Below are 109,808 nucleotides of genomic sequence, written 5' to 3'. Positions count from 1 at the left end.
CTTTCGGAAGAGCGTCTCACGGGCAGCGCCATATGTTGTTTGCAGCCGGTTCCGAGGTTTGGCGCATGGGGCCGGCGTAACGGAAGGTCCCACACTGGCTAAGTACAGATATCCTAGGAAAGGCAAGCTCTAGGAGGCTAAGTCCTTCAGGCTGATTCGATGCGAGCGTTTGGGTCAAGCCTGCGCATCTCTTCACTAACCGCCTGCATATAGGGCCGGATGAAGCGCGCGTCCGACGTTGCGCCGAGACGTCCCCCGATTCCTGATCGCCCGGATGAAACCAGGGCCATGGAGCAGCGCGTCTTTCCGCCATTCGTGCCTTCGATACTGAACGTGACTTCTGACCCAATCGCAGTTTCCGCTTCTTGAGCGGCCGTCTGGGACAGGATGCTGCCCATGGCCCCCAAACCTCTCCTGCCCTCGTATGTTGCCGTCGCGGACCCTGTGGTTGTCTTAACGCTCCAGCGCGCTTTCGCCATCAGGCCGCCTTTCCCATTGAATGCAGACGTAAATGCTTTAATGCATTCGCTGGGTGAGGCGGAGACTTCGTAACTCCAGGTTCGCCGATGGTCCAGTAGGCCCACGACACCCTCCAGGTTGGCGCCGACGTGTTCCCGAGAGGGTAGTCGAGTCGGGCGCGCTGGCTAGTCAGAAATCGATGGAGCCAAGAGTTGGATGCCTCAAGTCTGGTGAGTCTGTCGCTCGTAGATGGCGGCCATGGCGCCCATGGCCCGCCTTCTTGCGGGTCGGCTCGGGTCCGGAGCGGCCTTCGCCAGCGCGTCGGTACGCCGCGGCGGTCTGGCTGCCTTGTTCACCGTGTACGGCCGTGGGCAGAAGGGGCCACCTGACCGCCAGGCGTGCTGCGCTCTCCTCACTCCTACGCCCGGGGGCAGGCGGCTCCACCACCTTGATGCCGGCGTTCGTCAGCATGCTGAGGTCGAGCCGCCACTCATGAGTGGACCGCCGCTCCCATAGTGCGAAGGCCCGATCGATGTGGGCGTCCACCTCGCCGGTCGACCAGCCGTTGACCGCTCGAAGGTGGGCGGTCGCCTCGGCGGAGGTGCCGGTTACCTCGGCGAAGGCGAACGGAGCCGCCCGAGGAGCAGCCCCGGCTCCCGTGACAGCTGCCCGCTCGGCTCGGCGGAGCAACCGCTGCGGCGGCCGCCAGTCAGGCAGACTGCTCACCAGTCCGGGGAAGGCGGGGGAGTGCGGAAGATGGCGCGGGGATTGCGGCTGGCCGCAGCTGTCATCCCGGCGCTGGTCATCATCGGCAGCTGCAGCGATAAGGACCAGAAGCCGGATCCGGCCACCGCGGCGGCCGCACCTTCCTCCTCCGCGCCCCACGCCACCGAACGACCCGAACGGTCTGCAGCGCCAAGCCGGCAGGCGCCCACCGCCACCACTGCACCGACGACGGCGCCGGGCCCGGCGCCGCTCGACGTCGTCCCCATCGCCTACGCCGGCGACGTGGCAGATGAGCCGACCATGCCGCCCCTACCGCCGGTGCCACCGCCGGGCATGCCCGCAGCCACTGTCGATGTCCGCGGCGGCTGGACCGGCGGCTTCCTCCTCGACGGCAGCGACCCGCGGGTGGGCGTCAGCTGCAACGCCCAGCCTGAGCCCCGGGCCGGCATCGAGGTGGCGGGCCTCAACTACATGGCAACCAGCAAGGCCGGGGTCGGGGAGTACGGGCTGCCCGACGGTGGGTGGTCGCTCCGCGTCACGCGCACCGGAAGCATCGACAACCCGGCAGGCATCGGCGTCTCCATCGCCGCGGTGGACGCCGACGGGGAGGCGGTGGAGATTGCCGGGTTCGGCACAGAGGCCGAGCCCAACATCGCAGCGGCCGGTGCAACCGACAACTCCGCGGTCGCGTTCTCCTTCGTCAGCGTCGCTGTGCCTCGCGACTTCTCCCTGTACGAGAAAGTCACGTGGGTGACGGTCACCGGCACCGTCGTATGCCCCGGCCCCCTTCCCGAGCTCAGCTCACTGCGCGATGACGGCTGAGCTGTCCCGCGGAGGCCTGGACAACGTGCCGTCCGAACGCCGTTCATCGGACGCCCCAGACGCGTCGACTGCCGCGTTCACCCGGCTGCTGGCCTTCCTCGGCGGCGGCCGGCTGACCGACGTCGTGGCCGCACTGGAACATGAGCTCGCTGGAGCCAGCGGGAAGGAGGCCGCTGCCGCCGTCGACGCGGTCGGCATCGACGCGTCGCTGCTGGCGTCCGCGCTCCTGGTGCGCCGGGACCTCGGCCGGCTCAACGACCTCATCCACGCCTGCGCCATCACGCTGTGCCTGCCGCACATCCTGCTGCCGGGCGAAACCATCGTGCGGCGACCGTCCTTGGCGGCTGGCAACGACGAGTCCCGCCCCTACGACCTGGAGACCGACCGGCGGGTGGCCGAGTTCAAGCTCGCCCGCTGGTCCGGCGCGGACGCGATGCGCAAGCGCGGCGTGTTCCATGACCTCGTGCACCTCGCCGCGGCCGACGGGGACCGGGTGCCCGAGCTCTACGTGGTCGGGCAGGCGCCGATCCGGTTCCTGCGCACCACAACGGCGCGGGCGGCCTGGGGACTGGACAACTCCCCGTCGACCCAGGTGCTGTTCGCAGAGCGGTTCGGTTCGTTGACCACGCCGATCGGACAGTTCACCGAAGAGGCGGCGGCACACGTCCGGCTCATCGACCTGGCGGAAGTCCTTCCCGAGGTGGCGGCCATCCTCTGAGCAGTACGCCGCTACGGGGTTGGTGTGATGACGGCGCTGTCAGGCGCGGGTGTCGCACGCGGTCCCAGTGCACACCTGAAGGTCGGCAAGGCCCGGGCGGGGGGCGACGACTGTCGCGTCCAGCGTGTCCGCGTCGTCATCGGTGACCGCGATGACCTGACCGACGGCCCACTCGCTGGCGAAGGCGCCATACAACTACACAGGCTCTCGGACCATCGGAGCCTCGGGGGATCGGCAGTGATGAGCCCGAGGCGGCGTGTGCAAACTCGCGGCGATTCGTCTCGGGCACCCACTGCCGTCGGCAACGACTTCGTGCCTTAACCGTGCCCTAAGCACCGGCCATATCCGGTGGTCAGTGGTCAACAGGGGTAGTCACCGCTAAGGCACGGGAGCAGCGCCAAAGCCCTACTGAGCTGCGCAGACGGGCATCCGCGCTGGTCAGGATGTGGAGCGGGTGACCGGGATCGAACCGGCATGGCCAGCTTGAAAGGCTGGAGATCCTCGTCGCCGCCGAGGCTGACCTCGGACTTTGCGAACCGGTCGGTCGCTGCGGTGAGGGCCGGGCCCGTCGGCAGCTCGGTGGTTAAGCCGCGCCGAAGGATGCGCGCCGGCGGGAGACGGTGCGCTTCGTGGTGCCGAGCCGGGCAGCAATTTCTCGGATAGAGCTACCGTGGGCGGTGAGACGGCGGACGACCTCCTGTTGTTCGACTGCGGTGAGGTCGTCGTAGGAGATGCTGTCACCGGCAACGGCACGTTCAATGGCGATCTCGTCCATCTCGTGCTGTCGGACAGGGCTGGCGGTCAGGGCTGGCGGCGTGGGGTCGGTGTCGATGTCGTCCCAGGCCAGCGGTGTCGGCCAGCCTTGTGCCGCGGCGTGGGCTTGGGCGGCGTCTGCGGCGGCACGTTGCTTGCCGGTCATCCGTGGTGGTCGGCTGTTCCACAGACGCTCGTAGAGGGTCGCGATGTCGTGGGCGGTGCGGGCGGTGACCGACTGGCCGGTCATGCTGCGCTGGAGGCTGTTCGGGCGGCGGCCGAGCAGGTTCGCCAGTAGCTTGGCCGGCCAGCCGATGGCGATGAGGGCTTGTAGGCGGCGGCGGGTGCCGGTGGCGTCGACGCGGCTGTGCGGCGCCCGGCTGGTCTCGTTGATGCCGATGCTCAGCACGCGCGTGGCCGTGCTTGGGCGGACCCGCCGCGTTCCTCGAGATTTGCCGCGGCCGGGCTCGGCCAGCTCACGGGTGTGGCTGACCGAGAGGCCGGCGAGGGCAGCGATGCGCTCGACACCGATCCCGGCCGCACGCAAGGCAGCGATGTGCTGGCGGACCGGGTCGGCGTCGATGTACGGCTGCCAGCGGCCGTACATCCGCTCTCGGGTGACGATGCGGCCGGCGGCGGTGTTGGCGGCGCTGCACTTGGTGCAACGGCAACGGTCCTTGACGTAGGCGGCACGGGTTCCGTGTGCGTGGCGAGCCTTCGGATGGGTGCACTCGCGCGTCACTCGCGCCAGAAGTCGCTCGGTTCGGCGGCGGGCTTGATCGAGGCCGCGCCGGTGCTTGACGCACGAGTGCCGAGGATGACGAGCGTTGGCGAGTGGGGCGCTGGAGTAGTCGGCGGTGTAGCCGCAGGCCGGGCAGGTGCGGCTGACCTTCATCGCCGCCTCGGCTGCCGCGGTGGACCCGACCTACCGGTGGCGCGCAGGGTGCGGCCGGCGACGCAGGCTCGGTGCAGCCTGTTCTCGATCCAGTCGGTGCGAAGGGTGCCGGCATCCCCGACGTGCTCGTCGAAGGCCATGGCGGTGAACTGGGCGGCGACCGCCGACCATTCGCCGTCGGACAGCGGTCGCTCCAGATGGGCCTCGACGGTGGGCCGGTCGACGTAGGCGACGCTCGCTTCGAGGAGGTCCGCGAGATCGGTAAGCAGCCGGTAGGTGTCCCCGCCGTAGGCGGCGACGAGGGCCTGGAGAACCCAGGGGCGGACGGACTGTCCGATCGGCGCGACGTCGTCGCTGTCGCCGGTCGCTCGGCGCTCAGCAGCGTCGTCCGATTCGGGAGTGGGTGACGTGTCGGTGGTGCGTGCGGTCCGGTCCTGCTTCGACATCGGCGCTCCCACCCGGCGGCTGTTGCTCTCACCCGGAGAAGGCGCTGTTTCGGACCGTTTGGTGACAGGGGCGGCGGATTTTCCTATCGACTGCGTCGGAGACGCGTTGCGCACCGGCCCCATGCCCCAGGGGTTGTGCGGCCATTGCGAGGACCGCGCGTGTCAGCACCCGGCCGGCAGACCCACGGGCGCTGCTCGTCGAGGAGGCCTGTGGCGCCTGCAGGTGGCCGCGGCGGCTCCTCGCATCCCACCCGGCCTGCGAGCAGCGCATCCGCGCGCTCCTCTCCCGCCAATGCCGCCTTACACGGCTTACTGCTCCCGGTCGACCGAGACGGCAGGAGGCCCGCATCCGACCATGCCGGCGGGGGAGAGGAGGGTCAGTCGCAAGCGCTCGACTCCCGGGATCGGGCACCCTTTACGCACCCAATACACCCGTTTCCAGTCGTCCCCAACAGCCGCAACCAACGATTCGCACCCGGCCTGACCTGGGGTTTCAACGTGTCCCAACGCGACCCAACTGCACAAGATCAAATCGCAGGGTTAGTGGTTCGAGTCCACTCGGGGGAGCAAAAGCGCAGGGCACGGACTTGCGGAGGGCCCTAGGTACGCCCGTCGTGGCGGTGCCCCACTTAACCCCCACTTATTGCCTTCTCAAACCGGGGCCCCCGACCTGCGAGGGTCGCCACCGGCGACGGCTGATCCGTGGTGTCGTCCCCAGCGCAAGCAGACCCACGCGCACGCCGTGCTCCCGAGTTGGACACCGGGTGCGGTCCTGGTCCTGCTGCCGCAATCGCATGTCACTGAGACGTCGCTCGACTGATCCCGGCGGGCACGGCGGCCTCACAACAGCACAGCCAGCAACTGCTCGATGGGGACTGCCCCGGGTTCGGTTGACTCCTTGCCTGTGAGGCTGCGGCCTCGCTGGAAGGATCAGCACCGTGCCCAAGCCGTTCCCGAAGGAGTTCCGGCGTGACGTCATCGCGGTTGCCCGGCAGGGCGATCAGTCGATCGCGCAGGTCGCAAGGAGCTTCGGGGTCTCTGAGTCCTGTCTCGCCCGGTGGTTGAAGATCGCCGACCGTGACGACGGCCTGTCCGGCGGACCCTCGTCGACCGGTGACGCCGGTGCGGGCGGTGACCTCGAGGCGGAGAACCGCGAGCTGCGCAAGTGTCACCGAGGAGGGAGTGCGGGCCTCCCGCAACCGGGTCAACCGGCTCTGCACATCGCAGCGGCTGTGGTCGGTGCACTCGTATAAGCACGGCCTGAACCGCAAGCCCGGACCGCCGGTGCACGGCGACCTGGTGCTGCGCGACTTCACCGCGCCGGCGCCGAACCTGCTCTGGTTGACCGACATCACCGAGCACCCCACCGCAGAGGGCAAGCTCTGCCTCTGCGCGGTCAAGGACGCCTGCTCCAAGCGGATCGTCGGCTACTCCATCGGCCCGCGGACGACCGCCGGCCTCGCGGTCAACGCGCTGGCCAACGCCCTGGCCCTCCGCGGCTCGGTCGACACGATCGTCCACTCCGACCGCGGCAGCCAATTCCGCTCCCATGCCTACGTCCGGGCCCTGCGGAACGCGCAGCTGCGCGGCTCCATGGGCAGGGTCGGGGCCTGCGCGGACAACGCCGCCATGGAGTCCTTCTTCAGTCTGCTGCAGAAGAACGTCCTCAATCGCCAGCGGTGGCAGACCCGAGAGCAGCTGCGGCTGGCCATCGTCGTCTGGATCGAGAGGACCTATCACCGCCGCCGACGCCAAGACACCCTCGGCCGCATGACCCCCATCGAATTCGAGACACTGACCAGGGCCGCTCACGCGACCTGATCGCCCCTACCGGACAGAGTCAACCGAAGTCCGGGCAGTCCCATCCGCGTCCCGCCTGCGGCCGAGCAGGGTGAGCCGCGTAGCGCTGGCGCAACTCAGCCCGCACGGCCAGCGCTCAATGCACTACCTAGCATGGTAGGTGCCGGAGGCGTACTTCGACGTCGACGGTGCACCGTAAGCGCATGGCCCCGGAGGCCTCATGTCTCGTTCACGTCGCACCTGCGTCGCCGGGGTGGTGGCTCAATCTTTGAGCTCGGCTGCTTGCTCCTCGAGCTCCGGCGAATCGGGCCCGCGTCCGTCGAGCGGCGCGGACGTGGGCGCGGAACCCGCGCACGGCTCAGTGAAAGGTCAACCGGAGGCGTTTGCCGTCGTTCCCTCTGCCGGGCGTCGAGACCGGGTACGTGGCGGTGTCCGACGCAGGGATCTGGACCAGCGACGACGACGGCGCGACGTTCACGGTTCGGTACGCAGAATGCGCGCCGTTCGCCGGTGCGCCGCGGCCGCCCTGGTACTCGTGAGCCTGGGCGGCTGCTCCAGTACGGCCGCCGATGGGCCAGTCGGCGAAGTCGTCAGCGCCCAGTCGGCCGACGGCTTCGCCGGAACACTGCTCACCGACCCCCCTGTGCCGCGCCCAGCGCTGGTGCTGACCGACACAGAGGGCCGGCCGTACGACCTACGGGCAGACCACGGGGGCGTCACGGCCCTGTTCTTCGGCTACACGCAGTGTCCCGACATCTGCCCGACGACCATGGCTGATCTAGCCACGGCGAGACGCGAGCTGTCGGCGTCGCAACGCGAGAAGGTCACGGTCGTGTTCGTCACCGAGGATCCGGAGAACGACACCCCCGCGGTTCTGCGCGAGTGGCTCGACCGGTTCGACGAAGACTTCGTAGGGTTGATCGGAGGCGACGGCCGTACGGACACAGTGCTTGACCAGTTGCACCTGTCACGAACCGAAGGCCACGTCGACCCGGCGGGTGAGCCGACGCACGAGGACGGCGAACTGGAGCACAGCGGTGTCGTGTACCTCTTTGGCCCGGATGACGAGTCCACCGTTCTCCACAGCGGAGGCACGACCGTCGACCAGTACATCAGTGACATTCGAGGGCTCCTCACCGAGGGTTCCTGAGGAGACCGCCCCAGCGGCCCGTGTCATTACTCCAGGTACGCACAGTGCGAGCGACCCGCCGTCCCGGTCGTCCTGGGCCGGGCCGAGGGTGGCGGCTTCGAGGTGAGAACTATCTCTCGATCACCGCGGCTTGCGTGCGCTGCCGCCGCTGTTCCCCCTGCTTCCGCCAGCCGTACCGGGTCAGTCCCCTCGGCTTGTAGATCGAGAGGAACAGGATCAGGAGCAAGAGAAGCAGCCCGCCGATGGAGTGTGGCAGCGAGCCGGGAAGGTCCCGTGGGTCGACAGCGGTCGCCGCCGAGTCAGCCAAGGAGTGAACAGTTCGTGTTTCCAGCAACAGGACGCCGGTTGCGACGAGCGTAAGAAGCAGCTTCACGAGCACCCAGTAATGCTGGAACAAGCCCCACGACGTGCCGACCGCGTTGACGATCCCGACAGCCACCGAGGCGAGGGCCAACGGCACGATCGCGTACCCCACGATCAATTCCATGGCCACGTAGGCGCCCCGAACCAGCTCGACGTCACGACTGGTGACGGCGGTGAGGTCGAGCGTGATGTAGGCGACCACGGCGCCAAGCCAGCCCACCGACGTGGCCACGTGCGTCGACAGCACCGCCTTGCGAAGCCGCGGCGGCATGGTCATCCGACGGCGGGCGCGGCCGCCTCGGTAGTGCCGGTCGGACCCATCCCTGAGAAGTGACGGCCCGGACCATGCTGACCAGCGATGCCCGTGAGCTGGAGCACGAGGAACACCAGGACGAGAACGCCGACGACGATCGCGGCGATCTTGACCCAGCGCGGCATGCGGGGTGGGGTCTCGTGGGCGGCCTCTGAACGAGGGCCTGGCTCGGCCATGGGAGGTCCTTCCTGAAGGGCGGACGCATGTGTCGCCGGTCCGGCGATCGGAACGCTATCGATACACTCTGTCTCGGTCAACTCATGGTGTCTCGACCGTGACGACCCGTATACTTCGCCGGTGCCCAAGCTGTGGACCCAGACGATCGAGGAGCATCGGCGCACCGTTCACGACGCGATTCTGGAAGCGGCGTGGCAACTGGTGGCCGAGCATGGGCTGCTCGCGGTGACCATGTCGCAGATCGCCGAGAAGGCCGGCATTGGGCGCGCGACGCTGTACAAGTACTTCCCCGACGTCGAAGCCATCCTGTACGCCTCTCACCAGCGCCACGTCGCCGGTCACCTCCATCACCTGGCTGAACTCCGCGACGGAGGGGGAGACCCGGCTGAGCGGCTCGAGGCGGTGCTGCACGCGTACGCGATGATCGCGTACCGCCGTGAACAACATGGCACTGAGGAGATGGGCGCACTCCTTCATCGGGGAGATCACGTCAGTCGAGCGCAGCAGCAGCTTGTCGGTCTGATCGAGGATGTGCTGCGCGAGGTCGCTGCGGCTGGGGAACTCCGTGACGATGTCGCGCCCGACGAGCTCGCGAGCTACTGCCTGCACGCATTGGGTGCCGCGGGCAGCCTCTCGTCCCAGGCTGCGGTCCAACGTCTCGTCACCGTCACCTTGGCTGGCCTGCATCGCCAGCGCTGACCGCATTCGGCGTGCCTGACCGTGCGTCACCGGTGCCCGAGGCTCCACGCGCCGTGCGACTTGCCTGATGGCTGTGCAGAGGGTCGGGGGCCCCCTCGCGGTGACGGCGCCGCCAGGTCACCATCGCGCCGGCAATGATCACGGCGCCGACGACCACGACTGCGCTGGTGACGGACCGCGTCGACCAGTCGACCAGTGCCGTGGCTGAGCCGATGGCCACGTAGACGATCGATCCCGGCAGGAGGCCGACCAGGGTCCCGGCCGTGTACGGGGCCAGCCGAACACCGGTCAGGCCGGCGGCGTAACTGACCACCATGAACGGCACCATCGGCATGACCCTGGCGGTGACTACCGCCGGGAACCCACGGCGTCGCAGGAACTCCTCTATGGGGCCGAGCCGCACGCCGGCTACCTGCACCAGCGCAGCCCGCCCGAGGACACGGCTCGCGCCGTAGCCCAACACGCCGCCGAGGGCGCTGCCGATGACGACGATCCCGAGGCCGAGCGGGAATCCGGCGACCGCGCCCACCAGCACCGAGAGGACAGAACGGGGGAGGGGCGTCGCGAGAGCCAGCCCCAGGCCGACGACCATCAACAACCACGCAGCAGGCCCCGTCGCGTTTAGCCACGCTCGCACGGCGCTGATGTCTGGCACGGAGGTCGTCGCCGCGAAGGCAGTGCCGACAGTGATCAGCGCTACGAGGGCACTCGCGCGCAGCCACATGTCGCGCCGTCCGGCGCTCACAGGGCTTGGAGACCGTGGGGCGGCAAGGCCGGCCACTGCGCGAGTCCGCGGGCCGCCGAGAGCCCGAAAGGCGGTGAGATCCGGCCCGGTCGTCTGAGACGGTGCGCCGCGGCGGGGCCGTGATGCGGTGCCCTCGCGAGCGACAAGGCGGTGGTGCCGGGGCTTGCCATGGTGATCCGCGGTGCCCGTCTGTGCATCGAAGGAAGTCCGGTTCGCCAGGCCGTCGGCCGGGGCCGGATCGCCCGCGGAGCGCACGACTCCGTCCGAGCGGTCAACTACTGAGCATCGTAGCGGCGTTTGCGCCGCCGCTCTCGGTAGCTCGATGAGGCGCCGGTACAGCAGGCGTCATGAGTCGGGACTTTCACTTCCCCGAAACCGCGGAGGAAGCAGTGCTTCGACGCGTGGGAGCTGGGACGGATCGCACGACCGTAGCTCTTCCTTCAGCACGAGCAGCAGGGACAGGGCGGCGCCGTCCTCGTCGTCGATCTCGAACGCGCCATCGGGATGGCTCCGTGCGAACGCCAGCAGTACGGCGAGTTGGCGCTCTACGGTCTCCAGGGATCGGGACGACGTCTCGACTCCGCACGCCTCGCCCAAGCCGTGCAGCGCGGCGTGGGCCTGGATCACCTCGTTCTCGGGCACATCCGTGTAGGTCGGCGCCGGCGGCGAGCTCTGCAGCACCGCGGGCGCGATCTTCCCCTGTGGGGAGGGCGGGTTCGGCCACAAGATCAGGGCCAGCACCGTTGCGAGGACCAGCGCGCTGATCACCGCCACGACGAGAACCGTCCTGCCGCGACAGCCCGGGCTAGAGGGGCGCATCGACGAGTATGGCGAGGGACACCACGAGCACGAGCGCGGAGAGGGTCAGCGTCGTGCGCCGCCCCCAGCTGGTCAGGCGCGGAAGTCCGCGCAGTGGGAACAGCAACTGACGGCCGAGGATGTAGGCCGCGAGCCCGGCAACGAGTAGCAACCCGTCTACGGTCGGGTTCACGGTGGCCGCGGCGATCAATGTGGCGGTGGCGACGGCGCCGGCCATGCTCGACTCCATCAGCTGGACGGGTATCCGCCGGACGCCGACCCGCCGGTCCGATGACCAGACTCCCCAGCGGGATGCTGTGGGGCGGCCGGCGCAGCAGCCCCCGAGCAGGCAGCCCAGCCGACCGATCGACATGCCGAAGAGAAGTCCTGGTGCGCTGGCATCGAGCATCGGGGCCAGCGGGATGTTCGACCACCACGCCGCGAGGACGAGGGTGGTCAAGGCGGCGAGAACGAAGCCCTGGACCGACATGCCCGCTCTGAGGACGGGTGCCTTTTCCTGTCTGTGGGTGGCGAGGTAGTACATCTTGGCGCCGACCACACCGACCAATGCCGCGATGACGGAGACCAGGAGGACTCGTCCGGTGGGGAGGCCACGCTGGCCGGCGAGGAGTCCTTGGACGACGAAGGCGACGAGTGCGCCCAGGCCCACCAGCGTGGGCCACGCCCCCATGCGGACTCCCGGAGCGCACACACCCACGGCCGGCAGGTACATCGTCGTTCCGGTGGCCGTCGCCGTCGGCAGCAGTTCCGGACCATGCGGTGAACCAGCTGCGGCGCCCGGGTCCGACTGATCGCGAACGGGTGTGGCGGTGACGCGCCACTCGCCGGGCGCGATCTTCGGCACGCGGGCCGTCAGGGCGATACGACCGCTGCCGGGGATGACGCGGTCGAGGGTCTGGGTGATCTGGAACGAGTCAGCCGGCCCGGGTTCCGTCGCAGGGAGACGTCTGCCCGTGAACCGGACGGCGACCGAGTAGGGGTCACCCGATGGTGCGGCATCGAACCAGTAGGTCAGGCCCATCCCCTGGGGTTCGAGGTCTTGAGCCGGCTCGCACGACCACGATGCCACCGTCAGTGGCTGGGTGGGTGCGACCTTGACCAGGGCCGGCCGGACGGTCGCGAGCGGGGCGTTGGGACCATCGGCACGGGGGGCGGCGTCCCTCAGCTGGACGGCCCGCGGATCGCTGTCCGTCGGTGTCGGTGGCGGGACGGCGAGTGGCTGCTTGACCGGAACCGCCTTCGGCGACGCTGGCTGAAAAGCGCCGAAGGGCTGGCTGAGCACAGGCGTTTCTGTCACGGCAGCCGGGCGCCCGCGCGTCGGCGCGGACGCTGACGCAGAGGGCCGGGGTGGCCTCGCGTTCTTGACTGGCTTGCGTCCGCGTCCGGCGGACGAGCCTCGACGAGAAGACTTGGGGGACATTCGCTCACCTCTGGACGACGGGCGGGGCTGCCGGCTCGCTCACGTGGCTTGCCAGGGCAAGAGGCTGGCTCCGTGCCGACGGCTTCCGGAATCTACTATGACAAATAGTAGACGTGGCTGCGCATGTCGCTGGTCGATCCCATCGGAGACTCCGATGGCGCCAGAGACCCTTGCGTCGTTGTCCGACGAAGATCAAGTTGTCGTGCGCCCGGTTCCGGCCACGTTCCTGTCCGGCTCCTCGCGAGGCGCGCAGACATCACGCGGTCGCACTGCGGGCCGAACCAGGCCTCCGGCGGCGCATCGTGGCGCGGCGCTCGGAACCGTCGCCGTGGGGCTGACCCTCCTCGGCGCTGTGACTCAGGCCGGCGTCCTGGTGACTCGGGGACTGGCGACTCGACGGCTGCCCTGGGGCAACGTGGACGAGTTCGGTACGGCTGTCGTCCTGGTGGGAGTCGTCGCCTTCCTCGTCACGCTGCATCGGTCTCGCGAGAGCAGGCGACCGGGGCTGTTCGTCGCGGACCCGCAGCTGTAGCCCTCGTTCTCATCGGCCTGTTCCTCTACACCGCGGCGGGACCCTTGGTCGCCGCACTCCGATCGGCGTGGCTTGCCGTTCACGTGACCGCGGCAATGGTCGGCTTCGGCACCTTCATGGTCAGCGGTATCGCCAACGCGCTGTATCTCCTCCGCCTCCGTGATCTCCTCCGCCTCCGTGCCGACGGGGCCTCGCGTCCGGCCGGCGGCCCGATCTCCGGCTGGACCTCCCGTCACTCGAGCGCGGCGGCGCTGGATGCGGTCGGGCACCGCACCGCTGTGTTCGGCTTCCCCATCTGGACGTTCGCCGTCATCGCTGGCGCCATCTGGGCAGAGAGTGCCTGGGGACGATTCTGGGGCTGGGACCCGAAGGAGACCTGGGCGTTCATCGCCTGGGTCATGTACGCCGCGTACCTGCACGCTCGATCGACGGGCGGGCTGGCGCGGCCGACCCGCAGCCTGGATCAACGTGGTCGGCCCGACCGCCATGACCTTCAACCTGCTCTACGTGAACTACCTAGCGACGGGCCTGCACTCCTACGCCGGCTCGTGACCACGAGGCTCTCTGGCCCGACCGCGGGCTGGGTGCCTGGTGAGCACAAGTGTCAACTAAGTCGCATCGTAGTAGTGTCGGAATCTGTCCACCGGGCACCGCTCCTCGACCGAGGACCTCGGAAGGACACCGCCGAACCGTCGCGGTGACACGTGACGGACCGGGGACCCATGGATCCCCTGGGGTGAATCCTGCGCGCTCTTCCCGCGCCAGGTAGGGCACTTCCAGCCCGAACCCGTCAGCTAACTCGGTAGGCGGTCAGGAAGAAACGGAGAGCCGCCACCTGTGGCGACCCTGAACCACGCACGACTTCTCGGCGACGACGCGGCGCCCCCGGTCACCGGCACGGCCGCGCTCGCCTCGGCTGCAATCCCTCGAAGAGCGGCAGCTCGGCCAGGTGCGCTGCTCGCCGTCGCCACAGCCGGCTTGCTCGGTATGACCGTCCTCGTTGCAGGCGAGCCGCCCGCGGCGGCGCAGGGCGCGCAACCGGACTCGCGATCGGTGAGCGTGGCCAGGGCCTTGGGGATCGACTCCTCCAGCCCCCTGGAGGATCGATCGCTGACCCGCGAGGGCGACCTGCTCGAGCAGCTCGCGGTCAGCAGAGCAGAGCGTGAGACGGAGCAGGCTGCTGCAGCCCAGGCGCAAGGCCAGGCCGAGCAGGCCGCGCGCGCGGAGGCTGAGGCGAGGGCGGCGGCTGAGGCGAAGGCGGCGGCAGAGGCCGCCAGGCCCACCGCGGTGATGCCCGTCGACGCCGCACGTATGACTAGTTCCTTCGGCCCGCGCTGGGGAACGCTGCACGCCGGGGTAGATCTCGCCGCACCGATGATGACGCCCGAGTTCGCGGCGATGGACGGAATCGTGCTCCAAGCCGGACCGGCCTCCGGGTTCGGGCTGGCTGTCTACATCCAGCACGCCAACGGCGACGTGACCGTCTACGGCCACATGGAGAAGATCCTGGTCTCGGCCGGTCAGGTCGTCCGGGCCGGCGACACCATCGCACTGGTCGGAAATCGCGGCCAGTCCACTGGGCCGCACCTTCATTTCGAGGTTCGCATCGGGGGTCTCAACGGGGAACCGGTCGACCCGCTGGGCTACCTGCGTCAGTGGGGCGTCCAGATTTAACAGGCCTAGTGGGCTCTCACAACGTGATGCCCTGCTCGGCCAACCAGTCGATGGGATCGACCCGTCGACCGTCGAGTCCACCGGCCCACACCTCGAAATGAAGGTGCGGGCCTGTGGAGAACCCTCGCGATCCGACGCGGGCGATGAGCTGACCGCTCTCCACCTGCTGGCCGGTCTCGACGAGCACTTCCTCCATGTGTCCGTACACCGTCACGTCGCCGTTGAGGTGCTGGATGTAGACCACATTCCCGTACCCGGAGGCCGGCCCGGCCTCGAGGACCGTGCCGGCAGCCGCCGCATACTCCGGCGTCATCATCGGTGCGGCGATGTCGATGCCCCAGTGCATCTCCCCCCAGCGCATCGTGAAGGCGGTCGTGAGGCGCCCGCGCAGCGGGAGGCTTCGCCGCTGTGCTTCCTCGGCCTCGCGCACGGCTCGGCTCGCCTGGACCTCGTCGAGTCGGGCGGAGGCTGCCATGAGGGCCACGTTGCGCCGGGGGTCCGTCTCCTCGGCGAACTCTGCCGCGTCTCCTGAGCCGAGCCCGTAGGCCGCGCTGACGTCGAGCGGCTGGGTGTCGGGGGCCGAACCGTTGACGGTGACCACCCCTGCTAGGACTGCGCCGAGCGCCGCCGCGGCCAGCAGGGCCGGAGCCCGGTCGCTGACCGCTCCCGGTGGGTGCGCGCGTCGGCCACGTCGACCCGACCATGACCGCACCTCGAGCCCCCTGTTCATTACTACGCTGCTTCGTAGACCCTAGGGGGGGACCAAGCCGCCGCAAAGAAGGCGCGCAGCGTCACGCCGGAGTCGTGGCTGGTGTGGCGCGTGAGGCGTCGTCCGAGGGAGCAGGCAGCCCAGGAGTGAGGTGAACAGCAGGAGGTATACCGCGGCGAACCACGGGCTTGAGAACACCTCGAACATGCCCATGCGGTCCAGGACGGGCGCGAGACCGGGGTGGTCGCGGTAATACATCGCCACAGAGCTGGGGCTGAGTGACCGTTGGGGGAGTAGCGAATCTGGCACCGCGGCCAGAGCGAGCAGGAACAGCAGGATGATCGCCGTCCGCATGCTCGTCAGCGCCCGCCACCATCGACGCACCCACCGGCCCGGCCGCCGCACCAAGCGGACGCCGCTTCCTACGATGCCGGCGCCTGGGCGATCGCGCAGGAGCGTCACGTGCCGTACCCGGGCAATCCGACCAGCGGAGCACCGGCCCCCGCGAGACGCATGCCCGCGAGCCTACTAGGCTTCATAGTAGAGCGCCTCAGAGTCAGGCGACAGTGCGATCCGCCGGCCGGCGAGCACGCTCCGTGCGTTCAGTCGGGGGCGGCGTTCGCCCTCTGCGGTTCGAGGGTTGCGGTGAGGGAAGACGACGGTTCGGAGGCCGAGGACTCAGCATCAGCCTCGCGCGACCTGCCCGCGGCAGCGGAGGCGTCCGGGCGTGGTGATCCACTTACCGAGCAGGCGTACTCATTGGTGAGTCGACGTCGCAGCACCCAGAACAAGCCCACGACGGTCAGCACTGCGAGTACGGGCTGGAGCGGCGCCCAGATGGTCATGGCGCCCGACGCGCCCAGCGTCGCGACGACGAGCTTGTTGCATACCGGGCAGCCGACGGCGAATGCCCCGAAGAGCCCGCCTCCGGTGGCCGCGACGGCCCCGCTCCGCGCGGAGTCGTCGCCAAGCCGACGGATGTAGGTCGCAGTGACCAGGCCGCCGAGGATCGACGTGGCCGCCCAGCCGGGGTAGTTCCACCACTGGATCGGCGTCATGCGGGTGTACAGCGGCGTCGGGATGATTCCGGTCGGAACGCCCACGGCCAGGGCCAGGGCGACCGTTGCGATGAGCGCCACGGCCACGCGTCGAGGTGGCCAGAGGTCTCGGAGGGATGTTCCCCCGCGGCGACTGGTCATGGTGCCGATCGACGGGTGGTCTTCATCTGACCCCTCCGCGTCCTCGCGTTCGTCACGGTCCGACCGCCCGGAGGGCTGCCGCGGGCGGTTGCACTACCGCGCATAGTAGTCGGGCGGAGCTCAGGTGACGACGCAGCCGACCATGTTCAATGCCAGCCATCCGGCGGCCGCCGGGAGCATGAGCGCGCCGAGGGAAATGGCGACGCATCCCACTAGGCGTAGACCCCGGTGTCCCGCAGGCTTGCCTGTCCCCAGACGCGAGAGTCGAGCCTGCGTCAATCGTCCAGCCATGCCCAGCCCGAGAGCGGGAGCGGCTTGCCCTGTCAGTCGGCTCAGCGCCTCACGAACGGCGTCCGACCCGCAGCGCCGAGCCGCTTGAGCATCGGCCGCAAGCTCGACGAGATCCTTGATGGCGTTCGGGGCAGCTCGCAGCAACGGGCAGATTGGTAGGGCCGTCGCAAAAATTTCCGCTACGGCGATGAGCGCGTGATGCCGCCCACGGAGGTGCGCTCGTTCGTGCTCGAGCGCGGCGGCCAACGCCTCCGGCGAGAGACGGTCCCGAAGGCTGTCGCTCATGACGATCAGACCCGGACGACCGCCGATGGACATGGCGAGTGGCCGATCGTCGCGAACCCACAGGGGCTCCTCCGGATCTGCACGGCCGGCCAATAGGCGAAGCTGGGCCACGTGCGGTGCTTGCGCGCGGAGGCGCCCGATCCGCCGGTTGGTGGCCCACGCGAGCCTCAGCAGGATGGCTGTTGCGCCGAGAACGCTCAACGCTCCTAGAGCCTCTCGCCATCTCGGAACGGATCCCGAGGAGATTGCCGTCCAACATCCTCCGGCCAACCGGAAGATGCCCGAGGAGTGGTGCTCGTCAGCGGGGAGCGCCAACAGGCTGATCGTGGCCACCGCGGACGCCACCAGTCCCACGGTGGTCAGCAGCCACCCGGTCAACACGACCGTCGGGTCGACGCGCCTGTCTGCCAGCCACATCAGCGGCCGGTGGCCATGGAGACCCACCACCGCACTGCCCACCAGGAGGGCGAGAATCCCGGTCACGACTCAGATTCGCGGCGCGCCAACGCATCGCGCAGGACTGCCGACTCCTCCTCGGTGGCCGTCTCGGCGAAGTGCAGGAGAACGGACTGAGGATCGTCGGAGGCGTCCAGGATCTCCCGCAACGAGGCGGCTGCCGCTCCCTGCCGTGTGAGCGTCGGGCGATAGCTGAAGGCCCGACCGGCGGGCTCTCTGTCGGCCATGCCCTTGCGGTGCAGGTTGGTCAAGACCGTCATGACGGTCGTGTAGGCCAGGTTTCGCTTCGCAGGCATCCGGTCCAGAACTCCCCGGACGGTGAGGGGCCCGTCGGCTGACCACAGGACGTCCATCACGGCCGCCTCGAGCGTGCCCAAGCGTGGCATGCCGTGTTCTCCCCTCGTCGGTGAGGAACTGGCTCCCGAACACCAGCCGACACCGTCAACGACAAACTACTTGTGCGGATAGTAGCGGCGGGATCTCCGAGGCCCGAGATGGCGAGCTACCTCGTCGGCCCTTCGGTAGGGGGCGTCTCCATCAATGCATCCATGAGTGACGCCAGCTCGGAGGCGTCCATCTGGCCGATCTGCTTGGCGACGATCCGTCCGCTGGCGTCGACCGCGAGGGTCACGGGAAGGCCAGGAACGCCCAGGGCGTCGAGCAAGGCGCCGTCCGTGTCCACCGCATGGGGGTAGTCGGCCCCGATCGTGGAGGCGAAGTCGATGGCCACGGACGGCTCGTCGCGCGTGACGATCCCCAGGAAGCGGATCTGGTCCCCGTCCTCCTCGAAGGCGTCCTGCAGCAAGGGCATCTCCTCGCGGCAGGGTCCACACCAACTGGCCCACAGGTTGATGAGCGTCGGGCGTCCTGCCAGGTGAGTGAGGGACACGTCCGGTCCCGCGCCGAGGCACGGCAGTTGAAGATCCGGTAGGCCGCCCTGGTCGGATCCCACTCCCGCGTCGCCGACCGCATCGCAGCTGGCGACGTCGGCCGCGTCGTACGTCTGCGCCGAAGCTGCCGCGTCGCTCCTGGTGTCTGGGGAGGTGCACCCGCTCAGGGCCACCGCTGCCGCAAGGAGAAGGGCGCTGCGGTGCAGCGGATGACGGCTGTGGGACAACAACGATCCTGACGTGCGGCGGAGGTCGTCCTACTACCCTACATAGGGGTCTGCTGACCGGCCTCGATGTCGCGTCCCCGATGGTCGCCTCCCCGGGTTCGGGGTCACGAACAGGGCCAACTATGTGACACGCATAGGACCTGTTGTCACGGAAAGGTAACGCCGCTATCTTCGGTTGGTCCGGTCGCTCAGCTGCTCCCGCAGGGGGCCCGGCCTGGACGCCGCCGAGCCCGTGTCGCATCCATCGCGTCCGGGGCCGGGGACCCACCGCAGCACTGGGGTGAATCCTGGATCGCCGAACCTTTCGGCGCCCGGGTAGGGCGACTTCCCGCCCGAATCCGTCAGCTAACTCGGTAGGCGGCCATGGAAGACAGGAGAGCCGCCACTCGTGGCGACTGCACAGCACTCGCGCGCGCCCCGCTATGTCCGACGTCCTCAGCGCTCGACCTTCATGGTCCTCATGTCCCTTGCTGGGGCGGGCGTCATCGGGCTGTCGCCGATCACGGCGGCCGCCGCACCCGGTGATCCGGGTACCGCGGAGGAGGCGGCCTCGCTGGTCGCCGAACGAGGTCATCAACTTGAAGCGCTGACCGAGGAGTTCAACGAGGCGCGGGAGATCCTTGCCACGCAGCAGCGCGCGGTCTCCGCAGCCGCGGACCAGATCGCAGCGGCAGACGCGGAGCTCGCGACCCTCAGGGATCAGCTCGCCGGAGTCGCGGAATCCGCTTACACCGGCGGAGGGATGACGTCCCTGAGCGCCTTCATGACCAGTAGCTCCCCGGAGGACCTGCTCGACCGAGTTTCCTTCCTCGAAACTGTCGCCGGCCACCACAATGACCTCCTCGAGCGGGTCAGCGCTGCCCGGACGGCGGCTCAGGACGCACGTACCGCGGCCGACGTAGCGGCTGCCGAGGCGCAGGCCCAGGTCAACGCGGTGGCCGCCAAGCAGACCGAGCTCGAGTCGCAGATCGCCGCATTCCAGCAGCAGTACAACTCTCTGAGTACCGAGGAACAGCAGCAGGCCGACGACGCGCATGGCGGCGCATCCCTGGAGGCGCCGCCACCGGCCACGGTGGCCGCGGGTAGCGCGGCCGCTCAGACCATCGTCGACACTGCCATGGCCCAGCTGGGGGACCCCTACGTGTGGGCGGCCGCCGGCCCGGACTCGTTCGACTGCTCCGGCCTGACGCAGTACGCGTTCGCGGCCGCGGGCGTACAGCTGCCGCACTCCAGCAAGATGCAATCGACGATGGGACAGGCGGTCGCACGTGCCGACCTCCAGCCCGGTGACCTCGTCTACTTCTACAGCCCGGTCAGTCACATCGGCATCTACATCGGCGGCGGCAAGATGGTGCACGCATCGACGTCCGGTGAGCCGGTGAAGGTGGGAAGCGTCGACATGGCGGGGTACGCGGGAGCCCGGCGAGTCCTCTGATCCGGGCGCGCTGCCTCCTCGGCGCGCGCGGCACGTACTACGGCCCGTAGTACGGTGTGGACCAGAGCGGAAGACGGGGAGGGGGACCGGTGCGACGACTGTCCGTGCTGCTCCTCCTTGCTGCCGTGCTGTCCATGCACGGCATCCCGGCCATGGCCGCCGAGGGCTCCACAGCACCGGCCATGACGCATGCGCCGTACGCTTCGGCGACGTCCGCGGTGGCCGACAGCGTGGCCGGCCTCAGTGCCGACGACGGTGCCGCCGTGCACCCATTCGTCGCAGGGGATGTCGCGCCTGACGGGCAGTCAGCTCCTCACGAAATGGCGATGCATGCCTTTGCCGCCTGCCTTGCGGTCATCCTCGCCGGCATCGGCCTGCTGACTGCCGCCATCTTCGCCCGTCGAGGGGACATGGCTGCCGTTCGCACTGTGCTCGGCGGAGTGCCGTGGGCACGCGGCTGGTTCAGGCCACCTCGCCCACCGGATCTGTCCGCACTCTGTCTGCTGCGGATCTAGGCCGAAGACCGCTCCCCGGACCCGCTGTCCGGGGCCGATCTGGCATGCCTACATCCCATTGACAGGAGTAACGCAATGACTCGCACGACCACTCGACTCGTCCGCCTGGCCGGCGGCCTTCTCATCGGTGCCGTCGTCCTGGCCGGCTGTTCTGACGACAATGCCGGTTCCAATGCCGCCAGCAGCAGCAGCGCGGAATCCGCCGACGAGGCGACCGCCCACAACAACGCCGACGTCACCTTCGTCCAGGGGATGATTCCGCACCACCAGGGCGCACTCGCGATGGCCCAGCTCGCCGACGGTCGCGCCCAAGACCCTCGGGTCATCGATCTGGCCGGCCGGATCGAGGCTGCCCAGGACCCGGAGATCGAGACCATGACGGGGTGGCTGGAGACCTGGGGCGAGCCGGCGCCGGAGTCCATGGACATGGAGGGCATGGACCACAGCTCTGGATCCATGGACATGGGCAGCATGTCCGAGGAGGACATGGCCACGCTCGAAGCGGCGTCCGGTGCCGAGTTCGACCGCATGTTCCTCGAGATGATGACCGAGCACCACCGTGGCGCCGTAGAGATGGCACAGACGGAGATCGCCGACGGGTCCAATCAGGACGCCGTGGAACTCGCCTCCAACATCGTCGAGTCGCAGACGGCGGAGATCGAGGAGATGCAGAGCCTGCTGAGCGAGCTCGGCGGCTGATCCGTCCCCGGGTGGCGCTGCCGGTTGCTAGCCGGCAGCGCCACCCATCCACTCTGCTCGGTCACCCATCAGAGACGTGGGTGGCAACGTCAAGGGTCCGGAGGACTCGATGCGCGATCCCGTCCCACAGCGGACGCGTCCCCGTCGGCAGTGGCGTTTGAGGGTTCTCGTCGTCCCGGTGATCGCCACGGTGGGCCTGGCCGGCTGCTCGTCCGGCGCCACGGCAGGCTCGGGAGCGAGCGAGTACAGCTTCACCGGCGCAACTGAGGCCGCCCACGTGATCAACCCGGCCGACCGTGCGGTGGCCCCGCCGTTTGAAGGAGAACTTCTCGACGGGACGCCTTTCGACTCGGAAGAGCTGGCGGGCGACATCGCCGTCATCAACTTCTGGGGGTCCTGGTGCGCCCCCTGTCGCGTCGAGACCCCTGATCTCCAGGCCGTCTACACCGAAGTGCGGGATCAGGGGGTCCAGTTCCTCGGCGTGGACGTCAAGGACGACCGCCAGCTCGCCCGTGCATTCATGTCGAACGTGGGCGCCGAATACCCGTCCCTGTTCGACCCGCGGGGAGAAGTCGCGCTCGCGTTCCGCGGATTTCCGGCCAACGTGGTGCCGTCGACCATCGTCGTCGACCGCGAGGGTCGCGTGGCAGCCGTCTACACCGGAGCGGTGTCGCGTGAGGACCTTCGAACGGCGCTCACCAACCTGCTGAAGGAGACTGGCTCGTGACCGGTCTCGCGGAAGACCTCGCCGGAATCGTGACCGACGGATCGCTGCTGCTGGCGATGGCAGTGGCGGCCCTGGTCGGACTGATCAGTTTCGCGTCACCGTGCTGCCTCCCATTGGTCCCCGGTTACCTCAGCTACATCGCGGGACTGGCGGGCTCGGACGCGACGGACGGGAGCGAGCCACCACGGGCGCCGGTCCCTGGAGAGCCGGCCACCGGCGAGGCGCCTGGCGGGGGCGTTCCGACCAGCACGGCCGTGCTCCCTGCGGCGGTCAAGCGGCGCGGCAGACATCGCGTGCTTCTCGGCTCCTTCCTGTTCGTCCTCGGGTTCAGCGCCGTCTTCATCTCCTTCGGCGCACTCTTCGGAGGTCTCGGGCGTCTCCTGCTCGAGTGGGCTCCGGTCCTCACCCGGGTCGCAGGCGTGGTCACGATCGGCATGGGACTGGCCTTCCTCGGCTGGCTCCCGTGGCTTCAGCGAGAGCGTCGGTTCCAGCACCGTCCGACGGGAGGCCTGGGCGGCGCTCCGGTGCTGGGAGTCGTGTTCGGGCTGGGCTGGACTCCGTGCCTCGGACCCACGCTCGCCGCCGTGAATACCCTGGCCTACACCGAGGCGTCCGCGCTCCGGGGCGCCGTGCTCGGGTTGTCGTATTGCCTGGGGTTGGGCATCCCGTTCCTGGCGATGGCGCTCGGGGCCCGCCGTGCCGTCGGCATGTCCGCCTGGGCCCGCCGTCATGCCCGGTCGGTGATGCGAGTGGGCGGTGGACTCCTGGTCGTACTCGGGCTCCTGTTGCTGACCGGGCTGTGGGACGGATTGATGATCTGGCTGCGGGCGTGGCTCGCCGCCACCGGATTAGGGACGTCGTTCTTGTGAACTGGGCCTTGCCGCTCGCGCGGCACCGCATCGAGTCGCGGGCCGTGCGCTGCAGCGCCGTAGTCGTCAGCGTTGCGCTGACTCTGACGGCCTGTGGCTCATCGGCCGCTGATGACTCACCGTCCGAGGCGTCAGCGGCGGGATCCTTTCCCTTCGCGCACGTCCACGGCGTTGCGGTGGATCCTGCTGATGATTCCGTGGTCATCGCAACGCACGAGGGTCTGTACAGGCTTGACGAGGATGCAGCGTCGACCAGGGTGGGGCCGACGATCGACCTGATGGGCTTCGCCGTGGCCGGTCCCGGTCACTACTTCGCGTCCGGGCACCCCGGTAGTGGCGTCGACCTGCCTCAGCCGGTCGGCCTGATCGAGAGCACCGACGGCGGTGAGACCTGGACGCCGCTCTCGCGGCAGGGTCAGTCGGACTTTCATGCGCTCACGGTCAGCGCGTCCGGTGTCCTGGGCTTCGACGGCTCCCTGGCGCGCAGCGGCGACGGCCGGGAATGGCAGGAACTCGAGATTCCCGCCGAGCCCGCCTCCCTTTCAGCTTCGCCGGACGGTCAGCGGGTGCTCGCGACGACCCAGCAGGGTCTGCTCCGTTCGAACGACGCGGGAGCTTCCTGGTCACTCGTGGACGGGGCGCCGGTGTTGCAGCTGGTCGGCTGGGGCGCCGACGAGAGCGCCGTGGGGGTCAGGCCGGATGGCACCGTCTTCACCAGCGCTGACGGAGGCAGGACATGGCAGGACACCACCGCGCTCAGGGCTGCTCCGCAAGCTCTGTACGTGGGCACTGGGGATGGCGCCTCCCGCGTGATCGCGGTGACGACGGCCGCTGTTCTCGATTCACGGGACGGTGGGAAGACCTTCGCTGTCCTACTCGAGTTGTGAACCCGAAAGTCGGCGAAGGCATCCGACAGGTCCTAGCCGAGCGCGGTGATGAGCTCGCGGCACGCTTGTTCGCAACGACGGCAGGACTCCGCGCAGACCCGGCAGTGCTCGTGCATGTCGGCGTGATGAGCGCACTCGTCGCCGCATGCCTTGCATGCGGCAGCGCAGGACTCCAGGACTGCGCGCGTCAGGTTGGCGTCGTAGCCCGTGTGCCGAGACAGCACGCGGCCGGTGGTGTCGCAGACGTCCGCGCAGTCCAGGTTGGTCCGGATGCACTTCGTCAGCTCGGCGACCATGTCCTCGCTCAGACAGGCGTCCGCGCACGCCGTGCACACTTGCGCGCACTCGTAGCAGGCCTCGATGCACGCCTGCAGCTTCGAGCGGTCGACGCCGCCGAGGTCCTTCGGATAGGTGTCCAGCATCTGTCCCGCAACGCTCACGGTGGGCTCCTCTCGGTGTCGACGGGACTGCTGGCTGCGCCCGCGAAGGCCGACCTTGTGGCACTACCCGCTCCTCGGAGGGGCACTCGTCCACTTGTTCGCGCCTTCCTTGACGAAACACCCTAGGGGGGTATGGTGTTAGTCGAGACATTGCGACAGAGGAGCGAGTGAAGTGGACAGCGCACACGTCGAGGGGCAGCACGGGTACATCCACCGCAAGGACGACTACCTCAAGCGGCTGCGTCGCATCGAAGGTCAGGCCCGCGGTCTGCAGCGCATGGTCGAAGACGAGAAGTACTGCATCGACATCCTCACGCAGGTGTCGGCGATGACGAAGGCACTCCAGTCGGTCGCCCTCGGCCTCCTCGAGGAACACATGAGCCACTGCGTCGTCCAGGCCGCTGTTGCGGGAGGCCCCGAAGCGGACGCCAAGGTCCGCGAGGCATCGGAGGCCATTGCGCGCCTCGTGCGCTCCTGATCCGCGCTTGCGGCACCCCCTCCACCAAGCCGGAAGACACCGGAACAACGAGATCGACCCGAAAGGACACCTTCAGATGAGCACGTCCACCTTCACCGTCGTCGGCATGACCTGCGGCCACTGCGTCAACTCGGTCAGTGAGGAGGTGAACCAGGTCCCCGGCGTGACGGGGGTGGACGTCGACCTCGCGAGCGGTGGCCTCACCGTGACGAGCGAGAGCGACGTCGACGAGGCCGCGGTGCGCGCCGCCGTCGAGGAGGCCGGCTACCAGGTCGCGACCGCCTGACAGCGTGCCGGGGTGCCGCGCCACCCGTGGCGGTGCGGCACCCAAACGGGCCGGGAGGAACTGATGAACACGCCCACCAAGCTCGGCGGCTACGGCGCCCTTCTGGCCGTGGTGTTTGCAGCAGCCTTCGGCGTCGGGACCGACCGCTCGGTCTCCGACGCCAACCAGCGCCGACTCAGGTCGGGAGAGGGCACGAGATGCAGAACGGTGAGAGCGACGGGCAGGCGTGGGAGCCACCGCGCGACGAGAACCGTGGAACGGGAGATCTGATGAGCGCCGCAACAGGTAAGACGACGCCGGCCTCTCCGGCCGGCGGCAACCAGGTCGACCTGGCGATCGGCGGCATGACCTGCGCATCGTGCGCGGCCCGCGTCGAGAAGCGGCTCAACAAGCTGGACGGCGTCACCGCCACGGTCAACTACGCGACGGAGAAGGCCCGGGTGTCGTTCGGGGCCGACGTCAGCCCGGAAGACCTGGTCGCCGCCGTCGAGAAAGCTGGGTACACGGCGCAGTTGCCGCAGCCGCCGCGCGCCGAGGATCCAGGCGCCGCAGGGGCCGACGCGAACGACCCCGTGCGCGCCCTTCGGCAGCGGCTCCTGATCTCCCTGACGCTGACCGTTCCCGTCATTGCAATGGCGATGATCCCTGCTCTCCAATTCACCTACTGGCAGTGGCTGTCCCTGACGCTGGCCGCACCGGTCGTCGTCTGGGGGGCCTGGCCGTTCCACCGTGCGGCCTGGACGAACCTGCGCCACGGCACGTCGACCATGGACACCCTGGTGTCGATGGGCACTCTCGCCGCGTTCGGGTGGTCCCTGTACGCGCTGTTCCTCGGGTCGGCCGGCACGCCGGGCATGACCCACCCGTTCGAACTCACGATCGCCGCGGGCGACGGCGCTGGGAACATCTACCTCGAGGTCGCGGCGGGCGTCACCACGGCCATCCTCGCCGGCCGGTACTTCGAGGCCCGCTCCAAGCGTCGGGCCGGGGCGGCCCTGCGGGCGCTGCTCGAGCTCGGTGTGAAGGACGTCGCCGTCCTGCGGAACGGCCGCGAGGAGAGGATCAGCGTCGAGCGCCTCGCCGTCGGCGATCTGTTCGTCGTCCGGCCGGGGGAGAAGATCGCCACGGACGGTGTCATCACCGAAGGTTCCTCAGCCGTCGACGCTTCGATGCTGACCGGCGAGTCCGTGCCGGTCGAGGTCACTTCGGGCGACTCGGTCGTGGGAGCGACCGTGAATGCCGGCGGACGCATCGTGGTTCGAGCCACGCGCATCGGCTCCGACACCCAGCTGGCCCAGATGGCCCGGCTCGTCGAGGAGGCGCAGAACGGCAAGGCCGAGGTGCAGCGCCTGGCAGACCGCGTCTCCGCCGTCTTCGTGCCGGTGGTCATCGCGCTTGCCGTGGCGACGCTCGGCTTCTGGCTCGGCATCGGCGCCGACGTGGCGGCCGGCTTCACCGCCACCGTCGCCGTCCTGATCATCGCCTGCCCCTGCGCGCTCGGGCTAGCGACTCCGACTGCCCTCATGGTCGGCACCGGACGCGGCGCGCAGCTGGGCATCCTCATCAAGGGCCCGGAGGTGCTGGAGTCCACCCGCAGGGTCGACACCGTCGTTCTGGACAAGACCGGAACGGTCACGACCGGCCGGATGACCCTGCTGGACGTCGTGGCCACCGACGGCGAGGACGCCGACACCGTCCTTCGGCTGGCCGGTGCGCTGGAGGACGCCTCCGAGCACCCGATCGCGCAGGCCATCACCAGGGGCGCCACCGAGCGCCTAGGGGACTTGGCGCCGGTCGAGAGCTTCACCAACGTGGAGGGGCTCGGCGTGCAGGGCCTCGTCGAGGGGCACTCGGTCGTCGTCGGTCGCAGCCGTCTGCTGGCCGAGTGGGCCCAGCACCTGCCGGCCGACCTCGAGGCTGCCAAGGCCTCCGCCGAGGCGGACGGCAGGACGGCCGTGGTCGTCGGCTGGGACGGGGCCGCCCGCGGAGTCCTGGTGGTGGCCGACGCCGTCAAGGACACCTCCGCGGAAGCCGTTCGGCAGCTGCGCGACCTCGGCTTGACACCTGTTCTCCTCACCGGGGACAACGAGACGGTGGCCCGCTCGGTGGCCTCCCAGGTCGGGATCGACCAGGTGATCGCCGAGGTCCTGCCGCAGGACAAGGTCGACGTCGTCAAGCGGCTGCAGGCAGAAGGCAAGGTCGTGGCGATGGTGGGCGACGGCGTCAACGACGCCGCAGCGCTCGCCCAGGCCGACCTCGGACTGGCCATGGGCACCGGCGCGGACGTCGCGATCGAGGCGAGCGATCTGACCCTCGTCCGCGGCGACCTGCGGGCTGCGGCAGACGCCATCAGGCTGTCGCGGAAAACCCTGAGCACGATCAAGGGAAACCTCTTCTGGGCCTTCGCTTACAACGTCGCCGCCCTGCCCTTGGCAGCAGCCGGGCTGCTCAATCCGCTTCTCGCCGGTGCCGCGATGGCCTTCTCGTCCGTGTTCGTCGTTTCCAACAGTCTGCGGCTGCGCCGGTTCAAGGCGCTGGCCTCCGCACGGGCGGACGGTGGCCCGGCCGCGGCGCGCCTGTCCCATGCCACGCAGAGCCAAGCCGCGGTGAGCTCGTCAGGCACCGCCAACCCCAATTGAGCCCAGCCACACGACACGAGGAGCAGCCATGACCACGAAGTCGGAACGTGACGTGGCACGAACGACGGCAACCACCGTCATCGAGGTCTCCGGAGTGCATCGCGGGTCGTCGAAGGCCGTCGTCGAGGCGGCCCTCTCCCGCAGGCCCGGCGTCCTGGCCGTGGATGCCAACCCGGTGGCGCAGACGGCGACGGTCACCTATGACCCGAGCCGCACGTCGGTCGCCCAGTTGACCGGCTGGGTGCGCGACTGCGGCTACCACTGCGCCGGGCAGTCCGTTCCCACGCACATGTGCGACCCCATGAGCGAGGCCAGCACTCACGACGGCCACCGGCCCGCAGCTGGCACGGCTGATCACGCCGCGGCCGGTCACGACCACGGCGCGATGCCCCACGGCGAAGCAGGCCGCGAGGGGCACGGAACGCACAGAGCGATGGCGCACGAGGAGCAGGGAGCGCAGACCGGCCCGTCGCCGCAAGACGCAATGGGACACGGCGGTCACCACGCGGGGATGTCGATGGACGACATGACCCGGGACATGCGCAACCGATTCATTTTGGCGGCTGTGCTGTCGATCCCGATCCTGCTGTGGTCGCCGATCGGCCGGGAGGTGCTCGGCTTCGAGACCGCGGCGCCCTTCGGTCTGCGTGACGATGTCTTCTCGCTGATCTTGTCGCTTCCGGTGATCTTCTACGCCGCCTGGATATTCTTCGACGGCGCCTACCGGGCCCTGCGGAACCGCACGCTCGACATGATGGTGCTGGTTGCCGTCGGCGTCGCAACCGGCTGGCTGTACAGCGTCGGTGTGACGCTGACCGGTGGGGGAGAGGTCTTCTACGAGGCCGCCACGGTGCTGACCGCCTTCGTCCTCCTCGGTCACTGGTTCGAGATGCGCGCCCGCGGCGGCGCCAACGACGCAGTCCGCACCCTCCTCGAACTCGCACCGGCCAGGGCCGTCGTCCTGCGGGACGGCGAACCCGTCGAGGTGCCCACCTCCGAGGTCCAGGCCGGCGACCTGCTGCTCGTGCGCCCCGGCGCCCGCATCCCGGTCGACGGTGCCGTGGAGGACGGCGAGTCCGAGGTCGACGAGTCCATGGTCACCGGCGAGAGCCTTCCCGTTGCCAAGACCATCGGATCGGAAGTCATCGGCGCTTCCATCAACACCACCGGGACGCTCCGAGTTCGAGCGACGAAGGTGGGTGCTGACACGACGCTGGCGCAGATCGTCGCGTTGGTGCAGCAGGCTCAGAACTCCAAGGCGCCGGGTCAGCGTCTGGCGGACCGGGCGGCGTTCTGGCTGGTGCTCGTCGCCCTGATCGGTGGGGCCGCCACGTTCCTGGCGTGGTTGCTGGCCGGCGAGAGCGTTCAGGTGGCCATGCTGTTCGCGATCACCGTCGTCGTGATCACCTGCCCCGACGCGCTGGGCCTGGCCACGCCGACCGCGATCATGGTCGGGACGGGCCTGGGTGCCAAGCGTGGCGTCCTCTTCAAGAACGCCACCGCACTGGAGACGGCCGCGCGGATCGACACCGTCGTGATGGACAAGACCGGCACGTTGACCAAGGGTCAGCCCGAGGTCACCGACGTCGTGAGCCGCGGGTTGTCCGACGAGGACATGCTGGCGCTCACTGCCGCCGTCGAACGAGAGTCCGAGCACCCCCTTGCCCGAGCCGTCGTCGAGCATGCGGCGGCGCTGGGAGTTCCGCGTCTGACGGCCTCGGACTTCCGCAACGTGCCCGGACAGGGTGCCGTCGCCGATGTCTCGGGCCGTCGTGTGCTCGTCGGCAACCGGCGCCTCATGGACGCTGAGGGTGTCCAGCTCGGCGACCTCGCCGATCGCCGCGACGAGCTGGCTGCCGCCGGGCGCACGGCAGTGCTGGTCGCCGTCGACGGCGAAGGCGCGGGCGTGATCGCCCTGGCCGACGCGGCTCGCGAGACCGCGGCAGCGGCTGTGGCGGCCATGCACGAGTCAGGCATCGAGGTCGTCATGCTCACCGGCGACAATCAGGCGACGGCGGAGCGGATCGCCGCCCAGTTGGGCATCGACACCGTGATCGCCGAGGTCCTGCCCGGGGACAAGGCGGACAAAGTCGCCGAGCTCCAGCGCCAGGGCAAGAAGGTCGGCATGGTCGGGGACGGCGTCAACGACGCTCCCGCCCTCGCTCAGGCCGACATCGGTATCGCGATCGGCGCCGGCACGGATGTGGCCATCGAGACCGCTGACCTCGTCCTGATGCGGTCTGATCCCCTCGACGTTCCCGTCGCCCTCAGCATCGGGCGAGGAACTGTGCGGAAGATGCGGCAGAACCTCGGCTGGGCGATCGGCTACAACGCGATCGCGCTGCCGATCGCGGCCGGTGTGTTCGCTCCTGCGTTCGGCCTCGTCCTGCGCCCGGAAATCGCCGCGTTGTCCATGTCCGGGTCCTCGCTGATCGTGGCGGTCAACGCTCTGCTCCTCAAGCGGCTCAGGCTCCCTGCGCCGGAGCCGGAGACGCCAAGTGGGGCCACGACGCCCACCGCGCCGGCACCGGCGCCGGCGCCGGTCAGCACCCACTGAGCCTGTCGGCAGCGGCGGGCTGTCGCCGGGCTGAATGCTTCCTCAGGCCGGGCTACCGGAAAGCTGCCGTGCGTCCGAGACGGCTGTAGACGAACCGGCCACGAGGCCCCAGGCGGCGCCCAGCAGGGCGGAGAATGCCGGCGCGCCGACGATGAGCTCGGGCGGCCACCGGAGGCCGCTGGTGATCGCGAGCGCCACCAGTTGGTCAGTCCCCCCGCCGGCCCCGGTCAGTCGTGCGCGGCGGCCTCGTGTGCGGTGTGCGCCGGACTCTCCAGCTGGAATGTGGAGTGCTCCACGCCCACCGCAAAGTGCTCGGCCACGCAGTTCTGTAGTTGGTCGAGGATTTGTGGTGCATGCCCATCGAGGAAGCAGGAGTCCTCGACCACCACGTGCGCACTGAGCACCGGCAACCCGCTCGTGATCTGCGAAGCATGCAGGTCGTGGACCTCAAGGACGTGGGGCAGAGCAGCCAGGTGCCTGCGGATGTCCTCGAGGTCCACGCCGGGAGGTGTGCTCTCCAGGAGCACGGAGACGGTCTCGCGCAGCAACTTAAGCGTCCGGGGGATGATCAGCACGGCGATGAAGAGGGAGGCCACAGCGTCCGCCTGCTGCCAGCCGGTCAGCACGATGACGGAGGCGGCCACCAGAACGGCGACCGACCCGAGGGTGTCGTTCACGACCTCCAGGAACGCCGCCCGCATGTTGACGTTGCTGCTGCGACCGCCCCTGGTCAGGATCAATATCCCGACCGCATTGGCCACCAGACCGACCACGCCGAAAACGAGCACAGCGGTCGTGGCAATCTCCGGGGGCTCGAAGAGCCGGCGGACACCCTCGATGAGGACGTAGGTGCCCACGGCCAGCAGTGCCGCCGCCTGCAAGGTCGCCCCGAGTACCTCAGCTCGGCGGTAGCCCCAGGTGCGTTGGGCCGTAGCCGGTCGCAGGGCGAGCGTCGCCGCGATGAGGGCGATGACAAGGCCGGCGACGTCGGTGAGCATGTGCCCCGCGTCGGCCAGGAGCGCCAGGCTCCCTGAGATCACCGCGCCGACCACCTCGACGAGCAGCACGGTGAAAGTGAGACCGAGAACCAGAACGAGCCGTCGGCGGTGGTCGGGGGTGCTCGCCCCGGGCTGCGCGCCGCCGTGGGAGTGGCCACCGCTCACTGGGAGACCGATGCAGGTGCCGCGAGGATTCGGGCCTCGATGCTCACAACGCTCTTTCAGCAGGGCCGCAGCAGGCGCAGTCTGGTGCGCAGCCGCAGTTGTCCTCGTCAGCGGTCGCTCCAGGGCGGAGTGCTGCGGCCGGAGAGCAGCAGGCGTCGCCCCGCCATGCCTCCCGGCCCTCCTTGACCGCTACCGCGGCGATCACGAGGGCAGAGATGGGATCGGCCCAGGACCAGCCGAACAGGCTGTTGAGCGCCAGGCCGACGAGCAGGACGGCGGACAGGTACGTGCAGAGCAGCGTCTGCTTGGAGTCGGCGACTGCGGAGGCTGATTTGAGTTCGCGGCCCGCGCGGCGCTGCGCGTAGGACAGCACCGGCATGATCGCCAGGCTCACTGCCGCCAGCACCAGCCCGACGGGGGAGTGCTCGGCCTCCCCGGTACCGAGGAGGGCGCGGACGGCGTCCACGGCGACGAAGGCGGCCAGAGCGAAGAAGGACACGGAGATGACCTTGAGCGCCACCCGCTCCCGGGCCTCGGGGTCGCGGCCGGCGAACTGCCACCCGACGGCCAACGCGGACGTCACCTCGATCACCGAGTCCAGGCCGAAGCCGATGAGCGCCGAGGAGGAGGCCCGCGTGCCCGCGATCAGCGCGACCGCGGCCTCGATGACGTTGTAGGTGATCGTCGCGATCACGAACAGCCTGATGCGACGGCCCAAGAGTGCGCGGCGCTCCGGGGAGGGGTCGGCCGCCGTCGTGGAAGGCATCAGGGGCAGGAACTGGGCGCTCATCAGCAGCAGTCCTCGGTCGCCGCGGCCGCGCAAGCGTCGGGGTCGACGGCGAGTACGACACCCAGCAGGTCGCCCAGTGCGTGCGCCAGGCGGGCGTCTGTCAGCTCGTAGCGCGAGCGTCGGCCCTCTGGGACGGCGATGACCAGGCCGCAGCCGCGCAGGCACGCGAGATGGTTGGACAGGTTCTGCCGGGTCACCCCGAGCGATTCGGCCAGTTCGGCCGGATAACCGGGGCCCTCTCGCAGCGCGAGCAGGAGCCGCGTGCGGGTGGGGTCGGACAGGGCATGGCCGAAGCGGGCAAGGACCTCGGCGTGCAGAACTGGCATCACGACGCGACTGTACAGCTTTGGCTGAATACAGCTGCGCGTGTCCGGTTCCAGTAACGGCGATGGCCTGGAGGGGGCAGGGCGCTGTCGGACGGAGACGTCATGTCGCCAGGGGGTGGGCGCCTTGAGTTGGTCGCGTTGCCTTTCCTGCTGCTTGCGCCAGCCGTACCGCCTCACCCCCCGGGGCTTGTAGATCGACAAGATCGCGACGAGGAGCAGCAGCAACGGACCGCCGACGCAATGCGGCAGTGAGCCGGGCAGCCCCCCTGGCTCTGCGCTCGATCCTGGTGCCTCGGCCAGTGAGCGGATCGTCTGCCGGCGGCTCATGGACTCCGAGGGCATCGACCTGAGGGACCTCGCCGAACGTCGCGACGAGCTGGCCGCCGCCGGCCGCACCGCGGTCCTCGTCGCCGTCGAAGGTCGTGGTGCCGGTGTGATCGCCCTGGCCGACGCCCCGCGTGAGACGGCCTCCGTAGCGGTGGTTGCTCTGCCCGAGTCCGGCATCGAGGTCGTCATGCTGACGGGCGACAACCAGCCGACGGCGGAGCGCATCGCCGCGCAGCTGGGCAGCGACGGCGTGATCGCCGAGGTGCTGCCGGGGGACAAGGCGGACACGGTCGGCGAACTGCGGCGTGCCGGCAGGAAGGTGGCCCTGGTGGGCGACGGGGTCAACGACGCCCCGGCCCTCGCCCGGGCAGACCCGGGCATCGCGATCGGCGCGGGCACCGGTCGCCTCGGCATCACACGGTCGTGTGTCTCCTGCTTGGAGGAATGTCCACACCTGTCCTTACAGGCGATCAACCTGAAATGACGTCGTATCGGGACGCGGGGTAGGCGTGTATCGCCGCGCTGCGCAGCTTGGGCACCTCGTGGGTGAGCCGGTGCTCGGCGTCGTGGGCAAGTGTGTGGGCGTCGGTGAGGCTCACGGAGCCGTCGATGTCCAGGTCGGCCTCGGCATGCAGTGAGTGGCCGAGCCAGCGCATCCGCACTCGGCGTACCCCGGTCACGCCCGGCGTGGCCAAGAGGACCGCCTCGGCTTGGTCGACAAGGTGTGGGTCGACGGCATCCATCAGCCTCCGGTAGACGTCGCGGACGGCGGTGCGCAGCACCGACAGGATCGCCACGGTGATCAGCAGGCCGACGATCGGGTCGGCGAGGGGAAACCCAGCTGCGACCCCGCCGGCGCCGGCAAGCACCGCGAGCGAGGTCAGCCCGTCGGTTCGCGCGTGCAGGCCGTCGGCGACCAGCGCCGCCGAGCCGATCTGGCGCCCGACCCGGATCCGGTAGACGGCGACCAGTTCGTTGCCCGCGAACCCGACCAGCCCGGCCAGCGCCACCCAGCCCAGGTGCTGTACGGGGGAGGGGTCGATCAGGCGCCGGATCGCTTCGACGCCGGCTACGACAGCGGACAGGGCGATCATCGCGACGATGAACAGCCCGGCCAGGTCCTCGGCGCGGCCGTATCCGTACGTGTAGCGGCGGGTGGCGGCCCGCCGCCCGACGACGAAGGCGATCCACAGGGGCACCGCGGTCAGAGCGTCGGAGCCGTTGTGGATGGTGTCGGCCAGCAGTGCCACAGACCCGCTGACTGCGACGACCAGCAGCTGCAGGACCGCGGTAACCGTCAGGGCGATCAGACTGATCTTCACCGCCCGGATGCCCTGGGCCGAGGACTCCAGCGCCGAGTCCACCGAATCGGCCGCGTCGTGGCTGTGCGGGGAGAGCAGTCCACCCAGCCAGCCGCGCACCCCGCCGGCGTGCTCGTGGTGATCGTCGCCGTGCTGGTCGGCATGGTCGGGGTCCTGGTGCTGAGTCATCTCAGGCGCCCTCGACGTCACGGTGCAACTGCACGAGGTCGGCGTCGGCGAGGTGATGCCCCGGGATACCCGGGCTGGTGTGTTCGGCGTTGTGGATCGCGTCGGTCACCAACTGGGCGACGTGCTCGTTCTCCAGCCGGTAGAAGACCTGGGTGCCCTCGCGGCGGGTCTGCACCAGCCGGGTCATCCGCAGCTTGGCCAGATGCTGGGACACCGACGCCGGCAGCTTCCCGACTTCGGCGGCCAGCTCGTTGACCGCGAGCTCCCGGCCGATCAGCGCCCACAGGATCCGCACGCGAGTGCCGTCGGCCAGCATCCTGAATCCCTCGACGACGAGGTCGACCTGATCATCGGGAAGCGATCGCCGACAAGACTGGCTATCTGCGCGCATACGTAGATAGTAGTCGACACCCATCGTCGTCGACGGGCCGCAGATGTTGGCGTCAGCCCGTTCTCACGTGGTGACGGGACAGCCACGGCAGCGCAGCACGGCCAGCCCCATCACGCGAAGGCGAAAAGAGGAACCTGGCCGCCTGGAGCACGCCGAAGAGTCCGTGCCCGGTCAGGCGGGCCAGATGAGCGGCCTGCGGGTGCCCGGCGGCCGGCCCCACGACGACCACCATGCGAGGACGACGATCTCGGCGGCGACGGTCGCCCGGGTGAGCAGCTCGAGGGGTCGAGCCGGGCAACGTCCTGGCACGAGACACCTACGCCTGTCGCGGGGCGGACATGATCACGACCACGCCAACGAGGCAGAGGAGCGCGCCGATCACGTCATAGCGGTCGCGTCGGAAGCAGTCGGCGACCATGCCCCAGGCCAAGCTGCCGACGACGAACGCCCCGCCAAAGGCAGCCAGGCGCCGCCGATCTCCGCCACGGCTGCCAGCAGGGACAGCAGAATGAGCGGGCCACCGTCATGCGGTGGAGCGTCCCAGCCGGCCGTGCTCACGGCAGGCGAGCCCCCAGCCATCGCAGCACCCCACCGATCACCGGCCTGCCGTGCCAGCGCCGCGCGACGATCACGCTCCGGATGGCCCAGAGCGCGTCCCGCGCGCGGGCCGCGGGCGAGGGCTGCAGCGTGTCCTCGATGCCCCGGCCCGCTGGTGCATGAAGTGGGCGCATCCGGTACACAGGCGACCTCGGGATGATCACCCAGGTGTACGACGGTCTCCGCGGGGTGGCGCTGACCGCAGCACCAGCACTGCACTTGGCCGCCGACTCGTCGACTGCTGACTGCGTCTCCGCCACGTGACCGTCCCTTCCGATCCGGAGCCGAGTGTCACAGGGCGGGGCGGGTCCGGGCAGCTTCCGGGCGTAGCGCAGGGCGGCGGTCAACTCATCGATCCTCGGGACCCCGCTGAGCTCGGGGTCGTCCGGCACACCAGGCCAGCCCGACCGGCGCGGAAAGGATCAGTGATCGGGTCCCCGCCGGTGGCCAGCACGGTCGGCGAGCCCCGACAACAACCGCGCCACCTCCGCCGGAGCCTCCGCCCGGCGCAGAATCAGCACGTCCTCGGCCACTCCGGCCTCGCGCAGAGCCCGGCGCACGCACGCGTCGGCCTCCGCAAGTTCGGGCAGCCGTCGAGGTACAGCAGCGACACAGTCGGTGGCCCGGGGGGCGGTGGCGGCTGGTGTCGGTCAGGTGCTGCCGGTACCAGGGCGCAGGGTGAGCTGTCGACGGTGGTGCTCGAAGTGCCGGGTCGGGTACCGGTAGACGTCGGCCAGCGTCATGTGCGGGGCGAAATACGGGTCCCAGCTGGTCGGGAAGGCCATCCCGCGGTGCAGGCTGTCCTCGGACTCCCCTGCCAGGTGGCGCTGCAGGGCGGTGATGGTGCGGTCGCAGATCCAACCCATCCGGGCGTGGTCGAACACCAGCGCGGCGCCCCGGGATCCCCAGTAGTTGACGACGTCGAACGGGCGCCGGGCGGAGTCGAGCACGGCGGCGAAGCTGCCGCCCACCGTCGCCGGCAGCCTGCCGAGCAGTCGGACGAGCCGGAGCAGCACCCGCACGACCATGAAGCCGAAGACCATGTGGAACAGCAGCTGCTCGTTGGTCCACCGGGTGCCGTCGCTGCGCCGTCGTAGATCACCGGTGCCGGCTACGAGCAACTCGTGCAATAGGCGTCGGGACGTCTCGAGGTCTCGGCTGATCGCCTGTCGGTCCACCGGGGACCTCGGGGAGGCGGTCATCGCCACGTTCTCGGCGTTCAGCGGGTGGCCGCCGCGACCTGCCACACCGGTCCGCGGTATGCGGCGGAGGGGTGGAGGCCGTGCTCGGCAAGCACCGCGAGCATTGCGATCGGGGGGTGGACGAAGGTGCGGAAGTCCCGGCCGGCCAGTCGAAACGCGAGGTTCTGCCCGGCGACGAAGGCCCGGGAGATCGGGTTGCGCGGTGGATAGCTGATCACGAGCTGCTGGCGGGCGCGGTCGGCGGCCGCGCCGAGGAGCTTCGCGTAATCGGGATAGCAGCAGACGACGCGGTGCAGGACGACGATGTCGGCGGGTTCAACTGCGGTGGGGTCCGCGGCGATGTCAACGAGGCGGCGCTGCACCCGGTCGGCCAGCCCTGCCTCGGCGAGCAGCTGGGCAGCCTCGGCGTCGTAGGCCGGCGACAGCTCGAGGTTGGTGGCCGACGCCGCGCCGCCCCGCAGCAGCTCGAGCTGGATCTCGCCGGCCCCACCGCCGATCTCCAGGACGGTCGCGTCCTGCACACCGGCCGGACTGAGCAGTTCGACCATCCGGCGGGCGGTCGTGTCCAGGCCACGCTTGCGGTAGCGGGCGGCCATCCGCTTCGCGAACGGGGGATCGAACATGCGGTCGCATCCGCGCGGGTTGCAGCAGCCTGCCACGCGGGGACTATCCCACCGGGCCGGCCGGACCGGAGGCGCCGGCGGGCTGACTGTGCGTCTCGTACATCCGCACCGCGACGACGACGCCGGAGACGCCGGTCAGCGCGGCGACGACCCAGATCGCGGTGAGGATCCCGTAGGCGTCGGCCAGGACGCCGGCCAGCAGCGCACCCACGGCGAACCCGCCGTCGCGCCACAGCCGGTACACGCCTACCGAGCGGGCGCGCCAGGCCGGGTGGGCGACGTCGCCGATCACGGCGAGCAGTGTCGGGTAGACCATCGCGGTGCCGGCGCCGAGCAGCACCGCCGCGAGGGCCCAGCTGCTGAACGTGGTGCCGATCGCTCCCAGGCCGAGGGCGGCGGCCTGCACCCACATGCCGGTGGCGATGAGCCACTTGCGGCCGATCCGGTCCGACAGGGCGCCGGTGATCAGCTGTCCCGCCCCCCACACGGCCGGGTAGAGCGCGGCCAGGACCCCGACCTGCCCGACCGACAGCCCGTGGCTGACGAACAGCACAGGGAAGAGGCCCCAGGCCAGGCCGTCGTTGACGTTGTTGACCAGGCCGGCCTGGCTGGCCGCAGACATTGCCCGCTCCCGGAACGAGGTGAGGACGGCGACCTCGCGGGTGGACAGTTCGGCGTGCAGGTCGCCGTCGGTCGTGACGTGCTGTGCGGCCTCGAGTCGGGCGTGCCCGAGGGTCTCCTTGACCGCCAGCCCAGACAGGCCGAGGCCGAGTGCGATGGCGGCGGCGCCGAGCAGGAAGGGCGCCGGGCGCAGCCCGTAGGCCGCGGCCAGCCAGCCGGTGGCCAGCGCGGTGACGGCGACCGCCCCGTAGCCGGCTGCCTCGTTGAGCCCCATCGCGAGGCCGCGGCGGCTGGGGCCGACCAGGTCGATCTTCATGATCACGGTGGTGGACCAGGTCAGTCCCTGGTTGACGCCGAGCAGCACGTTGGCGGCGACGATCCACCACCAGCTCGGGCCCCAGATCAGGATGGCCGGCACCGGCAACGCGATCAGCCACCCGGCGACCAGCACCGGCTTGCGGCCGAACCGGTCAGACCACGTGCCCGCGAAGAAGTTCGTGACGGCCTTCACCAGCCCGAACGCGACGATGAACAGCAGTCCGGAGCTGAAGCCCGACTGGCCGAACGTCTGCTCGGCGAGCAGCGGCACGACGGTCCGCTCCTGGCCCAGCGTCGCTCCGACGAGTGCGTTGACGGCGACGAGCAGGATGAACTGGGCATGGTTGGCGCGCAGCCCGAGCCGCACCGGCGGTGCACCGACCGGCCTCGGCCAGGCGACGCCGGCGTCGTCCACCGGTGCGCTCACCCGGCCACCTCGAGAGCGGTGCCGGTGGCCGTCGCCCACTCGTCGGCGCCTGCGGCGAGGACGGCGACGCCGGAGTGGCCGGCTCGCTCCAGCACGCTGGCGGCGGTGGTGGCCCGCTCGCCGTGCCCGCACATCGTGACCACCGGCCCGGCCGGCAGGTTCACGCTGGGCAGCGAGCCGAGCTCGACATTGCGGGCGGCCGGCAGGTGTCCGCCGGCGTACTCGCTCACCTGCCGGACGTCGACGACCCGGGCGGGGTCCACGTCGCCGGCGTCCAGCAGTGGGACGGTGGCGACCGGCTGCCCGGCGGCGACCCAGGCGGAGATGCCACCGGCGAGTTCGCCGACGAGGTGGTCGTAGCCGATTTTCCGCGCCTGCCAGACGATCTCCTCGGGATCCTGATCGTCGTTGCGGACGAACATCAGCGGCGTCGCGGGGTCGGGGACCAGCCACCCCAGCCAGGTCGCGAACGCCGGCCTCAGGGTGTTGGCGAGCGAGCCGGGGACGTGCCCGGCGGCGTAGTCGACGGGCGGACGGACGTCGATCATCTCGGCGCCGGCGGCCCCCATCACCTGATCAACCGTCAGCGACGGCAGGGCGTTGCCGGCCGGGGGGAGTGCCGGCCCACGGCGGTTGATCTCGGCCAGTCGCAGAAAGTACGGCGGGAACGTGCCCAGGCTGCCCAGCAGCGTGGTGACGAACGCGTCCTCATCGGGTGCGGCCAGCAGCGGGTTGGACGCCTTCTCGCGGCCGATGGTGGTGGTCCGCTCCGCACCCGGCGGCGCGGAGCAGAACGAGCCGGCACCGTGCGTCGGCCACACCGGGGTGTCGTCGGGCAGCGTGGCCAGCCGCTGCAGCGAGGCGTACTGGGCGCGAGCCAGCGGCTCGGTCTGCTCCGGTGAGGCCAGGTCGGTGCGGGCCGCGGCGCCGACGATCAGCGAGCCGCCGGTGAACACCCCCAGGGTCATCGCGCCGTCGAGCAGCAGGTAGGCGACGTGCTCGCCGGTGTGGCCCGGGGTCGCCCAGGCCCGCAACGTCAGCCCGCCGAGGTCGACCTCGTCGCCGTCGCCCAGGCCGGTGTGGGGGAACTCCCGCCCGCCGACGGCCGAGGCATACACCGTCGCGTCGTCGCGGGCGGCCAGCCGGGTCGCCCCGGTGAGGAAGTCGGCGTGCAGATGGGTGTCCGCCGCGGCGACCACGTGGAGCCCGTACCGCTCGGCGGCGGCGTCCACCGCGCGCAGATCCCGGCTGGGGTCGATCACCAGCGCGCGGCCACCGCCGATACCGACCAGGTAGGCACTGTTACCCAGCCCGCTGTCGACCAGCGGAATGACCTCGACCACTACGACTGCCTCCTGGTGGACCGGACCGCCGTGGCCGGTGCGGTGACTCGGGCGGACCTAGTGGGCATCCGGCTTGCGCGCCAGGAAGGAGTAGCCGTACACCTCGTAGGCGCGCGCGTTGGTCTCGCCTCCGGCGCCGCCGAATGTGTCGACCGGGTCGCCGATGGCGATGTCGGTGAAGCCGATCTCGGTGAGCATCTTCTGCCAGCCCACACGGGGCAGCCCGCCGGCTATCTAGCCGGTCCACAGATCGATGTCGCGAAGCGCGCCCTCCGGCACCGGGAGGCCGTTGGCGATGTCGGCGAACTGAAGCCAGCCGCCGGGCTTGAGCACGCGGCGGATCTCGGAGAGGACGGCGCGCTTGTCCGCGCACAGGTTGATGACGCCGTTGGAGATGACGACATCGGCCCAGGAATCCTCCACCGGCAGGGACTCGGCCAGGCCGGCACGGAACTCGACGTGGTCGAGGCCGAGTTCGGCGGCGGTCGCGGTCGACTTCGCCAGCATCTCCGGGGTCATGTCCACGCCGACAACGCGGCCGGCGTGCCCGACCTGCGCGGCGGCCAGGAAGGAGTCGAACCCGGCGCCGGAGCCGATGTCCACGACGTGATCGCCACGGGCGAGCCGACGACGCTCGAAGGGGTTGGCCACACCCGCAAACGATTCGACGGCCCGGTCGGGCAACGCGGCCACGGCGTCCTCGTCGTAGCCGAGTCGCCGGGCCAGTCCGCGTCCGGTGTGGAAGTGGAAGGACCGACTCGGATCGGCGGCCACCTCCCGGTACTTGTCCTTCACCTGCTCCCGCAGCGCGACAGGATCGACCAGCAGATCCGGTGTGCTCGACATGATCAGCCCCTGTCCCCGGCCGCTACAGGCAGGCCGGCCCGCTTCCATTCCGGGAACCCGTCCTCGAGCCGCCGGGCCCGGAAGCCGTGACGGGTCAGTTCCCGCACGGCATCGTCGGCGTAGACGCAGTAGGGCCCGCGGCAATAGGCCACGACCTCCCGACCCGTGGGCAGTTCGCTGAGGTAGCGCTGCACCTCCTCGGGCGGCACCGACCAGGCACCGGGGATGTGACCGGCGGCGTACTCCGGCGCCGGCCGGACATCGATCACGATGACCTCCCCGTCGGCAACCAGAGCCGCCAGCTCCGCCCGGTCGACCGTCCTGAGCTCGCTGCGGTCGCCGAGGTACGCCGTGGCCAGCTGCTCCAAGCCGGCGACGTGTTGCACGGCGACGCCGCGCAGCGCTGCCCAGAGCTCGCCCACCCGGTCGCTCGCGAGCCGGTAGTAGATGTGCGTGCCGTCGCGACGCGTGGACACCAGCCCGGCGCGGGCCAGCGTCCGCAGATGGTGCGACGTGTTCGCGACGCTCTGCCCCACCTGGGCAGCGACCTCGTCCACCGGTCGCTCGCCCTGGGCGAGCACGTCGACGATCTCGGCACGGCGGCCACTGCCGAACGCCTGCGCCGTCTCGGCGAAGGCATCGAAGAGCACATTCTTGGCCGCCTGTCGGCTCATGCGCAGAGCATCCCGCCGAACCCCACCTTAGTCAAGTGTTCGTTTGAGGATTTGTACGCGAGCTCGGGGCGGCGGCGGCGCCTCCGACCGATCCGTGCCACGCTCGCGGGCGTGGACAGTGCAGACGTCAAAGCGTTCTTCGAGCGGTGTCGGTCCAGTGGGACCAGATGCGGTCGAGCTTCTACAACGCTGACGTCATCGAGGCCCTGGCGCAGCGAACCACCGCCGGCCCCGACTCCGCAGTGATCGACGTCGGCACCGGCACCGGCTTCGTCGCAGCGGGGCTCGCCGGCCGCGTGGCCAATGTGATCGGGGTCGACAACTCTCCCGCGATGCTCGCCGTGGCAGCCGACAACCTCGCCGCGCTCGACGTGCACAACGTCACCCTGATGGAAGGCGACCTCGACAACCTCCCCCTGCCCGATGACAGCGCGGACATCGCGGTGGCGAACATGGTGCTGCACCACGCAGCGGACCCGGCGGCCATGGTGACCGAGATGGCGCGGGTGGTCCGGCCGGGCGGGACGATCGCGGTCACCGACGCGATGGAACATTCCTACGAGTGGATGCGCACGGAACAGGCCGACCTCTGGCTGGGCTTCACCCCTGCCCAGGTGGAGGAGTTCTTCACGAGGGCACGCTTGGTCCACCACGGCTACGACTCGCTCGGCATGCAGTAGTGCATTGCATCGACGACCTCGGTCGGGGTCACCGCGAAAATCGGCATCTTCGCCGCTTGGGGGACGGTGTCACACCACTCCTAAGAGCCAGCCCCTCCGTACAGCAGCCATGAGCGAGCGGGTGACGGCCACCCAGCCGTCCTTCGACCGTGGGAACTGACCCGGCCGTGACGGGGAACCGAACGCCGCCCTGCACGGCGTCGAGCGACGGGATCGAGACGCCTCCCGCGTTGGGCGGGGCGCTTTTCCTGTCGAGTTCGAGTCCGGCGCCTGCCCCCGCCTCGAGTCCGCATGGCCGCGCAGGGTCTAAGGCGGGCCTCTACTTACCGCGTGCCTTCGAGGCGTCGCTTCAGGGCCGCCACATTGGCCGGCATCTCCTTCCGCGCCTCGCGGCGGACCACGAGCGGGACGAGAACCTTGCCGATGCCATGGCCGTTGAAATCGACGGCGATGGTCAGGCGTGACCGGTCGGCAGTCAGCGGCTCGACGGTGACGTCGACGGTGGCCCGGATAGGTCCGTCGATGCCACGAACGCCCCATGTCCTCGGCGGGTCGATGTGGGTGAGTTCGCTGGTCGAGGCCCGGCTGGTGCCTCCGATGCGCCGGGTGGTCAGGCAATGCGCGCCCACGGCTGGGGTCCCGGCGTGGTCCATGCGCCCATCCACGACGCCCTTCTGCCACTCCGGGAACAGTGTTGGGTCGGTCGCGTAGGCGAAGACGTCGGTCGCCGACCGGTCGACCTCGGTGGTCGTGACGATCGGCGCCACTCAGCTGCCCGCCGTCAACAGGGCCGCATAGCGGTCGAGGTACAGCGTCCAGCCGGCGTCGTCGGCGATTCCGTCGCGTACGGACTGCCAACCGTCGCCGTGCCGGTCGAGGTTGCGGTGCTCGAGCTCCACCCTGGTGCGCTGCGAGGTCTCGGCGATGAACAGGACCTCGACCTCGCTGGTGTTGTCCGGGTCGGTCTCGATCTGCCACTGGGGGCTGATGTCCCAGCTGAACACGATTCGGGTGGGGGGTTCGTAGGCCCGTACGGTCGCCCAGCGGCACTCGCTGCCGTCGGTGCCCCGGTCGGTGATGTGGCCGCCCACCTGCGGGTCGAACACAGTCTCGGCAATCGGTACGCCGAGCAGATTGTGCTCCGGCGGCTTGAAGTCGCCGAAGCGCTCGGTGAACGCCGTGAAAGCCTTGTCGATCGGTGCCTGGACGACGATCTGCCTCCGGACCACCACGTCAGCTGCTTGGGTCATGGCCTCTCCTCGGTCGGTTGTTCGGCAATGTCCTGATAGCCGTCGAGCGCGCGGTTCCAGAACGTCTCGAGCTGGTCGCGAAGCGCGCCGAGGCCCTCCGGGCTGAGGCGGTAGACCCGGCGGGTGCCGGCTGCGCGGTCGGTTACCAGGCCGGCTTCTTTCAGCACTTTCAGGTGCTGGGATACCGCGGGCCGGCTGATTGGCAGCTCGTCGGCGAGTTCGCCGACAGCTCGCGGTCGCTCGGCCAGGGACGCCACGATGGCGCGCCTGGTGGGATCCCCGAGCGCCTCCCAGCCATCCCGTGCTTGGTAAGCGGACACGAACGGAAAGCTACGACTTACGGGTCGGTCGAGTCAAGACCCGGCTGGGCGACCGTGCAGATCATTGATCCGCTCACGGCGCGGCTGCGAACAGTGCCGCACCCCGTACTCCCAGCACGGCGGCCGCCCCAGTGGTCAGAACTTTCCCCTGAAGGCGGTCGTACAGAGTCGTAACAAGGGCCGGAAGTCGCCGGGCGATAGCGATCTCGTGCACGGGGCGGAGGGGATCTGCGGCTCCGGGAACATTCCGGTAGCCTGAGTGTTGATACCCCCGGGGGTACCCGGCAGGAGAGGTGGAGAGATGGACGTCGACATGACGCAGCTCGGTGACGTGCTCGGGCGTTTGAAGCGCGTGCAGGGCCAGGTCGGCGGGATCATCCGCATGATCGAGGAGGGGCGCGACTGCTCCGACGTCGTCACACAGCTCGCCGCCGCATCCAGGGCATTGGACCGCGCCGGATTCAAGATCATCGCCACCGGTATGCGGCAGTGCATGGTGCAGGACGACACGGGCGCGCGCCGTCTCGACGAGGCGGAACTCGAGCGGCTCTTCCTCTCCCTCGCCTGACGAACGCCATGACCCGGTCGCCGCTCGGCGGCTAGGGAGATCCGTAGGAAAGGAGCACCGATGGAACCCACGACCGTGTACGGACGCCGCGACGAGGTCCAGCTGCTCGACGTCCGAGAGGACGACGAATGGGCCGCCGGGCGGATCGACGGCGCGCACCACATCCCGCTGGGGCAACTGTCGGCCCGCGTCAGCGAACTCGACCGCGAGCGTCCCGTCGTCACCGTCTGCCGCAGCGGCGGGCGCGCCGGCAAGGCGACCGAGCTCCTCACGCAGGCCGGCTGGGACGCGCAGACCATGGACGGCGGCATGAAGCAGTGGGCGAACGCCGGACTCCCGGTCGTCACTCCGGAGGGCCGGCCGGGGACCGTCGCGTGAAGCGGCAACCATCTTCATTTACCGGACCAGTACCCTACGGGGTAGGGAAGAGGCAGCAGAAATGATCCGGATCGAGACCATCGAGACCTCCAGCCTGGGGGACCGCAGCTACCTGGTCTCCGATGGCGACGTCGCCGTCGTGGTCGACCCGCAGCGCGACATCGACCGCGTCCAGGCCTTGGTCGCCGAGCGCGGGGTACGGGTGACGCACGTGCTGGAGACCCACGTGCACAACGACTACGTGACCGGCGGTCTGGAGCTGTCCAGGCAGACGCGCGCGGCCTACGTGCTGGCCGAGGGCAGCGACGTCGAGTTCGACCACCTCGCGGTGAGCGACGGGGAGGTGTTCGAGGCGGGAACGATGCGGCTTCGGGTGCTGCACACCCCAGGACATACGCACCACCACGTCAGCTATGCACTGGAGGACGCCGAGGGCGAGGTGCAGGGCGTCTTCACCGGCGGGTCGATGCTCTACGGCGCGACCGGCCGCACCGACCTGGTGGCCCCCGAGGACACCCTCGGCCTGACCCATGCCCAGTACCACTCGGTGCAGCGTCTGGCCCGCGAACTGCCCGCCGAGGCGGCGGTGTTCCCCACCCACGGGTTCGGCAGCTTCTGCTCCGCCACCCCGACCAGCGGGACCGACTCCACCGTCGGGGACCAGGTCAAGGTCAACCCGGCGCTCACCCTGGCCGAGCAGGACTACGTCGACACCCTGCTGGCCGGCCTGGACGCCTACCCGGCCTACTACGCGCACATGGGCCCGATCAACCGCCGCGGCCCCGCGCCGGTCGACCTGTCCCGGCCCGCACCGGTCGATCCCGGCGAGCTGCGCCGGCGGATCGAGGTCGGGGAGTGGGTGGTCGACCTGCGGGAGCGCACCGCGTTCGCGGCCGGGCACCTGACGGGGTCGCTGGGGTTCGAGCTGTCCAGCAACTTCGTCACCTACCTCGGCTGGCTCTACCGTTACGGCACGCCGCTGACGCTGATCGGGGAGAGCGAGGACCAGGTCGCCGACGCGCGCCGCGAACTCGTGCGGATCGGCGTCGACGAGCTCGCCGGCGTCGCGGTCGGCGACATCGGGACCCTGGCCGACGGCGCGCCGTTGCGGTCCTACCCGGTGACCGATTTCGGCGGGCTGGCCGCGGCCATGAACCGGGGGCCGGTGGAGGTTCTCGACGCCCGCCGCAACGACGAGCGCGCCCAGGGATACGTCCGCGGCTCCCGGCACATCCCGCTGCACCAGCTGGACGACCGGATCGACGAGGTGCCCGAGGGAGAGGTGTGGGTCTACTGCGGCTCGGGCTACCGGGCCTCGATCGCCGCCTCCGTCCTGGACCGCCCAGGCCGGCAGGTGGTTCTGATCAACGACTCCTACGACAACGCCGGCACGGCGGGCCTGGAGGAACGGCCGGCAGAAGCCGATAACCGGGCCGACTCCGCCTGACCAGCACCTCGACCGACGACACTCACCCACGCATCCGAGAAGGACATCCATGCACAGCCCTAGCCCTGACCGTATCGACGCGGCGACCGTGCTCGACTGGCTGCGCGACCCCGACGCGGTGACCGTGATCGACGTCCGCAGCCCGGCGGAGTACGAGACGGCGCACATCGCCGGCTCCTACAACGTTCCGCTGAACCTGCTCGGCGAGCACGCAGCCCAGCTCGCCGCACGGCTGGACCGCAAGGTCGTACTGGTGTGCCAGTCGGGGACGCGGGCGGCCGAGGCGCAGCAGCGTCTCACCGGTGTCGGCGCGGCTAACGTGCACGTGCTCGGCGGGGGCGTCCCAGCGCACGCCGCGGCCGGCGGCGAGGTGATCCGTGGTCGTACGCGGTGGTCACTGGAGCGGCAGGTCCGCCTCGTCGCCGGGTCGCTGGTGGTGGCCGGGGTGGGTGCGGGTCTGCGCGCGCCCAAGGCAGCACTTCTTGCCGGTGGCGTCGGCGCCGGCCTGACCCTGTCGGCGCTCACCGACACCTGCACCATGGGCCGGATCCTGGCCGCACTGCCCCACAACCGCGGCCCCCACCAGCGCACCGCCGCCGAGGTCATCGACCAACTGCCCGAACGCCGGCGGGCGGCGTGACCGACGACGGGCGGGGGCAGGGACGCTGATGGCCGCGGCGCTGGGCCTGGGTCTGGTCATCGGGATCCTGCTCGGGCTGCTCGGCGGGGGTGGGTCCATCCTCGCCGTCCCCGCGCTGGTCTACGGCGTGGGCACTCCGCTGGCCGTCGCCGTCCCGACGTCCCTGCTCGTCGTCGGCGTCTCCTCGGCCACTGCCGTTCTGCCGCGGCTGCGCCAGGGGCAGGTTGCCTGGCGGATCGCCGGAGTGTTCGGGGCGGCGGGCGCGGGGGCCGCATTCGCCGGGGCCGCGGTCAACCGGCTGCTCGACCCCCGGGTCGTGCTGATCGGGTTCGCCGCGCTGATGGTCGCCGCCGGGGTGCGGATGCTGCGTGAGCAGACCGCGGTCGGCGGGGACTGCGCCCTTCCCGGTGGCGGGGTGAACTGGCGCGGGTGCCTGCCCAAGGCCATCGGATCCGGCGTGGTGGTCGGCTTCCTGACCGGGCTGTTCGGGGTCGGCGGCGGCTTCCTCATCATCCCCGCGCTGGTTCTGCTGCTCGGGCTGGAGATGACTGTCGCCGTCGGCACCTCGCTGGTCATTATCGTGATCAACTCGGTGGCCGGGTTCGCCGCGCACGCGGGCGATGCCGCGCTGGACTACCGGATCGCGGCGGCCTTCACCCTGGCCGCGGTGGTCGGCTCGCTTGCGTCGGCGAAGTTCGCCTCCCGGCTACCGGCCGAACGGCTTCGCCGCTGGTTCGCCTACCTCGTGTTCGCGGTCGCAGCGTTCGTCGTGGTCCAGGCCCTGGTCAACCCGTCGGCGACCGGCTGAGACCAGCGGGCAACCGACATGACAAGGAGGACGGCACCCATGGCCGGCACCGCGCACCACGTCCTTTCGGTCGGCTCGTCGAGGCCAGGGTCGACGGCCGCCATTTGTCGGCGGTGGCTGGTCGAGCAGCACCGCGCGGGTGGTGGCCTTCGCGGTGAACCCTGCCCCCGGACTCGCCTGGCTGATCTCCTACTCCTCCGGTCGATGGCGCCGAGCCGGCCGGGATCGGAAGCACCATCGGCGCGCGACCGCCGGCGCTGAGGGGCGATCCGCTGCCCACGGCGGTTCCGGCGCGGACCGCGAGAGATGACCCCGTAACGGGCGGCTGCCCGCACACGGCCAAGAGTGTCGACCAGGAGGGACATCGTGATGGGTTACGGATCGGGCATGGGCTGGGGGTGGATTTTCTGGCTGCTGATGCTCATCGGGATTGTGCTGGTGATCGTGGTGGTGGTCCGGCTGCTCGGCGGCGGCGTCCGTCGCGAGGACGACTCGACCCGCGCGGATGCCAGGCCGTCGGGTAGGAGCCGCGCGCGGGAAGTGCTCGACGAGCGCTACGCCCGCGGCGAGCTGACCACCGAGGAGTACCGGGAGCGGTTCACCGCACTGGGGGAGAACGAGTAGTGCAGCCGATCAGCCGCAGGCGCGCCCTTCAGTTGGGCGGCCTAGGCCTGCTCAGCGCCGTGGCCGGGGGCGCCGGCTTGACGTGGCAGTCCGCCGCCGGATTCGACACCGCACCGGGTCTCGCGCTGACCGAGCCCGAGCTGCTCCGCAGCAGCGGCGGCGGACTCCAGGTGACCCTGCGAGCGGCCCAGGGGCCGACCCGGGTCGCCGGGCGAGACTCGACCACGCTGAGCTACAACGGCGGCCTCCCCGGGCCGACGCTGTACCTGCAGCCTGGTGACCGGCTGCAGGTGCGGCTGGTCAACGACCTCGACGCCCCCACCAACCTGCACGTTCACGGCCTGTACGTCTCGCCGGCAGGCAACGGCGACAATGCGTTCGTCGTCGTGCAACCGGGAGAGTCTTTCGACTACGACCATCAGCTGCCCGACGACCATCCCCCCGGCGTGTACTGGTACCACCCGCACCACCACGGCATGGTCGCCGACCAGGTGTTCGGCGGTCTCTACGGCGCGATCGTCGTCGGCGACCCCGAGCCGGTGGCGGTGACCCGCGAGAGGGTGCTGGTGATCTCCGATCTGACCCTCGACGGATCCGGCCGGGTGTCTGCGCCGTCGGCGATGGCGCGGATGGCTGGCCGCGAGGGGGAGCTGCTCCTGATCAACGGCCAGTCGCGGCCGGTGCTCACCGCCCGACCGGGCGAGCGGGAGCGCTGGCGGATCGTCAACGCCTGCTCGGCCCGCTACCTGCGGCTGCGGCTGGACGGGCAGCAGCTGCAGCTGCTCGGCCTCGACTCCGGCCGCTACCCAGAACCACGGGACGTCGAGGGAGTCGTCCTCGCCCCCGGCAACCGGTCGGACCTGCTCGTCACCGCCAACGAGGGCTCCGGCGTCCTGCAGGCGTTGCCGTACGACCGCGGCGGGACGGGCGGCATGATGGCCGGCTCGACGTCGTCCGACGGCGCAGGGATCACCCTGGCGACCCTGGATGTCACGGGCGCCGCGGTGGCCGCCCTTCCTCCCGTCGCCACGCAGCCCTCGGCGCGCGACCTGCGCGGCCTGACGGTCGGCGGCCGGCGCGACCTCACCTTCGCCATGGGCATGGGCGGCGGGGGCGTGCAGTTCACCATCGACGGCAAGGTGTTCGATCCCGAACGGGTCGACCAGGCCGTGCAGCTGGGCACCGTGGAGGAGTGGACCCTGACCAACGCCTCGTCCATGGACCATCCGATGCACCTGCACGTCTGGCCCATGCAGGTCGTCGCCGAGGGCGGTAAGCCCCTCGACGAGGTCATGTTGCGCGACGTCGTCAACATCCCCGCGGGCAGCCAGGTGACCGTGCGCGTCGCATTCGACCGCTACCCCGGCCGCACCGTCTACCACTGTCACATCCTCGACCACGAGGACAACGGCATGATGGGCGTTCTGACCGCGACCTGACTGGCCCCCCGCTCACCGGAGCGAGGAGGACGGATGCGACGTGGAGGGCGGGTCCGGCGCCAAGAACCGCGCAGAGCTGCAACGGCTGCACGCCTGACTCGGCGTGCCGACGGTCGGCGAGTTCGAACTCACCGAGATGGTCGAGCAGGGCGCCCTCGTGATCGACGGCCACACCCGCGGCTCCTTCTGGGGGCGCACGATCCCGCGTTCGGTGCACATTCCCCACGATCAGATCATCGACCGCCGGGACGAACTCGACCCGGGCCGGGTGTCCGTTGTGCTCTGCAACGACCCCCAGTGCCCGCAGTCGCCGAACGCGATCCGGGGCCTGTTGGGGGCGGGCTATCCAGCGCAGGGGCTGGCTTACCACCGGGGCGGGATGCACGATCGGTTGACCCCCGCGATGCCCACGGAGGCACGCGAGGACTGACTGATGTGGGTCTGTCAGCCGGCGCTGCGGTCGGGTGCACCGAGCCGGAGGTGCTCTGCGTGGTAGACGGCTTCGTCGAGCAGCTGGGCGACGTGGTCGTCATAGAGGGCGTAGGTGATGCTCCGGCCGTGACGCTGCCCGTCGACCAGGCCGAGGTGGCGCAGTAGCCGCAGTTGGTGGGAGACCGCGGACTGCTCCATCTTTACGTCCGCGGCGAGCTGGTTCACCGTGGCAGGGCCTTCCCGGAGCCGGCCGAGGATGAGGAGCCGGCTGGGCGTGGCCAATGCCTGCAGTGTCTCGGCTACAGCCTTCGCCGCGGCCAGATCCAGGCGAGCCGCGCGTGTGCGTGCCTCTGGCCCGTGGCTCATCGGGTCAGCATATCGCCAGAGAGCATGAACACGTCTTCATGCTTAGAGTGGGTGGGTGTTCACCGCTTCGGCACCCTGGGGTGTCGCATGACCTCGACCCTGTCCACTCCGCCCGGCGCCGATGTCCGGCGCGGCGCCGCGAGCGGGGTGCGGTCGGGCTTGTGGGGGCTGTTGTCGATGGCCGAGGTGCGTTGGGCGGCCGCCGCCACCGTGCTGTTCGCGGTCGGCGGGGGCTTCCAGCTGGCCGGCGCCCCCACGGCGGTGTGGTGGGCCTGTTACCTGGGCGCCTACGTCACCGGCGGGTGGGAGCCGGCGCTGGCCGGGTTGCAGGCGCTGCGGGAGAAGATCCTCGACGTCGACCTCCTCATGATCGTTGCGGCCCTGGTGGCGGCCTCTATCGGTCAGGTCTTCGACGGGGCGCTGCTCATCGTCATCTTCGCCACCTCGGGGGCGCTGGAGGCCTTCGTGACCCGCCGCACCGCCGACTCGGTGCGAGCCCTGCTCGACCTTGCCCCGGAGCAGGCCACCCGGGTCCGGGACGACGGCACCGAGGATGTCGTGGGCACCGCCGACCTCGCCGTCGGGGACGTGATCCTGGTGCGCCCCGGCGAACGCGTCGGCGCCGACGGGGAGGTGCTGGAGGGCGCCAGCGAGGTCGACCAGGCGTCGATCACCGGTGAGCCGCTGCCGGTGCTCAAACAGACCGGCGACGAGGTCTTCGCCGGCACCCTGAACGGCACCGGCGCCCTGCGGGTCCGCGTGGACCGCGCCGCGGCCGACTCGGTGGTGGCCCGGATCGTGGCCATGGTCGAGGAGGCCTCGGCCACCAAGGCGCAAACGCAGCTGTTCATCGAGAAGGTGGAACAGCGCTACTCCGTCGGCATGGTCGTCGCCACTCTGCTGATCTTCGGCGTCCCGCTGACGCTCGGGGCGGAGTTCGAACCAGCCCTGCTGCGGGCGATGACCTTCATGATCGTCGCGTCCCCCTGCGCGGTGGTGCTGGCCACCATGCCGCCGCTGCTGTCGGCGATCGCCAACGCCGGCCGCAACGGTCTGCTCGTGAAGTCCGCCGTGGTGATGGAGAAGTTCCGCGACGTCACCGTCGTCGCGTTCGACAAGACCGGCACCCTCACCGAGGGCACGCCCCGGGTCGCCGAGGTGACCCCGCTGGGTCACACCGGCATCGACGGCGACGCTTTACTGCGGTTCGCCGCCGCGGCGGAGCGACCCAGTGAGCACCCGTTGGCCCGCGCCGTCGTGGCCGCAGCCCACGACCGGGGCCTGAACCTGCCCCAGGCACAGGACTTCACCTCCGCCCCGGGCCGCGGGGTCACCGCCACCGTCGAGGGCCGCGTCGTCCGGGTGGGCTCCCCGGCACTGCTCACCAATCCAGCCGTCCTCACCGCAGACGAGGCGCCTGAACGCGCTCGGAAGGCCGTCGCCGATCTGGAGGCATCCGGGCGCACCGCAGTCGTCGTCGTGCTCGATGACCTGCCCGTCGGTGTTCTCGGACTGGCCGACCGGCTGCGACCCGACGCCCGTGCCACCGTGGCCGCGCTGACCGCCTTGACCGGCACCACCCCGGTCCTGCTCACCGGCGACAACCGCGGCGCCGCGCGCGGGTTGGCGGAGGAGGTCGGGATCCCCGACGTCCGCGCCGGACTGCTGCCCGCCGACAAGGTCGAACAGGTCAGGGGGCTGCAGGCGGCGGGTCACCGAGTGCTACTGGTCGGCGACGGCGTCAACGACGCTCCCGCGATGGCCGCTGCCGACCTCGGGGTGGCGATGGGGCGGCACGGCTCGGACCTGGCGCTGGAGACCTCCGACGCCGTCATCGTGCGCGACGAGTTGGCCATCCTGCCGAAGATCATCGACCTGTCCGGACGGGCCCACCGGGTCGTGAAGGCCAACCTGGTCTTTGCCGCGACCGTCATCACGGTCCTGGTCACCTGGGACCTCATCTGGATCCTGCCGCTGCCGCTCGGCGTGGCCGGCCACGAAGGATCCACGATCGTGGTGGGACTCAACGGACTACGCCTGCTGCGGGGCGCAGCCTGGCGCCGCGCCGGTGCGGGGGCCGGGCGGTTCGAGCATGGCGGCGCGGCGTCCGCCCATGTCCACGAGACCGCGCCGGCCGCGAAGGCCTGATGGCCCACCGCAAGCAGATCACGTGCTGCCGCTCCACCCCCCGCTGCCAGAGCTGCCCCGCTCGCCAACTCCGGCGTGGGAGCCACGTCGAGGCAAGAAGGCCGACGGCGACAGCAGCACGCCTCGTCGGGGCTGACGGCCGAGTCCGGCTCGCCGTCGATCTCGACGCTGCCCTGGCTCAGGGACGTCCTGATGGCCGGCGGTTCGGGTGAGCCCCGGGACTGGACGGGCGCCCAGCGCTGTCGATCGCCTGAGACGGTGACAAGCTTCGTCGAGCAGTTCCAGGTGGGTTCGGTCGAGTGACGTCCGGGCGGTTGCGATCAGCAGTATTCGCTGTCGCTGTACGGCGTCGGTGGAACGCAGCCACCCTCCGTGCCGAAGACGTTGTCCGAGTCGATGAGCCCGATGTCGAGCCGCTCCGGAGCGCCGTTTCCTGGATAGCGACCTATCGGCGCTCCATCGATTGCGACCTCGTAGCAGGGCAGGACAGGCACCTCTATGTCGAACTGGAAGGCGCAGTCGAATCCAGAGAATGTCGAGCCGACCACGGCCGCCGTCGGGCGCTGCGGTGCTCCACTGCCGACCTCGACGGTGATCTGTTCGTCTCCGCAGCCGTTCGTCGGGCCGTCGAGCACAACACATGCGTGAGGGTGTTGGCCGGTCTGGCGCCGGTCACTTCCGCTGGTGTGGTGGAGTCCGCACGGACTGCGGACCCGTCCTTGCGGGAGCAGGCAGCCACCATGAGCAGGGTGAGGAGCCACAGCAGACGGACGCGCATGGCCGGGGACCGTACGGGCAAGCCATGCGACGAACGCGGTGGTGACACCGCAGGCGGTCGCGGCTGAACACCGGCCGGCGTCGTCGTCGAGATAGTGGGTGTTTCTTGGCGCTGGTTGGAGGTCCGAGGAGAAAGTCAGCGAGCAGGCGAAGCAGTCACCAAGGACGTGGTGGCCGCAGGTGCAGGACGCCGCGTAGGCCGCAGGAAGAGGACAAAGACCGGCATTATGTACGCCAGCCACGCGATCGCCTGCAGCCAAGTCGTGACCGGGGTGAAGTTGACCGTGCCGCGCAGCAAGGTCCCGTACCAGCTGTCCGGCGGCACCGCTCCGGAGACGTCGAACGCCACGGTGTTGAGGCCGGGCAGGATCCCCGCCTCTTGTAGGTCGTGGACGCCGTGGGACAGCACGCCGGCAGCTACGACGATCAGGATCGCGCCGGTCCAGCGGAAGAACGTGGCCAGGTTGATCCGCAACGCTCCCCGGTAGAACAGGTGGCCGAGAACCACCGCGGTGCCCAGCCCGAGCGCGGCACCGGCGACCGGCTGGGTGTTCTGGCCGGTCGCCTCTACCGCCGACCAGATGAACAACGCCGTCTCCAGCCCTTCGCGGCCGACGGCCAGGAACGCGGTCAGCACCAGCGCGCCGGTGCCCATCGCCAGTGCGGCGTCCAGTCGGCCGCCGAGCTCAGCCTTCAGCGATCGCGCGGTGCGGCGCATCCAGAACACCATCCACGTCACGAAGCCCACCGCGATGATCGACAGGATGCCGCCGAACGTCTCTTGCGCCTGGAAGCTGAGCTGACTGGAGGTGAAGGTCAGCAGCGCACCGAACCCAAGGCTGAGGACGACCGCCACGCCGATGCCGATCCACACCGGGCCAAGCCGGTCCCGGCGGTTGGATTTCACCAGGTAGGCCACCAGGATGCTGACCACGAGGGCGGCCTCGAGACCTTCGCGTAGGCCGATCAAGTAGTTGGCGATCACCGGGGAGCTCCTCCGACTAGGGTGGCTGGAGGTTAGCCTGCCCTAATTACCGGGGTCCACGGCGGGCGCACCCCCTTCTGTCATCACCGGATGTCGTCCCTCGGCGGACCCGGATGGTCGGTGCGAGGTGGAGCAGCACCGATGTGAGGAAGCCATCGTTGTCGACGAACTCTGGTGAGGCCCGAGGACCACGGTCAGGACGACGAGCGCCACGGACCGTGCCGTCCACGCTGAACGGGCGGGAGCCCGAGCCCTCCTACTCGTCGCCCCGCACGGAGCGGGGATCAGGCTGCAGTCCCTCACCGACAACAAAGAGCAGCGGCCGGACCGACGCCGGGTCGACCACGCAGACGCCGGCTGTTGCCGTGCCCAGCACGGTCACATCCCAGGAGGTGACGGCGAGGTAGCACAGCGGCGGAACTCAACGTCGATCGATGTCGAGGTGATGCTCGTATCCGCCGTCGAGAAGTCCGTGCGCGGCCAGGACTCCGACCGTGACGAGCATCCCGATCAGGAGCACGGCAGCGAGGAGCATGACGACGAACCGTCGCGAGCGCACGCCGGACGCCACGCTGGTCTGGACCTCATAGCGCAGCTGCGCCGCCAGAGTCGACCCCAGCCGCAGCCAGCCGACCGGAGAGGCAGGGATCGGTTCGGGCGTCGGTGGCAGGTCCGCGGTCAACGGCGGCAGTTCGTCGACGAAGCGGGCAGCGAACGCGGTGGACAGCCGCTCTCCTCCCTCGTCGTGGGTGAGCAGGCCACGCGCCACGGCTTCTTGCAGGAGGGCCGCGACTGCCGCTCGGTCGGTGTCCGACGCGCGCACGCGCGGCGGGGTGTGCGATCCGATTGCGTCGTTGCTGGCGTCGGGCACTGCGGTCATGACTGTTCCTCTCCTCTGGTCGTGCGGGCGGTCAACCAAGCAGTGGCGCCCAGGACGATCGCAGCCAGGGCGTAGGAGGCCAGCACGTCGGTCAGCCAGTGGTCGCCTAGGTACAGGCGGCTGAGTCCCATGACCGCCGCAGCCGTGGCGGCCCCGGCGCATGCCAGGAAACGGCGTGCTCTCGTGCGGAGGTGCGGCCAGGCGAGCAGGACGAGCGCGCCCAGGAGCACGGAGGTCAGCAGCGTGTGTCCGGAGGGGAAACTCCAGCCCGATGCTTGAGTCCCGAACATCGAGGCTGTCGAAGGCCGGGCCCGGCCGATCACCAACTTGAGTCCGGTGCTGAGCAGCGCACCACCACAGAAGGCGACCGCCAGGGTGGCCAACGGGCGCCACCTGCGGCGGACCAGCCCGACAGTCAGCGCTCCGACGAAGGCAAGTGCCGGGACGCCGACCGCGATGGCGGGACTGCTGACAACCTCGAGGGCTCGGGACAACCAGCCGGTGCGGTGGTCGATCAGCCAGCGCAGCACGGGGCGGTCGCCCTCGGCGACCCCCTCGGTCGTGAGCACCATGGTGAGCAGCGCGGCGAAACCGAGGAGGCCGGTGACGGTCCAGAGCCGGGCAGCGAGTGCCCTCGGCCGGCGGACCGGGGCGAGGGCTGACATCGGCATGGGATCAGGGTCGGTCGTGAAGCTGTGCACGAGCTGGCAGCCTTCTGGTCGCGGCGAGGGCGGCCGGTTCCGGTGCCGCAAGGCGGCACCGGAACCAGCTGACTCGGTCAGTCCTGCTGGTCGCCGGCCTGCTCCGGCTGGTCGGCCACGTCGGCCGGGTCACCGGAATCCTGTGCCTGCTGAGCGAGGATCGTCCCGTTGCCGGCGTCCACCAGGATCTCGGTCACCGTGCCGTCGGCACCGTTGACCTCGACGCTGTAGACCACGAAGCCGTTCTCGGCGTCGAGCGTCGTCTCGGCGACGGAGCCGGGCACGGCGGTCAGGGCTGCCTGCTCCGCCTGTGTCTGGGACAGGGTGGCCAGCTTCTGCAACGCTGCCTGCTCCTGACCGTCGCTGCCCGAGTTCTCCTGTCCGTCGGGCTGCTCGGTCTCAGCCGGGGCCGGAACCGTGCCGGTGAAGGTGGGGTCGGAAGCCTCCTGTGCGCTCCCGGCGCCGCCATCGGGACCGTCGGCGTGCTCGCCGTCGGTCTGCTGCTGGTCCGCTGAGATCGTGGACGAACTGGGGCCGGCCGCCGCCGCGATCGACGCACCGCCGCCGACGACGACGGCTGCCAGCAGCCCGGCTGCGGCAAGCTTGGCCTTGTTCCGACGCAGGTTCATCTCTTCCTCCTTGACACCAGGCACCGGGTGGCGCCTCGGTGATGACCACGATGCGGCGCCGATCCTGTGTCGCGGCTGAGCCGCTGAGAGCCTGCTCAGCGAAGGGGAAGCCCGCCCGGAGTGACCACGTGAATCCGAGGGGGTCGGTCCTCACCGTGCTTCGGAGCGGTATCCCGGTCGTCTCTCAATCGCCTCTCAGCCACGACGCGGAACCTGGTGTCATGACCAGCACATTCGGCCTCGTTCTCGACACCTCAGCCGCCCGGACGGGAGGGGTGTCCGGACCTGTCAGCCCGCCGGCCGCTGCCGGCACTGCCTGGGCCGGGGCGCACCGCCTGGCGTTCCAAGGAGCAGCCAGATCGATTGTCGGGCCTCGCACGGACAACCAGGACGCCGCGCTGGCGTCTGCTTCCCTCATAGCCGTCGCGGACGGTGTCGGCGGGAAGGTCGGCGGTGCGGTCGCATCGTCACTGGTGATCGACTCGCTGGCACGGACGGCGGAGGCGTGGCCGAGCGCAGATCAGCCCGACGCACTGCGCCGAGCCGCAGCGGTCGCCAACGGCTGCCTCCAGGTGGCCAAGACCCGTCGACCGGGCTTGACGGGGATGGCTACGACCCTCACAGCGGCCGCGCTGGGCACGAACGGATGCATCCATGTGATGCACGTCGGCGATACGCGGCTGTACTTGTGCCGGGCTGGAGAACTGGTCCAGCTGACCAGGGATCACACGCTCGTGCAGTCGCTCAAGGATGCCGGCACCATCACCGACGCGCAGGTGCGATCCCATCCGCTGAGGTCGACGCTCCTGGCCGCCCTGCACGGCCGAGCAGACGACCTCTCGGGCGTCCAGAGCATCACCGTGCCGGTGCAGCTCGGCGACCGGCTGCTGGTGTGCTCCGATGGTTTGTCCGGGGTGGTCGAGCCCGAACTGATCAACCGCATCCTTGGGGACGAGGGGGAGCCTGACCGTGTCGTGTCCCGGCTGTTGCGGGCGGCCCTGGCTGCCTCCACGCGGGACAACGTCACGGCAGTCCTCGTTGACGTGGTGGTGGCTGCGGACGGCGTCAGCCACCCTGTCATGCGCGTGGGCTCCCCGGAAACAACGGGGTGCGAGACGTTCAGGCGATGTTCAGGCGGCGCCGGGCAGCGTGAATGACATGCCGACACCTCCACCGCGCACGTGAACGTACTCATCGTCGCCACGGCCCAGTACCTGCTCTACGTACTGGCCGCTATCGCGGGCCTGGTCTGGCTCACCCGCCCTCGCACCGACAAGATCATGCTGGCCGCGCAGTCGCTCGTCGGTCTCGCCCTGGTGGGCGTCGGCATCTGGGTAGCCGGCGCACTGCACGTCGATCCTCGCCCGTTCGTCCACGACCCGTCGTCGGCTGCGCTGTTCGCGCACGCGGCCGACAACGGTTTTCCCTCCGACCACAGTGCAGCGGGCGGACTGCTGGCCGCACTCCTCTTCCCGTACAGGCGACTGGTGGGGGTCGCGATCGGGGCGGGCGCAGTTCTCATCGGCGTGGCCCGGATCGCGGCTCACGTGCACCACAGCCAGGATGTCATCGCCGGTCTGGGTATCGGTCTGAGCGCGGGAGTTCTGGCCGTCATCGGCGTGAGATGGCTGGCAGGTGTTCGCAGTCGCCGCATGTCGACCTTCGTGTGATCGGGCCGCACGCACGGCGGCCCCCGGCCGGCTGGCCGGGGGCCGCGTGCTCAGGCGAGTCGCGCCGCGAAGGGTGGCAGGACGTCAGTCCTGCGCGTCGTTCGGCCCCTCCGGCTGGTCGGCTGAGTCGGCCGCTTCCTGCCCGTCCTCGGCCTCCTGGGCCAGAACCGCGCCGTTGCCGGCGTCGATCTTGACCTCGGTCACGTTGCCGTCGGTCCCCTTGATCTCGACGCTGTAGACGACGAAGCCGTTCTCGTTGCCCAGCTCGCTCCCGCCGACCGTCCCGGGGACGGCGGCCACGGCAGCCTGCTCCGCCTGCTGAGGCGTCACGGTGGCCAGAGCCTGCAGCGCGGCAGATTCCTGGTCCTCGTTGCCGGATGCTTCCTGCCCGTCGGGCTGCTCGGTCTCCGCCGGGGCCGCCACGCTGCCGGTGAACGACGCGTCCTCGCCCTCCTGGTCGCTGCCCGGCCCGCCGTCAGGACCGTCGGCGGTCTCACCGTCGGTCTGCTCCTGGTCGGCGGTGGTGCTGTCCGACGACGACGCGGCCGCGATCGAGGCCCCACCGCCGACCAGCACGACTGCCAGAACGCCGGCGGCAGCCAGCTTGTGCTTGCTCAGCTTCGTGTTCACAGTTCTCCTCCTCCGTCGAGCGCCGGATGGCGCCCACAGGCGACCCACTGTGGGGACCGCCCGCTGTGAAGACGCTGAAACTGAAACGCCCGCAGTCCGGCGCAGCTGTGCCAGCGATCGGCGTCCGGTACGCGTCAGCCGAGTGACTGGTGCCGCCGCCGGCGGCGCACCAGCACCCCGACGGCCAGCGCGAGCACCACGGCGGCCAGGAGGACGGCACTGGTACGTCCGAGCGCGCGCTCGGCCGCCGCGTAGGAGTGTCCGGCGAAGAAGCCCAGCAGGACGACGCCGACGCCCCAGACCAGCGCGCCAGCCGCGTTGAACGCGAGGAAGCGCCGGTAGGGCATCCGACTGGCACCGGCCAGCGCCGGCATCACGGCACGAAGGAAGGCGGCGAACCGGGCGAGGAAAACCGCCCAGCCGCCGCGTTCGCGCAGCGTGCCCTGAGCGCGGGCGAGTCGACCGGCGTGGCGACGCAGTGGTCGGGTCACCAGGATGCGCGGCCCGAAGTGGCGACCCACCTCGTAGCCCACGCTGTCCCCGGCCACGGCGGCGAACACGACCAGTACCAGCAGTGCGGCCACGGACAGTCGGCCTGTGGCCGCGAGTACCCCACCGAGCACGACCGCGGTCTCTCCCGGCAGGACGAAGCCGACGAAGAACGCGGCCTCGGCAAAGACCAGGACGGCGATGATCACGTACGCCCAGGGGGCCGGCACGGCGACTATCCGGTCGATCAGCGTTGTCATGTGCCTTCTCCGTGCTGGTCAAGTCGGTCGTGTCGGGGCGCCTAGCTCGGTCGCGGCCGTGGCGATCAGGCGCCGGGAAGCAGCGCCGCCACGAGGCTCAGCGCGAGCAGCACCACCGGAATGGACAGGTCGAGGGCGACCGATCCCAGTCGCAGCGGAGGGATCACCCGCCGCACCGGCGCCAGGATCGGCTCGGTGAGGCGGGCGAGCGCCGTGTCGACGCGGACGACGCCCGGATGGCGGCCGCCCGGTCCGGCCAGGACGAGTACCCAGCTGCTGACGATCCGCGCGAGCAGCACCAACTGGACGACGGTGATCGCGGCCGCAACGAGGCCGAGGACGGTCGACATGGAGCACCTCCGGTTCGGGCCGGTCGGCCCGCCGGACCCAGCGTCGGCCCGCTGTGCTGAGAAGATGCTGAGCCCGCAGCCCGGGCGCCCGGCTCTCAGCAGCGCCTCAGCCGGCCCGGGCCACTGTCCGATCGACGGCTCCCCTCCGCGGAGCTGGATCGGAGACTTTCATGGACACCAGCCTGCTGACCGCGGACGCGTTCCCGGTGCTCGTCTCGCTGCCGCCACCGGTTCTCGACGTCGTCGTCCCCGTGCACAACGAGCAGGCCGGGCTGGAGGCGTCCCTGCGCCGTCTGCACGCCCATCTCACCGACTCGTTCCCGTACTCCTTCCGGATCACCGTTGCGGAGAACGCCAGCACCGACGGCACGGTCGAGGTCGCCCGCCGGATCGCCGCCGAGCTGCCCGGCATCGACGTTCTCGTGCTGCCCGAGCCGGGCCGGGGCCGGGCACTGCGGACGGCGTGGCTGGCGTCCGACGCCCCCGTCCTGGCCTACATGGACGTCGACCTGTCCACCGATCTCGCGGCCCTGCTCCCACTGGTCGCCCCGCTGATCAGCGGGCACTCCGACCTGTCGATCGGCAGCCGCCTGAGCAAGTCCTCCCGGGTGGTCCGCGGACCGAAACGGGAGCTGATCTCCCGCACCTACAACTTGCTGCTGCGGATCACGGGGACGACGACGCTGTCCGACGCACAGTGTGGCTTCAAGGCGATCCGCGCCGACGCCGCGGAGCGACTGCTACCGCTGGTCGAGGACGACGGGTGGTTCTTCGACACCGAACTGCTCTGGCTGGCCGAGCGCGTCGGGCTGCGCATTCACGAGGTGCCGGTCGACTGGGTCGATGACCCCGACAGCCGTGTGGACATCGTCGCCACCGCCCGGGCCGACCTGGCCGGCATCGTCCGACTCCGGCGGAGCCGGATCACCGGTCGGCGGCCGTTGGACGAGCTGCGGAACCGGATCGGACGCGGACCGCTGGCCGGCCCGGGCGGCGCGCCCTCGACCGCGTGGGGCCAGCTGGCCGCCTTCGGGGTCATCGGGGTGCTGTCGACGCTCGCCTACCTGCTGCTGTTCGTGCTGCTGCGGGGGATCGGCACGGCCCAGGAGGCCAACTTCGGGGCGCTGTTGATCACCGCATTCGGCAACACGGCCGCGAACCGGCGCCTGACGTTCGGAGTGCGCGGCAGGGCCGGGGCGGCCCGGGCCCAGCTGCAGGGCCTGCTCGTGTTCGCCGTGGGCCTGGCCGTGACGAGTGGCGCGCTCGTTCTCCTGCACAGCGTGGCCCCGGTGGCGCCGCGGCTGGTGGAGGTGGGGGTGCTGATCGCGGCCACCGCGATGGCGACCGTAGCCCGCTTCGTGCTCTTCCGTGGCTGGGTCTTCCGGTCCGAGCGACCGTCCGGCGACGCCTCCCGTCCGGCGGCGCTACGGTCCTCCACGACGGCGGTAGCGGCGTGACGCCGCTGGCCGCCCCGAGCACGACGAGCGGCGGGGACGCCGGCACGAGCCGGCCGAGCGCGGCGGAGTCGATGATCGCGGGACCTCTGCCGTTGCCGGGGACGGCGCCTGGCCCGGCCACCGGGCGGGGTCACCCCCTCGGCCTGGCGACAGCCGCGGGACGCCGCGTCGCACTCGGCGCGCTGATGACGGTGGCCGGACTGCTCTACTCGCTGGGGTTGTCGGGCAGTGGGTGGGCGAACGCCTACTACTCCGCAGCCGCGCAGGCGGGCGCGCTCAGCTGGCAGGCGTTCTTCTTCGGCGGACTGGACCCAGCCGGCGGCATCACCGTCGACAAGCCGCCGGCGGCGCTGTGGCTGACCAGTCTCTCCGTCCGGCTGTTCGGATTGTCCACACCGGCATTGCTGTTGCCGCAGGCGCTGTGCGGCGTCGCCGCGGTCGCGCTCCTCTACGGCACCGTGCGACGACAGGCCCTGAATCTGTCTGCCGGCCGAGGAGTCGAATCCAGAGCCGAAGCCCGTGCTGCGGCGACCGGTCTGATCGCCGGCGCCGTCCTGGCGCTGACGCCCGTGGTCACGCTCATGGCCCGCTACGACAACCCCGACGCGCTGATGGTGCTGCTCTCCGTGGCGGCGTCCTACGCGCTGGTCCGGTCCCTCGGCGCGACGCGAGGTGGCGGCGGGTGGCTGATGGCCTGCGGGGCCCTGCTCGGACTGGCCTTCCTGACCAAGCTGTTGCAGGCGTGGCTGATCGTGCCGGCATTCGTCGTGGTGGCCCTGGTGGCCGGGGCCGGCCCGGTCTGGCGACGGCTGGGGCGGGTGGCCGTCGCGGGAACGGCGATGGCCGCCGCCGCCGGCTGGTGGGTGCTCGCCGTCCAGCTGACTCCCGCCGGTTCCCGGCCGTGGATCGGCGGCACGCAGACCAACAGCGTCATCGACCTCGCGTTGGGCTACAACGGCCTGGGCCGCCTGACCGGGCAGGAGAGCGGTGGGGGAGCGGCCGACGTCGCGCGGCCCGGGTCGTGGGGACGGTTGTTCGGCTCGTGGGCGCCAGAGGCGGGTTGGCTGCTCCCCGCAGCACTCATCGCACTCGTCGCGGGATGGGTGCTGACCCGCGGCCGGGACCGCCGGGATGTGGCGCGGGCAGGGCTGCTTCTCTGGGGAAGCTGGCTGCTGGTCGCGGGCACGGTGCTGAGTTCGTTGCGGGGCATCTCGCACAGCTACTACGCGGTCCAGCTAGCCCCCGCCATCGCCGGCGCCGTGGCGCTCGGCGGCATGCTGCTCTGGGAGAAGTCGCGCGAGGACGACGGGGTACGGGCTCGGCGGGTGCTGGCAGCCACGGTCGCCCTCACCGCGCTGTGGTCGGTCGGTCTGCTGGCGAGCCGTCCGGGGTGGCCGCTGCTCGCCGCGCCGGTCGTCCTGGTCGCGGGGGCGGTAGCGGTCCGTGGCGTGTGGACGATCGGTGACCGGTCGCTCGCCGCCGGGGAGGCGCCGCAGCGTGAGCCGTCCGGTGCAGGGATCCAGCGACCGGTCCCCGGGAGGTTCCGCGGCCGCCGGGTCGTGAGTGCGGCTCTCCTCATCGCGGTGCTCGCCGGCCCCGCGGCGTGGTCGGCGGCCACCGCGCAGGCTGTGCACCGAGGGGCGAACGTCTACGCCGGGCCAGGCGTCACCTCGGTGCACACGCCGGCCGGCATGAGTCCGGGCGGAACCACCAACGTCCGGCTGCCGACCGCCCTGGCAGACCGCCTGCGTGCCGGCGCGCCGGGCTACGACTGGGCGGCCGCCGCCGTCGGCCGCCGGGCCGCGGACCTGCAGCTGGCCAGTGGCGCATCCGTGTGGGCGCTGGGCGGATTCGCCGGCCGGGACCCGCATCCCACGCTCAGCGACTTCCGCGCTGCTGTCGCCGCTTCACGCGTGCACTACCTCGTTCTGACCAGCCGCGGTTCCGCGCACGGCTCGCCGACCGAGCAGATCGCGTACTGGGCCCTCGGTGCCTACCCCTCGACCACGGTCGGCGGCTGGGTCCTGGTCGACCTGTCCGCTGCGTCTGCCGGCGGCCAGTAGCAGTAGCCGCGCTCCGCGGGAAGGTGCGGGGTCGACTCCGTCCGGGTCCCGGGCCTGCCGGCCCGGGCCCGGTTGACGCCGTACCGGGTCTTCTTCCGGGGCAGGCGGACGGGAGGAGACGGGAAGTTCGCTCAGCGCCCTCTCAGCGGCCCGGTGTCAACCTCAGCGCATGACACGGTCCCGAGCGCTGCTCCTCGTACCCGCCGCACTGGCGGCTCTCCTCGTCGCCGGCTGCGGTGGTGGGGCGCCGTCTCCAGGTCCGGCCGCCGGGAGCGCGGCGGCCTCGCCCAGCGAGCAGAGCCCGCTGGGCGACATCCCTGACAACCAGGTGTACGTCCCCTACAGCCCCGCCGACGGATCGTTCTCGGTGAAGGTGCCGGAGGGCTGGGCGCGTACCGACGCGACCAACGGCGTCTCGTTCACCGACAAGCTCAACACCGTCACCGTCCAGCAGCTCGACGGCCAGCCGGAGCCCAACCAGGACACGGTGCTCGGCGGTGTCCTGACCGACCTGGTCACCAACGGGAACAACGTGACCCTCGGGCCGGTCGAGACGCTGAGGCTGCCCGCCGGCAACGTCGTCCACGGCACCTACACCGCGGATTCCGCCGCCGACCCGGTCACCGGGAAGGTGACGAAGGACGACGTCGAGCTCTACGTGTTCTGGCGCAACGGCACCGAGGTGCTGCTGACCCTCAGCGGCCCCCAGGGTGCCGACGACGTGGACGCCTGGCGGATGGTCAGCACGTCGTTCGCGTGGCTCTGACCATGACGATGCAGACAGCCCATCCGGCGTCCGCCGTCCCGGCGGTGCAGGCACTCGACCTCTACCGGTTCTACCGCGCCGGCGATGAGGAGACGCTCGCGCTGCGCGGCATCTCCCTCACTGTCCACGGTGGCGAGGTCGTCGCAGTCACGGGTCCTTCCGGGTCGGGGAAATCAACAGTCCTGGCCCTGCTCGCCGGTCTGGACGAGCCGGACGGAGGGTCGGTCCGGCTCGCGGGTGAGCGCATCAGCCACCTTCCCGAGGCCCAGCGGACCCTGGTTCGCCGACGGCTGGTCGGCGTACTCCGGCAGTCGGGCAATCTGGTGGAGCACCTGGACGTCCGGACCAACGTCGCCCTGGTACAGAGCCTCCGGGGGCGGGGGACGACCCCGCGCCGGACGGTTCCGGACCTGCTGGAACTCGTCGGTCTCGGCCACCGCGCCCGAGCCATGCCAGGGACCCTTTCCGGCGGTGAGCTCGCCCGGGCGGGCCTTGCCGTGGCACTCGCGGGAGATCCCGCGGTGCTGATCGCCGACGAGCCGACCGGCGAGCTGGACCTGGCCACCGAGCATCGCGTGCTGGACCTGATCCGGCTCGTTGCCGCCGAGGGGGCCGCGGTGGTCGTGGCCAGTCACAGCGCGGAGGTCGCCGCCGGCGCCGACCGTGTCCTCCGCCTGACCGACGGCCGGTGGGTCGCGGCCGAAGTGGCGGTGGCGGCATGACCGGGGTCGAGACTCTCGTGGACTGCCGCGGTCTGACCCGGTTGTTCGGCAAGGGAGAGGCGGAGGTCGCCGCGGTCCGCGACGTCAACGGCCAGGTGCGTCACGGGCAGCGCATCGCGGTGACCGGCGAGTCCGGTTCCGGGAAGTCGACCCTGCTGCACCTGATGGCCGGGCTGGACACCCCGACCTCCGGCACGGTGACCTGGCCGGGGCTGACGATGCGGGCCGGTCGGCCGCTGGGGATCGGGGTCGTGTTCCAGGCACCGAGCCTGCTCCCGGCCCTGGACGTGACCGACAATGTGGCGCTGCCGCTGCTGCTGGCCGACGTCCCGCGCAGCGAGGCGCGGCTCCGCGCGGAACAGGCGCTGGACCGCCTGGGGCTGACGGGACTGGCCAGCTCGACGCCCGAGGAGCTCTCCGGTGGGCAGGCGCAGCGGGTGGCCATCGCCCGGGTGCTGGCCGCCGAGCCCGCCCTCGTCATCGCCGACGAGCCCACGGGCCAGCTGGACCGGCGCACCGCGACGCACGTCCTCGACGTTCTCCTGGCCACCGTCGGGTCACTGGGGGCGGCACTGGTGGTCAGCACCCATGATCCCGAGGTCGCCGACCGTCTCGACGTCCGCTGGGCCATGGCTGACGGGCGACGACGAGAGCCGGCGCCCCAGGTCGGAGCACGATGATCATCCGATGGTTGTCCGGGCTCCTGCGGCACCGGGCCGGCCGCATGGCCGCTGTGGCGACGGGGGTGGTCACGGCGGTCGCACTGCTGGCCGCGATCGGGGCCTTCCTCGTCTCGAGCAAGGCGACGATGACCGACCGTGCGATCGCCCGGGTAGCCGTCGACTGGCAGGTACAGGTGGCTGCCGGGGCCGACCCCGCCCAGGTCGCCTCCACCGTTGCGGCTCAGCCCGGTACGAGGGTCACCGACGTCGTCGGGTTCGCCTCCCTTCCCGGCCTGGCGGCCACGACCGCGGCGCCCGGCGCGCCCGCGACCACGCAGACCACCGGTGCCGCGCAGGTGCTGGGCCTGCCGCCGAACTACCTCGCGGACTTCCCCGGCCAGCTGCGCACCCTCGCCGGCAGCGATACCGGCGTGCTGGTGGCGCAGCAGACCGCGGCGAACCTCCACGTCGGGGTCGGTGACGTCGTCTCCGTCGTGCGCCCGGGGCTGCCCGATGCGACTGTCACCGTGGAGGGCGTCGTCGACCTTCCCCAGGCGGACACCCTCTTCCAGACCGTCGGCGCGCCGGCCGGTGCCCAGCCCACCGCCCCGCCGGACAACGTGCTGCTGCTGCCCCAACCCCTGTGGCGGCAGCTCTTCGACCCCCTCGCGGCCGGCCGGCCGGACCTGATCAGCAGCCAGGTGCACGTCGGACGCGATGCCCCCCTTCCCGCCGACCCCGCCGCCGCCTACGTCACCGAGGGCGGTGGCGCCCGCAACACCGAACTCACGCTGACCGGCGCCGGAATCGTCGGGGACAACCTCGCGGCCACCCTCGGCGCCGCCCGGGAAGACGCGCTCTACGCGCAGATCCTCTTCCTCTTCCTCGGGCTGCCGGGGGCAGTACTCGCCGGACTGCTGACCACCTCGGTTGCCGGCGCCGGACGCCAGCGCCGGCAGCGGGAACAGGCACTGCTCCGCACCCGCGGGGCGACCCACCGGCAGGCGCTGGCTCTCGCGGCCGCCGAGGCGACCATCATCGGAGTCGTCGGGGTGCTGGCCGGACTGGGCCTGGCCGCGCTCCTCGGCCGCCTCGCCTTCGGTTCGCCCGCATTCGGTAGCACCCCGTCCGCGGCAGCCGGATGGGCCGCGGTCGCAGCGGCCGCCGGATTCGCGGTGGCCCTGGCCACCATCCTGCTGCCCGCCGAGCGTGCCTGGCGGGCCGGCCGGGTCGTCGACGCGGGAGCCCTGCCCCCACCGAAGCGGCCGCTGTGGGCGCGCCTGGGCCTGGACCTTCTCGCCCTCGCCGGCGCCGCAGCAGTCATCAGCGCGACCAGCAGGGTCGGATACGCGCTCGTGCTGGCACCGGAGGGCGTGGCCACCATCTCGGTGGACTACTGGGCGTTCCTGGGCCCCGCGCTGCTGTGGGCCGGCGGAGGCCTGCTGTGCTGGCGGCTGGCGGACCTGCTGCTCGGCCGCGGGCAGCGCCTCCTGACCGCGGCCCTGCGGCCGGTGGCCGGACCACTGGCCGGCATCGTCGCCGCCGGCCTCGGCCGTTCCCGGGCACTGGTGACGCGGGCCGCGGTGGTCCTCGCCCTGGCCGTGGCCTTCGCCGTCTCCACGGCCGTCTTCAACGCCACCTACCAGCAGCAGGCGCTCGTCGACGCGCGGCTCACCAACGGGTCGGACGTGGCGGTGACCGAGGCTCCGGGTGCCCGCGTGCCGCCGTCGGGGGCCGACGCTCTGGCGGCCGTACCCGGGGTTCGCGCCGTCGAGCCGCTGCAACACCGGTTCGCCTACGTCGGCGCCGACCTGCAGGACCTCTACGGGGTTCGGCCGGACACCGTGGCCGCGGCCACCTCGCTGCAGGACAGCTGGTTCACCGGGGGCACCGCCGACCAGATGATGGCCGCGCTCGCCGCCACCCCTGACGGGATACTGGTCTCCGCCGAGACGGTGACCGACTACCAGCTCTCCCTCGGCGACGCCGTGCAACTGCGCGTGCAGACCGCAGCCGGTGGCGCACCGGTCACCGCGCCGTTCCACTACGTAGGTGTCGCCAACGAGTTCCCCACCGCGCCCAAAGACAGCTTCCTGGTGGCCAACGCCGACTACCTGACGAAGGTGACCGCCGACGACACCGTCGGCGCCTTCCTCGTCGACACCGGGGGGCAGGACACCCCCGCGGTGACCGCAGCCCTGCGCCAGGCGGCTGGTCCGGCCGCGACGGTCACGCCACTGTCGGCCGCCGTGGCAACCATCGGATCCAGTCTCGCCTCCATCGACCTGCATGGGCTGACCCTGCTGGAGCTGGGCTTCGCCTTCGCCTTCGGCGCGGCCGCGGGCGGCCTGGTGCTCGCCCTCGGCATGGCCGAACGACGCCGCAACTTTGCCGTCCTCCGGGCGTTGGGCGCCCGACCCCGTCAGGCCGCGGCATTCGTCGTCGGCGAGGCGGCGACGGTGGTCGTCCTGGGCCTCGTTCTTGGTGCGGCCCTCGGTGCGGCACTCGCCCGTGTCCTGGTCGCTGTCCTGTCGGGCGTGTTCGACCCGCCGCCCAGCTCGTTGGCCGTGCCCTGGACGTACCTGGCCGTACTCGCTGCGGCGGTGGTCGCCAGCATCGCGGTCGCCTGTGGCGTCGCTCTGTGGTGGGCGCGCCGGGCACCCGTGAGCCTCCTCCGGGAGGGCTGACCGCAGGGCGCGATCCCTCTGTCGCGCAGCCGGCGGGGCTACCCGGACGCCGGTGATCGGTCCCCGCGTAGAACGACCTCGGGACGGTTACCGGCATGAGCCGAGCGCGCCTGGCGCCGCGGCTGGATGACCCAACCGAGGGTCCTCGGGCTGCGGCCAGCAAGCTCCGCGCCTAGGGTCACGACGAGCTGGTGGTGATGTGAGCTGGCGAGGAGCGACCGTCACTGTGGTGCTGATCGTGGAGGTCTACCCCGATAGGAAACGGCGGCGGCCTACGACAGGTGGCGGCGTGGGCCGGATCCGCGGTGGTCGCGGACAGGCACTGCTACAGCCGCGAGTTCGAGACCTTGCCGCCGTGCGACCGGGCTGGCGCTCGAGGGCCCGCCCGCAGACCCCCGCCGTCCCGGCACCGGCCTCAGGCCAGGTAGAGAGCGCCGCCGACCAGCGCGGCCCAGAGAATGCCGGCGACGAGCAGGAACCGGTCGGAGAACACGACGTCCTCCGGCGCCTCCCCGTCGCCTCGAGCGACGAGCAGGCTGTAGCGCAGCATGACGGCCAGGAAGGGCACGACCGACAGCGCCAGCACGGGTAGGGCGACGTCCCGGCCGACGTACTGCAGCGCCCAGGAGGCGTAGGCCAGGACCGTGCCGGTCAGGGACACGGTGAGGATCTGCTGCAGCCAGGCGGATGGGTATCCGTCCAGCACCGGCCGGGTCGTGCCACGGGCAAGGGAGTTCCGCGCCTCGGCCGAGCGTTTCGCCGTCACCAGGAACAGTGATCCGAACAGGGCCACGAGCAGGAACCAGTTCGACAGCGGGACGCCCGCCGCGGTCCCACCGGCGACAGCGCGCAGCACGAAACCGGAGGCGACGGCGAGCAGCTCGACTACCGGCTGGTCTTTGAGCCACAGGCTGTAGCCCATCGTCAGGGCGAGGTAGAGCACCACGACACCGACCATCGCCGGACCGAGCGGCAGCGCTACCACCGCTGCGAGGACGGCGAGGCCCAAGCCGATCCCGTAGGAAGTCCGCACCCCCAGCCGTCCCGCGGCGACCGGCCGCCGGCGCTTGACGGGGTGCAGTCGGTCCGCTTCGACGTCCCGGGCGTCGTTGATGAAGTAGGTGCTCGCCGACGCCAGCACGAACACCCCCGCCGCCCAGACGGCGGCCGCGGCCGCGGCCGGCTGCAGGAGGACGCCGGCGGCCGCCGGTGCCGCGAAGACCAGGATGTTCTTCGGCCACTGCCGGGGCCGGGCCGTCGCGAGGACCGCGGCGCCGAAGCCGGCGCCCGCATGACGCGCCCGAACAGCCATCGGCGGGGTGGACGGGGGTCTCTCGGTGGCGGTCACGGTCGCTCCCGTCAGGCGCTCAGCGCAGGGTCAGGTAGAAGAAGTCACGCTGGTCAGGACTCAGGTAGCGGTCGGCGGGGACGGGGATGTCCGGCAGCAGCTTCGTGGGCGTGAGGGAACCGGCGGGACCGGGTTGCCACGACGCGAAATCGACCATGCGGGAGTGGATGTCCAGCTCCATACCGCGCTGGATGCCCGCCTGGACCATGGCGTCGGCCAGAGTGCGCAAGGTCAGCCCGTTCCCCGCGACGTAGAGCAGATTCCCTTGGGCGTCCGTCCCGAGTCCCGACCGCCAGGTGAACTGGAGCTGGTTGTGCGAGCTGCCCCAGCGTCCGTTGCCGTTGTCCGCCAGCCCGGGAACCGGCTTCCCCTGGTCGATCACGAGACCGAGGTTCTGCCGGACGGCTCGTACGTGCGGGCCCATCGTGACGTCGCGGCCCCACTGCCCGACGGTCACCCGTCCCTGGTCGTCGATGACGACCGATGCTTCCCCGTTCCTCAGCGGGGAAGCGGTACGCCCGTCGAGGTAGAAGCCGCCGTCGATGTCGCGGAACTTCCAGCCCGAGTTGAAGGTGGCCACGAGGGACGGGACGTCGGCCGCCGGCACGCGAGCTCCGTCGGCCCAGCCCGACCCGCCCGGCTGCTGGAGGCCGGCGACGAGGTGGGCGGTGGTGTCCCCGGTCCGGATCCAGGAGACGCCCGCGACCACGCTGGGATGTGAGGGGTCGGGGCGGACGAAGGTGGTGTAGATCGCCGGTGCGCCTGACGGGTCGGTGCGACCGGGCACCCAGCGGCCCTCCCCGGGAAGCGGCGGGGAGCCGGCGAGGGGAGCGAGCCCAGTCGGTGCCGTGGCACCCGGCAGCTGCTTCGCGCCGCCCGCCGGAAGCTGCGGAATGGAGCCGGGGGTCGGGCTGCCGGTGGAGGGCGCCTGACGGCTGTACCACCAGTTCTCGATCGTGTTGACCAGCGGCGCCCCGCCATGGTCGCGGACCCACTCCACCGACTGCACCTGCCAGCCGCCCCCGCCGGGAGCGGCGAGCGCCTGCGTGTAGGAGGTCGCAGGAAAGAGCATCAGCAGGATGAGCGCCACCATCACCAACCGGCGGACAGATCTGCGCGGGCGGCGCCGCCCACCGGGAGATCCGCTGCCCGGTTCGGTCGGTGGTGGCGCGGGCGGCGACAACAGGGTGGTCATCAGGCTGTCCTCCGATCCGGGGGCCTCCGCAGCGTCCACCGGCTGGGCTGTCCGCGAGCCCCTCATGGCGCACATGCTGGTCCCGGCCGGCCAAGAGGACGCTGAGAGGATGAGCGTCCGCAGGGGGACGCTCACAGTCCGACGCGACGGAACACCGGGCCGGGCATCGTCCGGACGAGAAGCATCAGCGGCCGCGCCGCCCGCGGGACCCACACGGTGCCGTTGCCGGTCGGTACCGCTGCGACGACCGCGTCGGCGACGTCCTGGGGCGTGACGGCCAGAGGTGCCGGCTTCAGCCCGCGGGTCATCCGGGAGTGGACGAAGCCCGGCCGGACCACCAGAACCCGGACCCCACTCCCGCGCAGCTGGTCGCGGAGACCCGTGTAGAAGGCGTCGAGCCCGGCCTTGCTCGACCCGTACACGAAGTTGGCTCGCCGAGGCCGGATGGCCGCCAACGAGGAGAGCGCGACGATGACGCCGTGTCCCTGCTCGCGCATCTGCCGGGCGAGCAGCAGGCCGACGGCGACCGCCGCGGTGTAGTTGATGGTGCATGTCTCCACGGCCAGCACCGGATCGTTCTCGAGATCGGACTGCCGGGGCAGGCGGCCCTGTGCGACGACCGCGACATCGATCTCCGTGCGGGCGAGGAGGGACCTGAGATCCTCGAGTGCCCGGGGGATGTCGGTGGCGTCGAAGTCCACCACCTCGACGCTCGCCCCCAGGCCGGTGAGCACGTTGGCGGCGGCGGAGCGGCGACTGCTCGGACGGGCGGCGAGGACGACATGCAGCGGCCGCCGACGCGCCATCGTGGCGGCGATGCTCGCAGCGATCTCTGACGTACCGCCGACCAGCAGCAGGGTGTCCGGATGCCCCAGCGAGTTCAGCATTGCCGGTCACCGCCGTGCCGCCCGCTGAGATCCAGCCGGCGATCCAGGTCTGAGGTCAGCACGCCGGACGGGTCCAGGGCGTTCCGCAGTCGTCGCCACTCGTCCAGCCGTGGATACATCGCCGGCACCATGCAGCTCCGGAGTCGTGAGTCCTTGACCAGGTACACCCGGCCGCCCGCGGCCAGCACGAGGTCGTCGAGGCGATCCAGCACCGACGCCGCGGCCGTCGCGGCCGCCGTCGGCAGGTCCAGCGCCAGGGTCCACCCCGGCGACGGGAAGGACAGCGGCCCCGGCGCGGCATCACCCAGCCGCTTGAGGACGGCGAGCGTCGGCCAGCAGCGGGCGGCCGACAGGGCCACGAGTGCGGCCTCCAGCACCTGCTCCTGCCCGTCGGGTACCGAGAACTGGTACTGGATCAGCCCACGCCGGCCGTAGGCGGCCGTCCAGTCGAGGGTGGCATCGAGCGGATGCAGGGCGGCCGTGATCCCCTTGAGCCGCACCCCCCTCGCCCGCCGTGCCGCGGCGAATCGGGCCGCGTTCGCCGCCCGCATGACCGGCGTCCGGATCAGGCGAGGGCCCGCCGGCAACGGCGCCGACGGGCCAGCGGACCGGAACGCCAACGGACGTCCGATCAGGGATGCTGGCAGTTCGTCCGCGGTCAGGTGGACAGCAGTAGAGACGACGCCACGGCCGGTGGCGGCCCCGGTGGCAAGGCCGTCAAGCCACGCCACGACATACTCGTGCGACGGCTCGCACGCCCGCATGGTGGCGAGCACGTCGTCGAGGTCTGCGCACGTGTGCTCTTCGGTGGCCAGCCAGCTGGTGCTGATGCGTGCCAGCCGAAGTTGCGTGGCCAGCACGACACCGGTCAGCCCCAGACCCCCGGCTGTCGCCCAGAAGACATCGGATTCCCGGTCCGGCCCGATCTGCAGCACACCCGCGCCCGGGGTGAGCAGCCGGGCGCCGACCACGTGCTGAGCGAGCGACCCCCTGCGGGGGTGATTCTTTCCGTGGACGTCGGCAGCCAGCGCACCCCCGATCGTGACGCGCCCGGTGCCGGGCACGACCGGCAGCAGCCAGCCCCGGGGGACGGTGAACGCGCACAGGTCGGCCACGGAGAGGCCGGCGTCCACATCGACCACTCCCGCCCGGTCGTCCCACGCCCGGATGCGGTGGTTCCCGTGCGTGGTTGCGATCGTGCCGCCGCTGTTGAGTGCGGCGTCGGAGTAGCCGGCTCCGGCCCCACGCACCGTGACTCCGCGCGGGCCTGGATGGTCGAGCAGACGTAGCCAGTGCTCCTCGTCGCTGGGCTGGACCAGTGCGGACCGCGACGACATCGATCGGGCGAACGTGGTGATCGTGCTCGTCCCGGTCATCGGGTACTCCCATGTGGTCGGAACGCGGACCCGCCCCGGCCGGTAGGCCAGGCCGTTTCACCTGCGTTCACCGCTCTGATCGCCTGGACGATGTCGGCTCCGGAGCTGCCCTTGGGCAGGAAGCCCATCGCTCCGGCGTCGCGTGCTCTACGTAAGACGTCGCAGCGGACGTCAGCGCTCAGCATCAGGACCGCAACACCGCGGCCTTGCCGCATCACGAGGTGCGTGGCCTCCGGCCCGGAGATGCCGGGCATGTTCACGTCCATCAGGACGACGTGCGGGCACAGCGTCGCGGTCAGATCGACGGCCTCTCGTCCGTCGGCTGCTTCCCCGACGACAACGATGCCTTCGGCGTCGCTCAGCAGGTCGACGACGGATGAACGCACCATCGGATGGTCGTCGACGACGAGAACTCGGATGGTTGCGGCCATGGTGACCTCCCTGGCGACCGGTGTCGGTCTCCACATGCTCAGTCGTGACCGCTGAGCGAACGCTGAGTGCCGACGCCTGGAGGACGCGCGGCCTCTGGCTCTCCTCGGCGGCCCGTGGTCACGGCGGGCTCGAACCGCGGGTGCCCGCTACGACCCTGACCGCGCCGGCGTCACGCCGCTGTCGTGGGTGCCGGTCGGGCGGCGGCGGACGGGTGAGTCAGGAGTTCGCGGACGGCACCCGGCGGGAGGAAGGCGTGCAGGGCCGCCATTGCGATCCTGGGCAGATCGGCCGCCTTGGGGTAGGCGAGGTACATCGGTTCCCAGCGCGGTGCGAACTTGTCCTTGAAGCGGAACAGCCCCTTGGCGGCGTACACGGAGCCGCCGTGTTCGTAGAGCCAGCCGAGCAGCCGCTGAACACGGTCGGTGCGTTCGGTCGTGGCAGCCAGTGGAACCCCGCCGAGGCTGGCGGTGCGTCGCCCCCGGCGCGCGAAATCGGCCACCGAGTCCACGATGAGGCACTCCATGACACCGGGTGGGCATGTTTCGCCGCGGCGCATCAGGTCCAGGACGGCCGCGTCACCGCCCTCGTAGGGAAGCCAGGTCACGAATCCCACGACTCGCTCTTCGGTCGTCCCCTCGGAGGTCACCGCGGCATAGACCTCCTGGTCGTCAAGCCGGTCGAGGTCGAACCGGCCGAGCGTGAACCCGAGCTCGGGGCCGCCCTTGCCCGCGAGCCAGGCGGCGGAGATGGCGCTGAGCTGATCGTCGCGGCGTGACGTCCGGGTCTCCTCGTCGTAGCGGATGACCGTCACGCCGTCCTTGCGCGCCCGCGTCACCGTATGGCGGACATTCGCCAGACGCTTGCCGCCGGTGCTGAACTCGGCGACGTCCAGGAACGCCTCCTCACCGATCTTGAGCGACGAGAAACCAGCGGCGGTGGCGAGCGCGCGCTGAGCCTCATCGAGAGCGAGCAGGGCCGGGGTCCAGCCGGCGGTCTCGCAGGCGGAGACGAACTCGGTGAGGGCCTCTGCTTCCAGCCCGTCCGGCGCGACCGGTAGGCCGAGGCTGATCGAGGTCCCGTTGCGCACCGCCGTCCCAGCGAGCGCTCGCCCGTCACACAGCGACAACCGGCCGTTGTCCGGAAGCGCGATCAAGGGGGCTGCCGACGATCGTCCGTACCGTCGGGCGAGCTCGACGGCCACGGTGGTGTCGGCGTCCTGCTGCGGGGCCCGGCGACGCACCGCCCACAGCAGCGCCAGGACGACGACGATCAGACCGATCCGCAGCGACCAGACATACGCCTCGACGAGGGCCTGTTCCACGTCGATCCCGCCGGGGGCGCCGATCCCGGTGCGCGCGATCTGCGCGAGTCGGGACCAGAAGGTCTCGGCTCGTAAGGCATCGATGCGGATGTAGGCGGTCAGTGCGTACGCCAGCAGTGCGATCCATAGGCCCAGGGGCACGAACAGTCGACGCGCGTTGCGACCTTCCTGGAATCTCAGGCGGAAGGCTGACCGGGTGACGGCGAGAGCCAGCACCGACAGCGTCGCGAGGGCGGTGACGAGCCCCAGCCGCTCCCGCAGCAGCTCTACGAGCAGGACCCCGGCACTGGCCAGCATCGCGGCCGTCCATGCGCCCCGGGAGCCTCTGGCCAGCTGGCGGCTGATGATGAGCAGCAGGACTCCGAGCTCGAGCAGCAGTGCACGGCCGGTCAGGAGTCGAGCCGCAGTCGACGGTGCGGAGACCTCAGTGAGCTCGAGCAGCGCGCGCGGCGCTAAGCCCCCGAGCACGGCGAGCACGCCGGTGATGGCGACCACTGCGGCGGGGATCAGGCGACGGCGAGCGCGCGACAGGCGCACCGACAGCGCGCCCGAGATCGCCGGTGGCTCCGCGCTCGTCGGGTCGCCCGCGTCAACAACCGTCACAACCTTCTCCTGGTCCGAACACAGCGCAGCCGCCGGCTCCGGTTGCCTGTCACCGAGCCACCAGCCCTTCGCGGACGGCGACAAAGGGCACCAGTCTCCGAAGCGCTTCGGCCCAGACCTGCCATGAGTGCCCGCCCGGCAGCTCCAGGTACCGGATGTCCATCCCTGCCGCGGAGAGTGCGTCGCGAACCCGGCGTCCGTCCGGGCCGTACCGCGAGTCGTCCACGCCGACGACCACCGCCCCGGCGATCGCCGCCGTCGGAAGCCGACCCGAGGCCAGGACTTCCAGCGGATTCACCTGCCGATACGCGGCCTGATCGCCACGGAAGAAGTCGGCCACCGTTTGCCGTTCGGAGCCGATGGTCGGGGCCGCTGGGCCGGACAGGTCCAGGAACGTCGGGTAGACGGACGGCGCATTGACGGCCAACTGCAGGGCGCAGGTGCCGCCCGCGGACACGCCACCGATCGCCCAGTGCGCGGGGTCGGCGTCGACTTGCAGGCTGCTCCTGATCCAGGAGGGCACATCGACCGTCAGGTACGTGAACGCATGGCCTCGCGCCGAGTCCACACACAGAGTCTGCGCGAGTTGGCTGCCGAGCGAATCGGGGACGACGACCACCGGAGCGAGCCCGGAGTGCGCAGCGGCGAAAGCGTCCATCGTCGCCACGAGACGGCCGCCGTCCAACCAGTCGCGAGGAGTTCCCGGTTGACCGGCGACCAGGACGAGCACCGGAAGGACCGCCCGGGGTGAGCTCAGGTAGGCGGGAGGGAAGTACACCCAGGCCGGGCGGGCAGCGAAGCGCGACACCGTGCCGGGAATGGGTACCTCGGTGACAGCTCCCGTGGTGGGCATGTCCGCCGGGGGTGCCCACGCGTCGGTGAAGGGAACGCCCGGCTGCGCTGTCACCACCCGCGATGCAGGCGGGGCAACGTGGGCGAAGGGCACCTGCTGCGGAGGTGTCATTCCCAACGCCGAATGCAGTGTCGGGTAGGCGTAGTACAGCTGGTTCACCTGCGCCACGGCGGTGATCAGCACGATGCCCACGGCGACGAAAGGCAGCACACGGGAGGCGATCCCCCATGGGCGAGGGGCCGATCGGACGCGTAGCACGGCCAGAGTCACCGATAGGACGCTCAGCCCGGTCCACAGCAGCGTGACGAGGGGAAGGGGATCCGGGAACGGACGCCACAAGACGTCGACGACCAGCGCTGCCAAGGCGGCGGACAGCACGCCTCCCAGGACTGCCAGTGGAACCGCACGCGTCCACCAGCGACGGTCCCGCCGAGCTGTCAGGGCGATCAGCGAGGCCAGCCCGGCGGCGAGGACCACCACCGGCACGGCTCCGCTGACGAGCGACACCTCCAACATGGCCGCCCCCTTCATGTGGCACGACGCCAGGCTGGAGTCTGGTTCCTGTGAGCCGGCTGAGCACCAGGAGCCGGACGCCTCTCAGCCGAGACTCAGGAACGGCTGGGCACACTCGTTCGGACGGAGGGTGTGTGCAATGAGGGTGCTGCTGGTTGAAGACGAGGTCCGGCTGGCCGAGAACGTCCGTAGGGGACTGGCGGCCGAGGGGTTCGTCGTCGATGTCGTGCACGACGGGACCGAGGGTCTGTTCAACGCGGAGATCAACACCTACGACGTCGTCGTCCTGGACATCATGCTGCCCGGACTCAACGGCTACGAGGTGTGCCGGCGGATGCGCGCGGCTGGCATCTGGACGCCGGTGTTGATGTTGACGGCCAAGGACGGCGAGTACGACCAGGTAGACGCCTTCGACCTCGGTGCCGACGACTATCTGACCAAGCCGTTCTCCTTCCTTGTTCTCGTCGCGCGGCTTCGGTCGCTGGTCCGCCGAGGCGCTCCGGCGCGCCCGGCGGTCCTCGCCGCGGGCGACCTGACTCTGGACCCGTCGACCCGCACGGTGCGCAGGGGGGAGGAGGAGGTAGTGCTGACGCCGCGGGAGTTCGGGCTGCTGCACTTCCTCCTGCGCCATCGCGGTGATGTGGTGTCCAAGACCGACATCCTCGAGTCGGTGTGGGACGCCAACTACGAGGGCGACGACAATGTCGTCGAGGTCTACGTCGGCTACCTGCGGCGCAAGATCGACCAGCCGTACGGGAGGCACGCCATCGAGACAGTCCGCGGCGTGGGGTACCGGCTGGCGGCCGGGGGTGGCTGAGGCCGCCCTCCGCACGCGGGAACCACCGACCCGCCGACGGGCGGTCCTCGATCGGCTCGGCGGTGTACGGGTGCGCGCGGCCCTCGCGGCGACGATCGTCGTCGCACTCATCCTGGCCATCTCCGCCGTTGCCTTCGTCGTGCTGCAGCGTCGCCAGCTCGAGGCGACGTTGAGCGACGTCGCCGCGCAGCAGGCCGCAGCCGTGGCCGCCGACGTGGCGCGCAACGGAGCCGCGTCGGCCGACGTCACACCTGCCGGGCGCAGTGAGCGGGCGCTGGTCCAGGTACTGACCCGTGACGGCGACGTGGTGGTGTCGAGCCCCAGCATCGCGGGGGAGCCGCCCATGGTCGGCGACCGCCCGGCGCCGGGACAGATCGTCGTGCTGCGCGCCGGCACGCTCCCGGTCGAGGAGGAGGCCTTCGCGGTTGTCGTGCGTGGCGTCGAAGGCCCGGATGGCGAGGCGGTGGTCATCAGCGCCCAGAGCCTGGAGACCGCCCAGCGGGCCACCGAGGTGCTGATCCGCCTCCTGGCACTGGGCTATCCGATCCTGCTGTTGCTCGTTGCCGGGACGTCGTACTGGCTCACGGGGCGTGCGCTTGCACCGGTCGAGGCCATGCGCCGGCGGGTAGCTGGCATCACGGCCACTGACCTGACCGCGCGGGTACCGGTGCCCCCCTCGCTAGACGAGGTCGCGCAGCTGGCGACCACGATGAACGCCATGCTCGACCGGCTCGGCGACGCCGCCGACGCACAACGCCGATTCGTTGCCGACGCCTCGCACGAGCTGCGGAGTCCACTGGCCACTATCCGGGCGGCGCATGAGATCGCGGTGGTGCACCCCGAGGTCACAGACTGGGCGGTCGTCCACGCCGACGTGCTGGCCGAGGTACAACGCCTGGAGCGACTGGTGGACGACCTGCTCTTCCTGGCGCGTTCGGACGAGCACGGCCCGAGGTCCACGCCTGAGGACGTGGACCTGGACGATCTGCTGTCCGCCGAGGCAGGCCGGCTCCGGCGTACGACCGGCTTGCGCATAGTCGTGCAGGAGACGCCGGTGCGGGTGGTCGGTGACCGCCACCAGCTCGCCCGGGCACTACGCAACCTCACCGACAACGCCGCCAGGCACGCGACCGATCGGGTCGAGCTCCGGGTCAGCCGGCAGGGCGCTGAGGCCGTCATCGACGTCATCGACGACGGGCCTGGCATTCCCGCCCCCGTTCGGGAGCGCGTCTTCGAGCGCTTCGTCCGACTCGACCCCAGCCGTCAGCGCGGGGCCGGCGGCACGGGCCTCGGTCTGGCGATCGCGCGCGAGATCGCTCGTGCGCACGGCGGAGAGCTGTCGGTGGTAGATCACGACGGAGGCGCCCACCTGCAGCTGAGCATTCCCCTGTCCGACCCGGATCGTCCACATCCCACGGTCTGATCGGCCGCATCGGGCCGGGCACCCGACGCCGCTGCCCATCGGTGACGGCTGTCAAGACACTCAGGTTGCTCTCAGCTGACGCTCCCTATGGTGCGGACTGTGAGCGGCCTTCTCGATCCCACGCATCTGATCAACACGTTCGGGCTGGCCGGAATGATGGCCATCCTGTTCGCAGAGTGCGGACTGCTGCTGGGCTTCTTCCTGCCCGGCGACTCCCTGCTGTTCGCCGGCGGCCTGCTGGTAGCCGGCGGGCTGGTGGCCCCGCTCTGGGTGTTGCTGCTGGTTCTTCCGATCGCCGCTGTTGCCGGCAATCTGATGGGCTGGTGGATCGGCCGCACCGCGGGTCCGGCGGTGTTCGACCGGCCCGACTCGCGATTCTTCAAGGCCCGGCACGTGGATCGCGCCAGCGCCTTCTTCGAGCGCAACGGTGCCCGCGCCATCGTCCTCGCCCGCTTCGTGCCCGTGGTCCGGACCTTCGCGACCGTGATGGCCGGCGCCGCACGGATGGACTTCCGCCGATTCGCTCTCTACTCCGTGATCGGGGGTATCGCGTGGACCGCCGGTGTCACGATGCTCGGCTTCTGGCTCGGCCATGTACCGCTGGTCCGCAACCACGTGGAGTTGTTCATCGTCGGAGTCGTCGTCCTGTCACTCGTGCCCATCGCGATTGAGGGCCTACGCAGCCGTCGGGCCGCCTGACCGCACGCTGCCAGGTGGTGCCGGGCGGGTCATGCCGCCGGCAGGACCAGCTCGACGTGACCGCCGTGGGTGGAAGGTTTCGCCTCCACACGGCCGCCGATGGCCAGGACCAGCCTTCGAACCAGGGCCAGGCCGAGTCCCGCCCCGTCGTGGCCGTCGGCAGCGTCCCCCCGGAAGCCCGGGTCGAACGCTCGGGCTGCTACGTCCGGGGTCATCCCCGGGCCGTCATCGGTCACCACCACCGCCACTCGACCCCCCCGGTTGCTGGCGGAGAGCCGCACTTCTGCGCTGGCGTACCGGACGGCGTTCTCGACGATGGGGGACAACACCCGAAGAAGGACATCCGCCTCTACCCCGGCCACCAGGTCTTCCGGAACGGCGACGTCCATCACGACGTCCCGCTTGTCCCCGTCCGGACGAGCGGTTTGCCCGTCTCGGGCGGTTGCCAGGGACCTGAGGACCGGCGCGACGAACGATCTGCCCGGAGGCACGATGCTGCCGCTGCGTGCCGTCGACATCAGCGTGTCGAGCGTCGACCGCATACCGGCAGCTGCCCGGTCAATGGCGGCGTGGGCGGCCCGGAGTTCCGTCACGCTGCGCGGGCGCGCTGACAGCAGGTCCACCTCCGCCTGAATCTGCGCCAACGGGGTTCGCAGTTCATGGGACAGCTCTTCGGCGAAGCGGCGTTCGTGCCGGAGCACTGCGGACAAGCGGTCCAGCAACTGGTCTAGCGTGCCGGCCAGCTCGGCCAGCTCTGCGGGGCGAGGCTGAACCCCGAACCTGCGCTCGACATCGTCGGCGCTCCACCGTCCGGCCTGGGCGCTCATCTGCTGCACCGGGCGCAGCGCGCGGGTGACGTTGGCCCGCAGCACCAGATGGACCATCGTGATGAGCAGCACGGCCGCACCGATGCTGCCGATGACCGCCAGCCGTTCAACCTGCTGGTACGGCGCCAGTGACGTGCTCGTGACCACAACCGCGACCCGCTCGCCGCCGTCTACGACGGGTAGGGCGAGTAGCCGGACCGGATTCACGCCACCCAGCTCCCCGGTTCCTTCGCCCCCTAGCGCGAGGCGCGCAGCAGCGTCCTCCAGCGCGGGGGTGCCTCCCGGTGGGCGCTCGACGACGGAGCCCCGTGCGTCGAAAATCCATGTGCCGACGTCCAGGGCCTGATCGTCGCGGACATCGAGCACGGTCACCGTCCCGTCGGCGGCAACCTGCACTGTGGACGCAGCCGCTTCGGCTCGGGCCCGGAGAACGCCGCCGGCCTCCCCGGCCAGCACCGCGGCCAGCAGGACGTTGGCGCCCAGGGCCAGCAGCAGCACCCAGACAGCGACCACCGCGCTTGCAGACCAGGACAGTCGGCTGCGCAAGCTCGAAGTGGCTGCTACCGAGTGCTCAGTCACGTGAACGTGTATCCGACGCCGTGAACGGTCGTGATGGACCGGCCCGCTTCCCCGGCGGCGTCCAACTTGCGGCGTAAACGGGCGAGGTACTGGTCCAGGGTGTTGTCCGCGACCTGGGCGCCGTGCGGCCAACCGGCCGCCAGGAGGGAGTGGCGTCGCACGACCTGGCCCGGTGAGGCCATCAACGTGGCCAGGACCCGGTACTCGGTGGGAGTGAGCCGCTGGGAGCCGGCGGGACCCAATAGGGCGTGGCCACCGGGATCCAAGATCAGCGTGCTGGCCTCCGCAGCGCGTGGGGGTGTGGCCCGCCGGAGTGCGACCGTCAGTCGGGCGATGAGTTCGTTGAGGTGAAACGGCTTGGCCAGGTAGTCGTCGGCTCCGGCGGCGAACCCGGAGAGGACGTCGTGCAGCTGATCCCGCGCGGTGAGGAACAGCACCGGCGTCGAGAGCCCTCTCGCACGCATGGCCTGGCACACGTCCCGACCGTCGGAGTCGGGCAGGCCGATGTCGAGTACGACGGCATCGAATGCGGCGGCCGGCCCCGGTCCGGCCGCCCGCAAGGCGCTGGCGCCGTCTCGGGCCGTCGCCACCGTCCACCCGTGTTCTCGCAGTCCCCGGGCGAGCAGGTCTCGCAGCGCCGCGTCGTCCTCGACGACGAGGATCCGGGCCGATTCTGCGATCACCACGGCGCCATGATGACCGCTCGGACAAGAGCCCGGGCGTCAGCGCTGAAAACCGTTCAGGCCGTGTGCAGGATCGCCGGGTCACCCTCCGGGCATGGACACCACACGATCTCGCCCGGCGATCGGGCGCACCCTGTTGAACAAGGTTCCCGAGGTCACCGTCTTCTTCTGGGTGATCAAGATCCTCGCCACGACGGTCGGCGAGACTGCCGCGGACTACCTGAACGCCACGCTGGGCCTCGGCTTGACCGGTACCACACTGGTGGTCGGTGTCCTGTTCCTGGCAGTGCTGGCCGCACAGTTCCGCGCCCGCCGGTATGTCCCGCCCCTCTACTGGTCCACTGTCGTGCTGATCAGCGTGGTCGGCACGCTGATCACCGACAACCTCACCGACAACCTCGGTGTGCCGCTCGAGGTCTCGACCGCTCTGTTCACCGTTGCTCTGGCCGTCACTTTCGCCGTCTGGTTCGCAAAGGAGCGGACGCTGTCCATCCACAGCATCGTCACCCGGCGCCGGGAGGGTTTCTACTGGACGGCGATCCTGTTCACCTTCGCCCTGGGCACCGCGGCTGGGGACCTCGTCGCCGAACGGCTCGGTGTCGGATACTGGCTGTCCGCCGTGCTCTTCGCGGCGCTGATCGCTGCAGTCGCGGTGAGTCACCTGGTCTTCAAGGCCAATGCGATTCTGACGTTCTGGATCGCCTATGTGCTCACCCGGCCGTTGGGCGCCTCGCTGGGTGACGGCTTCTCCCAGCCCCGCGCGGACGGGGGACTGGGTCTCGGGACCACCGTGACCAGCTTGATCTTCCTCGGGACGATTCTCGTCCTGGTTGCGTACCTCGCCGTCACCCGACGGGATCAGACGCCCCCCGAGCTGGTCGCTGCCGCCTCGAAGGGTTCGGCGGTCCCGGGCCGGCTCGGTACGTGAGCTGAGGGCGCGGTTCGACATCGCTCCTGGCCCAGGTAGGGCACCGCCCGGCCGGCCCCTCCGGCCGGGCGGTACGTCGGCCTCACCGGCACGGTCGAGGACGGCGGCTTCCTAGCAGGCGAGGTTCGACGCGCTACACGGACGCCGTCGAATTCAGCGTCCTCTCAGGAAGCGGCGAGCATTCTCAGCGGATGTCACGCTGGCGATGGGCGGCACTCGTCTGTTCTGTCGTCGTCGCAGGGCTCGTCGCGTATCTGATGGTGTCACCGCCCGCGTTCCTGTCCTCGGTCATAACAGGAGACGTCGCTTCGCCGGTCGCGGGCGAGGCTGTTCCGCCGATCGAAGGAAAGCCCGTTATCAGGGTTGCCATCACGGGGGACACCGGAACCGGCAGCGGCGCGGAACAGGCCACTGCCGAGCGCATGGACATAGAGGGGGAGAGCCGCCCATATGACGCGCTGCTTCTGCTCGGCGACCTCGTCTACGAGGAGGGAGACGCGGCTCTCGTCGACCGCGTGGTGACCCAGCCGTTCGCGCCCCTCGTCGAGGGCGGAGCCCAATTGCTCCCGGTGCTCGGTAACCACGACTACCGCAGCGGTGAGCAGGAAGCCATCCTGGACGCGCTCGGACGTGACAATCCCTGGTACGTGGAACGAGTCGGCTCGGTTCGCGTCGTGGTCCTGGACTCCAATCGCCTGCGGGACGCCGCCCAGACCCGATGGCTCAGAGCCACGCTCGTCGAGCCGCAGCCACCCGGTTCCTGGACGATCGTGGGGATGCACCATCCTGCCTATTCCGCCGGTCATCACGGCTCGGACATGGAGGTGCGGCGGACATGGGGGCCGTTGTTCGCAGCGGCACAGGTGCCGCTGGTGCTCGCGGGGCACGACCACGACTACGAGCGGACCACCCCGCAGGACGGCGTCACCTATGTGGTCTCCGGAGCTGGGGCGAAGACCCGCACCGTCGGTCACGAGGACTTCACGGCGGTCAGCAGTTCGACGCTGCATTTCTTGGACCTGCTCGTCTACGACGACCGCATCGAGGGGCGGGCGATCGATCAATCAGGTCAGCTCGTTGACAGCTTCCGGATCAGCAGGTGACCTCCGGTTCCCGGGTCATGGAGACGTCGGCGTGGCTGAGCTGGTCGGCCGCCGGGCATGAAGTGAGGCGCGCGTGGTCCATCGGCTTGGCGGCCGTCTCGCGGAGGATCAGGAACGTCACCCAGTCGAAGTCCGCGTTCGGGAAGGCCTGACAGGTCGGCCTGCGTATTCGACCGTCAGCAGCTCGACGCTGCACGCCCCCCGCGACTCCAGGTTGCTGAGCGGCGGGTCACGGTTGGGGACGTGATCGGCATGTGTGATGCCTGCTTCGGGCGCAAGCCCCTGTACGGCGAATCACCGTGCGGACGGGAAAGAAGCCGGTAGATGCGGCTCCGTTCATCGAGCGTTCCGGGTGTCACCTCGATGCCTTCGAATACGGCTGCCGACTCTGAGAGTGGGCAGGAGCGCCAGGCCGACGAGGATCGGTAGCCAGTGGCTGATCAGACGCCAGCCCAGGACCGTCGTTGTCGCGGCTGCCGCGGGCGCCCCCGCTGTGACGAGGAAGCCGATCATGGCGGTCTCGACGATGCCAACCCCTCCGGGGGTCAGTGGGATGGCGGCAGCGAGTTGAGCGACGATGTAGGCGAGCAGGATGGGCGCCAGTGGCGTGCCGTGGCCGATGGTCAGGGCCAGACTGACGACGACGGCGGCATCGAGCAGCCAGTTGGCGGCTGCCCACGCCGCCCCCTTGCTCACGGTGCGACGGTCGCGGGCAAGATCCCGCACCCCCTCGACTCCGAGCCGGACGGCCTCGCCGACCGCGACGGGGTCCAGGCGGCGGAGCGGACCGCGAGCCACGGAGGCCGTGAGGTTGGCGGCGCGCGCGCCCACAGCGGCGGGGCGGCGGGTTGCGACAGGAATCAGCGCGGCAGCAACGAGCAGCGCGCCTGCGGCAACGGCAGCCGAGACCGCGATCCCACTCAGACGTCCGGTCGTCCATGTGAGCACGACCCCGATGGGCAACAGCCCAGCCAGGACGATCGAGGACAGAAGACCGCTGGTGGCCAACCCCGTGGTCGCAGCCACGGGTTCGGTGCCGGCTCGACGTAGCGCGGCGACGGTCACCGCCATGGCGGCGGCGTTGCCGGCGGGCAGTGTGCGCCCCAACGCGAGTCCCACCACCACGCAGCGCTGTATCAAGGCTCGCGGCGCATGGGTCCGCGTACGACGCAGCACAGCCATGACGAGTTCGCCGTAGGCAAGGAGGCTCGCAGCTTCGAGCAGTAGCACCAGCACGGGCAGCCACCAGCGTGCGGCGGCGAGCCGTTCGCCGGTCTCGGTGAGCCCAGCGACCTGCGCTGCGACCAGGTGCACACCGAGGGCCAGCGCGCCCAGCCCGAGGGCGAGCCGTATTGCTCGATGCGGCGTCACCCGTCGCTTGCCCGCCTCTTGTCCGGTCACGGGGGCTCTGCGCTAGAGGCCGCGGCGGGCTGGAGCCGCGCGGCTGCGAGCTCGACGTATCCCTCCGTCACGCTTGTGATCCTCCATTGATCGGGCCGGTCTGGCCTCAGGTACGCGGCCACCGCGGCGCTGATCGAGCACATCCATGCCGACGACGTCGGCATCTACGGGGCCGTAGAGTCCACGCCGAGCTGCACCGGCAGCGCCATCCGGCGGCTCGCTGCCCCGTGCAGCGGCTGTTGCGCGCCGCCGGGCTGCCCGGCATCTCCTGGCCACTGACGCGTTTGGCGGGCGACAGCGCGCCATCCGGGGGACTTTCCGGCCCTGCAGGGCTCAGGATGTTGGACGGCGAAGGATGATCGCGCGTTCGCGGCGGTGACCGAAATACCGGAAGTGGAGCGAATGACATCCGGCGAGGTGGCGTACCGCACGGTTGGCCGCATCGTGGTCCGGGACGCGGATCCAGACAGCTGAGCAACCGTCGCGGGCGTATGCCAAGTACAGATTGATGCTTTCCTCGTCCACCATCAAGGCGCGGACCATCCGCCGGACCACGCCCCGCTGCTCGATGTAGCGCCGGTAGTCATCGATGATTTGCTTGCCGGCGTAGACCTTCACTGCCTGCGCGCCGAATCCGGCTCTCCGCAGGGCCGTGACGGCCCGGCGGGCCTCATCAGAATCGTCGAGGACGACGGCCAGGAGGCCCCTGGGCCGGGTGAACCACGGGGGAGAGCAGGGGTCGGGACGACTCCGACCGATCGTCCCGGCCGAGCTGCTGTCACTCATGACCGTCGGCGGGGCATGGTGTCGTGGAGCCACGGTGCAGACGGGTGCCCACGACGAACGGCGATGGACGGTGTCACGGTTCCGACGAACGCCACATCGAAACGGGGCCGGTCATGGACGAAAGGGTCGATTGACAGCGCCTCGACCAGAGGTCGCCGGACGGTCCATCATGACTCCCTGGTTGGCCTGGACGTTCTTGTCTGCGCACGGTCCCAGGCGCTAGCTGATAATCCGATGAGACGTCTCGGTAGGAACTCTGAGTACGTACGCGACGAGCAAGGGCCGTCGCCTGCGCAAAGTTCGGCCCGCCGGTGGAAGGCCGGGGACGGACGTCCGTGAGGCGGTCGACGGCCTGCACGCCTGGGCGTGGAGGTCGAGGTCGAGGTCTGGAGACGTCGAGCCGGTGGCCCGCGCGATCGCGGCCGAGCCCGGTCAGGTGTTCGCCGCGGGCGCGGCGGGGAGCACGAGCGAGAAGGTCCCGCCCTTGCAGGGGCGGCCGGTGGCGATGATCGGAGACGGCGTCAACGACGCTCCGGCCGAGGGCGCACGCCGTTGGAGGTATCGCGACCAGTGCCGGTAACGGCCTGTCGAGAACGCAAGCGTGCGTCGATACCCGCAGGGAGCGGAGAACGGGATCATGCGTCAGGCCCCGCGGGCGTTATGTGACCACTACCCGCCCTTGGCCGGGGCCGTCCCGACCGTCCTCAGCTGTCCCCTACCGAGGCTGACCGGCAGGAACGCAGTTCCGTGAACGATCAGAGACCAATGGCCGAAGGCTGGAGGCCGAGGGGGAGATGCGTTCCGTCGCTCGTCCTCGCGCAGCCGTGCGAGTTTCCGTATGGGCTCAGGTGTCGATGATCTCCAGTACGGCGGCTGCACCGGTGAGGAGAACTTTCCGGCCGAAGTAGACGTCGCTCGTCATGGAGATGTTGGCGTGGCCGAGCTGGTCGGCGGCCGCTGGCGAGGAAAGGCCGGCCTGGTCCATCACGGTGGCTACGGTCTTGCCGAAGACGTGGGAGGTCACCCAGTCAAAGCCCGCGTTCGTGAAGGCCTGGCGTAGGTCGGCCTGCGTGTTGGACGGGTCGCGCCAGCCGCCGAGGGGTGCCGGAAACACTGGCTGTCCCTTCCCGCTGTCCTCGCGGAGGATGGTGGTCGCGGCCCGGCGCCTCAGCATCGTGATGCGCCACTGGGGGGACGAGCGTTCTGGTGCCGGCGTCGGTCTTGGTGGTCTTGATGATCAGCCCCTGGCCTTTCACCCGGATCGCGGCGGGGCGCACGTCGACGGTGCCGAGCTCGAGGTCGACGGTCCCAGGCCAGGCCGGTTGCCTCTCCAATGCGTAGCCCGGTGGACACCATGAAGCTGACGAGATCGGTTAGGTCGCGGGCGATGGCCTGCTCGTCGTAGCTGAGGGCGGCGCGCAGCTGCCGCAGCTCGGGCACGGTCATTGCCCGCGGCGCCCTCTTGGCCTTCGCGCTGACCGGTCCGAGTGCTCGGACCGGATTGCGCTCGAGCGCCTCGTGGCGGGCGGCCAGCGTGCACAGTCCGGAGAAGACGGATCGGCACATCGTGGCCGTCGACGTGCCGTGCCTGGCGACGATCAGCCGCAGGTGCCGGTCGAGGACGCCAATGGTCAGCTCGCGTACGCGGAGTTGTCCGAGTCCCGGCAGGATCTGCCGGTCGGGGCGGTCGCGGTAGGCCTGCATGGTGATGGGGGAGGTCCTTCAGCCGGCGTACCAGGCCTCGGCCAACACTGACCCGAGTGTCCGCGGTGATGTCGCCGTGCGACTGGATTCGGGACCGGTCACGCAGGGCCAGTTTCAGGGACCGCTCGGCGGCTGCCTTGCTCTTCGCGCGACGCTCGATCCCTCGGACTTGACCGTCGTAGCCCCGGGCCAGGGTCCGTGCCCGATAGCCCGTGGCGGTCTTGTAGCAGCGGATGGCACCGTGGGTGCCGAGCTCCAATGGTGGGCGCGCCATGCGCCCCGCCATAACCCCATTTTACTCCCAGAATTCAGAGGCAGGGGCCGGTCTGAAAGGGCTCCAGGGGTCCCGATGTTGCGGTGAAACAGCAGCCCAAAGGCCACCTGCGGCATCCAAGGGTCAGTAGCGGAGAATCCAACCCGACCAATCGCAGGGTTGGTGGTTCGAGTCCACTCGGGGGAGCGATCTCCCCGTCACGGGTCCGACGATGCGGCCGGCCGGGCGTCGGCGCGTCAGTCGCCGGACGGACCGTGTCGCCAGCCGTCGGCGGGGTCGAAATGGGCCAGGCCCAGGCGCTGGAACTCGGTCAGCCAGCCGGACATCGGCCACCACCCCCATCGCCGGAAGAAGATCCGTGCGTTGGCAACGACGTCGTCCACGTGCTCGACCGGCGGGTCGCTCACCGGATGGAACTGGTGGTGGGCGACAGCGCCGCCGGTCCAGTCCAGGCGGACACCGGCAGCCGCGGCGCACTGACCGAAGTCCGTGTCCTCGCCGCCGTAGCCGCGGTACTCCTCGCAGAAGCCGCCGATCCGTTCCCAGACGGCGGGACGGACGGCGAAGGACAGCGACCAGAACAGCCGCGGATCCCCGTTCTCCAGGGTCTCGTTCTCGCCCGGGTGCGGACGGGCCGGATGCGGGTCAGCCAGCTCGCTGAGCCGATCAAGGTCGTAGCCGGCCGGCGGCGGAGGAGGCAGATAGGCGACCGGTCCGCAGAGCAGTCGCGGAGCCCGGTCCTCGCCAGCGCACTCCACGTAGCGCCGCACCATGCCGGGTGCGGGTACGCAGTCGACGTCCAGGAAGACCAGCAGGTCCGCGCCGGACTCGATCGCCCTCTCGGCGCCCGCATTGCGGGCGCGGGCCAGCGGCAAGCGGGAGTCGGGAACGTCGACGTGGACCGCGGCCAGTGGCGGCCCGGCCCGAGCGGCGGCCACGTCAGCGGCGGCGGGGTCACCCATGCAGACGACGACGTGGGAGCCGACCGGCGCGGTGCTGCGCCGCAGACCTCGTCGTTGCACGCTCAGATGCCGGTGCCGACCCGCGACGGGCGTGATCACCGCTACGCGCACGACGCAGACTCCCGCGCGTGCTGGCCGGCCACGGCTCCGATGACCCGGGCGGCGCGTTCGGCGGCGCCGTCCGTGCGCCAGCGTTGCCAGCCGGATCCGCCGACGACGAGAGCGCGCGCGAGCAGGTCCGGCCACTGGTGGTCCTCCGGCCAGTGTCCCGAGGTGACGACCGGGCCGGCGTCGGCGAGGGCGCGGGCGGTCGCGCGTTGCTCGTCGTGCGGGCGGTCCTCGGGAATGACCACTGCGGGGCGGCCCGCCGCGGCGACGTCGGCGAGGGCACCCAACCCGGCGTGGGTGACCACCACATCGGCCGCGCACAGCTCGGGCCAGGGGTCCTCGGACCACGCGCCGGGCCCGAGGCGGTGCCAGTCCCACTCGGGCGTGGCAGCGGCAGCGGCCCCGATGTCGGCCTGACGAATGCTCGTGCCGCCGCTGCCCTGCAGGACGAGGACACGGCGTCGGGCGCGTGGCGGCGCAGTCGTGGAGCGGCCGGCGAACCGCGAGAGCCCACCGACGTGGTGGGTTCGGTCGGCCCATCGGTGCAGGTCGCGATCCATGGCGCCCAGGTCCGACGGCCAGGCCGCGAGGATCGCGTCGGCCACCGAGTAGCCCAGCTGATGGGCGGCGTCGGAGCGGTCGCCGGGTAGCGCCGTCATGATGACCGGTACCCCCATGAGGCGTCCGAAGACGGCGACCTCGACGGAGACGTCCACGACCAGCGCAGCGGGACGCGCGGTGTTGATCCACTCCGCGATGCGGGCCATCCGGGCGGCCAGGCCGACGTCGTGCGCCGGAGCCCAGTGCAGTCGGCCGTGCGCGCTCGGGTCCCGGACGGGGTGGCCCTGGTCGTCGCGCTCGAGGTCGATCCACGGACCCGTCCACTCGGCCGGCCGGGGCACGGAGGACAGCCCGGTCACCTCGTGGTCGAGGGCTGAGGCAATGCACATCGCGTTGCGGAGGTGACCGCGCCCGACGTGGTGGACGTAGTAGCCGATCATGCGACGTCCCGCCCCGCGAGGCGCGCGTACAGGCTCTCGTAGTCGTCGATCATGCGGGCCAGCGAGCAATGGCGAACGGCTTGGTCACGGGCGGCGGCGCGGGACAGGGAACGGGCGCGCTCCGCGGCGTCAGCGAGGGCGGGGACGTCGTCGGCCCCGACCAGCACGCCGCAGTCCCGGTCGAGCACCTCGGACACCGCGCCACGATCGAACGCGGCGACCGGGGTGCCGCAGGCGAGTGACTCGGCGACGACGAGGCCGTAGGGCTCGTCCCACCGCGGCGTCACGAGGGTGACCGAGGCCGCGCCCACCCGCTCGGCGAGGGCCGCGCGGTCGAGATGCCCGAGGTAGCGGACCTGCGGTCCCAGGCGCGGACTGATGTGGTCCACGAAGTAGCGGCGGTCGGCGATCGGTCCGACGAGGTCGAGAGCCAGGCCTGCCGCCTGGGCCGCCCGGATCGCGAGATCGGCGCCCTTCTCGGGGACCAGGCGCCCGAACCAGATGGCGGACCCGCCGCCCGGCCCCCATGGCCACAGGTCGAGGTCCACGCCGTTCCGGATCACCTGCGCCGCGGTGCTGGGCCGCCACGCGCGGGCGGTGTGCTCGCTGACGGCCACGAACGTGACCGCGCTGGGTCCCGTCTGTATCGCGGACTCGAGCCAGGGCGTGGGCGGCGTGTGCAGCGTCGTCACCATCGGGGTGGGGAGGGCCGGGGCCATCGCGATGGGCAGGTGGTGGAGGCAGTTGTTGTGCACCACGTCGAACTGGCGGGTCCGGGACAGTTCGAGCATGAGCGTGAGGTAGGCGTGGTGCTCCTCGAGCCACGCGTCCGCGGTCATGCTCACGTCGGCGCGAGCGGCCGCGCTGATCCGTGGCCACCGGACCGGTATCTCCTGCACGTCGAGCGCGGGGTCGCAGCCCGGCCCCGCGAAGACCGTCACGTCATGACTTCGCTCGCGGAGGGCACGCGCGAGGCCCCACGTGTGTGCCTCCAGCCCACCGGCGAACGGTTCGCGGATCGGATGGCGCACTGACCCGATGATCGCGATCCGCGAGGGCGGCGTCACCGCAGGACCGCCTCGTAGATCGTGCGGTGGGCGGCCGCCAGCTCGGCCCGCTCCTGTCGCCGGTCCGCGAGGCTCGCCTGCCACAGCGGACGCTGCTCGTAGGCGGTCCGGACGGCCGCCTGCAAGGACGACACGTCCAGTCCCCGCTCGTCGTGCCGGTAGGTGAGGCACGGCCGCTGCTGGGCGATGAAGCCGCACGTCGGCGCCAGCACCGTCGTACCCAGGTCGAAGCAGGCCTCCAGCCAGCCCGAATGCGTCCCGAACCGATAGGGAAGGACCGACAGATCCAGCGACTCGAGGTACTGCCACAGCTCTTCGTCGCTGAAGCAGTCGTGGACGAACAGGTCCAGGACTCCGTCGGACGCCGCCTCCCGCAGCCACCGCATCAGCGCCGGGTCGTGCCGGAGGCCCTCGGCGTCGGCGACGTCGTGGTGGACGTTGACCTGCAGGCGCGCGCCGGGCAGCTCGCGCACGACATCAGCGATCGCAGCGATCACCGGCAGCGGGACCATGCTCGCGCGCACGCTCTTGGCGTGCACGCCGACCGTCCACCCGTCTCCACCGGCGGGCCGTCGGCCGAATCGTTCGAACTCGATGACATGGGGGTGCGGAAGGACGACGGGCCGCCGGCCCCAGCGACGCTCGATCTCGGCTGCGGCACCGGAGGTGAGGGTGACCACCTCGTCGGCCTGGGGGATCAGCACGTCCAGGTGCTCGTCGTGCGCCCGCCGGTCGATGTGGTGCGGATTGCGGAGGTCATGAGCGGTGTACACGAGCCGCTTGTCCCATCGCCGCAGTTCCGCCACGAGCGAGGCGAGCGTCTGGGCGGACTGCGCGTCGAAGCCGAACTGCACATGCATGACGTCGAACTCGGCGCGGTGCTCGCGCACCCAGTCCGGCGAGAGCATCCGGGGCGGCCACCACTGGCCGGGGAACGCATCGGGGTCGTCCGGTGGCGGGTCGGGCAGTCTGCGAGTCGAGTCGGAACCATCCACGGCTCCGAGGTGCCGCACGTACACGTGGTCCTCCGGCACCGACGCGATCCGCAGCGTCGGCGTCCTCGTGCGGTCGGGAACCGTCTCGGTCACGCGCTCTGCCTCTCCGGTGAACCCCCCTCCTCTCTATGTGAGCCGCCGTGGAGATCGAAACAAATCCGACCGGCTTCCTGCCGAAGAACAGTGACGTCTTTCTCCACTACGGCCCGGTCGATCCGCCCTACGGTGGCCGGTAGGAGACGGACCAGTAGGACGGAGGAGCCACGCATGACCGGCCTCGTGGCCACGGCAGAGATCGACATCGACGCCGCACCGGCCCAGGTGTGGGCGGCCCTGGTCGACCCGGTGCAGATCAAGAAGTTCATGTTCGGGTCGGACGTGGAGACCGACTGGCGGGTCGGGAGCCCGATCGTCTGGCGGGGCGTCCACGAGGGCCGGGCGTACGAGGACAAGGGAGAGATCGTCGCGATCGAGCCCGGGGAGCGCCTGGTGGTCACCCACTACAGCCCGATGAGCGGTCAGCCGGACGTGCCGGAGAACTACCACACCCTGACGTATCAGCTCGAGGGTCGCGGTGCGGGGACGCACCTGACGCTCAGCCAGGACAACAACGCCACCCCCGACGAGGCGGAGCACTCGACGGGCATGTGGACGGCGCTCCTGGACGGCGTCAAGAAGACCGTCGAAGCGGGCTGACGGGGCCACCTTCCCGGCCACGTGTGCATCCGGAGCGGCGTCCGGTCGCGAATGATCGGCGTGGAGTTGGTCGCACGCGAGCAGCCGTACTGGGTCATCCAGCCCCTGGTCGACGCCGGGCTCGACGTGGAACAGATCAGGACCCTCCTGTTCCGCCTCGCCTTCGAAGCAATGGTCGGTGGCGGCCGCGGCGTCGAAGCCGAGGTGGCGAACGCCGTGCTCGACAAGCCGCAGGAGGTGCGGGCGGCCTGGGTGGAGACGGTCGGCCGGATGCTCGCGCACGCCCCGGCGGAGTGATCCGCGGGCCACGGCCATTCGGACGGGACGTGCGGAAAAGCCGTTGCCCCGGACGGTAGGACTGGGGGGTGCCTTCCCCCGCGCTCGAGCTCGTAGAACTCGGCCCCGACGACGGCCTCTTCGCCGCCTGGTGCGAGGTCTGGGCCGCAACCGAGCGTGCCGACCGTCCCGACGAGTCTCCGCGACCGGCGTCGGACCACGTCGCCCTGGGCCGCCAGCTCGTGTCCCCGGGCGGATCCCGGGACGGCACGCATCGTGCCGCGGTCGTCGACGGCGGAGTCGTCGGTGCCCTGCGGCTGCTGCTGCCCACGAAGGACAACCCGACGGTCGCCGTCGTCGACGTCGCAGTGCACCCGGAGCACCGCCGGCGCGGCATCGGCGGGACGCTCCTCGCGGAGGGGCTCCGGCTCGCTGCGGCCGCCGGGCGAACGGACCTCATCGCGGAGATCGACGAGCCGGCGCCCGGCACCCCGGGCCGGGAGTTCGCCCTGCGGCACGGCTGGACGTGCGACCTGCTGGAGACCCGGCGCGACCTCCTGCTGCCGCCGGACGAGCAGGCCCTGGCCGCCCTCGAGGCCGAGGCGAGGAGCGCCAGCGTCGGCTACGAGCTGATCACCTGGCGGGACCGGACCCCGGACGACCTGCTCGACGACCGGGCTGTGCTCGAGCGGCGGATGACCACCGACGCCCCGCACGGTGAGCTGCCGGTGGAGGAGGAGCACTGGGACGGCGAGCGGATCCGGGAGTACGAGGCGGCCCACGTCGCCCGCGGACGCACGGTCCTCTCCGCGGGGGCCGTGAGGGACGGCCGCCTGGTCGCCTTCACCGACCTGCAGGTCCCGCTGGCGCAGCCGGAGCGGGCGCAGCAGGCGGGCACGCTGGTCCTGCGCGAACACCGCGGCCACCGGCTGGGAGCACTTCTGAAGGCCGCCGTGCTCCGCGAGCTGACGGCGACGATGCCCCAGGTGCGCCGCATCAGCACATACAACTCCGACAGCAACCTGCCGATGGTCGCGGTCAACGAGGCCCTCGGCTTCCGGCCGGTCGGGCACCTGTCGTCCTGGTCCCTGCGCCTCTGACCGGACGGGTGCTCGGTAGGTTCGCCGACGTGACGACGGAGCAGACGGACCGCCGGTCGATGCGCGAGCGGATGCTCGCCGGTGACCTCTACATCGCCGACGACCCCGAGCTGGCCGAGGACAGCGCGGTCGCGCTGGACTTCATGGCCGCGTACAACGCGACGAGCGTGCGGCAGGCCCCGCTGCGCCGCCAGTTGCTGGAGCAGCTCCTGGGATCGGTCGGCGAGGGCACCGAGATCCGGCCTCCGCTGTACGTCGACTACGGCACGAACCTCTCGATCGGGGCGCGGTCGTTCGCCAACTTCGGGCTCGTCGCCCTCGACGTCGCCGCGATCACCATCGGGGACGACGTCCAGATCGGCCCCAACGTCCAGCTGCTCACCCCCACCCACCCGGTGGAGCCCGGGCCCCGCCGCGACAAGTGGGAGGCCGCGGAGCCGATCACGATCGGCGACAACGTGTGGCTGGGCGGCGGCGTCATCGTCTGCCCCGGGGTGTCGATCGGCGCGAACACGGTCGTCGGCGCGGGCGCGGTGGTGACCCGCGACCTCCCGGCGAACGTCGTCGCCGTCGGCAATCCGGCCCGCGTGGTGCGTCAGCTCGAGCCCTGACCGTTCACCTTCCCGCGGGAGCCGCCCGGACGTGCAGCCGCTCGCCCTGCGGACCGAAGAGGCACAGCACCTCGGCCGCCTCGGCGCCCGTCGCGAACGCGTGCGGCACATGGGTGTCGAACTCCGCGACCTCGCCGGGCTTCAGCAGGACGTCGTGTTCGCCCAGCAGCAGCCGTAACCGGCCGGAGAGCACGTAGAGCCACTCGTAGCCCTCGTGCGACTGCTGCTCGGGTTCCCCGCCGGGCCACTGCGGCGGGTAGAGCTGCTTGAACGCCTGCAGGCCGCCGGGACGCCGGGTCAGCGGGACGATCGTGACGCCGCGGCGCTCGAATGGCCGCCCGTGGATCCGCGGGTCGCCGGTGGCCGGGGCGTCGACGAGTTCGTCCAGCGGCACCTGGTGGACGCGGGCGAGGGGAAGCAGCAGCTCCAGCGTGGGGCGGCGCTGGCCGGACTCCAGACGGGAGAGCGTGCTCACTGAGATGCCGGTGGTCGCCGCCAGCTCGCTGAGCGCGATCCCACGCTGCTGACGGAGCGCCCGGAGCCGTGGACCCACGCCGGCGAGGACGTCGTCGTCCGAGTTCATCGTTGCCATAACAGCAACGATACTTGCTGTTCCACTCGGATCGGTCGACAGTCGTCCTCATCGAACGACGACGAGCGGAGCAGACGATGGACGACCGGTACGACGTAGTGGTGATCGGTGGAGGGGCCGCCGGCCTGAGCGGTGCGCTTGCACTGTCGCGGGCCCGGAGGTCGGTCCTGGTGGTGGACGACGGGGCGCCGCGCAACGCCCCGGCCGGCCACGTGCACAACTATCTCGGTCGTGAGGGAGCCACCCCGGCCGAGCTGCTCGCCTCGGGCCGCGCGGAGGTGGCCGGCTACGGCGGGCAGTTCGTCGACGGCCGGGTCGCCCGCGCCGAGCAGGAGGACGACGGCTTCCGCGTCGTTCTGGAAAGCGGTGAGTTCGTGTCCGCGCGGCGGCTGCTCGTCACGACCGGGCTGGTGGACGAGCTGCCCGACGTCCCGGGTGTGGCGGAGCTGTTCGGCAGCGACGTCCTGCACTGCCCCTACTGCCACGGTTGGGAGGTCCGGGACGCAGCGATCGGCGTCCTCGGCGGCCCCTTCGGCGTGCACCAGGCACTGATGTGGCGGCAGTGGAGCGCCGACGTGACGCTCTTCCAGCACACCGGACCGGCGCCCACCGCCGAGGAGCGCGAGCAGCTGGCCGCCCGTGATATCGCGGTCGTGACCGGGACCGTGGAGGGCCTGGAGCGCGAGGGTGGCCGGCTCTCCGGGGTGCGGCTCGCCGGCGGGGAGGTCGTCGCCCGGCGGGCGCTGGTCGTGTCGCCGCGGTTCACCGCCCGCGCCGTGGCGCTGACCTCGCTCGGCCTGGAGGCGGTGCCGATGGAGCTGAACGGGCACGTCTTCGGCAGCTACGTCGCCGCGGATCCCACCGGTGCCACGGCCGTCCCGGGGGTCTGGGTGGCCGGCAACGTTGCGGACCTCCGGGCGCAGGTGATCTCGGCGGCCGCAGCCGGCCTGAATACCGCGGCCATGATCAACGCCGACCTCATCGCCGAGGACACCCGCCGCGCCGTCGAGGCCCGGGCCTTGGCGGGGGCCCGCTGATGTTCGACGAGCAGTCCTTCGAGGAGCGGTACCGCGCCACCGACGCGCTGTGGAGCGGCCGGCCCAACACACAGCTCGTCCGGGAGGCCGCCGACCTGCCGCCGGGGTCTGCCCTGGACGTCGGCTGCGGCGAGGGAGCCGACGCCATCTGGCTCGCGGAGCGCGGGTGGCAGGTGACGGCCGTGGACTTTGCCCGCACCGCGCTGGAGCGCGGCCGGGCGCACGCGGAGACGCTCGGCGCCGAGATCGCCGGGCGGATCCGCTGGGTCTATGCCGATGTCACCGCAGAGGTGCCGGGCGCGGAGTTCGACCTGATCTCCGCGCAGTTCATGCACCTGCCGCCCGAACCTCGGCGACAGCTGTTCGCCCGGCTGGCGGCGGCGGTCGCGCCGGGCGGGACGCTGCTCGTCGTCGGGCACGACTTCAGCGACGTCGCCGCGGGCGCGCACCGGCCGCCGGAGCCCGAGCGCTTCTTCACCGCCGCGGAGATCGCCGAGTCGCTCGACGACGGGTGGGACGTCGTCGTCGCGGAGGCCCGGCCGCGCCCGGCCGCCGTCCACGAGGGCCACGACATCACCGTCCACGACGCCGTCCTGCGAGCCCGCAAGCGGCCGTGAGTGTCCCTCAGCGCTCGGCGAGGTAGGCGGCGGCCGTCGCCCGCAGCCGGCCGTGCACGCCGTCGGCGGCCACGACGTCCGAGCCCAGGTACCGCTTCGCCAGCTTGGCCACCATCGTGTAGTTGGTGTCCACGACGTTGCCTGCCGGCGCCAGCCCGGCCTGGCTGACCAGCTGGTAGGCGTCGAGCTTCGCCCAGCCGGTGAGCTCGGCGGCCCAGGTGACCAGGTCGTGCTGGCTGACCCGGTAGGCGTCCTCCAGTGGCCGGGTCGAGCCGGTCGACATGAGGAACTCGTCGCTCTCGATCCGAGGCCATGCTAGTGGGGCTGCAGGCCCGCCGCCCTTGATGAGGTCGACGACGACGACGGTGCGCATCGCGGCCTCCACCGCGGTGCCGCACACCTCGCCCTCACCCTGACGGCAGTGCCCGTCGCCGAGCGAGAGCTGCCCGCCGGGCACGTTGACGCCGAAGTACGCCGTCGTCCCTGCCCGCATCTCGGGGGTGTCCATGTTCCCGCCGTGGGCGCCGGGGGTGATGCTCGCGAACACCTCACCTCCGGCGGGCGCGACCCCGATCGTCCCGTGCATCGGGTCGAGCGGCAGCTCGACCTCCGGGCCGCCGCGCCGCGGCCGGAACAGGCACGTGCCCCGCTCCCGGTCGACCTCGTAGACCCAGACGAGCTCCTCCAGCGGGTCGTGCAGCATCGCCGTGCTGTGCGTGGCGGTCAGCGCCCCGAAGTGCGGGAACGTGGCCGACACCGCCCAGTCGCGGGCGGGGGCGATCTCGACCAGGTGCACCGCGAGGGTGTCGCCGGGCTCGGCGCCCTCGACGGCGATCGGCCCGGTGACCGGGTTGAGGTAGGGGAACTCGCACACCTGGCTCGGCAGGTCGTCGGCGCTGCGGACGCGCCCGCCGAAGCAGTCCTCGGTGGTGAGCTCCACGACCGTGCCCGGCGGCACCGTGATCAACGGCTCGCCGCCGCCGAAGGTGTAGCGCAGCTGATCCGGCTCCGGCGTCAGGGCGACGACCGTCAGATCGCTCACAGGTGCTCCTCCGCCTTGAGCTCCGGCTTGCGCCCCATGGCCAGGAGGATGCCCATGAGGACGAGGCCGACGCCCAGCCACACGAAGCCGAGCCGCTGGGCGGCGACCTGCGCGTTGTAGACGACGTAGGCCAGGATCGCGAAGCCGAGCACCGGGACGACGAGGTGGCGGAAGTAGTCGGTGCTCTTCTGCCGGACGATGAAGTGCACCACGACCGCGACGTGCAGCAGCAGGAACGCCGAGAGCGCACCGAAGTTGACCAGGGTCGAGAGCAGGGTGATGCCGTCGTCCCGCGTCGTCATGTACCAGCCGAGGACCAGGGAGATGACGGCGACCACGAGAGTGGCGTTGACCGGCACGCGACGGGTCGGGTGCACCTGGGCCAGGAAGCTGGGCAGCTGCCGGTCGCGCGCCATCGCGAACAGCAGCCGCGAGGTCGCTGCCTGGGCGACGAGGGAGTTGGCGAAACCCCAGGCGATCGCCGTCGCGACCGCGGTCAGGGTGGCTAGCCACGCGCCACCGGCCACGCCTGCGGCGTCGTAGAAGGCAGTGCCCGCGGCGTCGCCCTCGGCGATCAGGGTGTCGGGGTCGGGCACGAGCAGGGCGGCGACCCACGTCTGCACGATGAACAGGACGCCGGCCAGCGCGAGCGCGGCGATCATCGACTTGCCGATCATGCGCGCCGATTCCTTGTTCTCCTCCGCCAGGGTGGAGATCCCGTCGAAGCCGAGGAAGCTCAGCACCGCGATGGAGACGGCGCCGAAGACCAGTTCCAGCGAGAAGGTGTCGGCGTCGTAGATGGGGGAGAAGTCGAAGCCGCGGCCCTCGCCGGAGGCGAGCGCGACCACGCCGATCACGAGGAAGATCGCGAGCACGATCAGCTCGCCGACCAGCATGACCTTGTTCACCCGGGCGGTGAACTCGATGCCGAAGAAGTTCACGATGGTGTTGAGCAGGACGAACCCGATCAGCCACACCAGCACCGGCACCGACGAGTAGATCGAGTTCATCGCGATCGCGGCGATCAAGTAGAGCAGCGCGGGCACCAGCACGTAGTCGAGCAGGATCATCCAGCCGGCGATGAACCCGACCGGCTGGGCGATGCCACGACCTGCGTAGGTGTAGACGGAGCCGGCCATCGGGAAGGCCCGCGACATCTGCGAGTACGAGGCCGCGGTGAAGGCCATCGCCAGTCCGCCGATGGCATAGGCGAGCGCGACCATCCCGCCCGAGGCCTGGAAGACGCCACCGAAGATGCCGAACGGCGCGATCGGCACCATGAAGACCAGGCCGTAGACCAGCAGGTCGGTGAAGGTGAGCGAGCGCTTCAGCTCCTGGCGGTAGCCGAAGGCCTCCACGCCGGGGTCACCCGTGGCTGGGATGGGGCCGGGTGCGGCGCCGGGCACGGGACCGGCGGGGTCGTTGGTGGTACGGGGTTCGCTCATGACGACTCCTACGTCTCTGCCTCCGGCGCTGAGCCGGGCCGGGTGGAGACTAGAGCCAACTGCTTCCATGTGGAAGTAACGATTCAGGCGCAGTGCGTCTCTGTTAATTCACGGAACGCGAGGCCGTCCGCGCGCGCCAGCCGCGGCGCCGATCGGCGTCCCCGCAGCGCCCGCCCGCCGGCCAGCGCAGCGGCCAGCCGGACCCCGTCGTAGACACCGCGCGCGTAGGCGCAGACGACCGGTGCCCCGGGCCCCGACCGGCGCGAGTGGCGCTCCTCCAGGGCCAGCTGGTGCTCGTCGGCGCCGCCGTCGGCCGCGGCGAACGACGGCATGCAGGCGAACAACTCCCCGGTGGCGTCGCCGCCGAGGGCGTAGAGGCCGTTCTCCTCCAGGGCTCCGGACAGCCGGACGACGCGGCGGTCGAGCCCGGCGCGGGCGAACTCCCGGTTGAAGGCCACCAGGTCGCGGCCCACCAGGCTGAGCAGCACGGCGTCGGCTCGGCTGCGGCGGACCAGGTCCAGCAGCGGGCCGGGGTCGGCCGGCCCGAAGGGCACCAAGGCCTCGCCGACGACCTCGCCGCCGACCTCGGCCAGCACGCGCCGGGCGGCGCGGTGCACCGCGCGCGGCCACACGTAGTCGGTGCCCAGCAGCACCCAGCGCCGCGCCCGCCGGTGCCGGACCAGCCAGGTCAGCGCGGCGGCGTGCTGCTCGAGCGGTGACTGACCGATCCGCACGACGCCGGGACGACGGGCGCCGCCCTCGTGCGGCGGGGTGAAGACGTAGCGGGCCTCCGGCGGCAGGGCGCGCTCCAGGGCGCGGTGCACGTCGCTGGTGTGGAACCCGACCAGGAGCTCGAACGCGCCGGCCCGGTGCAGCGCCGCCGCCTCCGCCGCGACCACCTCCGGCGCACGGCCGGAGTCCACGCCGACCAGCTCGACCGGCCGTCCGGCGACCCCTCCTGCGGCGTTGATCTCGTCGGCGGCGAGCCCGGCGAGATCGAGGGCCGAGGGCGCCGTCATCGCCAGGGGCCCGGACAGCGGTACGGCCAGCCCCACGCGGACGACGTCCGGGCGCGGGCCGGTGAGCAGGACCTCCCACGGGTCCAGGAGTCCGGGCTGGCTGGGCACGCGATGAGTATGGTGCGGCCATGGTGCCGGGCGCAGATGCCGCAGCCGCCGCGCAACCCGTTCGTGTGCCGGACGACCTCGTCGAGCTCCTGACGGTCACCCAGCGGCGGGTCTCCCGGGGCGTCGCCGCCGTCCTGGCCGAGGACGGCGCCACGCTGGACGGCTACCGCCTGCTGCGCTCGCTCGCGTGGGGTTCCGGGCGCTCGATGGGTGAGCTCGTCGCCGCCCTGCACCTGCCGGCACCGACGCTCACCCGCCTCGTCGACGGCGCCGTCGACGCGGCCCTCGCCTACCGGCTCCCCGACCCCGACGACGGGCGGAAGGTCGTCGTCCACCTCTCGGACCTGGGCCGCACCCGCCTCTCCCGGCTGCAGGCGCTGGTGCAGGCGCACGAGTCGGCCCTGGCGACGTCGCTGGGTGTCGACCGCGTCGCGAGCCTCGCCCGGGCACTGGCGGACCTGGCCCGAGCGGAGGACTGAACCGCTCCGGTCGCTACAGCTCGCCGACCGCCACCAGGTGTGGTCCGATCGCAGCCTGGCGCGGCGGAACGCCTGGGGGTTGGCCGTGAGTGAGAACAGCCGCAGCGTGGCGGTCATCGGGGCAGGCACCATCGGCCTGTCCTGGGCAACGGTGTTCGCGGCGCACGGGCTGCAGGTCCGGCTGACCGATCCGCGGCCCGACGTCCGGCAGGTCCTCGAGGAGTCGGTGCGGCAGTTCGCCCGGACCCTCCCCGGCGGACCCCGGGACGCCGAGGAACTCCTCGGCCGGATCGAGGTCGCGCCCGACCTCGAGGCGGCAGTGTCCGGCGTCGACGTCGTCCAGGAGAACGGTCCGGAGCGGATCGAGCTCAAGCGGGAGCTGTTCGCGCGCGTCGAAGAGGCGGCCCCGGCCGAGGCGTTGATCCTCTCGTCCACCTCGGGCCTGATGCCCACCGAGCTGAGCCGGGACATGCGGACGCCCGGGCGGCTGCTGGTCGGGCACCCGTTCAACCCGCCGCACGTGCTGCCGCTGGTGGAGATCGTCCCGGGGGAGCGCACCGAGCAGTGGGCGGTCGACGCCGCGGTCGAGTTCTACCGGGGGCTGGGCAAGAAGCCGGTGGTGCTGCACCGGGAGGTGCCCGGGTTCGTCGCCAATCGCCTGCAGTCGGCGATCTTCAAGGAGTGCGTGCACCTCGTGCTCGAGGGTGTGGTGGACGTGGCCGAGCTGGACGAGGTCGTCACCGAGTCGATCGGTCTCCGCTGGTCGACGCAGGGACCGTTCGAGAGCATGCACCTGGGCGGCGGTCCGGGAGGGCTCCGCCATCTCTTCGAGCATCTCGGCCCCGGCATGTCGCGCCGGTGGAAGAGCCTGGGGCAGCCGGAGCTCACGCCCGAGACCATCGAGACCATCTCCGGCCAGGTGGAGGAGCGCTTCCGCGACCGCCGCTACGACGAGATGACCGAAGCACGCGACCGCGCGCAGCTCGCCGTCCTCGCCGCTCGCGAGGCTGCCCGCGGGGAGGGCGACGGGTGAACATCGAGGAGGTGCGGCGCCAGTCCACGACACCGCTCGGCGCGCCGGCCTATCCCGCGGGCCGCTACCGGTTCACCGGTCGCGAGTACCTCAACATCCTGTACCGCACCGATGCCGAGGCGATGCGGCGGGTGGTTCCCGAGCCCCTGACCGTCGCCGAACCGCTGGTCCGGTTCGAGGTGATGCGGATGCCGGACGTCACCGGGCTGGGCTCCTTCACCGAGTCGGGACAGGTCCTCCGCGTCGAGTACGAGGGGGAGCCGGCCGACTACCTGCACGCGATGTACGTCGACAGCCTGCCGTCGATCGCGAGCGGCCGGGAGATCAGCGCCTTTCCCAAGAAGTTCGGCACGCCCGCGCTCTACGTGGACACCGACACCCTGGTGGGGACCCTCGACTACGGGTCGCTGCGCGTAGCCACGGCGACGATGGGCTTCAAGCACGCACCGATGAGCGAGGACGACGCACGCGCCGAGATCGGGCAGCCCACGTTCGGGCTCAAGATGCTGCCGGGCTACGACCGCCGGCCGCGGATCCTGGAACTGGTGCGGAGCCAGATCACCGACATCACGATCCGGGGGGCGTGGACCGGGCCCGCGCGCCTGCAGCTGTTCGAGCACGCGCTGGCGCCGCTGGCCGACCTGCCGGTGCGCGAGATCGTGTCGGCCAGCCACATCGTCACCGACCTCACCCTCGGGCGGGCCGGTCTCGTCTTCGACTACCTCGCGGACTGAGCCCCTCTGCGGGGCCGGAAAGGAGATACCGGTGGTCGCTCCGCTCGAGGGCATCCGCGTCGTCGAGGTGGCCAACTGGATGGCGGGGCCGGGTGCGGCCGCGCTCATGGCAGACATGGGCGCCGAGGTCGTCAAGGTCGAGCCGCTGCGCGGTGACGCGATGCGGCAGGCGACCCGGCAGCCGGCGATGCCGCCCGGCGTCGCTCCACTGGACGCCTCCTTCCAGATGGACAACCGCGGCAAGCGCGGCGTCGCCGTCGCGCTCAATCGGCCCGAGGGGACCGACCTCGTGCGCCGGCTCGCCGCCCGGGCCGACGTCTTCGTGTGCAACCTGATGCCCGGCCGCCAGGCGAAGTTCCGCCTCGACGCCGACACCCTGCTCGCGCTCAACCCCCGGTTGGTCCACGCCACCCTCACCGGTTACGGGCTGGGCGGTCCCGATGCGACGCGGCCGGGATACGACCTCACCGCCTTCTTCGGGCGGGGCGCCGTCCTGCACGCCATGGCGGAGCCCGACAACCCGGCACCACCGCGGCTGCGTCCGGCCCAGGGGGACCACACGGCCGCACTCGCGCTGCTGGCGTCCATCCTCGCCGCGCTCCGCCTCGTCGAGACCACCGGGAAGGGGCAGCGGCTGGACGTCAGCCTGTTGTCGGCCGCCGCCTGGACCATGGCCACCGACCTGGCCGCGACGCTGGTCGACGGTCAGAACCCCCCACAGGGCGGCCGACGGGCCCGCCCGCACGCGCTGCACGGCGGGTTCCGCTGCTCCGACGGCCGCTGGCTGCTGCTGTTCATGCCGGAACCGCACTGGTGGCCGCGGTTCTGCGCCGCCGTGCAGCGACCGGAGTGGGCCGAGGACCCGCGCTTCGCCTCCTACGCCGGGCGCGCCCAGAACATGGCCGAGCTGACCGTTCTGCTGGACGGCGTCTTCGCCACGCGGACACTCGAGGAGTGGGGGCGGCTCTTCGACGCGGAGGGGTTCATCTGGGGGCCCGGCTCGACGGTGGCGGAGTTCGCCGCCGACGCCCAGGCGGAGGTCGACGGCCTGTATCCGACCATCGACCACCCGGAGGCCGGCACGTTCCGCACCGTGGCGAGCCCCATCCGGATCTCCGGAGCGGACATCGCGCCCCGAGGCCCGGCGCCCTCGGTCGGCCAGCACACGACCGGCGTGCTGGCGGACCTGGGACTGACTGCTCAGGAGCTGACGGCCCTGGCCGCGGACGGGATCATCGGGGGGCCGGACCTGACCGACCAGCCGGCGGGCTGAGCCGCTACGCCACCCTGTCGAGGAAGCCGAGCACCCGGCTCTCGACCAGCGTCGCGGCCTGCTCGTCGTAGGCAGGCAGGCTGTCGTCGGCGAACAGGTGCTGGTCGCCGGCGTAGACGAACAGCTCGGCGCTCCCGACCGTCCCGACGATCTCCCGGGCGACCTCGACGTCGCCCATGTCGTCGTCCTCCATCGTGTGGATCTGCAGCGGCAGGCCCTGCGGCCAGGCCGTGCCGAACTCCGACGGCGGCACGCAGCCGCTGATGAGCACGGCTCCTCGCGCACCGGCTCGCGTCTGGGCCAGCAGCTGTGCCGGCATGACCCCCAGTGAGATGCCGGCGTAGACGACGTCCTCCGGAAGGCCCTCGGCGGCGAGCCGACCGCGCTCCAGGACGGTGTCGAAGCCGATCTGCTGTGCGTGCGCGATGCCGTCGGTGAGGTCGGCGAAGGTCTTTCCCGCGTACAGATCGGGCGTGTGCACGACGTGCCCCGCGGAACGGATCTTCTCGGCGAGGGCGAGACATCCGCTCGTCAGCCCCTGGGCATGGTGGAACAACAGCAGCTCAGCCATGGCGGGAGCCTAGTTTCCCGCGCACCGGCCGGCAGTCAGTCCTCCGGCGGGAAGAGGGTGCCGAGCCCGAACCGGGTGGGCCGCTCGAAGGGCCGCCACTCGTGGCGCGGCTGGGCCAGCCGGTCGGCGACGATCCAGAGCACCGCGGGGTCGTGGCCCAGTCCGAGGTGGCTGCTGCGCACCGCGACGTTCTCACTGCGCGGCCCGGGCTCCTGACGGCAGGCCTGCCAGTCCACGACGCCGTCCCACTTCGAGTAGACGGCGGTGCTCGGCACCGGCAGACCCCGGGCGAGCGACGTCCGTGAGGCGGAGATCCGGCCGTTCGCGGAGACCGGCGCCAGCCGCCGGTAGGCCCGGCCGCCGGGGCTGCGGTCGGCGCCGCGCTCGGCCAGCCCGAACGGGGAGCCGAGCGAGATCACCTGGCGCACCTGCCGGGGCGCCCGTCGCGCGAGCCGGCGGGCGTAGATGCCACCGAGGCTCCAGCCGACGATGCTCACCGACGTCCCGTGCTCGCGGGCCAGCCGGTCCACCAGCAGCGGGAGTTCGCTGACCACCTCCTCGGTGGGGCCGCGGTTGCGACCGAGCGCCCAGCCGACGACGGGATACCCGAGCCGGCCCAGCCAGGTACGCAGGGCCCGCGTGGACACGTCCGACGCCATGAGCCCGGGCAGGACGAGCACGGGATGCGGCTCGCCCCGGGGCGCCCGGGTGAGCAGGGGCAGGCCCGCGGCCAGTGCGCCGGCGCTCACCAGGGTGCGGGCCGGTTCGGTCGCCGCCAGGACGACGCGGCGTCGGGGGGAGCGCGGTTCGGGGCGTGCGGTCACGGAGTCTCCGAGGGCTGTGGGTTCGGCGTTGCTCTCCGGTGATGCCCGCGTTCGGCGGCGGCACTCGGACGGGAGCCCGCCGGTCGTGCTCAGTCGATCGACGGCGGCAGCAGTCGGGGAGCGAAGACCTCGTCGATCGGCCGGGGACCGACGTACTGCCGGCAGGTGCAGGGCACCCAGCTGTGCCCGGACCAGCGTCCCCGCCTGTCGAAGGTGTCGCGGCGCAGCTCGGCGTAGCAGGTCGAGGTCTCCCGGTCGTGCTGGCTGAGGGCGTGCCCGCAGCCGCAGAGGGGCGTCATCGGCGGGGGAGGAGGAGGGGGGCGCCGTCCGAGCCGGCCGGCGACGAAACCGGCCGCCAGCAGCACGCCACCCACCAGCAGGCTGATCGGCTCCATGCCCGCGCTCCCTCCGGTTCGACCGCCCTCGACGGTAACGCGGCGGGGCAACCCCCGTGGGGCCGTCCGGCGTGGTGCAGACGGACCGATGTCGGCCGAATTCGCCCAAACGCGGTGGTTGGGCGCTTGTGACGCGGGGCACAGGTTGGTCGTGGACAGCTATGCCGTAGGTTTCGCCCGACCCGACCGGTGGTCCCGGGGGCAGCCGGCGGAGCACACCTTCCCGTGGCACGCCGTGGAGGCGCACCGCCCCCCGGCGGAGCTCGACGGGGAGGTCGAACTCGCCGTGTGCGGGGCCATCGTCCAGGTCTGGGGATCCCAGAAGTGGCACCGCGTGGGCATCGGCCGGACGGCCTGCCCCGACTGCCAGCGCATCTCCGCGGTGACGAAGCCCCTGACGTCAGCGCGCTAGGCCGGCACGCGGCCGTTCAGGAGCGGGACGGCTTGCGACCGCTGATCGCCGAGAGCCCGGTGATCTCGCGGCCGACGATCAGCGCCTGCACCGAGTCGGTGCCCTCGAAGGTGAAGATCGCCTCCATGTCGGCGTGATGCCGCGCGACGTGGTTGTCCAGCAGGATCCCGTCGCCGCCGAGGATGTCGCGGGCGTCGGCGACGATGGCCCGGGCCTTGGCCGCGTGGTTCATCTTGGCCAGCGACGCCATCGCGGCGGTCATCCGGTCGGCGTCGGCGAGCTTGGACAGCCGCCAGCACATGAGCTGCATCGAGGTGATCTCGGCGAGCATCCGGGCCAGCTTGTCCTGCACCAGCTGGTAGCCGGCGATCGGCTGGCCGAACTGCTCCCGCCGCAGCGCGTGGGCCAGCGCCAGCTCGTAGGACGCCGTCGCCAGACCCAGGGCCCGCCACGCGACGGTGTACCGGGTGCGGTCGAGTACCCGCGACACGTCCTTGAAGGAGTGGCACTCGGCGAGCTTGTTCTCCGCGGGCACCCGGACGTCGGTCAGCGTGATCTCGGCCTGCCAGACCGCCCGCAGCGCCGTCTTCCCGGTCATCACGGTCGCCTCGTAGCCGGGGGTGCCCTTCTCGACGACGTACCCGCCGACCGCGCCGTCCGTCCCGCGGGCCCAGATGATCACGTAGTCGGCGATCGAGCCGTTGCCGATCCACTTCTTCTGCCCGTTGAGCACGTAGGCGTCGCCGTCGAGGCGCGCGGAGGTCTCCAGGCCGACGGCGTCCGAGCCGTGCTGGGGCTCGGTGAGCCCGAAGGCGCCGATCTTCTCCATGCGGGCCATCGCCGGCAGCCACCGCTCGCGCTGCTCCTCGCTGCCGAGCAGGGCGATCGACTGCATCGCCAGGAAGCTGTGCACGCCGTAGAACGTGCCGACGCTGCCGTCGGCCCGCGCCCACTCGGCCGCGACCAGGCCGGCGGCGACGGCGCTCATGCCGGGGGAGCCGTAGCCCTCGACCGTGCCGCCGGAGATACCGAGCTCGGCGATCTTGGGGACCAGTTCGAACGGGAACTCCGCGCGCTCCCAGTAATCGTTGATCCGCGGGGTGACCTCCGTCGCGCAGAAGGCCCGCACCTTGTCGCGGACGGCGATCTCCTCGGGCTCCAGGAGCTCCTCGATGGCGTAGAAGTCGGTGCTCGGCTCACTCACGGACAGGACGCTATGGGCGCCCGGCGACTTCCGCTCGCCGTGGTCAGCCGGCGGTGAGCAGTCCCCGGACGAAGGCCGCCTGACCCACGTGCTGCAGGTCGTCGGAGAGCACGCTGACCAGCCGGACGCCGAGGGTGACCGGCGGATCCCAGCGAGTATCGACGACCCGGTCGAGATCGTCGTCCGAGAGTCCGCGCAGGTAGTCCGCGGAGCGGGTGTGGACGGCGGCGGCGTAGCCGAGCAGCAGGTCCGCCGGCACCCGCACCTGCGCCACCTCGTCGGGACTGAACCCGTAGCCGGTGGCCCCGCGCGGGAACGGCAGGCCGAACCGGGCGTCCCAGCCCTCCGCCGTCCAGACTTGTTCGCCCCCCGCGACGTCGGTGATGTGGTCGTCCTGGACGCGGGCCAGGTGCCAGGCCAGCCAGGCGATGGTGTTCGCCTCGGGACCCAGCCGGCGGGTCAGCTGCTCCGGGGTCAGCCCCTCGACCGCCCGGCGGAGCGTCACCTGGATCTGCTCGTAGGCGTAGAGGAGCAGGTCGTTGCTGCGCATGCCGACATCGTGCCGCGGCATGCTGCTGGCGTGCGCATCGTGGTCGCCCCCGACTCCTTCAAGGGGTCTCTCGCCGCTGACCGGGCAGCGGAGGCGATCGCGACCGGCGTCGCCCGCGCCGTCCCGACGGCGGAGGTCGTCCTGCGGCCGGTCGCCGACGGCGGCGAAGGCACGGTCGCGGCCGCGCTGCGGGCCGGGTACTCGCCGCGGGCCGCCCGGGTCAGCGGTCCCGACGGGCGGCCGGTGGATGCCACGTTCGCCACGGACGACGGGACGGCCGTCGTCGAGCTCGCGTCGGCCGCCGGTCTCGCGCTCGCCGCGCCGGCGGCGTCGACGGCCTCCACCCGCGGGGTCGGCGACCTGCTGCTGGCCGCCCTCGACAGCGGTGCCCGGCGACTCGTCCTCGGCATCGGTGGCAGCGCCACCACCGACGGCGGGGCCGGGATGCTGCAGGCCCTCGGCGTCCGGCTGCTGGACGCCGACGGCCGCGACATCCCGCCCGGTGGCGCCGGGCTCGCCCGGCTGGCGCGGGCGGACGCCGCACACGTCGACCCCCGGCTGGCCGGCGTGGAGATCGTCGTGGCCACCGACGTCACCAACCCGCTCACCGGGCCGTCCGGTGCGGCCGCGGTGTTCGGGCCGCAGAAGGGCGCCTCGCCCGCTGACGTGCTGACGCTGGACGCCGCCCTCGCCCGGTACGCAGCGATCCTGCGACGCGACCTCGGGATCGAGGTCGCCGACGTCCCCGGCTCGGGTGGCGCGGGCGGGACGGCGGCGGGTGCGCTGGCGCTGGGCGCCCGCCTGGTCTCGGGTGCGGCCCTGGTCTGCGACCTCGTCGGCCTCTCCCCGGCGATCGGGGGCGCGGCCCTGGTGATCACCGGCGAGGGAGCCCTCGACGAGCAGACCCTGTCCGGCAAGGCCCCGGCCGAGGTCGCCGCCCGGGCACGTGCCGCCGGCGTGCCGTGCCTCGCCCTGGCCGGCGTCGTGGCGCTGGGCGGGGACCGGCTGAGCGGCGCCGGCTTCACCGCCGCGCACGCGCTGACCGAGGTCGATCCGGACGTCGCGCACTGCCGGGCCGAGCCGGAGCGGCTGCTGGCCGACCTGGCCGCCTGCGTGGTCCCACGATTGCTGGCATAGCGCGCCGAAGGACACTTCCCGCCCGCCCGGGGAAGGAGCACGCTGGCCGCATGACGGAGCCGACCGTCCGGCCGCTGGTGCTCGTCGACGTCCGCCCGTCCGCGTGCGGCTTCCAGGCGCTGCTCTGGGCCCTGGTCGAGGCCGAGCGGCGGGACGCGGTGCTGCTGGCCGTCACCGTGTGGCCCGGCGACCCGGCGCAGCCCGACGACGGCCGGGCGGAGATGGAACAGGCGCTCACCGCGATGGTCGAGCGCGCCGTCGAGGAGACCGGCGTGCACGGCCGGACCCGCGTCGCGGCGCTCACCTACCCGGTCACCGTCGCCGACGTCGCCGTCCAGACGGGTGCCGAACTGCTGGTCATGGGTGCGGAGGAGGTGGCGCCATGACCGAGGAGGGCGTGCGCGGACCACGGGTCGTCGTGGGGACCGACTTCTCGACGCGGGCGCGGGCGGCGGTGCACCACCAGCGGATGCACCTGCGCCGGCACGCCGAACCGGTCGGCTGACGACCGAGCTCAGAGCAGGCCGAGAGCGGCCGCGACGAGCAGACCGATCCCGACGAGGACGAGCAGCACGATCAGCACGGTGACCAGTACCGGCACGACGACCCAGCGACGCTTGAAGCGCCGGCGGCGGCGGGTCGCGGGCGGCCCGGTGGCGGGGGCGGGCGCCGGCTCCTGGCGGACCGGGCCGCTGTCGCTCT

At 70.9% G+C, this 109,808-nt stretch carries 123 protein-coding genes, 3 pseudogenes and 2 riboswitches; of the genes and pseudogenes, 57 read left to right on the top strand and 69 right to left on the bottom strand.

Annotated elements, in window-relative coordinates; all coding sequences use genetic code 11:
* Positions 1 to 146: 146 nt before the first annotated feature.
* Complete coding sequence (locus E4P38_RS00605; protein WP_135129781.1) at positions 147 to 398, bottom strand: hypothetical protein; 252 nt, start codon at positions 396 to 398, stop codon at positions 147 to 149.
* An 817-nt stretch (positions 399 to 1,215) separates the two neighbouring features.
* Between E4P38_RS00605 and E4P38_RS00595 the strand changes: the two genes are divergently transcribed.
* Both E4P38_RS00595 and E4P38_RS00590 read left to right on the top strand, forming a co-directional pair.
* Positions 1,216 to 2,007 carry a hypothetical protein gene (locus E4P38_RS00595; protein WP_135129780.1) on the top strand — a complete coding sequence of 264 codons (792 nt, stop codon included), beginning with the start codon at positions 1,216 to 1,218 and terminating at the stop codon, positions 2,005 to 2,007.
* Positions 1,997 to 2,725: a PE-PGRS family protein gene (locus E4P38_RS00590; RefSeq protein WP_135129779.1), complete on the top strand. Its 729-nt coding sequence runs from the start codon at positions 1,997 to 1,999 to the stop codon at positions 2,723 to 2,725. Before E4P38_RS00595 ends, E4P38_RS00590 begins: the two co-directional genes overlap by 11 nt.
* Positions 2,726 to 3,308: 583 nt before the next feature.
* On the opposite strand, the gene E4P38_RS00585 is transcribed toward E4P38_RS00590, so the two are convergent.
* Together E4P38_RS00585 and E4P38_RS00580 are read right to left on the bottom strand one after the other, a co-directional pair.
* Entirely contained in the window at positions 3,309 to 4,373 is a 1,065-nt protein-coding gene (locus E4P38_RS00585) for a helix-turn-helix domain containing protein (protein ID WP_135129778.1), read from the bottom strand.
* Positions 4,370 to 4,819: a hypothetical protein gene (locus E4P38_RS00580; RefSeq protein WP_135129777.1), complete on the bottom strand. Its 450-nt coding sequence runs from the start codon at positions 4,817 to 4,819 to the stop codon at positions 4,370 to 4,372. Before E4P38_RS00580 ends, E4P38_RS00585 begins: the two co-directional genes overlap by 4 nt.
* A 938-nt stretch (positions 4,820 to 5,757) precedes the next feature.
* Here E4P38_RS00580 and E4P38_RS00575 point away from each other — a divergent pair.
* Both E4P38_RS00575 and E4P38_RS00570 read left to right on the top strand, forming a co-directional pair.
* A pseudogene (locus E4P38_RS00575) lies at positions 5,758 to 6,640 on the top strand (IS3 family transposase).
* A gap of 472 nt (positions 6,641 to 7,112) precedes the next feature.
* On the top strand, positions 7,113 to 7,769 hold the full coding sequence (locus tag E4P38_RS00570) for an SCO family protein (RefSeq protein WP_135129776.1): 657 nt from the start codon (positions 7,113 to 7,115) through the stop codon (positions 7,767 to 7,769).
* Between the two features lie 109 nt (positions 7,770 to 7,878).
* Here the strand turns inward: E4P38_RS00570 and E4P38_RS00565 are convergent, their stop codons facing one another.
* Positions 7,879 to 8,409, bottom strand: coding sequence for a hypothetical protein (locus E4P38_RS00565; RefSeq protein ID WP_209308853.1), 531 nt, complete (start codon positions 8,407 to 8,409; stop codon positions 7,879 to 7,881).
* Positions 8,406 to 8,621: a hypothetical protein gene (locus tag E4P38_RS00560; protein ID WP_135129775.1), complete on the bottom strand. Its 216-nt coding sequence runs from the start codon at positions 8,619 to 8,621 to the stop codon at positions 8,406 to 8,408. The genes E4P38_RS00565 and E4P38_RS00560 overlap by 4 nt, the downstream gene beginning before the upstream one ends.
* A 121-nt stretch (positions 8,622 to 8,742) precedes the next feature.
* Between E4P38_RS00560 and E4P38_RS00555 the strand changes: the two genes are divergently transcribed.
* Entirely contained in the window at positions 8,743 to 9,321 is a 579-nt protein-coding gene (locus tag E4P38_RS00555) for a TetR/AcrR family transcriptional regulator (protein ID WP_135129774.1), read from the top strand.
* Here E4P38_RS00555 and E4P38_RS00550 read toward each other — a convergent pair.
* From E4P38_RS00550 to E4P38_RS00540, 3 genes are all read right to left on the bottom strand, one after another.
* Positions 9,290 to 10,066 (bottom strand): TVP38/TMEM64 family protein, encoded by a 777-nt coding sequence (locus E4P38_RS00550; protein ID WP_135129773.1) that lies wholly within the window; start codon positions 10,064 to 10,066, stop codon positions 9,290 to 9,292. The genes E4P38_RS00555 and E4P38_RS00550 overlap by 32 nt on opposite strands.
* A gap of 345 nt (positions 10,067 to 10,411) precedes the next feature.
* On the bottom strand, positions 10,412 to 10,840 hold the full coding sequence (locus tag E4P38_RS00545; RefSeq protein ID WP_135129772.1) for a hypothetical protein: 429 nt from the start codon (positions 10,838 to 10,840) through the stop codon (positions 10,412 to 10,414).
* Between the two features lie 31 nt (positions 10,841 to 10,871).
* Positions 10,872 to 11,906 (bottom strand): prolipoprotein diacylglyceryl transferase family protein, encoded by a 1,035-nt coding sequence (locus E4P38_RS00540; protein WP_135129771.1) that lies wholly within the window; start codon positions 11,904 to 11,906, stop codon positions 10,872 to 10,874.
* Between the two features lie 751 nt (positions 11,907 to 12,657).
* On the opposite strand from E4P38_RS00540, the gene E4P38_RS23315 reads away from it, so the two are divergent.
* The 3 genes from E4P38_RS23315 (at position 12,658) to E4P38_RS23690 (ending at position 14,511) form a co-directional block, all read left to right on the top strand.
* Positions 12,658 to 12,837, top strand: coding sequence for a hypothetical protein (locus E4P38_RS23315; RefSeq protein ID WP_245160702.1), 180 nt, complete (start codon positions 12,658 to 12,660; stop codon positions 12,835 to 12,837).
* A gap of 44 nt (positions 12,838 to 12,881) precedes the next feature.
* Positions 12,882 to 13,538 carry a cytochrome c biogenesis protein CcsA gene (ccsA, locus tag E4P38_RS23310; RefSeq protein ID WP_245160701.1) on the top strand — a complete coding sequence of 219 codons (657 nt, stop codon included), beginning with the start codon at positions 12,882 to 12,884 and terminating at the stop codon, positions 13,536 to 13,538.
* Positions 13,510 to 13,660, top strand: a riboswitch (cyclic di-AMP (ydaO/yuaA leader). Its footprint overlaps the gene before it by 29 nt.
* Before the next feature lie 14 nt (positions 13,661 to 13,674).
* Positions 13,675 to 14,511: a M23 family metallopeptidase gene (locus E4P38_RS23690; RefSeq protein WP_280791031.1), complete on the top strand. Its 837-nt coding sequence runs from the start codon at positions 13,675 to 13,677 to the stop codon at positions 14,509 to 14,511.
* 16 nt (positions 14,512 to 14,527) lie between these two features.
* Here the strand turns inward: E4P38_RS23690 and E4P38_RS00525 are convergent, their stop codons facing one another.
* The 6 genes from E4P38_RS00525 to E4P38_RS23295 all read right to left on the bottom strand — a co-directional run bounded on the left by E4P38_RS00525 (position 14,528) and on the right by E4P38_RS23295 (position 18,403).
* Positions 14,528 to 15,241 carry a M23 family metallopeptidase gene (locus E4P38_RS00525; RefSeq protein WP_135129770.1) on the bottom strand — a complete coding sequence of 238 codons (714 nt, stop codon included), beginning with the start codon at positions 15,239 to 15,241 and terminating at the stop codon, positions 14,528 to 14,530.
* 21 nt (positions 15,242 to 15,262) lie between these two features.
* On the bottom strand, positions 15,263 to 15,574 hold the full coding sequence (locus E4P38_RS00520; RefSeq protein WP_135129769.1) for a cytochrome c biogenesis protein ResB: 312 nt from the start codon (positions 15,572 to 15,574) through the stop codon (positions 15,263 to 15,265).
* 248 nt (positions 15,575 to 15,822) lie between these two features.
* Entirely contained in the window at positions 15,823 to 16,365 is a 543-nt protein-coding gene (locus tag E4P38_RS00515; protein ID WP_209308852.1) for a hypothetical protein, read from the bottom strand.
* A 174-nt stretch (positions 16,366 to 16,539) separates the two neighbouring features.
* Positions 16,540 to 17,478 carry a M56 family metallopeptidase gene (locus tag E4P38_RS00510; protein WP_135129768.1) on the bottom strand — a complete coding sequence of 313 codons (939 nt, stop codon included), beginning with the start codon at positions 17,476 to 17,478 and terminating at the stop codon, positions 16,540 to 16,542.
* Complete coding sequence (locus E4P38_RS00505; RefSeq protein ID WP_135129767.1) at positions 17,475 to 17,837, bottom strand: BlaI/MecI/CopY family transcriptional regulator; 363 nt, start codon at positions 17,835 to 17,837, stop codon at positions 17,475 to 17,477. Before E4P38_RS00505 ends, E4P38_RS00510 begins: the two co-directional genes overlap by 4 nt.
* A 116-nt stretch (positions 17,838 to 17,953) precedes the next feature.
* The gene (locus tag E4P38_RS23295; RefSeq protein ID WP_280791037.1) at positions 17,954 to 18,403 is read right to left on the bottom strand and encodes a TlpA disulfide reductase family protein; all 450 of its coding nucleotides are present in this window, start codon (positions 18,401 to 18,403) and stop codon (positions 17,954 to 17,956) included.
* 377 nt (positions 18,404 to 18,780) lie between these two features.
* Positions 18,781 to 18,943, top strand: a riboswitch (cyclic di-AMP (ydaO/yuaA leader).
* Positions 18,944 to 18,956: 13 nt separating this feature from the next.
* Here E4P38_RS23295 and E4P38_RS00495 point away from each other — a divergent pair.
* From E4P38_RS00495 to E4P38_RS00470, 6 genes are all read left to right on the top strand, one after another.
* Positions 18,957 to 20,003 (top strand): C40 family peptidase, encoded by a 1,047-nt coding sequence (locus E4P38_RS00495; protein ID WP_245160700.1) that lies wholly within the window; start codon positions 18,957 to 18,959, stop codon positions 20,001 to 20,003.
* 104 nt (positions 20,004 to 20,107) lie between these two features.
* Positions 20,108 to 20,518 (top strand): DUF6153 family protein, encoded by a 411-nt coding sequence (locus E4P38_RS00490; protein WP_135129765.1) that lies wholly within the window; start codon positions 20,108 to 20,110, stop codon positions 20,516 to 20,518.
* Positions 20,519 to 20,593: 75 nt separating this feature from the next.
* Positions 20,594 to 21,217: a DUF305 domain-containing protein gene (locus E4P38_RS00485; RefSeq protein WP_135129764.1), complete on the top strand. Its 624-nt coding sequence runs from the start codon at positions 20,594 to 20,596 to the stop codon at positions 21,215 to 21,217.
* A 178-nt stretch (positions 21,218 to 21,395) separates the two neighbouring features.
* Positions 21,396 to 21,944 carry a TlpA disulfide reductase family protein gene (locus E4P38_RS00480; protein ID WP_245160699.1) on the top strand — a complete coding sequence of 183 codons (549 nt, stop codon included), beginning with the start codon at positions 21,396 to 21,398 and terminating at the stop codon, positions 21,942 to 21,944.
* Complete coding sequence (locus tag E4P38_RS00475) at positions 21,941 to 22,813, top strand: cytochrome c biogenesis protein CcdA (RefSeq protein ID WP_245160698.1); 873 nt, start codon at positions 21,941 to 21,943, stop codon at positions 22,811 to 22,813. Before E4P38_RS00480 ends, E4P38_RS00475 begins: the two co-directional genes overlap by 4 nt.
* Entirely contained in the window at positions 22,810 to 23,700 is an 891-nt protein-coding gene (locus tag E4P38_RS00470) for a F510_1955 family glycosylhydrolase (protein WP_245160697.1), read from the top strand. The genes E4P38_RS00475 and E4P38_RS00470 overlap by 4 nt, the downstream gene beginning before the upstream one ends.
* Positions 23,701 to 23,732: 32 nt before the next feature.
* On the opposite strand, the gene E4P38_RS00465 is transcribed toward E4P38_RS00470, so the two are convergent.
* Complete coding sequence (locus E4P38_RS00465; RefSeq protein WP_135129763.1) at positions 23,733 to 24,140, bottom strand: four-helix bundle copper-binding protein; 408 nt, start codon at positions 24,138 to 24,140, stop codon at positions 23,733 to 23,735.
* Positions 24,141 to 24,312: 172 nt separating this feature from the next.
* Between E4P38_RS00465 and E4P38_RS00460 the strand changes: the two genes are divergently transcribed.
* The 5 genes from E4P38_RS00460 (at position 24,313) to E4P38_RS00440 (ending at position 30,100) form a co-directional block, all read left to right on the top strand.
* The gene (locus tag E4P38_RS00460) at positions 24,313 to 24,618 is read left to right on the top strand and encodes a metal-sensitive transcriptional regulator (protein ID WP_135129762.1); all 306 of its coding nucleotides are present in this window, start codon (positions 24,313 to 24,315) and stop codon (positions 24,616 to 24,618) included.
* Between the two features lie 76 nt (positions 24,619 to 24,694).
* A complete protein-coding gene (locus tag E4P38_RS00455; protein WP_135129761.1) occupies positions 24,695 to 24,904 on the top strand; it encodes a heavy-metal-associated domain-containing protein in 210 nt (69 codons plus the stop codon).
* A 63-nt stretch (positions 24,905 to 24,967) separates the two neighbouring features.
* Entirely contained in the window at positions 24,968 to 25,174 is a 207-nt protein-coding gene (locus E4P38_RS00450; RefSeq protein WP_135129760.1) for a hypothetical protein, read from the top strand.
* Positions 25,174 to 27,543: a heavy metal translocating P-type ATPase gene (locus E4P38_RS00445; RefSeq protein WP_135129759.1), complete on the top strand. Its 2,370-nt coding sequence runs from the start codon at positions 25,174 to 25,176 to the stop codon at positions 27,541 to 27,543. Before E4P38_RS00450 ends, E4P38_RS00445 begins: the two co-directional genes overlap by 1 nt.
* A 28-nt stretch (positions 27,544 to 27,571) precedes the next feature.
* Positions 27,572 to 30,100 (top strand): heavy metal translocating P-type ATPase, encoded by a 2,529-nt coding sequence (locus E4P38_RS00440; RefSeq protein WP_135129758.1) that lies wholly within the window; start codon positions 27,572 to 27,574, stop codon positions 30,098 to 30,100.
* A 227-nt stretch (positions 30,101 to 30,327) separates the two neighbouring features.
* Here the strand turns inward: E4P38_RS00440 and E4P38_RS00435 are convergent, their stop codons facing one another.
* From E4P38_RS00435 to E4P38_RS00425, 3 genes are read right to left on the bottom strand one after another with little or no spacing between them, the layout of a single operon-like run.
* Complete coding sequence (locus E4P38_RS00435; protein ID WP_135129757.1) at positions 30,328 to 31,263, bottom strand: cation diffusion facilitator family transporter; 936 nt, start codon at positions 31,261 to 31,263, stop codon at positions 30,328 to 30,330.
* A gap of 43 nt (positions 31,264 to 31,306) precedes the next feature.
* Positions 31,307 to 32,053, bottom strand: coding sequence for a cation transporter (locus tag E4P38_RS00430; protein WP_135129756.1), 747 nt, complete (start codon positions 32,051 to 32,053; stop codon positions 31,307 to 31,309).
* Positions 32,053 to 32,379 (bottom strand): metalloregulator ArsR/SmtB family transcription factor, encoded by a 327-nt coding sequence (locus E4P38_RS00425; RefSeq protein ID WP_135130114.1) that lies wholly within the window; start codon positions 32,377 to 32,379, stop codon positions 32,053 to 32,055. Before E4P38_RS00425 ends, E4P38_RS00430 begins: the two co-directional genes overlap by 1 nt.
* Positions 32,380 to 32,704: 325 nt before the next feature.
* Between E4P38_RS00425 and E4P38_RS00420 the strand changes: the two genes are divergently transcribed.
* Positions 32,705 to 33,190 (top strand): HAD-IC family P-type ATPase, encoded by a 486-nt coding sequence (locus tag E4P38_RS00420; protein WP_135129755.1) that lies wholly within the window; start codon positions 32,705 to 32,707, stop codon positions 33,188 to 33,190.
* Here E4P38_RS00420 and E4P38_RS00415 read toward each other — a convergent pair.
* The 11 genes from E4P38_RS00415 to E4P38_RS00370 all read right to left on the bottom strand — a co-directional run bounded on the left by E4P38_RS00415 (position 33,177) and on the right by E4P38_RS00370 (position 41,238).
* The gene (locus tag E4P38_RS00415) at positions 33,177 to 34,196 is read right to left on the bottom strand and encodes a cation diffusion facilitator family transporter (protein ID WP_135129754.1); all 1,020 of its coding nucleotides are present in this window, start codon (positions 34,194 to 34,196) and stop codon (positions 33,177 to 33,179) included. The two genes, E4P38_RS00420 and E4P38_RS00415, sit on opposite strands and share 14 nt — an antisense overlap.
* A gap of 1 nt (position 34,197) precedes the next feature.
* Entirely contained in the window at positions 34,198 to 34,587 is a 390-nt protein-coding gene (locus tag E4P38_RS00410) for a metalloregulator ArsR/SmtB family transcription factor (RefSeq protein WP_135129753.1), read from the bottom strand.
* Positions 34,588 to 34,903: 316 nt separating this feature from the next.
* Positions 34,904 to 35,053, bottom strand: a complete 150-nt coding sequence (locus E4P38_RS00405; protein WP_135130113.1) for a hypothetical protein — start codon at positions 35,051 to 35,053, stop codon at positions 34,904 to 34,906.
* An 88-nt stretch (positions 35,054 to 35,141) separates the two neighbouring features.
* Positions 35,142 to 35,444, bottom strand: coding sequence for a hypothetical protein (locus E4P38_RS00400; protein ID WP_135129752.1), 303 nt, complete (start codon positions 35,442 to 35,444; stop codon positions 35,142 to 35,144).
* 390 nt (positions 35,445 to 35,834) lie between these two features.
* Entirely contained in the window at positions 35,835 to 36,386 is a 552-nt protein-coding gene (locus E4P38_RS00395) for a DinB family protein (RefSeq protein WP_209308851.1), read from the bottom strand.
* A gap of 17 nt (positions 36,387 to 36,403) precedes the next feature.
* On the bottom strand, positions 36,404 to 37,009 hold the full coding sequence (locus tag E4P38_RS00390) for a class I SAM-dependent methyltransferase (protein ID WP_209308850.1): 606 nt from the start codon (positions 37,007 to 37,009) through the stop codon (positions 36,404 to 36,406).
* A gap of 43 nt (positions 37,010 to 37,052) precedes the next feature.
* On the bottom strand, positions 37,053 to 38,375 hold the full coding sequence (locus tag E4P38_RS00385) for an MFS transporter (RefSeq protein ID WP_209308849.1): 1,323 nt from the start codon (positions 38,373 to 38,375) through the stop codon (positions 37,053 to 37,055).
* A complete protein-coding gene (locus tag E4P38_RS00380; protein WP_209308848.1) occupies positions 38,372 to 39,718 on the bottom strand; it encodes an MBL fold metallo-hydrolase in 1,347 nt (448 codons plus the stop codon). The genes E4P38_RS00385 and E4P38_RS00380 overlap by 4 nt, the downstream gene beginning before the upstream one ends.
* Before the next feature lie 57 nt (positions 39,719 to 39,775).
* Entirely contained in the window at positions 39,776 to 39,931 is a 156-nt protein-coding gene (locus E4P38_RS22670; RefSeq protein ID WP_167760375.1) for a hypothetical protein, read from the bottom strand.
* A 21-nt stretch (positions 39,932 to 39,952) separates the two neighbouring features.
* Positions 39,953 to 40,564 (bottom strand): methyltransferase domain-containing protein, encoded by a 612-nt coding sequence (locus E4P38_RS00375; protein WP_167760374.1) that lies wholly within the window; start codon positions 40,562 to 40,564, stop codon positions 39,953 to 39,955.
* 2 nt (positions 40,565 to 40,566) lie between these two features.
* Positions 40,567 to 41,238 (bottom strand): metalloregulator ArsR/SmtB family transcription factor, encoded by a 672-nt coding sequence (locus E4P38_RS00370; RefSeq protein ID WP_135129748.1) that lies wholly within the window; start codon positions 41,236 to 41,238, stop codon positions 40,567 to 40,569.
* A gap of 137 nt (positions 41,239 to 41,375) precedes the next feature.
* Here E4P38_RS00370 and E4P38_RS00365 point away from each other — a divergent pair.
* Positions 41,376 to 41,918, top strand: a pseudogene (locus E4P38_RS00365) (class I SAM-dependent methyltransferase); the annotation flags it as partial.
* A 323-nt stretch (positions 41,919 to 42,241) separates the two neighbouring features.
* Here E4P38_RS00365 and E4P38_RS00360 read toward each other — a convergent pair.
* Genes E4P38_RS00360 through E4P38_RS00350 form a run of 3 tightly spaced genes read right to left on the bottom strand, consistent with a single transcriptional unit; the run spans position 42,242 to position 43,488 of the window.
* Entirely contained in the window at positions 42,242 to 42,685 is a 444-nt protein-coding gene (locus E4P38_RS00360) for an SRPBCC family protein (RefSeq protein WP_135129746.1), read from the bottom strand.
* Positions 42,686 to 43,168, bottom strand: coding sequence for an SRPBCC family protein (locus E4P38_RS00355; RefSeq protein WP_135129745.1), 483 nt, complete (start codon positions 43,166 to 43,168; stop codon positions 42,686 to 42,688).
* Complete coding sequence (locus E4P38_RS00350; RefSeq protein WP_135129744.1) at positions 43,165 to 43,488, bottom strand: metalloregulator ArsR/SmtB family transcription factor; 324 nt, start codon at positions 43,486 to 43,488, stop codon at positions 43,165 to 43,167. The genes E4P38_RS00355 and E4P38_RS00350 overlap by 4 nt, the downstream gene beginning before the upstream one ends.
* A gap of 301 nt (positions 43,489 to 43,789) precedes the next feature.
* On the opposite strand from E4P38_RS00350, the gene E4P38_RS00345 reads away from it, so the two are divergent.
* From E4P38_RS00345 to E4P38_RS00310, 8 genes are all read left to right on the top strand, one after another.
* On the top strand, positions 43,790 to 44,056 hold the full coding sequence (locus tag E4P38_RS00345) for a metal-sensitive transcriptional regulator (RefSeq protein ID WP_135129743.1): 267 nt from the start codon (positions 43,790 to 43,792) through the stop codon (positions 44,054 to 44,056).
* A 60-nt stretch (positions 44,057 to 44,116) separates the two neighbouring features.
* Entirely contained in the window at positions 44,117 to 44,434 is a 318-nt protein-coding gene (locus tag E4P38_RS00340) for a rhodanese-like domain-containing protein (RefSeq protein ID WP_135129742.1), read from the top strand.
* A 61-nt stretch (positions 44,435 to 44,495) separates the two neighbouring features.
* The gene (locus E4P38_RS00335) at positions 44,496 to 45,881 is read left to right on the top strand and encodes an MBL fold metallo-hydrolase (protein ID WP_209308847.1); all 1,386 of its coding nucleotides are present in this window, start codon (positions 44,496 to 44,498) and stop codon (positions 45,879 to 45,881) included.
* 49 nt (positions 45,882 to 45,930) lie between these two features.
* Positions 45,931 to 46,521, top strand: coding sequence for a rhodanese-like domain-containing protein (locus E4P38_RS00330; RefSeq protein ID WP_135129741.1), 591 nt, complete (start codon positions 45,931 to 45,933; stop codon positions 46,519 to 46,521).
* Between the two features lie 28 nt (positions 46,522 to 46,549).
* Complete coding sequence (locus E4P38_RS00325) at positions 46,550 to 47,329, top strand: sulfite exporter TauE/SafE family protein (protein ID WP_135129740.1); 780 nt, start codon at positions 46,550 to 46,552, stop codon at positions 47,327 to 47,329.
* A gap of 369 nt (positions 47,330 to 47,698) precedes the next feature.
* Positions 47,699 to 47,953, top strand: coding sequence for an SHOCT domain-containing protein (locus tag E4P38_RS00320; protein WP_135129739.1), 255 nt, complete (start codon positions 47,699 to 47,701; stop codon positions 47,951 to 47,953).
* 77 nt (positions 47,954 to 48,030) lie between these two features.
* A complete protein-coding gene (locus E4P38_RS00315) occupies positions 48,031 to 49,392 on the top strand; it encodes a multicopper oxidase family protein (protein ID WP_245160694.1) in 1,362 nt (453 codons plus the stop codon).
* Positions 49,393 to 49,495: 103 nt separating this feature from the next.
* Complete coding sequence (locus E4P38_RS00310; RefSeq protein WP_135129737.1) at positions 49,496 to 49,822, top strand: rhodanese-like domain-containing protein; 327 nt, start codon at positions 49,496 to 49,498, stop codon at positions 49,820 to 49,822.
* 14 nt (positions 49,823 to 49,836) lie between these two features.
* Here the strand turns inward: E4P38_RS00310 and E4P38_RS00305 are convergent, their stop codons facing one another.
* A complete protein-coding gene (locus E4P38_RS00305; RefSeq protein WP_135129736.1) occupies positions 49,837 to 50,190 on the bottom strand; it encodes a metalloregulator ArsR/SmtB family transcription factor in 354 nt (117 codons plus the stop codon).
* A gap of 87 nt (positions 50,191 to 50,277) precedes the next feature.
* Here E4P38_RS00305 and E4P38_RS00300 point away from each other — a divergent pair, with 87 nt between their 5' ends.
* Positions 50,278 to 52,338, top strand: a complete 2,061-nt coding sequence (locus E4P38_RS00300; protein ID WP_135129735.1) for a heavy metal translocating P-type ATPase — start codon at positions 50,278 to 50,280, stop codon at positions 52,336 to 52,338.
* A gap of 320 nt (positions 52,339 to 52,658) precedes the next feature.
* Here E4P38_RS00300 and E4P38_RS00295 read toward each other — a convergent pair whose 3' ends face one another.
* The 5 genes from E4P38_RS00295 to E4P38_RS00275 form a co-directional block, all read right to left on the bottom strand.
* Entirely contained in the window at positions 52,659 to 52,973 is a 315-nt protein-coding gene (locus tag E4P38_RS00295; RefSeq protein WP_135129734.1) for a hypothetical protein, read from the bottom strand.
* 278 nt (positions 52,974 to 53,251) lie between these two features.
* The gene (efeU, locus tag E4P38_RS00290) at positions 53,252 to 54,100 is read right to left on the bottom strand and encodes an iron uptake transporter permease EfeU (RefSeq protein ID WP_135129733.1); all 849 of its coding nucleotides are present in this window, start codon (positions 54,098 to 54,100) and stop codon (positions 53,252 to 53,254) included.
* 421 nt (positions 54,101 to 54,521) lie between these two features.
* The gene (locus tag E4P38_RS00285) at positions 54,522 to 54,980 is read right to left on the bottom strand and encodes a DUF1707 domain-containing protein (protein ID WP_135129732.1); all 459 of its coding nucleotides are present in this window, start codon (positions 54,978 to 54,980) and stop codon (positions 54,522 to 54,524) included.
* A complete protein-coding gene (locus E4P38_RS00280) occupies positions 54,977 to 55,651 on the bottom strand; it encodes a phosphatase PAP2 family protein (RefSeq protein WP_135129731.1) in 675 nt (224 codons plus the stop codon). Before E4P38_RS00280 ends, E4P38_RS00285 begins: the two co-directional genes overlap by 4 nt.
* A 107-nt stretch (positions 55,652 to 55,758) precedes the next feature.
* The gene (locus E4P38_RS00275; RefSeq protein ID WP_135129730.1) at positions 55,759 to 56,310 is read right to left on the bottom strand and encodes a PepSY domain-containing protein; all 552 of its coding nucleotides are present in this window, start codon (positions 56,308 to 56,310) and stop codon (positions 55,759 to 55,761) included.
* 221 nt (positions 56,311 to 56,531) lie between these two features.
* Here E4P38_RS00275 and E4P38_RS00270 point away from each other — a divergent pair, with 221 nt between their 5' ends.
* Together E4P38_RS00270 and E4P38_RS00265 are read left to right on the top strand one after the other, a co-directional pair.
* Positions 56,532 to 57,467: a protein phosphatase 2C domain-containing protein gene (locus E4P38_RS00270; RefSeq protein WP_167760373.1), complete on the top strand. Its 936-nt coding sequence runs from the start codon at positions 56,532 to 56,534 to the stop codon at positions 57,465 to 57,467.
* A 24-nt stretch (positions 57,468 to 57,491) separates the two neighbouring features.
* Positions 57,492 to 57,980, top strand: a complete 489-nt coding sequence (locus tag E4P38_RS00265) for a phosphatase PAP2 family protein (protein WP_135129728.1) — start codon at positions 57,492 to 57,494, stop codon at positions 57,978 to 57,980.
* 84 nt (positions 57,981 to 58,064) lie between these two features.
* Here E4P38_RS00265 and E4P38_RS00260 read toward each other — a convergent pair whose 3' ends face one another.
* From E4P38_RS00260 to E4P38_RS00250, 3 genes are all read right to left on the bottom strand, one after another.
* Entirely contained in the window at positions 58,065 to 58,610 is a 546-nt protein-coding gene (locus E4P38_RS00260; RefSeq protein WP_209308846.1) for a PepSY domain-containing protein, read from the bottom strand.
* A 134-nt stretch (positions 58,611 to 58,744) separates the two neighbouring features.
* The gene (locus E4P38_RS00255) at positions 58,745 to 59,359 is read right to left on the bottom strand and encodes a DedA family protein (protein ID WP_135129727.1); all 615 of its coding nucleotides are present in this window, start codon (positions 59,357 to 59,359) and stop codon (positions 58,745 to 58,747) included.
* A 65-nt stretch (positions 59,360 to 59,424) separates the two neighbouring features.
* Positions 59,425 to 59,709 carry a YggT family protein gene (locus tag E4P38_RS00250; RefSeq protein WP_135129726.1) on the bottom strand — a complete coding sequence of 95 codons (285 nt, stop codon included), beginning with the start codon at positions 59,707 to 59,709 and terminating at the stop codon, positions 59,425 to 59,427.
* A 170-nt stretch (positions 59,710 to 59,879) separates the two neighbouring features.
* On the opposite strand from E4P38_RS00250, the gene E4P38_RS00245 reads away from it, so the two are divergent.
* The 6 genes from E4P38_RS00245 (at position 59,880) to E4P38_RS00220 (ending at position 68,066) form a co-directional block, all read left to right on the top strand.
* Positions 59,880 to 61,166, top strand: a complete 1,287-nt coding sequence (locus E4P38_RS00245; protein WP_135129725.1) for a bifunctional glycosyltransferase family 2/GtrA family protein — start codon at positions 59,880 to 59,882, stop codon at positions 61,164 to 61,166.
* A complete protein-coding gene (locus E4P38_RS00240; protein WP_209308845.1) occupies positions 61,163 to 63,229 on the top strand; it encodes a glycosyltransferase family 39 protein in 2,067 nt (688 codons plus the stop codon). The genes E4P38_RS00245 and E4P38_RS00240 overlap by 4 nt, the downstream gene beginning before the upstream one ends.
* Positions 63,230 to 63,398: 169 nt before the next feature.
* Positions 63,399 to 63,995, top strand: a complete 597-nt coding sequence (locus E4P38_RS00235; protein WP_135129724.1) for a hypothetical protein — start codon at positions 63,399 to 63,401, stop codon at positions 63,993 to 63,995.
* 2 nt (positions 63,996 to 63,997) lie between these two features.
* Positions 63,998 to 64,717 carry an ATP-binding cassette domain-containing protein gene (locus E4P38_RS00230; protein WP_135129723.1) on the top strand — a complete coding sequence of 240 codons (720 nt, stop codon included), beginning with the start codon at positions 63,998 to 64,000 and terminating at the stop codon, positions 64,715 to 64,717.
* Complete coding sequence (locus tag E4P38_RS00225; RefSeq protein WP_135129722.1) at positions 64,714 to 65,397, top strand: ABC transporter ATP-binding protein; 684 nt, start codon at positions 64,714 to 64,716, stop codon at positions 65,395 to 65,397. Before E4P38_RS00230 ends, E4P38_RS00225 begins: the two co-directional genes overlap by 4 nt.
* Positions 65,394 to 68,066 carry an FtsX-like permease family protein gene (locus E4P38_RS00220; protein ID WP_135129721.1) on the top strand — a complete coding sequence of 891 codons (2,673 nt, stop codon included), beginning with the start codon at positions 65,394 to 65,396 and terminating at the stop codon, positions 68,064 to 68,066. Before E4P38_RS00225 ends, E4P38_RS00220 begins: the two co-directional genes overlap by 4 nt.
* A 415-nt stretch (positions 68,067 to 68,481) precedes the next feature.
* Here E4P38_RS00220 and E4P38_RS00215 read toward each other — a convergent pair whose 3' ends face one another.
* The 7 genes from E4P38_RS00215 to E4P38_RS00185 all read right to left on the bottom strand — a co-directional run bounded on the left by E4P38_RS00215 (position 68,482) and on the right by E4P38_RS00185 (position 76,612).
* The gene (locus E4P38_RS00215; protein WP_135129720.1) at positions 68,482 to 69,414 is read right to left on the bottom strand and encodes a decaprenyl-phosphate phosphoribosyltransferase; all 933 of its coding nucleotides are present in this window, start codon (positions 69,412 to 69,414) and stop codon (positions 68,482 to 68,484) included.
* 19 nt (positions 69,415 to 69,433) lie between these two features.
* On the bottom strand, positions 69,434 to 70,609 hold the full coding sequence (locus tag E4P38_RS00210; RefSeq protein ID WP_135129719.1) for a phosphodiester glycosidase family protein: 1,176 nt from the start codon (positions 70,607 to 70,609) through the stop codon (positions 69,434 to 69,436).
* A 131-nt stretch (positions 70,610 to 70,740) separates the two neighbouring features.
* The gene (locus E4P38_RS00205; RefSeq protein ID WP_135129718.1) at positions 70,741 to 71,496 is read right to left on the bottom strand and encodes a decaprenylphospho-beta-D-erythro-pentofuranosid-2-ulose 2-reductase; all 756 of its coding nucleotides are present in this window, start codon (positions 71,494 to 71,496) and stop codon (positions 70,741 to 70,743) included.
* Complete coding sequence (locus E4P38_RS00200; RefSeq protein ID WP_135129717.1) at positions 71,490 to 72,872, bottom strand: FAD-binding oxidoreductase; 1,383 nt, start codon at positions 72,870 to 72,872, stop codon at positions 71,490 to 71,492. Before E4P38_RS00200 ends, E4P38_RS00205 begins: the two co-directional genes overlap by 7 nt.
* Entirely contained in the window at positions 72,869 to 73,303 is a 435-nt protein-coding gene (locus E4P38_RS00195; RefSeq protein ID WP_135129716.1) for a response regulator transcription factor, read from the bottom strand. The genes E4P38_RS00200 and E4P38_RS00195 overlap by 4 nt, the downstream gene beginning before the upstream one ends.
* 170 nt (positions 73,304 to 73,473) lie before the next feature.
* Complete coding sequence (locus E4P38_RS00190; RefSeq protein ID WP_135129715.1) at positions 73,474 to 75,228, bottom strand: phosphatidylglycerol lysyltransferase domain-containing protein; 1,755 nt, start codon at positions 75,226 to 75,228, stop codon at positions 73,474 to 73,476.
* A gap of 49 nt (positions 75,229 to 75,277) precedes the next feature.
* Positions 75,278 to 76,612: an alpha/beta hydrolase-fold protein gene (locus E4P38_RS00185; RefSeq protein ID WP_135129714.1), complete on the bottom strand. Its 1,335-nt coding sequence runs from the start codon at positions 76,610 to 76,612 to the stop codon at positions 75,278 to 75,280.
* A 121-nt stretch (positions 76,613 to 76,733) separates the two neighbouring features.
* Between E4P38_RS00185 and E4P38_RS00180 the strand changes: the two genes are divergently transcribed.
* The 3 genes from E4P38_RS00180 (at position 76,734) to E4P38_RS00170 (ending at position 79,533) form a co-directional block, all read left to right on the top strand.
* Complete coding sequence (locus E4P38_RS00180) at positions 76,734 to 77,411, top strand: response regulator transcription factor (protein WP_135129713.1); 678 nt, start codon at positions 76,734 to 76,736, stop codon at positions 77,409 to 77,411.
* Positions 77,412 to 77,481: 70 nt separating this feature from the next.
* Entirely contained in the window at positions 77,482 to 78,834 is a 1,353-nt protein-coding gene (locus E4P38_RS00175) for an ATP-binding protein (protein WP_167760372.1), read from the top strand.
* 99 nt (positions 78,835 to 78,933) lie between these two features.
* A complete protein-coding gene (locus E4P38_RS00170; RefSeq protein ID WP_245160693.1) occupies positions 78,934 to 79,533 on the top strand; it encodes a VTT domain-containing protein in 600 nt (199 codons plus the stop codon).
* A 29-nt stretch (positions 79,534 to 79,562) separates the two neighbouring features.
* On the opposite strand, the gene E4P38_RS00165 is transcribed toward E4P38_RS00170, so the two are convergent.
* Both E4P38_RS00165 and E4P38_RS00160 read right to left on the bottom strand, forming a co-directional pair.
* A complete protein-coding gene (locus tag E4P38_RS00165; RefSeq protein WP_135129710.1) occupies positions 79,563 to 80,858 on the bottom strand; it encodes a HAMP domain-containing sensor histidine kinase in 1,296 nt (431 codons plus the stop codon).
* A 77-nt stretch (positions 80,859 to 80,935) separates the two neighbouring features.
* Positions 80,936 to 81,625, bottom strand: coding sequence for a response regulator transcription factor (locus E4P38_RS00160; RefSeq protein ID WP_209308844.1), 690 nt, complete (start codon positions 81,623 to 81,625; stop codon positions 80,936 to 80,938).
* 91 nt (positions 81,626 to 81,716) lie between these two features.
* Here E4P38_RS00160 and E4P38_RS00155 point away from each other — a divergent pair, with 91 nt between their 5' ends.
* Together E4P38_RS00155 and E4P38_RS00150 are read left to right on the top strand one after the other, a co-directional pair.
* Positions 81,717 to 82,550, top strand: a complete 834-nt coding sequence (locus tag E4P38_RS00155) for a hypothetical protein (protein WP_135129709.1) — start codon at positions 81,717 to 81,719, stop codon at positions 82,548 to 82,550.
* Positions 82,551 to 82,741: 191 nt separating this feature from the next.
* Positions 82,742 to 83,653, top strand: a complete 912-nt coding sequence (locus E4P38_RS00150; RefSeq protein ID WP_135129708.1) for a metallophosphoesterase — start codon at positions 82,742 to 82,744, stop codon at positions 83,651 to 83,653.
* Here the strand turns inward: E4P38_RS00150 and E4P38_RS23685 are convergent.
* From E4P38_RS23685 to E4P38_RS00115, 9 genes are all read right to left on the bottom strand, one after another.
* Positions 83,643 to 83,774, bottom strand: coding sequence for a hypothetical protein (locus E4P38_RS23685; RefSeq protein ID WP_280791030.1), 132 nt, complete (start codon positions 83,772 to 83,774; stop codon positions 83,643 to 83,645). The genes E4P38_RS00150 and E4P38_RS23685 overlap by 11 nt on opposite strands.
* A gap of 215 nt (positions 83,775 to 83,989) precedes the next feature.
* Positions 83,990 to 85,054 carry a flippase-like domain-containing protein gene (locus E4P38_RS00145; RefSeq protein WP_135129707.1) on the bottom strand — a complete coding sequence of 355 codons (1,065 nt, stop codon included), beginning with the start codon at positions 85,052 to 85,054 and terminating at the stop codon, positions 83,990 to 83,992.
* A 333-nt stretch (positions 85,055 to 85,387) separates the two neighbouring features.
* Positions 85,388 to 85,840 carry a hypothetical protein gene (locus E4P38_RS00140; RefSeq protein WP_135129706.1) on the bottom strand — a complete coding sequence of 151 codons (453 nt, stop codon included), beginning with the start codon at positions 85,838 to 85,840 and terminating at the stop codon, positions 85,388 to 85,390.
* An 844-nt stretch (positions 85,841 to 86,684) separates the two neighbouring features.
* Positions 86,685 to 86,954 carry a tyrosine-type recombinase/integrase gene (locus E4P38_RS23290; RefSeq protein ID WP_245160692.1) on the bottom strand — a complete coding sequence of 90 codons (270 nt, stop codon included), beginning with the start codon at positions 86,952 to 86,954 and terminating at the stop codon, positions 86,685 to 86,687.
* Between the two features lie 53 nt (positions 86,955 to 87,007).
* Positions 87,008 to 87,544 carry a hypothetical protein gene (locus E4P38_RS23285; RefSeq protein WP_245160691.1) on the bottom strand — a complete coding sequence of 179 codons (537 nt, stop codon included), beginning with the start codon at positions 87,542 to 87,544 and terminating at the stop codon, positions 87,008 to 87,010.
* 510 nt (positions 87,545 to 88,054) lie between these two features.
* Entirely contained in the window at positions 88,055 to 88,840 is a 786-nt protein-coding gene (locus E4P38_RS00130) for a galactosyltransferase-related protein (protein WP_209308843.1), read from the bottom strand.
* 41 nt (positions 88,841 to 88,881) lie between these two features.
* Positions 88,882 to 89,889: a glycosyltransferase gene (locus tag E4P38_RS00125; RefSeq protein ID WP_135129704.1), complete on the bottom strand. Its 1,008-nt coding sequence runs from the start codon at positions 89,887 to 89,889 to the stop codon at positions 88,882 to 88,884.
* Complete coding sequence (locus E4P38_RS00120; RefSeq protein ID WP_209308842.1) at positions 89,886 to 90,920, bottom strand: glycosyltransferase; 1,035 nt, start codon at positions 90,918 to 90,920, stop codon at positions 89,886 to 89,888. Before E4P38_RS00120 ends, E4P38_RS00125 begins: the two co-directional genes overlap by 4 nt.
* A 32-nt stretch (positions 90,921 to 90,952) precedes the next feature.
* On the bottom strand, positions 90,953 to 92,044 hold the full coding sequence (locus E4P38_RS00115; RefSeq protein ID WP_135129702.1) for a glycosyltransferase: 1,092 nt from the start codon (positions 92,042 to 92,044) through the stop codon (positions 90,953 to 90,955).
* 174 nt (positions 92,045 to 92,218) lie between these two features.
* On the opposite strand from E4P38_RS00115, the gene E4P38_RS00110 reads away from it, so the two are divergent.
* The 4 genes from E4P38_RS00110 (at position 92,219) to E4P38_RS00095 (ending at position 94,634) form a co-directional block, all read left to right on the top strand.
* On the top strand, positions 92,219 to 92,647 hold the full coding sequence (locus E4P38_RS00110) for an SRPBCC domain-containing protein (RefSeq protein ID WP_135129701.1): 429 nt from the start codon (positions 92,219 to 92,221) through the stop codon (positions 92,645 to 92,647).
* Positions 92,648 to 92,707: 60 nt separating this feature from the next.
* Entirely contained in the window at positions 92,708 to 92,944 is a 237-nt protein-coding gene (locus E4P38_RS00105; RefSeq protein ID WP_135129700.1) for a hypothetical protein, read from the top strand.
* Positions 92,945 to 93,012: 68 nt separating this feature from the next.
* A complete protein-coding gene (locus E4P38_RS00100; RefSeq protein ID WP_135129699.1) occupies positions 93,013 to 94,023 on the top strand; it encodes a GNAT family N-acetyltransferase in 1,011 nt (336 codons plus the stop codon).
* Positions 94,024 to 94,052: 29 nt separating this feature from the next.
* Positions 94,053 to 94,634: a sugar O-acetyltransferase gene (locus tag E4P38_RS00095; protein ID WP_280791029.1), complete on the top strand. Its 582-nt coding sequence runs from the start codon at positions 94,053 to 94,055 to the stop codon at positions 94,632 to 94,634.
* A gap of 4 nt (positions 94,635 to 94,638) precedes the next feature.
* Here the strand turns inward: E4P38_RS00095 and E4P38_RS00090 are convergent, their stop codons facing one another.
* Complete coding sequence (locus E4P38_RS00090; RefSeq protein ID WP_245160690.1) at positions 94,639 to 95,226, bottom strand: helix-turn-helix transcriptional regulator; 588 nt, start codon at positions 95,224 to 95,226, stop codon at positions 94,639 to 94,641.
* A 77-nt stretch (positions 95,227 to 95,303) separates the two neighbouring features.
* Here E4P38_RS00090 and E4P38_RS00085 point away from each other — a divergent pair, with 77 nt between their 5' ends.
* On the top strand, positions 95,304 to 96,263 hold the full coding sequence (locus E4P38_RS00085; RefSeq protein WP_135129698.1) for an NAD(P)/FAD-dependent oxidoreductase: 960 nt from the start codon (positions 95,304 to 95,306) through the stop codon (positions 96,261 to 96,263).
* Positions 96,263 to 96,880, top strand: a complete 618-nt coding sequence (locus E4P38_RS00080) for a class I SAM-dependent methyltransferase (RefSeq protein ID WP_135129697.1) — start codon at positions 96,263 to 96,265, stop codon at positions 96,878 to 96,880. Before E4P38_RS00085 ends, E4P38_RS00080 begins: the two co-directional genes overlap by 1 nt.
* A gap of 7 nt (positions 96,881 to 96,887) precedes the next feature.
* On the opposite strand, the gene E4P38_RS00075 is transcribed toward E4P38_RS00080, so the two are convergent.
* The 3 genes from E4P38_RS00075 to E4P38_RS00065 all read right to left on the bottom strand — a co-directional run bounded on the left by E4P38_RS00075 (position 96,888) and on the right by E4P38_RS00065 (position 100,494).
* Complete coding sequence (locus E4P38_RS00075; RefSeq protein WP_135129696.1) at positions 96,888 to 97,922, bottom strand: acetamidase/formamidase family protein; 1,035 nt, start codon at positions 97,920 to 97,922, stop codon at positions 96,888 to 96,890.
* A complete protein-coding gene (locus E4P38_RS00070; protein ID WP_135129695.1) occupies positions 97,919 to 99,367 on the bottom strand; it encodes an APC family permease in 1,449 nt (482 codons plus the stop codon). Before E4P38_RS00070 ends, E4P38_RS00075 begins: the two co-directional genes overlap by 4 nt.
* Before the next feature lie 83 nt (positions 99,368 to 99,450).
* Positions 99,451 to 100,494 (bottom strand): ABC transporter substrate-binding protein, encoded by a 1,044-nt coding sequence (locus E4P38_RS00065; protein ID WP_209308841.1) that lies wholly within the window; start codon positions 100,492 to 100,494, stop codon positions 99,451 to 99,453.
* 20 nt (positions 100,495 to 100,514) lie between these two features.
* Here E4P38_RS00065 and E4P38_RS00060 point away from each other — a divergent pair, with 20 nt between their 5' ends.
* The 4 genes from E4P38_RS00060 (at position 100,515) to E4P38_RS00045 (ending at position 104,013) form a co-directional block, all read left to right on the top strand.
* Positions 100,515 to 100,973, top strand: a complete 459-nt coding sequence (locus tag E4P38_RS00060) for a MarR family transcriptional regulator (protein ID WP_135129694.1) — start codon at positions 100,515 to 100,517, stop codon at positions 100,971 to 100,973.
* Positions 100,974 to 101,058: 85 nt separating this feature from the next.
* Positions 101,059 to 102,006 (top strand): 3-hydroxyacyl-CoA dehydrogenase NAD-binding domain-containing protein, encoded by a 948-nt coding sequence (locus tag E4P38_RS00055; protein ID WP_135129693.1) that lies wholly within the window; start codon positions 101,059 to 101,061, stop codon positions 102,004 to 102,006.
* Entirely contained in the window at positions 102,003 to 102,740 is a 738-nt protein-coding gene (locus tag E4P38_RS00050; RefSeq protein ID WP_135129692.1) for an acetoacetate decarboxylase, read from the top strand. The genes E4P38_RS00055 and E4P38_RS00050 overlap by 4 nt, the downstream gene beginning before the upstream one ends.
* A 31-nt stretch (positions 102,741 to 102,771) precedes the next feature.
* Positions 102,772 to 104,013 carry a CoA transferase gene (locus tag E4P38_RS00045; protein WP_135129691.1) on the top strand — a complete coding sequence of 414 codons (1,242 nt, stop codon included), beginning with the start codon at positions 102,772 to 102,774 and terminating at the stop codon, positions 104,011 to 104,013.
* 4 nt (positions 104,014 to 104,017) lie between these two features.
* Here E4P38_RS00045 and E4P38_RS00040 read toward each other — a convergent pair whose 3' ends face one another.
* The 3 genes from E4P38_RS00040 to E4P38_RS00030 form a co-directional block, all read right to left on the bottom strand.
* Complete coding sequence (locus E4P38_RS00040; protein WP_135129690.1) at positions 104,018 to 104,584, bottom strand: dienelactone hydrolase family protein; 567 nt, start codon at positions 104,582 to 104,584, stop codon at positions 104,018 to 104,020.
* A 35-nt stretch (positions 104,585 to 104,619) separates the two neighbouring features.
* Positions 104,620 to 105,408, bottom strand: coding sequence for an alpha/beta hydrolase (locus E4P38_RS00035; protein WP_135129689.1), 789 nt, complete (start codon positions 105,406 to 105,408; stop codon positions 104,620 to 104,622).
* Positions 105,409 to 105,497: 89 nt separating this feature from the next.
* Positions 105,498 to 105,803, bottom strand: a complete 306-nt coding sequence (locus E4P38_RS00030) for a hypothetical protein (RefSeq protein ID WP_135129688.1) — start codon at positions 105,801 to 105,803, stop codon at positions 105,498 to 105,500.
* Positions 105,804 to 105,954: 151 nt separating this feature from the next.
* On the opposite strand from E4P38_RS00030, the gene E4P38_RS00025 reads away from it, so the two are divergent.
* Positions 105,955 to 106,215 (top strand): hypothetical protein, encoded by a 261-nt coding sequence (locus E4P38_RS00025; protein ID WP_135129687.1) that lies wholly within the window; start codon positions 105,955 to 105,957, stop codon positions 106,213 to 106,215.
* A gap of 16 nt (positions 106,216 to 106,231) precedes the next feature.
* Here the strand turns inward: E4P38_RS00025 and E4P38_RS00020 are convergent, their stop codons facing one another.
* Entirely contained in the window at positions 106,232 to 107,419 is a 1,188-nt protein-coding gene (locus tag E4P38_RS00020; RefSeq protein WP_135129686.1) for an acyl-CoA dehydrogenase family protein, read from the bottom strand.
* Positions 107,420 to 107,462: 43 nt separating this feature from the next.
* Positions 107,463 to 107,969 (bottom strand): DUF664 domain-containing protein, encoded by a 507-nt coding sequence (locus tag E4P38_RS00015; protein ID WP_135129685.1) that lies wholly within the window; start codon positions 107,967 to 107,969, stop codon positions 107,463 to 107,465.
* A 30-nt stretch (positions 107,970 to 107,999) separates the two neighbouring features.
* On the opposite strand from E4P38_RS00015, the gene E4P38_RS00010 reads away from it, so the two are divergent.
* The 3 genes from E4P38_RS00010 to E4P38_RS23680 are packed head-to-tail and all read left to right on the top strand — an operon-like array spanning position 108,000 to position 109,611.
* Positions 108,000 to 109,106 carry a glycerate kinase gene (locus E4P38_RS00010; RefSeq protein ID WP_135129684.1) on the top strand — a complete coding sequence of 369 codons (1,107 nt, stop codon included), beginning with the start codon at positions 108,000 to 108,002 and terminating at the stop codon, positions 109,104 to 109,106.
* Between the two features lie 50 nt (positions 109,107 to 109,156).
* Positions 109,157 to 109,492 (top strand): universal stress protein, encoded by a 336-nt coding sequence (locus E4P38_RS00005; protein WP_135129683.1) that lies wholly within the window; start codon positions 109,157 to 109,159, stop codon positions 109,490 to 109,492.
* The gene (locus E4P38_RS23680; RefSeq protein WP_280791028.1) at positions 109,489 to 109,611 is read left to right on the top strand and encodes a hypothetical protein; all 123 of its coding nucleotides are present in this window, start codon (positions 109,489 to 109,491) and stop codon (positions 109,609 to 109,611) included. The genes E4P38_RS00005 and E4P38_RS23680 overlap by 4 nt, the downstream gene beginning before the upstream one ends.
* A gap of 9 nt (positions 109,612 to 109,620) precedes the next feature.
* Here the strand turns inward: E4P38_RS23680 and E4P38_RS22665 are convergent.
* Positions 109,621 to 109,808, bottom strand: a pseudogene (locus E4P38_RS22665) (serine/threonine protein kinase); the annotation flags it as partial.

Origin of the sequence: Blastococcus sp. CT_GayMR16, from assembly GCF_004570875.1 — a bacterium.
Lineage (GTDB): Bacteria > Actinomycetota > Actinomycetes > Mycobacteriales > Geodermatophilaceae > Blastococcus_B.
This window is presented reverse-complemented; position numbering and strand designations above follow the sequence as displayed.

Bases quoted from the DNA above. Each gene is read 5' to 3' on its own strand.
- E4P38_RS00195 (WP_135129716.1), bottom strand. From the start codon at position 73,303: ATGGCCGCAACCATCCGAGTTCTCGTCGTCGACGACCATCCGATGGTG.
- E4P38_RS00520 (WP_135129769.1), bottom strand. From the start codon at position 15,574: ATGCGGACGGCGATCATCCTGCTGTTCCTGCTCGCTCTGGCCGCGGTG.
- E4P38_RS00015 (WP_135129685.1), bottom strand. From the start codon at position 107,969: ATGCGCAGCAACGACCTGCTCCTCTACGCCTACGAGCAGATCCAGGTG.
- E4P38_RS00090 (WP_245160690.1), bottom strand. From the start codon at position 95,226: ATGGCAACGATGAACTCGGACGACGACGTCCTCGCCGGCGTGGGTCCA.
- E4P38_RS00340 (WP_135129742.1), top strand. From the start codon at position 44,117: ATGGAACCCACGACCGTGTACGGACGCCGCGACGAGGTCCAGCTGCTC.
- E4P38_RS00355 (WP_135129745.1), bottom strand. From the start codon at position 43,168: ATGACCCAAGCAGCTGACGTGGTGGTCCGGAGGCAGATCGTCGTCCAG.
- E4P38_RS23680 (WP_280791028.1), top strand. From the start codon at position 109,489: ATGACCGAGGAGGGCGTGCGCGGACCACGGGTCGTCGTGGGGACCGAC.
- E4P38_RS00445 (WP_135129759.1), top strand. From the start codon at position 25,174: ATGAGCGCCGCAACAGGTAAGACGACGCCGGCCTCTCCGGCCGGCGGC.
- E4P38_RS00205 (WP_135129718.1), bottom strand. From the start codon at position 71,496: ATGCTGAACTCGCTGGGGCATCCGGACACCCTGCTGCTGGTCGGCGGT.
- E4P38_RS00320 (WP_135129739.1), top strand. From the start codon at position 47,699: ATGGGTTACGGATCGGGCATGGGCTGGGGGTGGATTTTCTGGCTGCTG.
- E4P38_RS00155 (WP_135129709.1), top strand. From the start codon at position 81,717: ATGGACACCACACGATCTCGCCCGGCGATCGGGCGCACCCTGTTGAAC.
- E4P38_RS00330 (WP_135129741.1), top strand. From the start codon at position 45,931: ATGCACAGCCCTAGCCCTGACCGTATCGACGCGGCGACCGTGCTCGAC.
- E4P38_RS00455 (WP_135129761.1), top strand. From the start codon at position 24,695: ATGAGCACGTCCACCTTCACCGTCGTCGGCATGACCTGCGGCCACTGC.
- E4P38_RS00560 (WP_135129775.1), bottom strand. From the start codon at position 8,621: ATGGCCGAGCCAGGCCCTCGTTCAGAGGCCGCCCACGAGACCCCACCC.
- E4P38_RS00390 (WP_209308850.1), bottom strand. From the start codon at position 37,009: ATGTTCGATCCCCCGTTCGCGAAGCGGATGGCCGCCCGCTACCGCAAG.
- E4P38_RS00225 (WP_135129722.1), top strand. From the start codon at position 64,714: ATGACCGGGGTCGAGACTCTCGTGGACTGCCGCGGTCTGACCCGGTTG.
- E4P38_RS00210 (WP_135129719.1), bottom strand. From the start codon at position 70,609: ATGACCACCCTGTTGTCGCCGCCCGCGCCACCACCGACCGAACCGGGC.
- E4P38_RS00220 (WP_135129721.1), top strand. From the start codon at position 65,394: ATGATCATCCGATGGTTGTCCGGGCTCCTGCGGCACCGGGCCGGCCGC.
- E4P38_RS00030 (WP_135129688.1), bottom strand. From the start codon at position 105,803: ATGGAGCCGATCAGCCTGCTGGTGGGTGGCGTGCTGCTGGCGGCCGGT.
- E4P38_RS00425 (WP_135130114.1), bottom strand. From the start codon at position 32,379: ATGCCAGTTCTGCACGCCGAGGTCCTTGCCCGCTTCGGCCATGCCCTG.
- E4P38_RS00580 (WP_135129777.1), bottom strand. From the start codon at position 4,819: ATGTCGAAGCAGGACCGGACCGCACGCACCACCGACACGTCACCCACT.
- E4P38_RS00540 (WP_135129771.1), bottom strand. From the start codon at position 11,906: ATGGGCCTGACCTACTGGTTCGATGCCGCACCATCGGGTGACCCCTAC.
- E4P38_RS23285 (WP_245160691.1), bottom strand. From the start codon at position 87,544: ATGCAGGCCTACCGCGACCGCCCCGACCGGCAGATCCTGCCGGGACTC.
- E4P38_RS00280 (WP_135129731.1), bottom strand. From the start codon at position 55,651: ATGCCGATGTCAGCCCTCGCCCCGGTCCGCCGGCCGAGGGCACTCGCT.
- E4P38_RS00005 (WP_135129683.1), top strand. From the start codon at position 109,157: ATGACGGAGCCGACCGTCCGGCCGCTGGTGCTCGTCGACGTCCGCCCG.
- E4P38_RS00440 (WP_135129758.1), top strand. From the start codon at position 27,572: ATGACCACGAAGTCGGAACGTGACGTGGCACGAACGACGGCAACCACC.
- E4P38_RS00415 (WP_135129754.1), bottom strand. From the start codon at position 34,196: ATGACTCAGCACCAGGACCCCGACCATGCCGACCAGCACGGCGACGAT.
- E4P38_RS00430 (WP_135129756.1), bottom strand. From the start codon at position 32,053: ATGAGCGCCCAGTTCCTGCCCCTGATGCCTTCCACGACGGCGGCCGAC.
- E4P38_RS00605 (WP_135129781.1), bottom strand. From the start codon at position 398: ATGGGCAGCATCCTGTCCCAGACGGCCGCTCAAGAAGCGGAAACTGCG.
- E4P38_RS00370 (WP_135129748.1), bottom strand. From the start codon at position 41,238: ATGAGCCGACAGGCGGCCAAGAATGTGCTCTTCGATGCCTTCGCCGAG.
- E4P38_RS00565 (WP_209308853.1), bottom strand. From the start codon at position 8,409: ATGACCATGCCGCCGCGGCTTCGCAAGGCGGTGCTGTCGACGCACGTG.
- E4P38_RS00420 (WP_135129755.1), top strand. From the start codon at position 32,705: ATGGACTCCGAGGGCATCGACCTGAGGGACCTCGCCGAACGTCGCGAC.
- E4P38_RS00125 (WP_135129704.1), bottom strand. From the start codon at position 89,889: ATGATCGGCTACTACGTCCACCACGTCGGGCGCGGTCACCTCCGCAAC.
- E4P38_RS00180 (WP_135129713.1), top strand. From the start codon at position 76,734: ATGAGGGTGCTGCTGGTTGAAGACGAGGTCCGGCTGGCCGAGAACGTC.
- E4P38_RS00270 (WP_167760373.1), top strand. From the start codon at position 56,532: ATGACCAGCACATTCGGCCTCGTTCTCGACACCTCAGCCGCCCGGACG.
- E4P38_RS00140 (WP_135129706.1), bottom strand. From the start codon at position 85,840: ATGAGTGACAGCAGCTCGGCCGGGACGATCGGTCGGAGTCGTCCCGAC.
- E4P38_RS00250 (WP_135129726.1), bottom strand. From the start codon at position 59,709: ATGTCGACCGTCCTCGGCCTCGTTGCGGCCGCGATCACCGTCGTCCAG.
- E4P38_RS00275 (WP_135129730.1), bottom strand. From the start codon at position 56,310: ATGAACCTGCGTCGGAACAAGGCCAAGCTTGCCGCAGCCGGGCTGCTG.
- E4P38_RS00335 (WP_209308847.1), top strand. From the start codon at position 44,496: ATGATCCGGATCGAGACCATCGAGACCTCCAGCCTGGGGGACCGCAGC.
- E4P38_RS00410 (WP_135129753.1), bottom strand. From the start codon at position 34,587: ATGCGCGCAGATAGCCAGTCTTGTCGGCGATCGCTTCCCGATGATCAG.
- E4P38_RS00085 (WP_135129698.1), top strand. From the start codon at position 95,304: ATGGACGACCGGTACGACGTAGTGGTGATCGGTGGAGGGGCCGCCGGC.
- E4P38_RS00185 (WP_135129714.1), bottom strand. From the start codon at position 76,612: ATGAAGGGGGCGGCCATGTTGGAGGTGTCGCTCGTCAGCGGAGCCGTG.
- E4P38_RS00590 (WP_135129779.1), top strand. From the start codon at position 1,997: ATGACGGCTGAGCTGTCCCGCGGAGGCCTGGACAACGTGCCGTCCGAA.
- E4P38_RS00345 (WP_135129743.1), top strand. From the start codon at position 43,790: ATGGACGTCGACATGACGCAGCTCGGTGACGTGCTCGGGCGTTTGAAG.
- E4P38_RS00300 (WP_135129735.1), top strand. From the start codon at position 50,278: ATGACCTCGACCCTGTCCACTCCGCCCGGCGCCGATGTCCGGCGCGGC.
- E4P38_RS00595 (WP_135129780.1), top strand. From the start codon at position 1,216: ATGGCGCGGGGATTGCGGCTGGCCGCAGCTGTCATCCCGGCGCTGGTC.
- E4P38_RS00285 (WP_135129732.1), bottom strand. From the start codon at position 54,980: ATGACCGCAGTGCCCGACGCCAGCAACGACGCAATCGGATCGCACACC.
- E4P38_RS00450 (WP_135129760.1), top strand. From the start codon at position 24,968: ATGAACACGCCCACCAAGCTCGGCGGCTACGGCGCCCTTCTGGCCGTG.
- E4P38_RS00200 (WP_135129717.1), bottom strand. From the start codon at position 72,872: ATGACCGGGACGAGCACGATCACCACGTTCGCCCGATCGATGTCGTCG.
- E4P38_RS00060 (WP_135129694.1), top strand. From the start codon at position 100,515: ATGGTGCCGGGCGCAGATGCCGCAGCCGCCGCGCAACCCGTTCGTGTG.
- E4P38_RS00570 (WP_135129776.1), top strand. From the start codon at position 7,113: ATGCGCGCCGTTCGCCGGTGCGCCGCGGCCGCCCTGGTACTCGTGAGC.
- E4P38_RS00230 (WP_135129723.1), top strand. From the start codon at position 63,998: ATGACGATGCAGACAGCCCATCCGGCGTCCGCCGTCCCGGCGGTGCAG.
- E4P38_RS00485 (WP_135129764.1), top strand. From the start codon at position 20,594: ATGACTCGCACGACCACTCGACTCGTCCGCCTGGCCGGCGGCCTTCTC.
- E4P38_RS00255 (WP_135129727.1), bottom strand. From the start codon at position 59,359: ATGACAACGCTGATCGACCGGATAGTCGCCGTGCCGGCCCCCTGGGCG.
- E4P38_RS00150 (WP_135129708.1), top strand. From the start codon at position 82,742: ATGTCACGCTGGCGATGGGCGGCACTCGTCTGTTCTGTCGTCGTCGCA.
- E4P38_RS00375 (WP_167760374.1), bottom strand. From the start codon at position 40,564: ATGTCGAGCACACCGGATCTGCTGGTCGATCCTGTCGCGCTGCGGGAG.
- E4P38_RS00110 (WP_135129701.1), top strand. From the start codon at position 92,219: ATGACCGGCCTCGTGGCCACGGCAGAGATCGACATCGACGCCGCACCG.
- E4P38_RS00305 (WP_135129736.1), bottom strand. From the start codon at position 50,190: ATGAGCCACGGGCCAGAGGCACGCACACGCGCGGCTCGCCTGGATCTG.
- E4P38_RS00505 (WP_135129767.1), bottom strand. From the start codon at position 17,837: ATGCCACGCTTGGGCACGCTCGAGGCGGCCGTGATGGACGTCCTGTGG.
- E4P38_RS00070 (WP_135129695.1), bottom strand. From the start codon at position 99,367: ATGAGCGAACCCCGTACCACCAACGACCCCGCCGGTCCCGTGCCCGGC.
- E4P38_RS00525 (WP_135129770.1), bottom strand. From the start codon at position 15,241: ATGAACAGGGGGCTCGAGGTGCGGTCATGGTCGGGTCGACGTGGCCGA.
- E4P38_RS00080 (WP_135129697.1), top strand. From the start codon at position 96,263: ATGTTCGACGAGCAGTCCTTCGAGGAGCGGTACCGCGCCACCGACGCG.
- E4P38_RS00585 (WP_135129778.1), bottom strand. From the start codon at position 4,373: ATGAAGGTCAGCCGCACCTGCCCGGCCTGCGGCTACACCGCCGACTAC.
- E4P38_RS00395 (WP_209308851.1), bottom strand. From the start codon at position 36,386: ATGACCGCCTCCCCGAGGTCCCCGGTGGACCGACAGGCGATCAGCCGA.
- E4P38_RS00040 (WP_135129690.1), bottom strand. From the start codon at position 104,584: ATGGCTGAGCTGCTGTTGTTCCACCATGCCCAGGGGCTGACGAGCGGA.
- E4P38_RS00325 (WP_135129740.1), top strand. From the start codon at position 46,550: ATGGCCGCGGCGCTGGGCCTGGGTCTGGTCATCGGGATCCTGCTCGGG.
- E4P38_RS00245 (WP_135129725.1), top strand. From the start codon at position 59,880: ATGGACACCAGCCTGCTGACCGCGGACGCGTTCCCGGTGCTCGTCTCG.
- E4P38_RS00235 (WP_135129724.1), top strand. From the start codon at position 63,399: ATGACACGGTCCCGAGCGCTGCTCCTCGTACCCGCCGCACTGGCGGCT.